Source organism: Pseudomonas sp. GGS8, from assembly GCF_024168645.1.
GTDB lineage: Bacteria > Pseudomonadota > Gammaproteobacteria > Pseudomonadales > Pseudomonadaceae > Aquipseudomonas.
On the sequence record NZ_JALJWF010000001.1, the window covers coordinates 3,538,162 to 3,653,504 of the forward strand.

Annotated in this window: 100 protein-coding genes (2 of these 100 only partly in view); 70 read left to right on the top strand and 30 right to left on the bottom strand. The window is 59.9% G+C overall.

All coding sequences use genetic code 11. From position 1 onward, the window contains the following. Positions 1-661: the 3' portion of a LysR family transcriptional regulator gene (locus J3D54_RS16015; protein WP_253419929.1), read on the top strand. It extends 233 nt beyond the left edge of the window; 661 of the gene's 894 nt are visible here — the last part of the coding sequence; the start codon falls outside the window, past its left edge; the stop codon is at positions 659-661. A gap of 4 nt (positions 662-665) precedes the next feature. Further along, positions 666-1,262, top strand: a complete 597-nt coding sequence (locus tag J3D54_RS16020; RefSeq protein WP_253419931.1) for a tRNA-uridine aminocarboxypropyltransferase — start codon at positions 666-668, stop codon at positions 1,260-1,262. A 148-nt stretch (positions 1,263-1,410) separates the two neighbouring features. Here the strand turns inward: J3D54_RS16020 and J3D54_RS16025 are convergent, their stop codons facing one another. From J3D54_RS16025 to J3D54_RS16035, 3 genes are all read right to left on the bottom strand, one after another. Beyond that, complete coding sequence (locus tag J3D54_RS16025) at positions 1,411-2,775, bottom strand: HlyD family type I secretion periplasmic adaptor subunit (protein WP_253419933.1); 1,365 nt, start codon at positions 2,773-2,775, stop codon at positions 1,411-1,413. Positions 2,776-2,981: 206 nt separating this feature from the next. Next, the gene (locus J3D54_RS16030; protein ID WP_253419935.1) at positions 2,982-5,141 is read right to left on the bottom strand and encodes a type I secretion system permease/ATPase; all 2,160 of its coding nucleotides are present in this window, start codon (positions 5,139-5,141) and stop codon (positions 2,982-2,984) included. A 26-nt stretch (positions 5,142-5,167) separates the two neighbouring features. After that, positions 5,168-6,526 (bottom strand): TolC family outer membrane protein, encoded by a 1,359-nt coding sequence (locus tag J3D54_RS16035; protein ID WP_253419937.1) that lies wholly within the window; start codon positions 6,524-6,526, stop codon positions 5,168-5,170. 592 nt (positions 6,527-7,118) lie between these two features. Here J3D54_RS16035 and J3D54_RS16040 point away from each other — a divergent pair. Further along, a complete protein-coding gene (locus tag J3D54_RS16040) occupies positions 7,119-13,526 on the top strand; it encodes a retention module-containing protein (protein ID WP_253419939.1) in 6,408 nt (2,135 codons plus the stop codon). Positions 13,527-13,782: 256 nt separating this feature from the next. Here the strand turns inward: J3D54_RS16040 and J3D54_RS16045 are convergent, their stop codons facing one another. The 7 genes from J3D54_RS16045 to J3D54_RS16075 form a co-directional block, all read right to left on the bottom strand. Then, positions 13,783-14,151 (bottom strand): DUF6124 family protein, encoded by a 369-nt coding sequence (locus tag J3D54_RS16045; RefSeq protein WP_253419941.1) that lies wholly within the window; start codon positions 14,149-14,151, stop codon positions 13,783-13,785. 430 nt (positions 14,152-14,581) lie between these two features. Beyond that, the gene (locus J3D54_RS16050) at positions 14,582-16,489 is read right to left on the bottom strand and encodes a hypothetical protein (protein WP_253419944.1); all 1,908 of its coding nucleotides are present in this window, start codon (positions 16,487-16,489) and stop codon (positions 14,582-14,584) included. A gap of 446 nt (positions 16,490-16,935) precedes the next feature. Beyond that, on the bottom strand, positions 16,936-19,962 hold the full coding sequence (locus J3D54_RS16055; RefSeq protein WP_253419947.1) for a hypothetical protein: 3,027 nt from the start codon (positions 19,960-19,962) through the stop codon (positions 16,936-16,938). A gap of 138 nt (positions 19,963-20,100) precedes the next feature. Continuing rightward, entirely contained in the window at positions 20,101-22,041 is a 1,941-nt protein-coding gene (gene lapD, locus J3D54_RS16060) for a cyclic di-GMP receptor LapD (protein ID WP_253419950.1), read from the bottom strand. Between the two features lie 22 nt (positions 22,042-22,063). After that, positions 22,064-22,768, bottom strand: a complete 705-nt coding sequence (lapG, locus tag J3D54_RS16065) for a cysteine protease LapG (RefSeq protein WP_253419953.1) — start codon at positions 22,766-22,768, stop codon at positions 22,064-22,066. A gap of 287 nt (positions 22,769-23,055) precedes the next feature. After that, positions 23,056-23,451 carry a YbaN family protein gene (locus J3D54_RS16070; protein WP_253419956.1) on the bottom strand — a complete coding sequence of 132 codons (396 nt, stop codon included), beginning with the start codon at positions 23,449-23,451 and terminating at the stop codon, positions 23,056-23,058. A gap of 10 nt (positions 23,452-23,461) precedes the next feature. Next, positions 23,462-24,049, bottom strand: coding sequence for a YecA family protein (locus J3D54_RS16075; RefSeq protein ID WP_007938492.1), 588 nt, complete (start codon positions 24,047-24,049; stop codon positions 23,462-23,464). A 332-nt stretch (positions 24,050-24,381) separates the two neighbouring features. On the opposite strand from J3D54_RS16075, the gene recQ reads away from it, so the two are divergent. The 4 genes from recQ to J3D54_RS16095 all read left to right on the top strand — a co-directional run bounded on the left by recQ (position 24,382) and on the right by J3D54_RS16095 (position 29,302). Continuing rightward, complete coding sequence (gene recQ / locus J3D54_RS16080) at positions 24,382-26,508, top strand: DNA helicase RecQ (protein WP_253419959.1); 2,127 nt, start codon at positions 24,382-24,384, stop codon at positions 26,506-26,508. 119 nt (positions 26,509-26,627) lie between these two features. Next, positions 26,628-27,062, top strand: coding sequence for a MarR family transcriptional regulator (locus tag J3D54_RS16085; protein WP_007895007.1), 435 nt, complete (start codon positions 26,628-26,630; stop codon positions 27,060-27,062). A 128-nt stretch (positions 27,063-27,190) separates the two neighbouring features. Beyond that, positions 27,191-28,948 carry a FimV/HubP family polar landmark protein gene (locus J3D54_RS16090; protein ID WP_253419961.1) on the top strand — a complete coding sequence of 586 codons (1,758 nt, stop codon included), beginning with the start codon at positions 27,191-27,193 and terminating at the stop codon, positions 28,946-28,948. 66 nt (positions 28,949-29,014) lie between these two features. Then, on the top strand, positions 29,015-29,302 hold the full coding sequence (locus J3D54_RS16095; RefSeq protein WP_253419964.1) for a SelT/SelW/SelH family protein: 288 nt from the start codon (positions 29,015-29,017) through the stop codon (positions 29,300-29,302). Here J3D54_RS16095 and J3D54_RS16100 read toward each other — a convergent pair. Both J3D54_RS16100 and J3D54_RS16105 read right to left on the bottom strand, forming a co-directional pair. Continuing rightward, the gene (locus J3D54_RS16100; protein WP_253419967.1) at positions 29,296-30,189 is read right to left on the bottom strand and encodes a DMT family transporter; all 894 of its coding nucleotides are present in this window, start codon (positions 30,187-30,189) and stop codon (positions 29,296-29,298) included. The genes J3D54_RS16095 and J3D54_RS16100 overlap by 7 nt on opposite strands. Before the next feature lie 99 nt (positions 30,190-30,288). After that, a complete protein-coding gene (locus J3D54_RS16105; protein ID WP_253419970.1) occupies positions 30,289-31,047 on the bottom strand; it encodes an AraC family transcriptional regulator in 759 nt (252 codons plus the stop codon). Positions 31,048-31,196: 149 nt separating this feature from the next. Between J3D54_RS16105 and J3D54_RS16110 the strand changes: the two genes are divergently transcribed. Continuing rightward, positions 31,197-32,012 carry a UDP-2,3-diacylglucosamine diphosphatase gene (locus J3D54_RS16110; protein WP_253419973.1) on the top strand — a complete coding sequence of 272 codons (816 nt, stop codon included), beginning with the start codon at positions 31,197-31,199 and terminating at the stop codon, positions 32,010-32,012. A 142-nt stretch (positions 32,013-32,154) separates the two neighbouring features. Here the strand turns inward: J3D54_RS16110 and J3D54_RS16115 are convergent, their stop codons facing one another. Both J3D54_RS16115 and J3D54_RS16120 read right to left on the bottom strand, forming a co-directional pair. Beyond that, positions 32,155-32,745, bottom strand: a complete 591-nt coding sequence (locus J3D54_RS16115; protein ID WP_253419975.1) for an HD domain-containing protein — start codon at positions 32,743-32,745, stop codon at positions 32,155-32,157. Between the two features lie 99 nt (positions 32,746-32,844). Then, on the bottom strand, positions 32,845-33,156 hold the full coding sequence (locus J3D54_RS16120; RefSeq protein ID WP_253419978.1) for an Mpo1-like protein: 312 nt from the start codon (positions 33,154-33,156) through the stop codon (positions 32,845-32,847). Between the two features lie 158 nt (positions 33,157-33,314). Between J3D54_RS16120 and J3D54_RS16125 the strand changes: the two genes are divergently transcribed. Beyond that, entirely contained in the window at positions 33,315-34,376 is a 1,062-nt protein-coding gene (locus J3D54_RS16125) for an AraC family transcriptional regulator (RefSeq protein WP_253419980.1), read from the top strand. Here the strand turns inward: J3D54_RS16125 and J3D54_RS16130 are convergent. Further along, positions 34,333-35,787, bottom strand: coding sequence for a TrkH family potassium uptake protein (locus J3D54_RS16130; RefSeq protein WP_253419982.1), 1,455 nt, complete (start codon positions 35,785-35,787; stop codon positions 34,333-34,335). The two genes, J3D54_RS16125 and J3D54_RS16130, sit on opposite strands and share 44 nt — an antisense overlap. A gap of 122 nt (positions 35,788-35,909) precedes the next feature. Here J3D54_RS16130 and J3D54_RS16135 point away from each other — a divergent pair, with 122 nt between their 5' ends. Beyond that, positions 35,910-36,476: an NAD(P)H nitroreductase gene (locus J3D54_RS16135; protein WP_253419984.1), complete on the top strand. Its 567-nt coding sequence runs from the start codon at positions 35,910-35,912 to the stop codon at positions 36,474-36,476. A 122-nt stretch (positions 36,477-36,598) separates the two neighbouring features. On the opposite strand, the gene J3D54_RS16140 is transcribed toward J3D54_RS16135, so the two are convergent. The 6 genes from J3D54_RS16140 to J3D54_RS16165 all read right to left on the bottom strand — a co-directional run bounded on the left by J3D54_RS16140 (position 36,599) and on the right by J3D54_RS16165 (position 40,949). Beyond that, on the bottom strand, positions 36,599-37,939 hold the full coding sequence (locus tag J3D54_RS16140) for a HAMP domain-containing sensor histidine kinase (RefSeq protein WP_253419986.1): 1,341 nt from the start codon (positions 37,937-37,939) through the stop codon (positions 36,599-36,601). Positions 37,940-38,114: 175 nt separating this feature from the next. Next, the gene (locus tag J3D54_RS16145; protein ID WP_253419988.1) at positions 38,115-38,564 is read right to left on the bottom strand and encodes a Spy/CpxP family protein refolding chaperone; all 450 of its coding nucleotides are present in this window, start codon (positions 38,562-38,564) and stop codon (positions 38,115-38,117) included. Between the two features lie 282 nt (positions 38,565-38,846). Continuing rightward, on the bottom strand, positions 38,847-39,524 hold the full coding sequence (locus tag J3D54_RS16150; RefSeq protein WP_008010984.1) for a response regulator transcription factor: 678 nt from the start codon (positions 39,522-39,524) through the stop codon (positions 38,847-38,849). Between the two features lie 7 nt (positions 39,525-39,531). Then, positions 39,532-39,942 carry a hypothetical protein gene (locus tag J3D54_RS16155; protein ID WP_018929933.1) on the bottom strand — a complete coding sequence of 137 codons (411 nt, stop codon included), beginning with the start codon at positions 39,940-39,942 and terminating at the stop codon, positions 39,532-39,534. Between the two features lie 109 nt (positions 39,943-40,051). Beyond that, positions 40,052-40,351, bottom strand: coding sequence for a YciI family protein (locus J3D54_RS16160; protein WP_253419990.1), 300 nt, complete (start codon positions 40,349-40,351; stop codon positions 40,052-40,054). A gap of 1 nt (position 40,352) precedes the next feature. Then, positions 40,353-40,949, bottom strand: coding sequence for a septation protein A (locus tag J3D54_RS16165; RefSeq protein ID WP_064619571.1), 597 nt, complete (start codon positions 40,947-40,949; stop codon positions 40,353-40,355). Positions 40,950-41,036: 87 nt separating this feature from the next. Here J3D54_RS16165 and J3D54_RS16170 point away from each other — a divergent pair, with 87 nt between their 5' ends. From J3D54_RS16170 to rluB, 5 genes are all read left to right on the top strand, one after another. After that, positions 41,037-41,900, top strand: a complete 864-nt coding sequence (locus J3D54_RS16170; protein WP_253419994.1) for a PHP domain-containing protein — start codon at positions 41,037-41,039, stop codon at positions 41,898-41,900. Positions 41,901-41,913: 13 nt separating this feature from the next. Next, the gene (locus tag J3D54_RS16175; RefSeq protein WP_253419997.1) at positions 41,914-42,543 is read left to right on the top strand and encodes an L-threonylcarbamoyladenylate synthase; all 630 of its coding nucleotides are present in this window, start codon (positions 41,914-41,916) and stop codon (positions 42,541-42,543) included. Beyond that, positions 42,544-43,368, top strand: coding sequence for a ScpA family protein (locus J3D54_RS16180; protein WP_253420001.1), 825 nt, complete (start codon positions 42,544-42,546; stop codon positions 43,366-43,368). Positions 43,369-43,379: 11 nt separating this feature from the next. Then, complete coding sequence (gene scpB / locus J3D54_RS16185; RefSeq protein ID WP_253420004.1) at positions 43,380-44,369, top strand: SMC-Scp complex subunit ScpB; 990 nt, start codon at positions 43,380-43,382, stop codon at positions 44,367-44,369. Between the two features lie 337 nt (positions 44,370-44,706). Continuing rightward, the gene (rluB, locus tag J3D54_RS16190) at positions 44,707-45,972 is read left to right on the top strand and encodes a 23S rRNA pseudouridine(2605) synthase RluB (protein ID WP_253420008.1); all 1,266 of its coding nucleotides are present in this window, start codon (positions 44,707-44,709) and stop codon (positions 45,970-45,972) included. Positions 45,973-46,171: 199 nt separating this feature from the next. On the opposite strand, the gene J3D54_RS16195 is transcribed toward rluB, so the two are convergent. Both J3D54_RS16195 and J3D54_RS16200 read right to left on the bottom strand, forming a co-directional pair. Next, entirely contained in the window at positions 46,172-47,137 is a 966-nt protein-coding gene (locus J3D54_RS16195; RefSeq protein ID WP_253420011.1) for a leucyl aminopeptidase, read from the bottom strand. A gap of 67 nt (positions 47,138-47,204) precedes the next feature. Beyond that, positions 47,205-47,342 carry a hypothetical protein gene (locus J3D54_RS16200; RefSeq protein WP_007938535.1) on the bottom strand — a complete coding sequence of 46 codons (138 nt, stop codon included), beginning with the start codon at positions 47,340-47,342 and terminating at the stop codon, positions 47,205-47,207. 947 nt (positions 47,343-48,289) lie between these two features. Here J3D54_RS16200 and J3D54_RS16205 point away from each other — a divergent pair. Next, positions 48,290-49,711, top strand: coding sequence for an amino acid permease (locus tag J3D54_RS16205; protein WP_253420014.1), 1,422 nt, complete (start codon positions 48,290-48,292; stop codon positions 49,709-49,711). Between the two features lie 214 nt (positions 49,712-49,925). Continuing rightward, positions 49,926-50,339 (top strand): alternative ribosome rescue aminoacyl-tRNA hydrolase ArfB, encoded by a 414-nt coding sequence (arfB, locus tag J3D54_RS16210; RefSeq protein WP_007938537.1) that lies wholly within the window; start codon positions 49,926-49,928, stop codon positions 50,337-50,339. Here the strand turns inward: arfB and J3D54_RS16215 are convergent. The 6 genes from J3D54_RS16215 to phhA all read right to left on the bottom strand — a co-directional run bounded on the left by J3D54_RS16215 (position 50,336) and on the right by phhA (position 54,745). Next, complete coding sequence (locus J3D54_RS16215) at positions 50,336-51,535, bottom strand: MFS transporter (protein WP_253420016.1); 1,200 nt, start codon at positions 51,533-51,535, stop codon at positions 50,336-50,338. The genes arfB and J3D54_RS16215 overlap by 4 nt on opposite strands. 104 nt (positions 51,536-51,639) lie before the next feature. Next, positions 51,640-51,822, bottom strand: a complete 183-nt coding sequence (locus tag J3D54_RS16220) for a hypothetical protein (protein ID WP_007938541.1) — start codon at positions 51,820-51,822, stop codon at positions 51,640-51,642. A gap of 75 nt (positions 51,823-51,897) precedes the next feature. Continuing rightward, positions 51,898-52,029 carry a hypothetical protein gene (locus tag J3D54_RS30340; protein ID WP_007938543.1) on the bottom strand — a complete coding sequence of 44 codons (132 nt, stop codon included), beginning with the start codon at positions 52,027-52,029 and terminating at the stop codon, positions 51,898-51,900. 276 nt (positions 52,030-52,305) lie between these two features. Next, the gene (locus tag J3D54_RS16225; protein WP_253426638.1) at positions 52,306-53,502 is read right to left on the bottom strand and encodes an amino acid aminotransferase; all 1,197 of its coding nucleotides are present in this window, start codon (positions 53,500-53,502) and stop codon (positions 52,306-52,308) included. Beyond that, entirely contained in the window at positions 53,499-53,855 is a 357-nt protein-coding gene (locus tag J3D54_RS16230) for a 4a-hydroxytetrahydrobiopterin dehydratase (protein WP_018929944.1), read from the bottom strand. The genes J3D54_RS16225 and J3D54_RS16230 overlap by 4 nt, the downstream gene beginning before the upstream one ends. Before the next feature lie 104 nt (positions 53,856-53,959). Further along, positions 53,960-54,745: a phenylalanine 4-monooxygenase gene (gene phhA, locus J3D54_RS16235; RefSeq protein ID WP_253420020.1), complete on the bottom strand. Its 786-nt coding sequence runs from the start codon at positions 54,743-54,745 to the stop codon at positions 53,960-53,962. Between the two features lie 281 nt (positions 54,746-55,026). Here phhA and J3D54_RS16240 point away from each other — a divergent pair, with 281 nt between their 5' ends. From J3D54_RS16240 to flhB, 51 genes are all read left to right on the top strand, one after another. Next, complete coding sequence (locus J3D54_RS16240) at positions 55,027-56,589, top strand: sigma-54-dependent transcriptional regulator (protein ID WP_253420023.1); 1,563 nt, start codon at positions 55,027-55,029, stop codon at positions 56,587-56,589. 350 nt (positions 56,590-56,939) lie between these two features. Further along, on the top strand, positions 56,940-57,680 hold the full coding sequence (locus tag J3D54_RS16245) for a flagellar basal body rod protein FlgF (protein WP_253420026.1): 741 nt from the start codon (positions 56,940-56,942) through the stop codon (positions 57,678-57,680). 45 nt (positions 57,681-57,725) lie between these two features. Further along, positions 57,726-58,511, top strand: a complete 786-nt coding sequence (flgG, locus tag J3D54_RS16250) for a flagellar basal-body rod protein FlgG (RefSeq protein ID WP_018929947.1) — start codon at positions 57,726-57,728, stop codon at positions 58,509-58,511. A 52-nt stretch (positions 58,512-58,563) separates the two neighbouring features. After that, the gene (gene flgH / locus J3D54_RS16255; protein ID WP_253420030.1) at positions 58,564-59,259 is read left to right on the top strand and encodes a flagellar basal body L-ring protein FlgH; all 696 of its coding nucleotides are present in this window, start codon (positions 58,564-58,566) and stop codon (positions 59,257-59,259) included. Positions 59,260-59,286: 27 nt separating this feature from the next. Then, entirely contained in the window at positions 59,287-60,375 is a 1,089-nt protein-coding gene (locus J3D54_RS16260) for a flagellar basal body P-ring protein FlgI (RefSeq protein WP_253426641.1), read from the top strand. A gap of 11 nt (positions 60,376-60,386) precedes the next feature. Continuing rightward, the gene (gene flgJ, locus J3D54_RS16265; protein ID WP_253420033.1) at positions 60,387-61,691 is read left to right on the top strand and encodes a flagellar assembly peptidoglycan hydrolase FlgJ; all 1,305 of its coding nucleotides are present in this window, start codon (positions 60,387-60,389) and stop codon (positions 61,689-61,691) included. Between the two features lie 23 nt (positions 61,692-61,714). Continuing rightward, positions 61,715-63,775 carry a flagellar hook-associated protein FlgK gene (gene flgK, locus J3D54_RS16270; protein ID WP_253420036.1) on the top strand — a complete coding sequence of 687 codons (2,061 nt, stop codon included), beginning with the start codon at positions 61,715-61,717 and terminating at the stop codon, positions 63,773-63,775. A 13-nt stretch (positions 63,776-63,788) separates the two neighbouring features. Next, a complete protein-coding gene (locus tag J3D54_RS16275) occupies positions 63,789-65,354 on the top strand; it encodes a flagellar hook-associated protein 3 (RefSeq protein ID WP_253420039.1) in 1,566 nt (521 codons plus the stop codon). Between the two features lie 95 nt (positions 65,355-65,449). After that, entirely contained in the window at positions 65,450-69,022 is a 3,573-nt protein-coding gene (locus tag J3D54_RS16280; protein ID WP_253420042.1) for a glycosyltransferase, read from the top strand. Positions 69,023-69,577: 555 nt separating this feature from the next. After that, on the top strand, positions 69,578-70,351 hold the full coding sequence (gene rfbF / locus J3D54_RS16285; RefSeq protein WP_253420046.1) for a glucose-1-phosphate cytidylyltransferase: 774 nt from the start codon (positions 69,578-69,580) through the stop codon (positions 70,349-70,351). After that, positions 70,333-71,415, top strand: coding sequence for a CDP-glucose 4,6-dehydratase (gene rfbG / locus J3D54_RS16290; RefSeq protein WP_253420049.1), 1,083 nt, complete (start codon positions 70,333-70,335; stop codon positions 71,413-71,415). Before rfbF ends, rfbG begins: the two co-directional genes overlap by 19 nt. Then, positions 71,412-71,972 (top strand): dTDP-4-dehydrorhamnose 3,5-epimerase, encoded by a 561-nt coding sequence (locus tag J3D54_RS16295; RefSeq protein WP_253420054.1) that lies wholly within the window; start codon positions 71,412-71,414, stop codon positions 71,970-71,972. Before rfbG ends, J3D54_RS16295 begins: the two co-directional genes overlap by 4 nt. Further along, positions 71,969-73,195 (top strand): class I SAM-dependent methyltransferase, encoded by a 1,227-nt coding sequence (locus J3D54_RS16300; protein WP_253420057.1) that lies wholly within the window; start codon positions 71,969-71,971, stop codon positions 73,193-73,195. The genes J3D54_RS16295 and J3D54_RS16300 overlap by 4 nt, the downstream gene beginning before the upstream one ends. Beyond that, entirely contained in the window at positions 73,192-74,049 is an 858-nt protein-coding gene (locus J3D54_RS16305) for an NAD(P)-dependent oxidoreductase (protein WP_253420060.1), read from the top strand. Before J3D54_RS16300 ends, J3D54_RS16305 begins: the two co-directional genes overlap by 4 nt. Beyond that, complete coding sequence (locus J3D54_RS16310; protein ID WP_253420063.1) at positions 74,039-75,109, top strand: class I SAM-dependent methyltransferase; 1,071 nt, start codon at positions 74,039-74,041, stop codon at positions 75,107-75,109. The genes J3D54_RS16305 and J3D54_RS16310 overlap by 11 nt, the downstream gene beginning before the upstream one ends. 16 nt (positions 75,110-75,125) lie before the next feature. Next, positions 75,126-75,863 carry a cephalosporin hydroxylase family protein gene (locus J3D54_RS16315; protein WP_253420065.1) on the top strand — a complete coding sequence of 246 codons (738 nt, stop codon included), beginning with the start codon at positions 75,126-75,128 and terminating at the stop codon, positions 75,861-75,863. Positions 75,864-75,914: 51 nt separating this feature from the next. After that, positions 75,915-78,848, top strand: a complete 2,934-nt coding sequence (locus tag J3D54_RS16320; RefSeq protein ID WP_253420068.1) for a TIGR00180 family glycosyltransferase — start codon at positions 75,915-75,917, stop codon at positions 78,846-78,848. Positions 78,849-78,878: 30 nt separating this feature from the next. After that, positions 78,879-79,880 carry a UDP-N-acetylglucosamine 4,6-dehydratase (inverting) gene (pseB, locus tag J3D54_RS16325; RefSeq protein ID WP_253420071.1) on the top strand — a complete coding sequence of 334 codons (1,002 nt, stop codon included), beginning with the start codon at positions 78,879-78,881 and terminating at the stop codon, positions 79,878-79,880. Next, positions 79,877-81,040 carry a UDP-4-amino-4,6-dideoxy-N-acetyl-beta-L-altrosamine transaminase gene (gene pseC / locus J3D54_RS16330; RefSeq protein ID WP_253420074.1) on the top strand — a complete coding sequence of 388 codons (1,164 nt, stop codon included), beginning with the start codon at positions 79,877-79,879 and terminating at the stop codon, positions 81,038-81,040. The genes pseB and pseC overlap by 4 nt, the downstream gene beginning before the upstream one ends. Positions 81,041-81,046: 6 nt before the next feature. Continuing rightward, complete coding sequence (gene pseF / locus J3D54_RS16335) at positions 81,047-81,742, top strand: pseudaminic acid cytidylyltransferase (protein ID WP_253420077.1); 696 nt, start codon at positions 81,047-81,049, stop codon at positions 81,740-81,742. Beyond that, positions 81,739-83,238 carry a UDP-2,4-diacetamido-2,4,6-trideoxy-beta-L-altropyranose hydrolase gene (gene pseG / locus J3D54_RS16340; protein WP_253420079.1) on the top strand — a complete coding sequence of 500 codons (1,500 nt, stop codon included), beginning with the start codon at positions 81,739-81,741 and terminating at the stop codon, positions 83,236-83,238. The genes pseF and pseG overlap by 4 nt, the downstream gene beginning before the upstream one ends. Further along, positions 83,235-84,287 (top strand): pseudaminic acid synthase, encoded by a 1,053-nt coding sequence (gene pseI, locus J3D54_RS16345; protein ID WP_253420081.1) that lies wholly within the window; start codon positions 83,235-83,237, stop codon positions 84,285-84,287. The genes pseG and pseI overlap by 4 nt, the downstream gene beginning before the upstream one ends. Before the next feature lie 230 nt (positions 84,288-84,517). Next, on the top strand, positions 84,518-85,444 hold the full coding sequence (locus tag J3D54_RS16350) for a ketoacyl-ACP synthase III (RefSeq protein WP_018925031.1): 927 nt from the start codon (positions 84,518-84,520) through the stop codon (positions 85,442-85,444). A 98-nt stretch (positions 85,445-85,542) separates the two neighbouring features. Beyond that, positions 85,543-86,835, top strand: a complete 1,293-nt coding sequence (locus J3D54_RS16355) for a motility associated factor glycosyltransferase family protein (RefSeq protein WP_253420084.1) — start codon at positions 85,543-85,545, stop codon at positions 86,833-86,835. Then, the gene (locus J3D54_RS16360) at positions 86,832-87,101 is read left to right on the top strand and encodes a hypothetical protein (RefSeq protein WP_253420085.1); all 270 of its coding nucleotides are present in this window, start codon (positions 86,832-86,834) and stop codon (positions 87,099-87,101) included. Before J3D54_RS16355 ends, J3D54_RS16360 begins: the two co-directional genes overlap by 4 nt. Positions 87,102-87,355: 254 nt before the next feature. Then, positions 87,356-88,207 carry a flagellin domain-containing protein gene (locus J3D54_RS16365; RefSeq protein WP_253420088.1) on the top strand — a complete coding sequence of 284 codons (852 nt, stop codon included), beginning with the start codon at positions 87,356-87,358 and terminating at the stop codon, positions 88,205-88,207. A gap of 71 nt (positions 88,208-88,278) precedes the next feature. Then, positions 88,279-88,644: a flagellar protein FlaG gene (locus J3D54_RS16370; RefSeq protein WP_026286326.1), complete on the top strand. Its 366-nt coding sequence runs from the start codon at positions 88,279-88,281 to the stop codon at positions 88,642-88,644. Positions 88,645-88,726: 82 nt separating this feature from the next. Further along, entirely contained in the window at positions 88,727-90,163 is a 1,437-nt protein-coding gene (gene fliD / locus J3D54_RS16375) for a flagellar filament capping protein FliD (protein WP_253420091.1), read from the top strand. 126 nt (positions 90,164-90,289) lie between these two features. Then, entirely contained in the window at positions 90,290-90,685 is a 396-nt protein-coding gene (fliS, locus tag J3D54_RS16380) for a flagellar export chaperone FliS (protein ID WP_253420093.1), read from the top strand. Positions 90,686-90,695: 10 nt separating this feature from the next. Beyond that, positions 90,696-90,992, top strand: a complete 297-nt coding sequence (locus J3D54_RS16385; RefSeq protein WP_253420095.1) for a flagellar protein FliT — start codon at positions 90,696-90,698, stop codon at positions 90,990-90,992. A gap of 172 nt (positions 90,993-91,164) precedes the next feature. Then, positions 91,165-92,640 (top strand): sigma-54 dependent transcriptional regulator, encoded by a 1,476-nt coding sequence (locus J3D54_RS16390; protein WP_007938611.1) that lies wholly within the window; start codon positions 91,165-91,167, stop codon positions 92,638-92,640. A gap of 128 nt (positions 92,641-92,768) precedes the next feature. After that, a complete protein-coding gene (locus tag J3D54_RS16395) occupies positions 92,769-93,974 on the top strand; it encodes a PAS domain-containing sensor histidine kinase (protein ID WP_253426643.1) in 1,206 nt (401 codons plus the stop codon). Positions 93,975-93,979: 5 nt separating this feature from the next. Further along, complete coding sequence (locus J3D54_RS16400; RefSeq protein WP_253420097.1) at positions 93,980-95,365, top strand: sigma-54 dependent transcriptional regulator; 1,386 nt, start codon at positions 93,980-93,982, stop codon at positions 95,363-95,365. Positions 95,366-95,494: 129 nt separating this feature from the next. After that, on the top strand, positions 95,495-95,824 hold the full coding sequence (gene fliE, locus J3D54_RS16405; RefSeq protein ID WP_018925042.1) for a flagellar hook-basal body complex protein FliE: 330 nt from the start codon (positions 95,495-95,497) through the stop codon (positions 95,822-95,824). A 15-nt stretch (positions 95,825-95,839) separates the two neighbouring features. Beyond that, positions 95,840-97,627 (top strand): flagellar basal-body MS-ring/collar protein FliF, encoded by a 1,788-nt coding sequence (gene fliF, locus J3D54_RS16410; protein ID WP_253420099.1) that lies wholly within the window; start codon positions 95,840-95,842, stop codon positions 97,625-97,627. Next, a complete protein-coding gene (gene fliG, locus J3D54_RS16415; RefSeq protein WP_003184041.1) occupies positions 97,620-98,639 on the top strand; it encodes a flagellar motor switch protein FliG in 1,020 nt (339 codons plus the stop codon). Before fliF ends, fliG begins: the two co-directional genes overlap by 8 nt. A 7-nt stretch (positions 98,640-98,646) precedes the next feature. Beyond that, on the top strand, positions 98,647-99,456 hold the full coding sequence (gene fliH / locus J3D54_RS16420; RefSeq protein ID WP_253420101.1) for a flagellar assembly protein FliH: 810 nt from the start codon (positions 98,647-98,649) through the stop codon (positions 99,454-99,456). Continuing rightward, positions 99,446-100,804 (top strand): flagellar protein export ATPase FliI, encoded by a 1,359-nt coding sequence (gene fliI / locus J3D54_RS16425; RefSeq protein WP_253420103.1) that lies wholly within the window; start codon positions 99,446-99,448, stop codon positions 100,802-100,804. Before fliH ends, fliI begins: the two co-directional genes overlap by 11 nt. A gap of 6 nt (positions 100,805-100,810) precedes the next feature. After that, complete coding sequence (gene fliJ / locus J3D54_RS16430; RefSeq protein ID WP_253420105.1) at positions 100,811-101,260, top strand: flagellar export protein FliJ; 450 nt, start codon at positions 100,811-100,813, stop codon at positions 101,258-101,260. Positions 101,261-101,426: 166 nt separating this feature from the next. After that, positions 101,427-101,726 (top strand): STAS domain-containing protein, encoded by a 300-nt coding sequence (locus J3D54_RS16435; protein WP_253420108.1) that lies wholly within the window; start codon positions 101,427-101,429, stop codon positions 101,724-101,726. A 5-nt stretch (positions 101,727-101,731) separates the two neighbouring features. Continuing rightward, positions 101,732-103,438 carry a SpoIIE family protein phosphatase gene (locus J3D54_RS16440; protein WP_253420111.1) on the top strand — a complete coding sequence of 569 codons (1,707 nt, stop codon included), beginning with the start codon at positions 101,732-101,734 and terminating at the stop codon, positions 103,436-103,438. A 32-nt stretch (positions 103,439-103,470) separates the two neighbouring features. After that, positions 103,471-103,818: an Hpt domain-containing protein gene (locus J3D54_RS16445; RefSeq protein WP_253420114.1), complete on the top strand. Its 348-nt coding sequence runs from the start codon at positions 103,471-103,473 to the stop codon at positions 103,816-103,818. A gap of 105 nt (positions 103,819-103,923) precedes the next feature. Next, a complete protein-coding gene (locus J3D54_RS16450) occupies positions 103,924-105,291 on the top strand; it encodes a flagellar hook-length control protein FliK (protein WP_253420117.1) in 1,368 nt (455 codons plus the stop codon). Positions 105,292-105,513: 222 nt separating this feature from the next. Next, entirely contained in the window at positions 105,514-106,014 is a 501-nt protein-coding gene (gene fliL, locus J3D54_RS16455) for a flagellar basal body-associated protein FliL (protein ID WP_019579579.1), read from the top strand. Positions 106,015-106,023: 9 nt separating this feature from the next. After that, a complete protein-coding gene (gene fliM, locus J3D54_RS16460) occupies positions 106,024-106,992 on the top strand; it encodes a flagellar motor switch protein FliM (RefSeq protein WP_007938639.1) in 969 nt (322 codons plus the stop codon). Positions 106,993-107,048: 56 nt separating this feature from the next. After that, positions 107,049-107,510: a flagellar motor switch protein FliN gene (gene fliN / locus J3D54_RS16465; protein WP_253420120.1), complete on the top strand. Its 462-nt coding sequence runs from the start codon at positions 107,049-107,051 to the stop codon at positions 107,508-107,510. Continuing rightward, entirely contained in the window at positions 107,511-107,972 is a 462-nt protein-coding gene (fliO, locus tag J3D54_RS16470; protein ID WP_253420122.1) for a flagellar biosynthetic protein FliO, read from the top strand. Further along, a complete protein-coding gene (gene fliP, locus J3D54_RS16475) occupies positions 107,972-108,730 on the top strand; it encodes a flagellar type III secretion system pore protein FliP (protein ID WP_253420126.1) in 759 nt (252 codons plus the stop codon). The genes fliO and fliP overlap by 1 nt, the downstream gene beginning before the upstream one ends. After that, positions 108,727-108,996 carry a flagellar biosynthesis protein FliQ gene (fliQ, locus tag J3D54_RS16480; protein ID WP_007938648.1) on the top strand — a complete coding sequence of 90 codons (270 nt, stop codon included), beginning with the start codon at positions 108,727-108,729 and terminating at the stop codon, positions 108,994-108,996. The genes fliP and fliQ overlap by 4 nt, the downstream gene beginning before the upstream one ends. A gap of 3 nt (positions 108,997-108,999) precedes the next feature. Continuing rightward, entirely contained in the window at positions 109,000-109,782 is a 783-nt protein-coding gene (gene fliR, locus J3D54_RS16485; RefSeq protein ID WP_253420129.1) for a flagellar biosynthetic protein FliR, read from the top strand. Positions 109,783-109,785: 3 nt separating this feature from the next. Then, on the top strand, positions 109,786-110,925 hold the full coding sequence (gene flhB / locus J3D54_RS16490) for a flagellar biosynthesis protein FlhB (RefSeq protein ID WP_253420132.1): 1,140 nt from the start codon (positions 109,786-109,788) through the stop codon (positions 110,923-110,925). 248 nt (positions 110,926-111,173) lie between these two features. On the opposite strand, the gene J3D54_RS16495 is transcribed toward flhB, so the two are convergent. Continuing rightward, positions 111,174-112,088, bottom strand: coding sequence for a YncE family protein (locus J3D54_RS16495; RefSeq protein WP_253420135.1), 915 nt, complete (start codon positions 112,086-112,088; stop codon positions 111,174-111,176). Between the two features lie 342 nt (positions 112,089-112,430). Between J3D54_RS16495 and flhA the strand changes: the two genes are divergently transcribed. Together flhA and flhF are read left to right on the top strand one after the other, a co-directional pair. After that, a complete protein-coding gene (gene flhA / locus J3D54_RS16500; protein ID WP_253420138.1) occupies positions 112,431-114,560 on the top strand; it encodes a flagellar biosynthesis protein FlhA in 2,130 nt (709 codons plus the stop codon). 11 nt (positions 114,561-114,571) lie between these two features. Continuing rightward, on the top strand, positions 114,572-115,343 hold the 5' portion of the coding sequence (flhF, locus tag J3D54_RS16505) for a flagellar biosynthesis protein FlhF (protein ID WP_253420140.1). The gene runs 554 nt beyond the window's last position; 772 of the gene's 1,326 nt are visible here — the first part of the coding sequence; its start codon is at positions 114,572-114,574; the stop codon falls past the right edge of the window.

The following is a 115,343-nucleotide window of genomic DNA, read 5'->3' on the forward strand; positions in this document are numbered from 1 at the left end:
CGAACTCGAAGGTTTTGAACAATACGCCGCCGCCCTCAAAGGCGAACTGCGCGGCACGTTGAACCTGGGGGTGATCGACTCTACCGTCAGCGACAAGGCCTTGCCGTTCGCCGAAGCCATCGGCGCCTACAGTCAGGAACACCCGGCGGTGCATTTGCACTTGTCGGTCATGAGCCCCTACGAACTGCAACTTGGCGTGCAGGACAACCGCCTCGACCTGGCCATCGGTGCCTTTTCCACGCGTATGAGCGGTTTGGTCTACATGCCGCTCTACCGCGAACAGCACTGGCTGTATTGCAGCAGCCGTCATCCGCTGTTCAACGAGCGGCGCATCCCCGAGCAGGTCATCACCCAGCAGCGCATGGTCGGTCGCGGCTATTGGAGTCAGGCCGAACTGGCGCGCCACGGTTTCAAGCACAGCGCGGCGACTGTGGAAAGTATGGAGGCCCAATTGATTCTGGTGCTGTCTGGCGCCTACATCGGGTACCTGCCGGAGCACTACGCCCAGGCCTGGGTCGACAAGGGGGATTTGCGCGTGCTGCTGCCGGCGACGTTCGGTTATCAGGCGCCGTTTTCGATGATCGTGCGCCGTGGCCGCAGTCGCGAACCGCTGATCCAGACCTTCCGTGATTTGCTCAAAGCACAGCTCAATCAGGCTTAAGAAAATGTCCAGAATCCATTGCCCACGCTGCCTGCGTCCGCAAACTCACTGCCTGTGCCCGCTGATCCCGAGCCTCGACAGCCGCACGCGGGTGTTGCTGTTGCAGCATCCGAGTGAAGTGAATCATGCACTGAACACCGCGCGGCTGGCGGCGTTGGGGCTCAAAAATGCCGAGTTGATCGTGGGCGAGGTGTTCGAGGATTTGCCGGCGTTGTTGAATCGGCCGGGCTATCAGGCACGACTGCTGTTTCCCGGTGAAGATGCGCAACCGTTGCAGGCCTACACAGCCAATGATGAACCGTTGTTGCTGGTCGTCCCGGACGGCACCTGGCGCAAGGCGCGCAAAATGCTGCACCTCAATCCATTGCTGGCGGCGTTGCCCAGAGTGACCCTGGCCGAGGGCGGAGTGTCCCGTTATCGCTTGCGCAAGGCGCCGGGGCCAGGGGCGTTGTCGACGGTTGAGGCAATTGTGCAGGCGTTGCAGACCGTCGAAGCACCGAGCAGTTTCGAGCCGTTATTAAAGCCGTTCGAGGCGTTGATCGAGGGGCAGATTGCGGCGATGGGGGAGGAGGTTTTTCAGCGTAATCATGGGCCGAAATAATTGTTGTTTTTAAGGGCCTCTTCGCGGGCAAGCCCGCTCCCACAGTGTCCGTGTCGAATACAAATTCTGCGAACACCGCTAAACCTGTGGGAGCGGGCTTGCCCGCGAAGGCGGATGATCAATCACTGCTGCCGCCTTCGGAGAATGTCTACCGTTCCCGCATCGCCTCAGTCCGCGCTTTCAGCACTGGTTTAAGCAAGTAATCCAGCACACTTTTCTCCCCGGTAATAATGTCCACCGTCGCCACCATCCCCGGAATGATCAGCAACGGTTTCACATCCCCGCCCAAGTGATTCTTGTCGGTCCTGACCTGAATCAGATAGAAACTGTTGCCCTTGTCATCGGTAATGGTGTCCGCCCCGATCAACTCAAGCCTGGCACTCAACCCGCCATAAATCGTGTAGTCATAAGCGCTGAACTTGACCATGGCTTTCTGGCTCGGGTGCAGGAACGCCACGTCCTGTGGCCGCACCTTGGCTTCGATAAGCAGGTTGTCTTCCAGGGGCACGATTTCCACCATGTCGCTGCCCGGCTGAACCACGCCGCCGATGGTGTTGACCTTCAGCACTTTGATGATGCCGTGAACCGGCGACACCACAGTGGTGCGCGTCACCCGGTCGTCGATGGCAATGCTCGTGGCGGTGATTTTCGACAGGTCGGTGCGTTTTTCATTCAGCTCTTTCGCCGCGTCGGAGCGGAAGGATTGTTCGGACTCGTCGATCTTGCTTTTGATCTCATTGATCGCCGATTCCGCCCGGGGAATCGCCAGGGTCGTGGCGTTCAGCGAGCCGCGGATTTCCACCGCGCTACGTTTGAGCCGCAGGATTTCCACCGGCGACACCGCCCCGGTGCCCACCAGTGGCGCCGACATGTTCATCTCCTGTTGCAGCAGCGCCAGGCTGGAACTGAACTGCCCCTGTTTGGAACGGAATTCCGCCAGCTCCTGGGTTTTTTGCCGAAGTTGTTCAGTCAGCGTGCGTTGTTCGCTGGCCAGTCGGCGCTGGCGTTGTTCATACAGCGAGCGTTCGTCCTCGGCCACTTGCGGCGCCTTGGCGATCACTTCCGCGGACAGCTTGAACGGCCGGCCTTCCGCTTCGGCGGACAGTCGTTCGACCTGTGCGATCAATGCATAGCGGTCCGCTTCGCTTTCGCCCTTGTTCGACAGGAATCGCGTGTCATCCAGGCGCAGCAAGGTGTCGCCCTTGTTCACCATTTGCCCTTCGCGCACGAAGATCTCGGTGACGATGCCGCCTTCCAGGTTCTGGATCACCTGAATCTTGCTCGACGGAATCGCCTTGCCTTCGCCCATGGTGACTTCCTGCAACACGGCGAATTTGGCCCAGACCAGCGCGGTGATCAGCAGCGCCGCCGCCAGCCACACGGTAATCCGCGACCAACGCGGCGAATCCTGCAACGAGGCACCGGCGGTTTCCGGCATGAATTCGCTCTCGGCGCTTTTACTGAAACTGCCGAAGTAGCTTCGGGTCGCTGAATCCGGTGTTTGAGCAGACATGAGGCGATACCCGTCAGTTAAGAGAAATAAGGTAAATACATAACCTGTGGCGAGGGGGCTTGCCCCCGTTGGGTCGCGAAGCGGCCCCAAAGCCATTCACCCCGTTGTATCAGACAGATCGAGCTGGCAGGTTTACGACTGCTTCGCAGCCGAACGGGGGCAAGCCCCCTCGCCACAGGTTATGTATTGGCATCGAGTGGGCGCTCCTAAACCGTCGCAGAGCCGACACGGCCCTTGCGCAATGCATCGATGACCGCTTCTTTCGGGCCGTCGGCGACGATCCGCCCGTTGTCCAGCACCACCAGCCGATCCACCAGGCTGAGCATCGAGGTGCGGTGGGTGACCAGCAGCACGGTTTTGCCCTGGACCCAGCCATGGAGTTTCTGCCGCAGGATCTCTTCGCTGCTGTTGTCCATGGCGCTGGTGGGTTCGTCGAGCAGCATGATCGGCGGATCGAGCAGCAACGCACGCGCCAGCAACACCGCCTGGCGTTGGCCGCCCGACAGCAACTGACCGCGCTCGCCCACTGGCCGATCAAAACCTTGTGGATGCTGACGCGCGAGTTCAGTGACACCGGTCAGTTCAGCGACTTCGAGCATCCGGGCATCGCTGATGTAGCGAGCGCCGAGGGTCAGGTTGTCGCGCAGGCTGCCGGCCAGCAACGGCAGGTCGTGAGCGACGTAGCCGATCTGTTGACGCAGGTCGGCGACGTCCAGTTGCCGCAGGTCCAGGCCATCGAGCAGCAACTGACCTTCTTCCGGCGCATAAAAACCCATCACCAGCCGCGCCAGCGTGCTTTTGCCCGAGCCGCTGCGGCCGATGATGCCGATCCGCTCGCCGGGCTTCATGCTGAAGCTGACGTTAGCCAGGGCCGGGGCGTTCTGGCCGTTGTAGTGGAACGTTACGCCGCTGACGTCCAGGGCGCCTTGCAGTTGCGTGCGCTCCAGCGGCCGCTGCTTGGCGTCGCGCTCTTGCGGCAACGACATCAGCGAATCGGTGCTTTTCATGGTCAGTTGCGCTTGCTGGTAACGGGTGATCAGCCCGGCGATCTGCCCCAGCGGCGCGAGTACGCGGCTGCCGAGCATGTAGCTCGCCACCAGCGCACCGACGCTGAGGTTGCCGGCGATGATGCTGTAGACCCCGGCGACGATGGTCGCCATGCCGGAGAACTGCTGAATGAACAGCGTGCCGTTGGTGGCCAGCGCCGAGAGGTTGCGCGCATGGCTGTCGAGGCGGGTGAGGGCGCCGTGGGTGCTTTCCCATTTGTGCTGGCGCTCGCTTTCAGCGCTGCAGGCCTTGAGGGTTTCCAGGCCGCCGAGGGTTTCGATCAGCAGGGCCTGGCGTTCGGCGCCGAGGCTCAAACTCTTCTGCACGGTGTCGCGCAGGCGCGCCTGGATCACCATGGCGAAGAGGATCGTGATGGGGAAGGCCAGCAGTGGAATTACCACCAGCCAGCCGCCAAGCAGGCCGATCACCACCAGCATCAGCACGGCGAAGGGCATGTCGATCAGGCTGGTCAGCGTGACGGCGGTGAGGAACTCCCGCAGGCCCTGAAAATCATGAATGCTCTGGGCGAAACCACCGATGGTCGCGGGTCGCGCTTTCATCGCCATGCCGGTGATGCGTTCGAACAGAGTTGCCGAAAGAATCACGTCGGTTTTCTTCCCGGCGGTGTCCAGCAAGTGCGCACGAACCACTCGCAGCACCAGTTCGAAACCGGTGCCGATCAGCAGGCCGATCGACAGCACCCACAAGGTTGAAGTGGCCTGGTTCGGCACCACCCGGTCGTAGGTCTGCATCACGAATAACGGCACCATCAGGCCCAGCAGGTTGATCAGAAAACTCGCCAGAATCGCATCGCTGTACAGCCATTTCGACAGTTTCAGCGTGTCGCGAAACCACGCCTCGACTCGCGGCACCAGCGGCGCGCGCAAGTCTTCGAGTTCATGCCGTGGCCGGGCGAACAAGGCCTGGCCGCTGTAGCTGGCGGCCAGCTCGTCCGTGCTGACCCATTGTTCTCCGCCGTCGGCTTCGCTCGGCAGGATCAGCGCCTGCCCGTCATCGCCCCATCGGCGCAAGATTGCGCAGCGGCCATGGTTGAGGATCAGCATCACCGGCAGGTTGAGCGCGGAAATATCCGCCAGCTCACGGCGCAGCACCCGCGCCTGCAAACTGGCCCGGGCCGCTGCGCGCGGCAGCAGGTCCAGGCTCAAGCGTTGGTGTGCCATTGGCAGCCCGGCACTCAGGCTGGCGCGACTGACCGTCGCGCCGTGGAGTTTGCAGAGAATCAACAGGCCGTCCAGAAGCGGATCATCGAAGCTCAGGCGCGGATCGACACCCGTGTTGCCGGTTTCCATGCTGGTCACATTGATCGCTCCTACACGGCGTTACTTCATTTAAGTTCAGGCAAGCGCGCTTCGTTTTTCACTTCGGTGGAAGCGATCGCATCGGCGGGCAGCACCACGCGTTGTTTACTCAGCAACTGGCCCATGTTCGCCAGCACGCGGTACATCGAGAACTCCTCGGTGTAACGCACTTCGGTATAGCGGCGGTTGGCGTTGTAGAGCTCGTTTTCGCTGTCGAGCAAGTCGAGCAGGGTCCGTTGGCCGAGGCCGAACTGATCCTGATACGCCGCCCGTACACGGGTGGTGGTTTCGGCGTATTCACGGGCGGTCGGGGTTTGCTTTTTGGCGTTGACCATGGCGTTCCAGGCCAGATGGATGTTCTCATTGAGCTGGCGCAGGGCGTTGTTGCGGATGTCCATCGCCTGGTTGATCTGGTGCGCATCGGAGGCCAGCCGGGCCTTGTCGCTGCCGCCACGGAACAGGTTGTAGTTCATCACCACACCCACTCGCCATTCGTTGTCATGGCCTTGATCGCCCTGCACATTGTTATTGGCGCCCACGGCCGCTTCAGCGTCGAAGCGTGGGTAGAACGGCGACTTGGCGACTTCGTACTGGCTTTCGGCCGATTGCACATCGGCCTGGGCAGATTTCAGGTACGGGTTGTTTTCCACCATGCTCTGCTGGGCTTCCGGCAGAGTGGCGGGCACTTCGCCGCGGGTCGACGGCGGCGTTTCGAGCTCATCGGGCATGCGCCCCACGACGCTGTAGAAATTCGCCTCGGCATCCGCCAGATCGACTTCAGCAGTGTCGAGGTTGTTTTGCGCCAGCGCCCGGCGAGCGGTGGATTGGTCGGCGTCGGCGTTGCTGCCGATCCCACGCTGGGTACGCAGGCCGATCTGATCGTTGACCCGCATGTGCGCTTGCAGATTGTTCTTGGCCAAGGTCACCAGTTCGCGGCGCTTGAGCACTTCGAGATACACCTCGATGGTGCGCAGGGCCAGGTCCTGGGCGGTGCCCTGAGCGTAATACGCCCGAGAGTTGACCACGCCTTTGGTGCGCGCGACCTCGTTGGAGGTGTTGAAGCCGTCGAACAGCATTTGCCGCAGACGCAGTTCTGACTGGGTGTAGGTGAGGATTTCGGTGTGGTGATTGCCCCGCGACCGGGTGGTGGTGTTATCGCTGTAGCCTCGCCCGTAGGCGGCGTTCAAATCCACCGATGGATAAAAGCCCCCTTTGGCGACTTTAACCTGCTCATCGGCCGACAGCCGGGCATCGACCCGCGACGCCAGTTCCGGGTGGGTCGCAATGGTGCTCTGGATCGCCTCGGTCAATGACATCGCCTGAGCCTGAGAAGTGCAGGCTATGGCCAGCAGAATCGCACTGCAAAGAGGGGTTAAAACGCGCATGGGTGCATCTCCCTGATTCCTGATGGTGCTTAGCGGTCGCCATTTTTTTGACGATATTTTTAGATGAAACCGTTTCATGCCTGTAACAACAGAGCTAAGAACATCCTGAAGCGTAGCTAAGAAAAATTTTTCATAAGGGCTATGCCAAAAAAAACTTATGCGCCCCGAAAAATCCAGCACATTGTTCAATGCGAAACCCTTTGTTTTATTAGCTCTCGGGCGCATCAACAGGGTTTAGGAAAGTTCCATTCACTTTTCGACACAGGGCGAAGAAGTGCTGGAGGGGAGGAGAGCGAGACGGTTTAGAGGCGACATTTTTTTGTCACTTGAGTGATTCATAACCGTTACGCATTCGTTTGCAGGCCGGCTGTTTTGGAAGTGGATCCCGATGCCATTGATTGCAGAGGGTTTTATCCCGATCCCAAGACAACCCCCTCGCGAGCGACACGCCTGGCGAGAGTGTCGGGAGGCAGCGGTTTACCTCAGGTAAACGCTTTCCGGCACACGGGCCATCAGGCAACCTGCTTAAGCCATGAGCACGTTTCTTCGCGCAAACAGGATGCCGACAGCAGTTGGCAGCGGAGGAATACACATGGCAACGCTCATCGGTACCGTCAGTAAGGTCATCGGTCAAGTGTATGCAGTGGCGGGTGATGGCACTCGACGCGCACTGATCGAGGGCGATCGGCTGTTTGCCGGCGAGCAACTGGTCACTGGGGCCGAAGGCGCGGTGGCGGTCCATTTGCATAATGGCCAGGAGCTGACGCTGGGGCGTGACAGCAGCCTGCAAATGACCGCCCAATTACTGGCGCACCAGGTGCCGCATGTGGAGACCGCCGATGCGGTGACGCCTAGCCAGGCGCAACTGACCGATGTCGAACAACTGCAAAAAGCCATTGCCGCCGGCGCCGACCCGACCCAGACCGCTGAGGCCACCGCCGCCGGGCCGGACGCAACGGGCGCGCCCGGTGGCGCACTGGGCGGTGGCCACAGTTTTGTGTTGTTGGAGGAAGTGGGCGGGCGGGTCGACCCCACAATTGGTTTCCCTACTGCGGGCTTCAACGGTATTCCCGAATTCCCCCTGGAGCGCCGAGACGCTGCGCCGGACAACGGCAATAACGGCATCGCCGCACCGGTTGTTACAGACGTGCCGAATAACCCGGTCACCCTCACCGGCCTGTCGGTGGCGGGCGGCGAACTGACCCTCAATGAAGCCAACCTGGCGGACGGTTCGGCCAGTAACCCGGGAGCACTGACACAGAACAGCACGTTCACAGTGTCTGCGCCCGACGGGTTGACCAGCCTGAGCATCGGCGGAATCAGCGTGATCAGTGGCGGGGTGCCTATCGGTTTCCCGCAGTCGATCACCACTCAATTGGGCAACGCCCTGACGATCACCGGCTACAACCCGGCCACCGGCGTGGTCAGTTACAGCTACACCCTGGTCGGCAACGAAATCCATTCCGCCGGCGACGGCACCAACAGCCTCAGTGAACAGTTCACTGTGGTCGCGAGCGACAGTAACGGCGATACCGCCACCGGTTCGCTGGACGTCAATATCACCGACGATGTGCCCAGGGCCATCGACGACACCAATGCCCATACCGCCTCGGAAACCCTGCTGACCCTTACCGGTAGTGTGCTTCCCAACGACATCCAGGGCGCCGACCGCATTCCGACCGGCCCCGACAGCGGGCCGATCATCGGTGGCACCTTCACCGGGACTTACGGCACCCTGGTGTTGAACGCCAACGGCACGTACACCTACACCCTGAACACCAGCGATGCCGACTTCAAAGCCTTGCACGGTGGTGGCAACGGCACCGAAAATTTTGTCTACACCCTTACCGATGCCGATGGCGATACCAGCACTGCGACGCTGGTGCTGAACATCCATAACAACGACGACCTGGTGACGCTCAATGGCCTGAATGCCGAAGGCGGCGAGCTGATCGTCAACGAGAAAAACCTCAGCGATGGCAGCAGCCCCGATGCCTCGGCGCTGACCCAGAGCGGCACGTTCACCATTACTGCGCTGGATGGTGTGCAAACCCTGACGGTGGGCGGCATCGTGGTGGTATCCGGTGGCCTGATCACAGGCTTCCCGCATTCGATCGTCACGCCACTCGGCAACACGTTGACCATCACCGGTTACGACAATGCGACCGGCATGGTCAGCTACAGCTACACCCTCGTCGACAACGAAATGCATCCGAATGCCAACGGTGCCAACAGTCTCTCCGAGCAGTTTGCGGTGACGGTGGTGGACGACAACGGCACCACCGCCAATGGCAGTCTCGATGTGAACATCGTCGATGACTTGCCTCAGGCCGTGGACGACAGTAATGCCCATGCAGCGTCGGAAACCCTGCTGACCCTGAGCGGCAACGTTTTGCCCAACGACGTGCAAGGCGCCGACCGTGTGACCACCGGGGAGAACGCCGGACCGATCACCCCCGGCACCTTCGCCGGGACTTACGGTACCTTGGTGTTGAACGCCAACGGCACGTACACCTACACCCTGAACACCAGCGACGCCGATTTCAAAGCCCTGCAAGGTGGCGGCAACGGCACCGAGCATTTCGTCTACACCCTCACCGATGCCGATGGCGATACCAGCACCGCGACGCTGGTGCTGAACATCCATAACAACGACGACCTGGTGACCCTCGATGGCCTGAACGTCAACGGCGGTGAACTCACGGTCTACGAAAAAAACCTCAGCGACGGCAGCAGCCCCGATGCACCGGCGCTGACCCAAAGCGGCACCTTCACCGTCACCGCGCTCGACGGTTTGCAAACCCTGACGGTGGGCGGCATCGCGGTGGTCACCGGTGGTGTGGCCGCAGGCTTCCCGCAATCGATCGTCACGCCGCTGGGCAGCACGCTGACCATCACCGGCTACGACAGCGCGACCGGCGTGGTCAGCTACAGCTACACCCTGGTGGATAACGAAACCCACCCGAACGCCGGCGGCGCCAACAGCATCACCGAGAACCTCAACGTCGTCGCCACTGACGTCGACGGCAGCACGGCGTTGGGCCAGATCAACGTCAACATCGTCGATGACTTGCCCACCGCCCACCCTGATCACGTCTCAGTGGCCGAAGGCGCGACGGTCTCGGGCAACGTGCTGGGCAACGACATCGGCGGCGCCGACGGACCGGCACTCGGTGGCGCGGTGGTCGGCGTGCGCGCCGGCAGCGACACTTCGACCTCGGCCGTTGGCGGCTTGAACACGCAAATCAACGGCACCTATGGCTACCTGACCCTGGATGCCAACGGCAACGCCGTGTATCACAGCAACCCGAATTCGGTCGGCGAGCCGGGCGCCACGGATGTGTTCACCTACACCGTGCGCGATGGCGACGGCGATGAAAGCACCACCACCATTACCATTGATGTGTCCAACTGCACCCTTGTAGCAACCACCGATACCGACGTGACGGCGTACGAGAAAGCCCTGGATCTGACCAAGGATGGCCAGGACTTGGCGGCGGGCACCGTCATCGGCAGCGAGCCTGATAACACCGGCGAAACCGCCTCCGGCACGTTGGTCGGTTCGGTCACCGGCGCCACTGGCGCAATCACTTACACCCTGGTCGGCAGCGCCACCGGCACCTACGGACAAATCCTGCTCAACCCGGACGGTTCCTACACCTACACCCTGACCTCGGCGCCCACGACCACGCCTCACGCCAACGATGGTGCGAATACCCTGAGCGAAAGCTTCACCTATCAGGCCACCGACGCTCTGGGCAACAGCGTCACCAGTACCATCGTGATCAACATTGTCGATGACGTGCCGACGGCCCATTGCGATTCGGTTTCGGTGGTGGAGGGCGGTACGGTCAGCGGCAATGTGCTGGACAACGATGTGCTCGGCGCTGACGGCCCGGCCTTGGGTGGCGCCGTGGTCGGCGTGCGCGCCGGCAGCGACACCTCGACCTCGGCCATCGGTGGTTTGAATACGCACATCAACGGCACCTACGGCTATCTCACCCTGGATGCCAACGGCAATGCCGTGTACCACAGCAACCCGAATTCAGTCGGCGAAGCGGGCGCCACGGACGTGTTCACCTATACCGTGCGCGATGCCGACGGCGATGAAAGCACCGCCACGATCACCGTTGATGTGTCCAACAGCTGCCTCGTAGCCGCCACCGATACCGACGTGACCGTCTACGAAAAAGCGTTGGATCTGACCAAGGACGGACAGGACCTGGCAGCGGGCAGCGTCACCGGCAGCGAGCCCGGCAACACCGGTGAAACCGGCTCCGGTACGCTGACAGGCTCGGTCACTGGCGCCACTGGTGCGATCACCTACACCCTGGTCGGCAGCGCCACCGGCACCTACGGGCAGATCCTGCTCAATCCCGACGGTTCCTACACGTACACCCTGACCTCGGCGCCGAAAACATCGCCGAACGCCAACGATGACGCGAACACCTTGAACGAAAGCTTCACCTACAAAGCCACCGATGCGTTGGGCAACAGCACCACCGGCACCCTTGTGGTCAACATCGTCGATGACGTGCCTCACGCTGTCGCGTCGGACCGTTCGGTGCCGGCGGTGCAGATCGACTCCAACCTGATGCTGGTGATCGATGTATCCGGGAGCATGGACGACCCTTCCGGTGTATCGGGCCTGTCGCGGCTGGACCTGGCCAAGCAGGCGATCAGCGCATTGCTCGACAAGTACGACAACCTGGGCGACGTGAAGGTGCAGATCGTCACCTTCAGCAGCAGCGCCACCGACCAGACGTCGGTGTGGGTCGATGTGGCGACCGCCAAGTCGATCATCGCTACGCTGACCGCGGGCGGCGGCACCAACTACGACGCCGCCGTGGCGACCATGGAGAGTGCGTTCGATACCTCGGGCAAACTCACCGGGGCGCAGAACGTCGGCTACTTCTTCTCCGATGGCAAACCCAACGAAGGCGACATCGGCACCGCGGACGAGATCGCGCTCAAAGCCTTCCTTGATGCCAATGGCATCAAGAACTACGCCATCGGCCTGGGCAGCGGCGTCAATAACGCCAGCCTCGATCCGGTGGCCTATGACGGCAGTACCCACACCGACACCAACGCCGTGGTGGTGACCGACCTCAACCAACTCAACTCGGTGCTTTCGGGCACCGTGCAAGGCGCGCCGGTCACCGGTTCGCTGTTGGGCGAGGGCGGTACGTTCGGCGCCGATGGCGGTTTCATCAAAATCCTCGCGGTCGACGGCACCACCTATACCTACGACCCGAAAGCCAACAGCAATCAGGGGTCGCTGAACTTTAGCGGCGGCGCCAACCACGGCACCTTCAACACCGCCGACAACACCCTGAGCATCGCCACCAACAACAGCGGCACGCTGCTGGTGAACCTCGATACCGGCGAGTACAGCTACACCTCGCAGAAAACCACGGCCGTGCAGATCACCGAAAACATCGGTTTCACCGCCAGCGACAACGACGGCGACCTCACCAGTTCGACCCTGACAGTCAACGTGATTCCGAATTCGCCACCGGTGGCGGTCGATGATCACATCATCACCAACGTTCTGTCGGGCAGTATCGTGGTGCCGGGCGAGCTGCTATTGGCCAACGACACCGACCCCAACGGCGATGTGCTCACGGCATCGCCGACCACCTTCAACACCGGATGGGTGGCCAAGGGCGCGGACTTTACAGGCATCAACTCAAGCTTCAGCTTCACCGGCAATAACGTCCAGGCCGTGACCATTGCCCGCAGCGCATTCGTCGCCAATACCGCGGCCATGACCGCCATGCTGGTGGTCAGCGGGGCGCTGGGGGCGGTCAGCACCAACAATACCAACGATGAGGACCGGATTACCGTCAACCTCAAACAGGGTGAAACCCTCAACCTGGACCACAACCTGGCGGCCGGCCACATCACCCTGGAGTATTCGGTCAACGGCGGGGCATTCATCGCCATCGCCGACGGCCAGACCATCACCGCCACGGCGGACGGCACGTACCAGATCCACATCACCAACATCGACGACGGTGGCCCGGGCAACAGCGGCAAAGGCGCGGAAAACTATCAACTGACCATGACCGTCAACTACGCCGGAGCCCAGGACTCCACACCGGACTTCCACGGCACCTACACCACCAGCGATAACCACGGCGGCAGCGACAGCGCGGCGGTGAACATCACCTACCAGGACGGCCACACCCTGACCGGCACCTCGGGCGATGACGTATTGATTGCGGGCACCGGCAACAACGTCATCAACGCTGGCGACGGCAATGATCTGCTTACCGGCGGTTCAGGCAACAACGAATTGCATGGCGGTGCCGGTAACGATCTGTTGTTCAGCGGGCCGGGCAACGACTGGCTCGACGGCGGCACCGGCAACGACACCGCGAGCTACGCCCATGCCACCGCCGGCGTCACCGTCAATCTCAGCCTGCTCACCGCGCAAAACACCGTTGGCGCAGGCACCGACACCCTGACCGGCATCGAAAACCTCACGGGCTCGAACTTCAACGACAGCCTCACGGGCGACAACAACAGCAACGTCATCAACGGCGGCTTGGGTAACGATGCGCTCAACGGTGGGGGCGGCGACGACTTGCTGATCGGCGGCCCGGGCGACAACACCCTCACCGGCGGCAGCGGTGCTGACACCTTCCAGTGGTTCAAAGGCAACAGCGGTCACGACGTCATCACCGACTTCACCCCGGGCACCGACAAACTCGACCTGTCGCAACTGCTGCAAGGCGAAAACGGCACCGCGGCGTCGCTGGATGACTACCTGCACTTCAAAGTCACCGGCAGCGGCGCCTCACTGGTTACCAGCATCGACGTCAGCGCCATGGCCGGCGCCACACCGAGCCAGACCATTGACCTGGCCGGTGTGAACCTGGCCAGTCACTACGGCGTCACGCCGGGGGCGGGTGGGGTGGTTGCAGGGGGGCATGACACGGCGACGATCATCAATGGCATGTTGAATGACCATTCGTTGAAGGTAGATACGGTGTGACCTGAAACGACAAAACCCGCTTTCCCGGTGAAAGGGGGGGGCGGGTTTTTTGTTGTTTGGGGTTTTGATCCGCCACCCTCGTGCCCGGACACACCTCATGTGGCGAGGGGGCTTGCCCCCGTTCGGCTGCGCAGCAGTCGTAAAACCTGTACATGCAGATCGCCAGACAGGCAGTGATTGCAGGTTTTGGGGGCCGCTTCGCAGCCCAACGGGGCGATGCGGCGTTCCGACAAGCCCCCTCGCCACAGGGATCAGGTTACAGGGTCGGGTTGGCCTTCAATTCCAGACTGTCCAGCGCCCGATTCACCGCCAGCTCCCCGAACATGATGAGCTGCGCGACGCCCAATATCGTATTGCGCTGCGGCCCCTCCAGAAACCCGGCGCAGTCACTGGCGATCACCTTGGCCGAGGCAAAGGACTCGCAGGCATTGGCCAGTAGCTCTTCGATGTCGATGTCCGGGGCAACGGTGTAAATCGTGCTCGGTTTGCGCGGGGGCTTGGGGGCGGACGGTTTGAGGTAGTAATCGAGGGCGCGCTCGGCGGCTTCGTTGAGTTTTTTGGAATCGGGGGTTTCGTAGGGGGAAACGTCGTCGGTTTCGGGTGGGTTCGGTGTTGGTTTGAACATGGTGAAACTCCTACAAGAAATGGAGCCACCAAGACCTGTCGCTAAACAGGTAAGGGTGGCGGCTGCACGCAGGTTAGCGAACCGGGTGTAGGCGCCCGGCAGACCCGAAGGTCTCCCGCGCACAGCCGCCATGACATCAATCGCAGACATGAACAATCTGCAAGAGAGTTTGGAGCGCTGTTGCGCCTACAAAGGTTCGGGTCGCTAAACCCGATCGCTGATTTGTCAGCGACCGGGAAACAATAGAACCCGACTCTTAGGCGCACAAGCCGGCGGATTCTGGCGCAGTCGTAGGCAACGACGCAAGGATGTGTAGCCTGAGTGAGTGTCTGGAGATGTCTTTTAAACATCGCTGTTTATTTCTTACTCAGGTTTTGGAAAGGCGGGGCGGATCTCCTTGTTTTTAGCGCAAGATTCACCGTCAGTTAACTTATTTACGACGCATGATGAAGCAATCACAAGCAATTAAATCCATTCTGGGTGTCCTGATTTCTATACCCCAGATGTAGTTGTGGGAAGGGGTGGAGTAAGTGACAGGTTGTACGCCGAAATTATTGGCGAGATATATATGATTTAACGAATTTCCCGATTTATCTAAAAATAAAACCGAGATGTCATTAAATTGGGCGAATCTGCACCAAAAGCTGACATAGGAAAATCCCCAGTTAAATCTGATGTGCATATGTTGCGCTGTGCCGCTTGCCTGCCAATGCATCTCCAGAATTTGCCCATAGCAATAGCCCGGTAACTGGGGGTAAGGACCGGTGATGACATTGGCTAGCGAAGTTATTCCCAAATAACCGTTCCCTGCCGGAAAAGTAATGGTCATGCTATCTAGTGAGATACTTCCACCGGGTCCTATGAGTTGCGTAGGGCGGTGATCGAAATTTTCCGACAATATAGGCTGGAGGTTCTTGATCGTATAGCTTAAGGAAGTCGGGAAGATAATCGTTATGGGGTCTTGCCCCTTGAAGTGGGCTTTGACTTCTACATGGAAGGTTGAACCATCCTGCAGCAGTAACAGTTGCGCTCGTGACAGTGTTCTGGTGAATCCGTTTATCTCTTCCTCTGATGTCAAGGAACCTCCGGTCACTACGGGAATAACAAGGGGGGTTCCATTGTTTCCGGTTCCGATGACCGTTATGTCGATAAGATAATTTCCACCCTGAAACGGCCATAGAACTTTAGTGATGGTGGCATCACTGTCGAATTCATTGATATCCAAGACCCGTGCACTATCAGCCTGATCGATTATGGCAGCTCCCAATCGAGCATCTCCGTCGACAATCCGTTCAATCGTCAGTGCCAGCGATGACGATGTCCCTGCCGGCTGCCCATCGCGAATCAACTCCCAATGCAATTCGACATCGCGCCCCATCCAGTCCAATAGAAGCTCGAAAGTTAATTTGAAGTTTGCCCTTTTGTTTTGATTGAACGGCAGCGCAGGAAACGTTTTGTCGCCTGCGATCGGATTCTTGATCATTAGAAGCGCTTGATCATTCCCCCCGGCTGCCAGGAATTCAATTCGAACCGTTGCTCCCGTTAAGTGAGCCAACACATCAATGGGGCTTTTCGCCGGGGCTACCAAAGTCGGTGGGTTCAGATTGAGACGGCCGAGGTGAATGTCCAGGCGCTTCTCCGGGGATTTGACCCGGTTGCCCAACTGATCGATGACATAGAACTCGGCCACCGCTTTCGGGTTGTCGCCCGCCTCGCGGAACGTGTCGGTGAACAGTGTGTGGGTGATCGGCGCCGTGCCGTCGGGGACGTCGAACTCGACCTTGGCGTCGCCCAGTAGAAATTCGATGCGGTCATAGTTGCGCCGGTTGGCATAGGTGAACCCGAACGGCACCCCTTGCGCCGCCTGTTCGGCACTGACGCCGTCCTTGAGCACGTCGGCCGGGATCACCAGATCCAGGTTGTCCGCAGGCCGCAGGTGGTACAGCACCAGCAGATCCCGAGAGGGTTCACTGTTCCCGCTGACACGGGTGACCACGTAATGCAACCGATTGACGCCCTGCATCAGGTACCCGCGCGGCAGGTACAGACGCTGGCGCAGTTGTTCCTCCCCCGGTTTGACGGTCTGGCCTGCTCCTGCGACGAGAACGCCGTTGCAATACAAATTCACGCGATCATCGACCGCCATGATCCAGGATCTCAGCTGCAGCTCGGCCCAGGAATCAACCAGGCATTCAAGGCCCTGGGCCTGGCCGTCATAAAGGGCTTTGGGAATACCGCCGTGGGCGATTCCGTCCGGTTTCACCGGGGTGACCCAGCCCGGGATGATCATGGGATACAGCACAAACAGCTTAGTTAGCTCGGCGGACTGGATATCCATCATATTCTCCGGGGGAGGCGACAAGTTTTAAGTCCACTCGGGACGTGTACTCATCACACCGCAGGGAAAACAGATTGGCTACTATCAGATCTGACAGGTATATGTAGATTTAAGACGAACGGTCATATCAATCACATCGGCATCGGCTGGCTGATCAACCGTTTACGGGCGGGTGGTTGTGGGGGGCACGATACGGCGACCATGATCAACGGCATGCGTGATCTGAAATGATAAAACCTGCCATTCCAGTTGAAGGAATGGCGGTTTTTTTTGTTGCCGGTGAGATCGCTTTCGCGAGTAGGCTCGCCCCCACACATTCGATCTTCAGTGAACACAAAACAGGCGAACAACCCAGATCAACCGTTGGAGCGAGCCTGCCGCGAAGAGGCCCAACAGAACACTTAGGCAGGGGCAGATAAACGAATGTCCCCCTTTCGTTTTTTCTCTCAATAAGGTCTGGCGCACCACGGGTTCCATTGCACATGTGGGGCTGCATAGCCGCAAACTATGCCTGGGCCATTGCCATGGCCATGGTCATAGATTTTCGAGTAACCCGCAGGACACCCTATGGAGTCGAGCATCCAGTTTATCGATCCGCCCAGCACCCAGGTGCGGTGTGAACCATAGACACGCTCCATGCCCGCCCAGTGATCGGATAGAGGCATGGAGCCTGGAACGGAGGTCATCCAGGTCACCGCATTTGCCAAGGTCATTGGCACTCCAGCTGATGCCGCAACAAAGACGTTCTTCACATCCACGTAGTATGTAAGGGTGCTGAATCGATCCTGAACGTGGATGTACGCGCTGCCGTTACGAAGACCAGTAACCTTGCCATTCCCATCGACCAAAACCACGGCCGAATTGCTGGATGAGTAATGAATAGGGGCGACACCGTAAGAGGCAGGTCGATTTTCGGTATTGCCTACAAAATCAAGCCCCGTTCTCGGCCACCCGATTTCAATCCTGAGTCCGTGCAGGTTCATAGTGTCTTGGTTGACTTGCAATGGCCGGCGCAGAGTGAAAGATCGTACGGGCGATGTCAGGTTATCGCCGTACTTCGCTCGTAACCGGAGTGTGTTCAGCGCGTCATATTTGGCAACCTTCACGGGCTCCGAAAAATCGCCGTGAGCATCTGTCGTTACCGTCGCCTCCACCACGCCATTCACCAGAATCTCGACTTGCTCCTGGATGCTTGCATGCCCGTGTACGGTGATAGTGGTGGCAATCGTAGTGTCGCCTTGTGGAATATCACGATCCTGTGGGTCTTTCAGTGCATCGATATGCGGCTGTAGTTCAATCAGCGAATCGACGATATACGCTTGCCCGGGAAATGCTATGGCCGTTTCCCTGTCAGGCTCTCGGTTCACATTCACCCAGAAGAAGATTTGTAAGGTGGTTTCATCTTTCAGATTGCGAAGCCAGTCGAGCGGCAATGCCAGTCTCAGGCCCCTCTCGGTACCCGTCAGTTCGCCTTTAAGGGCTTCATGCCGAACCACTTCACCTTGGGTGTTGGTTCCTTCAAACATCAGGTATTGAGGTTGTCCTGAACGTTGCCCCGGCCACTCATCCACTACCAGTTCATTGGCAGCCGTCAGTTTTTTTACTTCCACAATCCCGGATACTCCGCTGATCCGGGGCGTCGGAAGCCGACTGTCTTCGGGGGCGATCGGGGCGATCACAATTTCCACAGCCGGGGATGAAGCGGCTTTTTTCCCGTTGCGCCTCAAGTTCCAGCGCAGTTGAATCGTCTTTCCCTGGTTGGCGACAAGAAACTGAGGGTCGAGCGCCCAGTTGGCGCGATTGTTTTGGTTAAAAAGAATAGGCGCGAACAGTGGCGAATCAGTTGGCGCCTTGTTGTGTATCAGTCTCGCCCGGTCTTCCTTGATCGCTGCGAGGAATTCGGCCCGTATCGTCCGCTCCCCGTCCAAGGGGTGAATCGACTGGGGAACTCCTACCAGAAACGGCGACTCAAGGACGATGTCTTTCTCATCCCCAATCTTTAAACCCAGCAGATCGGAAGTCACCTCGACTTCACCCGGGTTGGTGATTGTGCATTGCAGTGTCAGTGGGGCGCCGGCGTAAGGGGCGATGTATTTGGCCGGCAGCTGGAAGATGAGCGGCAGCGTCGGGTCGGTGACGATCAGTCGGAAAATAAACAGGATCGCAATACCGTCCGAGTCAATGGTTTGCCAGCGTAATTCGGCCTTCGCGCCTGCTTTCATGGGCCAGTATTTGGCGAACTCCACCTTCGCCAAGGCCGTATCCACTGGCACGGTATCGATGTTCTCCAGCGGCTCGACCATCGGCAGGCCCAATGGCAGGGACGTACCGGTGATGGTGACACCGGCGTGTTTCGACAGCTGAGTGTTGCCTGCTCTGACCACTTGATAGAACGCCCGCGCCGAGCCTCGGATCAGGTTGCGAACCCACTCATTGGAAACCTCAAAGTGCATGGTTCTGGTCGCGGCAGTCAGCGTCACGCTGAAGGTGTGGGTGGCCAGGTCGCCACCTTTAGTGATCCCTTCAAATGTCAGCTCAAACAGATCATCTTTTGCAAACACACCGGTGACCAGTATCTGCAGGGGACCGCCTACGAGCCAATCGTGATGCACCACATCGTCGGGATCAGCCTGTTCAAAAATCGGTGCGGTCAGCAACACCATGCCGGATTTGAACGTGAGAATGAGCGAATCCGACCAACCGCTCGAATTTTCCACGACATCGAACACTTCCCAGCGCACGATCACCGTGTTGCCAGGCGGCAAACTGGCGAGCATTTCAGGTGTCAATTCAAAGACCACGTCACCCAACACAGTGACGGTGGACTCAAGGAGCAACGATCCAAAGGCAAGTACGACCACATCACCGATTTGCTGGTTGTAATACGCCAGCACGGTCACGAACATGCCTTCATCGATCACGGTCTTATCAATGACGGATTCCGAAGCGACGGGCAGCTTGAGGCCCTGGTTGAAGGGTTTGCCGCCGTCTGTGTCCCGTTCACCCGGCGCCGGGTATTTATAAATCAGCGGCACAGGTGGCGATTGTTCGGTGCCGTTTCCGCTCACACGCTTAACTTCGAACCAGAATTGCTTGTTCTCCGATAGCAGCGGCGCAAACCTGGCTTCCATGTCTTTGGCGGAAATATAGAAAGGAATGTTTTTCGCGTTGCCCTCGGCATCGAAGTGGGCTTCGGTGACGGAAAATTCAGCGACGGGAGCGTTTGTTGTTTCGATGTAAACCGTGATGTAGTCGCCGACGGCCATGTTCAGATAGGCCAGGATGTAAACCAGCAAACCGTCTCGGTCGCCGTGCACCATGTTGATGTTGATCCCCAATGCATCGTCTTTCTGTGGTTTGAAGCCCGGCGGGTAGGGCGGGGCGACCGCCAGCACGCCGATGCCACGATCGGGCGGGAATACAACGACTTGTCCATTGGAGGCGAGGTCAGCGTTTGTCAGGGGGCTGTTCATGAATGTGTACCTTCCGTAGAGGCGCCCGCTTCCCGATTGGGCGGCACCGATACGGAAGGATTAGATAGTCGGCGTGAGTGTTTGCCTACTGTCAGATCTGACAGGTGCACACAGGTTTTAGACGAGTGGTCGTACCGCTCACATCGGCTCCGGCGGCCCAATCAGCCTTCCCATCACCCCAAACACCCCCAACTCCCGAATCACCTCCAGCTCCCCTTTGGTCTCCACCATCTCCGCAATCAACGGCAGATCAATGCTGTTGGTCGCCCGGTATATCGCATCGATAAACAGCCGCTTGTCACTCTGCTCATCGATGTCCCGAATGTAGGCACCGTCGATTTTCAAGTACGCCAACCCCAGCTGCGTCAGGTTGCCGATCTGGCTGAAGCTGCCGCCAAAGTGCTGCAAACCGATGCGGTAACCGGTGTTGAGCAGGCTGTGGCTCAGGCGTTGCAGTTCTTCGGGGGGCGGCAGTTGGCGTTCGTCGATTTCCAGGGTCAGCAGCGGCGCCAGTTCCGGCAGTGATTGGAGTATGTCGCAGATCAGTTTCAGCTGGGTCTGATCGCGCAGGGTGCTGCCGGACAGGCTCAGCGCGAGCGGCCAGCGGTTGGCGGCGAGGTATTCGAGGGTGGTTTCGAGCATCGCCAGATCGAACCGCGCCGACCAGCCGAGACGTTCGATCCACGGCAGGAAATGCCCGGCGGCAATGGCCTCGCCTTGCGGATCGAGCAGGCGTGCGAGGACTTTGTGGTGCAGCACTTGACTGGTGTCGGCGCATTGCACCACCGGTTGGAAATACAACTGCATCTTGCCTTCGGTCAGCGCGTCGTCGATCCAGTTGCGCCAGTCATGTTGGGAGTGGTTCGGCGCAGTGTCGGTGTGAGCCAGATATATCCACGGCCGCTCGGGATGCTGCTGCGCCTGGGTCAGCGCTTGATCGAGGCGCAGCAGGACTTCGCTGGCCGATTCGCCGGGCTGATAAGCGACCACACCCAGGTGCGCCACGGGCATGCAGTCGCTGGCGCCGGTCAGGCGCAGGTTTTCCAGGGTAGCGCTGATTTCCGAGGCGAGGCGGGCCGCGCCGGTGCTGTCCAGGCCCGGCGTCAGCAGGCTGAATTCGCCGCCACGATTGCGTGCCGCCAGCCAGGTACGCCGCTCAGGTGGTTGCGTCAGGCGCTTGAGCAATTCGCCGACGGCACTGATCAGGGCATCGGTGCGCTGGCCACCCAAGCGTTGATTGAGGCCGATCAGGTCGTTGATCCGCAGCATCAGCAAATGACCGTCGCGGCTTTGCTCGCAAACCTGTAATTGGTCGGCCAGTTGTTCATCCAGCAAGCGCCGGTTGGCCAGGCCCGTGAGGGGGTCCTGATAGGATTCGGCGCGCAGTTTTTCGCTGCGGGCGGCCTCTTCGGCGAACAGCGCTTTGAGTTTTTCGACCATCTGGTTCATGGCCAGCACCACGCGTTTGAGCTCCGGTGTGCGCGGCAATTTCGGCAAGCTGCGGAACTCGCGTTTGCTGATGGCTTCAGCCTGTTTGACCATGTTGTCGAGCGGGCGCAATTGCCGGCGCAACAGCCAGCCACCGAACACGGCACTGAGCAATCCACAAATCAGCAGCCAGATCAGGCTGCCGAGGGTGCTGTCCCAGAGTTTGGCCAGGGCGAACTGCGGGTTACTCAGCACTTCGACCCGTGCCGTCTGCTCCCAGCCACGCGTGACCAGCGCATCGCCGCCTTGTGGGCGCAGGTTCACCAGGTTGACGAACCAGCCCGGAACGCCCTCGATTTGCGCCGGTGCGCTGCGCTCCACCAGCACTTGTTCATTCTCGATGTTGATGATCCGGATGCTGCTGAAATAGCCGCTGTCGAAAATAGAACTGACCATCAATTCGATCATTGCCGGGTCGTCGATCTGTGCGGTCAACGACAGACCCAGCGCGGTGGCGGCGTCCTGGGCGTGGGAGCGCAACTGGGTGAGCATCTGTTCGCGAGAGCTTTCCAGGCTGACAAAAAAACTGCCGCTGAAGGCCACCAGCAAGAACAGGCAAATGGCGAGAAACAACTGTTTGCGCAGTGACATAAAACGCTCCTTGCTGTGGCGGCTAGCCTTCGCCCACGGCGAACCCTTCGATTTGCATCTTTCTCAATACGTCTTGCCAGCGCGACAGTTTTTTCGAGTCACTGCTGCGTTTGCCGCCATTGACCCCCAAGTACAGACCTTCGGCGTTGAAGGCGTACACCGGCAGCAAGTCTTTGCGCTGGGAGGCGGGGCGGATTTCGTCGATCAGGTTGTCCAGCACCAGCGGATCGGCTGTGGGACTGCTGTAAAAGGTCAACACCATGTGCGCCTGGTTCCGGGTCAGGGCCTTGACGTAGGTGATGCGCAGTTTTTCGCTGGGAATCCCGAGGTGACGCAGGCTGAAATATTTCGCCAGGGCGTAGTCTTCACAGTCGCCTGCGGCTTTGATCAAGGATTCCACGGGCGTGGCCCAGTAATCGGTCTGACGCCAGATGCGCATGTCATCCTGAAAACTCAGTTGCTGATTGAAGAAATGATTGACCGCGTTCAGTTGTTCGCGCTCAGGCTGGTTGCGTTCGCTATGCAGTATTTGGCTCCAGGCCTCGATCCGCCCCCGGGCCGGACCAAGGGGGCCGTAGCGTTTTTCGGCCGTTTGCAGAACCAGCGCAAAATCCCAGTCGGCCCAGACACTGCCCAACCCGGCCAGCAGAAAACTCGTCAGCAGCAGCCATCCGCCGAACCGAAGTCGGAGCGTTGACCATCCTGGACTACGCGGACTGCGGGACATGTCTGGCTGCTCGGGTGCAGATGCCTGAAGTCTAGGTGGTGTTTACGGCGGGGGCGGACAGATTGTCGGGCTGCCTTTTGTGGCAAGGGGGCTTCAGTAGTGAGGGGGCTTTTGTGGCGAGGGGGCTTGCCCCCGTTCGGCTGCGCAGCAGTCGTAATCCACTCTGCGTGGTGTGTCAGGAGAAATTCGGTCTGCCGGATTGGGGTCGCTTCGCAACCCAACGGGGGCAAGCCCCCTCGCCACAGAAGCCCTATAGCCACAGAAGTGAACTGGCCACAGAAATCGGGTCAGGGTTTATGCAGGGTTTTCTGTTTGAGGATGTAGATCGTCACCAGCACCGCACTGGTCAGCATGAAGCCGCGCGCCCATGGCAGGGGCACCAGGTAGCAGGAGAGCAGGATGCTCGTCCACATCAACCCGATGGTGTAGACCTTGCCCTTGAGCGGAATGCCGTTGCCGTCCAGATAGTCGCGAATCCACGGGCCAAGCCGTGGATGTTCAACCAGCCAGCGATAGAAACGTGGCGAACTGCGGGCGAAACAGGCAGCCGCCAACAGCAGGAACGGTGTAGTGGGCAGCACCGGCAGGAAAATCCCGATCACCCCCAGCGCTACGCTCAGCCAGCCGATGGCCAGCAGCACGTAGCGCAACATCAGGGGGCGGTGGCCTATGGGGTTGTCCATAGGCAAAACCTTAGTGGTGACGTGGCTTGAGGATCGCCGGTTTTTCGTCTGGCGCGTTGCACAGCAGGTACAGCGCGGTCAGGGCTTCCGGGATCTGCACGATCATGTCGTCCATCAGGTTGGCGTCGGCCGCGATGTCGGAAAACTCAGGCTGTTCGTCGAACAGACCCGAACCGACCATGATCGGCAACAGCATTTCACTGACTTCGTCTTCAGCGGTTTCGAACCAGGCCGCTTCGCGCAGGAACACGCCTTCCATGAAACCGATGCACCAGCCGCGCAGGTCGGAATCGTCCGGGTCATCGCCCAGGTCGAGATCGCATGGCAGCTCGAACTCTTCGTCGGACGCCAATTGGCGGGCGATGTGAGCCTTGAGCAGTACCAGGGTGGATTCGATCGCTTCACGCTCGGTGTCGTCGGCGTAATGCGGCTCTTCGGCGAAGAGCGCGTCGATCCATTCACGGTCGGGAACGCTTTCGGAACAGATCGACAGCGCAGTGAGGTAGCCGTGGGCGGCCACATAGTCCAGCGCCTCGTCATGCAGCTCGTCGGCGTCGAGGAAGACTTGCAGGCGGGTTAGTTGCTCAGCGAAGGACATTAAAGGGCTACCTTGGGGAATATACGATGCGGGAATTCTAGGCCTTCTTGAGCGCACAGGCCAGCCGCGCGGCATATTTGCTCCCCTTGTCACCTCCCGGAACACCGCAATCCTTGTGGGAGCGAGCCTGCTGTGCATTGGCTTTCGTATGTCTTATCAGCGGCGCCCTTTGCAGGGGAGGGCTCGGGTATACTCGCGCGTTTTGTGATGCCCTGCTGGCGTTACGGCTGAAATATGCAGCGTCATGCAATGCGCACTTACGATTTGTTTGTGCAGCTTTCGTGGTTCTGAACCAGCCTTGCAGGGATGTTTCGGTGATTTTTGGAGTTTTTATGCTCGAACAGGCTCAACGCGTCCTCAAGGACATCTTCGGCTACGACAGTTTCCGTGGCCGTCAGGGTGCAATCATTGAGCGCGTGGCCAGTGGCGGCGATGCCTTGGTGCTGATGCCTACCGGGGGCGGCAAGTCGCTGTGCTTTCAGGTGCCGGCGCTGCTGCGCGAGGGCCTGGCGGTGGTGGTGTCGCCGCTGATCGCACTGATGGACGATCAGGTCGCCACCCTCGAAGAGCTGGGCGTTGCGGCGGCGGCGTTGAACTCCACGTTGAGCGCTGAGCAACAGCGCGATCTGGCGGCGCGGATCAAGCGCGGCGAGGTGAAAATGCTCTATCTCGCGCCTGAACGCCTGGTTCAGCCGCGCATGTTGGCCTTTTTGCAAAGTCTCGAAATCGCCCTGTTCGCCATCGACGAAGCGCACTGCGTGTCTCAATGGGGTCACGACTTCCGTCGCGAATACCTGCAACTGGGCCAGTTGGCGGAATTGTTCCCCAATGTCCCGCGCATTGCCCTGACCGCCACCGCCGACAAGCGTACCCGGGAAGAAATCGTCGATCGCCTGCATTTGCACAATGCCGAGCGTTTCCTGTCGAGTTTCGACCGCCCCAACATTTTTTATCGCATCGTGCCCAAGGAACAGCCGCGCAAGCAGTTGTTGGCGTTTCTCGCCGAACGGCGCAGTGATGCCGGTATCGTTTACTGCCTGTCGCGCAAAAAAGTCGACGAAGTGGCGGTGTTCCTCAGTGAGCAAGGCTTCCCGGCGCTGCCGTACCACGCCGGTCTGGCCAACGAAACCCGGGCGCATCACCAGAAGCGCTTTCTCAACGAGGAAGGCCTGATCATGGTCGCCACCGTGGCGTTCGGCATGGGCATCGACAAGCCCAACGTGCGTTTTGTGGCTCACCTCGATTTGCCCAAATCCCTCGAGGCCTACTATCAGGAAACCGGTCGCGGCGGTCGTGACGGTCTGCCGGCGGATGCCTGGATGGCATACGGCCTGCAAGACGTGGTGATGCTCAAGCAGATGTTGCAGAACTCCGAAGGCGACGAGCGCCACAAGCGTCTGGAACAGCACAAGCTCGACGCCATGCTCTCGCTCTGCGAAGAAACCCGTTGCCGCCGCCAGACCCTGCTGGCGTACTTCGACGAAGACATGCCTGAGCCCTGTGGCCACTGCGACAACTGTGTCGACGGTGTGCAGACTTGGGACGCCACCGAGCCGGCCCGCCAGGCGCTGTCGGCGATCTACCGCACCGGTCAGCGTTACGGCGTCGGCCATCTGGTGGACGTGTTGCTGGGCAAGGACAACGAAAAGGTTCGCAGCTTCGGCCATCAGCATTTGTCGGTATACGGCGTAGGCAAAGCGCTGGGCGAAAGTGAATGGCGCTCCTTGTTCCGACAACTGGTGGCTCGCGGTCTGGCGGACATCGACCTCGAAGGCTACGGCGGGTTGCGCCTGAGCGATACCTGCCGGCCGCTGCTCAAGGGCGAAGTGACCCTGGAACTGCGCCGCGACCTCAAGCCGCAAACCACCGCCAAAAGCAGCAAGAGCCAGGCGAGCCAACTGGTTCGCTTCGAGGAGCGCGAACAGTGGGAAGCCTTGCGCGCCTTGCGCCGCAAACTGGCCGAAGAACATGGCGTGCCGCCGTACGTCATCTTCCCCGATTCGACGCTGCTGGAAATGCTCCGCAGCCAGCCGACCTCGCTGGCGGAAATGGCCACGGTCAGCGGTGTCGGCGCGCGCAAACTGGAACGTTACGGCGAGGCTTTCCTCGAAGTGCTCGGCGGTCAGGTCGAGGCCCCGAAAGTGGTGGCCGATGTGCGCCACGAGCTGATCACGCTGGCCCGGGCTGGCATGACACCGCTGCAGATCGCCGGTCAGCTGCAATGCTCGGAAAAGAACGTCTACACGATGCTCGCCGAGGCCATCGGCAAGCAGCAGCTGTCACTGGAACAGGCGCTGGACCTGCCCGAAGAGTTGATGGGCGAAGTTCAGGACGCCTTCCTCGATGGCGAAGGCGAGTTGCCGCCGGTAGCGGAGATCGCCGCGTTGTTCGCAGGGCGGGTGCCGGAAGGCGTTTTGTATTGCGTACGTGCAGCGCTGCAGTCGGAGTTCGAAATTTGAATGACCTGTTGCGCAGATGTAACGATTCAGTACAGAGCAAACCTTGCCTATAGCCAAAGGTCATGCTTAGCTGACTAATAATTAGTTTTTCTCTATTTCAGTCTAACCATGAGTGTTTTATGCCGTTAACCGATCAACACCGCTTTGGCATGCAACTGGCCCAGATGTCTCGGGGCTGGCGTGCCGAACTGGACCGCCGACTGGCTGGCCTGGGTCTGTCCCAGGCGCGCTGGCTGGTGCTGCTGCACCTGGCGCGTTTCGATGATGCTCCCACCCAGCGTGAACTGGCGCAAAGCGTTGGCGTCGAAGGGCCTACCCTGGCTCGACTGCTCGATAGTCTGGAAAGTCAGGGCCTGGTGCAACGCCAATCGGTGCTGGAAGACCGTCGGGCGAAAAAAATCGTCCTCTGTGCCCCGGCCCGGCCCTTGATCGAACAAATTGAAACCATTGCTACTCAGCTGCGCCACGAATTGTTCGAAGGCGTTGATGAGGCGGATTTGAAGGTCTGCATGCGTGTCCACGGGCACATCCTGGCCAACCTGGAAAAATCTTGAGGCACAACCACGCGTCGGACTTTTGAGATACCCCGTTGGGCAGACTATAAAGAACTACTAGGCAATATCGTGTTCGTACCGGATGTGTGAATGCATACAGGTTGGTTCTGGTTATTTAAGGGATGCTCATGCTCGAGAGTTGGAGCGTTGTATTGCGGTGTTGCAGCAGGCTGCTGTTGGTCGGTGGTGCCGTCACTTACTCGGCATTGGCCCCTGCGCTAGGCTTGGGTGAGATCACCCAGCATTCGGCGTTGAATCAGCCATTCAGCGCCGATATCGCCCTGCTGGATGTCGGTGGTCTGGGGGAAGGGGAACTGTCGGTCAGCCTGGCGACGGCGGAAGAATTCAGCCGCGCCGGTGTCGAGCGGGTGTTCTTCCTTAATAACCTGAAATTCACGCCGATCCTGCGGGGCAACCGCAACCTGATCCGGGTGACTTCCAGTAAACCGGTGAAGGAACCCTTCCTGAATTTTCTGGTGCAGCTCAACCAGCCCAACGGGCGTTTGCTGCGCGAGTACACCGTGCTGATCGATCCGCCGGGTTCGCCGGGAATTGTTCCCATCAACGACGACCTTGCGCCGAGCCCTCAGGACTCCGCGTTCCCGTCCGTCGAACCGGCTGTTGCACCGCCACCTGCCGTGACGAGTTCTGCGCCCAAGCCAGACATCGATAAACCAGCCGTCGCGCCAGCGAGTGATCCAATTGCCGAACAACTGGCCACCAGCGTGCTGCAAAACCAGCAACTGCAAAAGACCATCGATGAACTCAATGCGAAGCTACAGGCGCAGGACGAGCAGATCGCCGTTCAGAAAAAACAGGTGACTGAGCTGCAATCCCAACTGGCGGAAATCAAACAGGCGTCGGCGGCGCCTGCCGCACCCGAAGTGCCGGCGCCGGTTCCGGTGGTTGTCGAGACGTCCGAAGCATCCCATTGGCCGCTGATCATCGGGTTGCTGTCGTTGGTGGCCCTGGTGTTGCTCGCCGTGTTCATTCGCCGTCAACGACAGCAGGTACAGGCCTTGCCCGAGCCACTACCCGTGCAGCCGTCGCGTCATGAACCGGTGCTTAACCGCACAGCAGAACCGGCCAGGCAAGCCACTCAGGCGCAATCGGTAACCGGATCGGCTGATGAGACTGCCGCAGGCGACGTGCTGGAAGGGGTTAGTATCTACCTCGCCTATGGCCGTTTGTCCGAGGCCGCCGGATTGTTGCGAGAGGCATTGGTCAAGGAACCCCAGCGCACCGATCTGGCCGTTCAGCTGCTGGAGGTTCTTGGTAAACAGGGTGACGTGCAAGCGTACGACGCGCAGGAAAGTAGCCTGCGTGACGCCGGGTTTGACGCACAGCAACTTCAGGACATCCGCAACCGCCATCCGAAACTGATCGGCGCCATGCCGGTGGCCAGCGCCGTGGCAGTGGCTCCGTCCACGCCTGCAATCCCCGAGGCGGCACCAAGCGATGAGTTCCAGTTGAACCTCGACGACCTGTCGATGGATGCGAACTGGGACCTGATCAGCCCCTTCGACAACTCACCGTCCAGCGCCAAACCGTCGAATGAGCCACCACCGGCAGACGAGCCGGGGTTCACGTCGAATCTGCATGTGTTGCCCGATGTCTTCGAAATACCCGACGAGCCGACGCTGGACGAGACCTTTCTCAACGAATTCAGCGATCTCGGCCAATCGCTGGAGCTTGAACCGCTGAGTGCAGAGTTGATGGATCTTGAACCGGCCGCGCCGAGCAGCGCGGGCAAACTCGAACAGGCCCAGACCTGCATTGACGACGGCGACCTGGACAGCGCCATCGAGCTGCTGAACGAGTTGCTCAAGGAAGGCGACGAGCCACTGAAGGAGACGGCCAGAACGCTGTTGGCGGGTATTCGCTGAAGATCAAAAGATCGCAGCCTTTGCGGTTATTATGGCAACCCCTCAGGCAGAGGAGTTTTGCCAATCATGACCGCACGTAAACCGGAAATCGTCATCACCTACTGCACGCAATGCCAATGGCTGTTGCGCGCCGCCTGGCTGGCCCAGGAACTGCTCAGCACCTTCGGCGACGACTTGGGCAAAGTGTCCCTGGTGCCCGGCACCGGCGGGGTGTTCCACATTGTCTGTGACGATGTGCAGCTCTGGGAACGCAAGGCCGACGGCGGTTTCCCCGAGGCCAAGGTGCTCAAGCAGCGGGTCCGCGATCAGATCGATCCGGACCGCGACCTGGGCCACAACGACCGCACTCAGTGAGACGGGGCTTGCCTGGCAACGGTCTTTTTGCTTGAACTGCCCGACAACCGGCTGGAGACCACGATGGCCACGATGATCAACGCGCCGCCGACCAGCATGCGCAGCGTCGGGTTTTCATCGAACAACAACCAGGCCAGGGTGATGCCGTAAACCGGCTCCAGGGCAAACACCACTGACGCGGTCCGGGCCTTGATCACCGCCAGGCTGGCGACGAACAGGCTGTGAGCGACGCCGGTGCAGAACACCCCGAGCAGGCCAATCCACAGCCAGTCGATGGCGCGTACTTCGCTCAACTGCGGCATCGCCACCGGCAGCAGGCAGATCGCAACCACTACGTTCTGACACAGCGCCGCCTGCACTGGCGGGATTCGCCCGGAGCTGGCGCGGTTGGTCAGGGACAGCAGGGAGAACAGCAAGCCGGAGGCCACTGCCCACAGCAGGCCGGTGGTGGCGCCGCTGGCCAGATCGAAGTCCGGTGTGACCAATACCAAACCGATGCTGACCAGCACCACCAGCAAGATTTCATTGGCGCGGATGCGCTCGCGGAAAATCAGCCCTTCGAGGATCACGGTAAACGCCGGGAAACTGGCAAAGCCCAGGGTCGCGATCGCCACCCCGGCCACCTTCACCGCCATGAAGAAACTCACCCAGTGCCCGGTCAGCAGCAAGCCGCTGAGCAACAGGCGGCGCCAGTCCACGGCGTCGAGTGCCTGCCAACGGGTATTACTGGCGAACCGGGCGAAAAACGCCAGGGCGAGGACAGCAAACGCGGCACGACCGAACACGATGATCGCCGGGGAGGCGGCGGCGAGTTTGCCGAACACGCCGGTCAGGCCGAACATCAGTGCACCGATATGCAGAGCGCCAAGGGCGGTACGGGGAGTCATTGCAGTCCTTGAAAAACGTATCGAGTCTGGCCGACAACACCGTCGGCAACTCCTGCATTGAATCGTGCTCAGCCGGTTATGTCTGTCGCCAGACTCGCGTCATTTGTCGCCAGCCTCGCGGCGCAATTTACCGGGTGAAGCGCCGAACTCACGCAGCACTGCTGCGGCGAATGCGCTCTGGGAACTGTAGCCGACCCGACACGCGATCTCGCCAATGGGCAGCGCCGAATCGCGCAACAAGCGCACGGCGATGTGCAGCCGGCGACTGCGGATGTAGTCCATCGGCGTTTGCCCGCATTCCGCCACGAACCGCGCGTGCAAGCGAGCGCTGGACAGGCCGGCAATGCGCGCCAGATCGGCGACTTGCAGTGGATAGGCCGCGTATTGATCGATGTGAGCATTGAGCGCTGCATACGGCAGACGCCGACCGCCGACCGTGTCGGGCTTGGCGTTGTTGAGGCTGGCCAGCAGCAACACCGCGCCTTGCTGGGCGATCAGCGGATCGCTGATCGGGCTGCCCGCCAACCAGCTCACCAATTGGCTTTGCCCGGCGTCCAGCGACAGACGCCCGGCATTGTCGAGCAAGCGGCGGCTGGCCTCGGCGTGGTCCCCCAGTGACTGAGATACCCACTGATCGCTCGGCACATCCAGCACCAGACAACGGCTGCCATGGGCACTGTCGCAGGCATGATGCGCCCCGGACGGCACCACCACGAAACTCTGCTGCACCACCTGACTGCCACGCCCCTCGACCTCGAAGTCCAGCGCGCCTGACAGCCCGAATACCAGTTGCGCGTAGTCGTGGCTGTGGACGATCAGGTCGTGGGTGTATTGGCGCAATGTGAGGATCGGTCTCATCGCAGGTCTCGTGGCGATATTGATGAGTGAAGCCGCCAGTCTACACCGAGGCCCCGCGTTCGCGCGTTGTCACAGGACTGACTTGCAATTGTCATGGGCAATTAACCCGACCGGCGCAAGCTTGCCAAAACTTGTCCAGAGGGTTGCCCATGACCAGCGCCGAGCTCGCCAAACCCAGCCGTAAGCAACGTGTGCGGACCTTATGGATTTCCGACGTGCATTTGGGCACCCGGGACTGCCAGGCCGAACACCTGTCACAGTTTCTCAAGGGCTACCATGCCGACAAGATTTACCTGGTCGGTGACATCATCGACGGCTGGAAGCTGCGCAGCGGCATGTATTGGCCCCAGGCGCACACCAATGTGATTCGTCGCTTGCTGACCATGAGCAAGCGCGGCACAGAAGTGATCTACGTGACCGGTAACCATGACGAATTCCTGCGCCGTTATTCGAAACTGATGCTGGGCAATATCCAGTTGGTGGACGAAGCCGTGCACGTGACCGCCGATGGTCGTCATCTGCTGGTGATTCATGGCGATCAGTTCGACGTGATTACTCGCTATCACCGCTGGCTGGCGTTCCTCGGCGACTCGGCCTACGAATTTACCCTGACCCTCAACCGCTGGCTCAACCATTGGCGGGCCCGTTATGGCTACGGCTATTGGTCGTTGTCGGCGTACCTCAAGCACAAGGTCAAGACCGCCGTCAGTTTCATCAGCGATTTTGAGGAAGCCATCGCCCACGAGTGCGTCAAACGCGAGTTGCACGGCGTGGTGTGCGGGCACATTCACCATGCCGAGATTCGCAAGGTTGGCGAGGTGGACTACCTCAATTGCGGGGATTGGGTGGAGTCGTGTACGGCGCTGATCGAGCATTGGGATGGTTCGATCGAGTTGTATCGGTTGGCCGATGCGCAGGCGCGGGAGGCGGAGTTGAAGGCCATTAAAGTCGCGGATCCGGCTTAAAAAACAGGTGTATTGGTCGACCCCATCACGGGCAAGCCCGCTCCCACAGGATTGTGGTGGTGCACCACTTTTTTGAACACTGCAAAAACCTGTGGGAGCGGGCTTGCCCGCGATGGACCGCGCAGCGGTCCCCCCGGATCCATCAGGCCGGCGTATGTTCTTCCATCGCCGCCTTGTAAATCGAATGCTTCGGCTGCGCAAACAACCGCTCCATCATCGGTTCGAAAAAGCTCAGCGGCAGGGTGTCGTACGCCGGATCAAACGCCGCCGCATCGTACCGGGCGCAAAATTCGATCGTCGTCCGATACTGCGGATGAGCACTGAATTGCTCGCGCAGATGCCGGTCCATGCCCAGGTGATGGAAAAAGTAATAGCCCTGGAAAATCCCGTGCTTTTCCACCATCCACAGGTTCTCGGCACTGACGAACGGCTTGAGGATCGCCGCGGCGATGTCCGGATGGTTATAGGAGCCCAGCGTGTCGCCAATGTCATGGAGCAGGGCGCAGACCACGTACTCTTCGTCACGACCATCGCGCCAGGCGCGGCTGGCGGTTTGCAGGGAGTGGGTCAGGCGATCCACCGGGAAACCGCCGAAATCACCCTCCAGCAGCTTCAAATGCGCCACGATCCGTGTCGGCAATTGCCGGGCATAGGCACTGAAATCTGCGGCGATGATCGCCCAGTCTTCCTGTGTGCCGTCCTGCATATGGGTAAAACCGGCGCGGGCATTCATCGGCTATCCTCTTGGTCTTATCGAAAGGGATGGTTGGAGTGTAGGGCTTGGATCCAGCGCTGCACTGGCTGCACAGGACGCTTTTGTGGCCAAAGGAGCCTAGAGCGGCACGCGACCTACAATCATGTCGCGGTACATGACGAAATCGCCGAGCAGGCTGTAAAGAGGATGCCGAAAGGTTGCAGGACGATTCTTCTCGAAGAAGAAATGCCCGACCCAGGCAAAACTGTAGCCGGCCAGCGGCAGGGCCAACAACAGCCACCATGCGCCTTTGGCGATGGTCAGCGCCAGAATGAAAATAACCAGCGTGGTGCCGACAAAATGCAGTCGTCGACAAATGCTATTGCGGTGTTCGCTGAGGTAATACGGGTAAAACGCAGCGAAGCTGTTGAAACGTTTGATGTTCTCCACGACTGCGATCTCTGTGGTGTGTGTGCAGGCGACAAGTTGCGCTGCGGGTAGCCTATTTAAGTCTAGAGTGATCAGAGGCATCAGCCAGTGACAATAGGCGCCACTTTAGTATCCTTCGGAATTGGGTCGTGGCATGCGGCCATCACGTAGTAAACGCCATGAGCGAACGAACGACTTCTGCAAGCTGGGCGATGGGGATTGTCAAAGCACTGGAAATGGACGGCCTGGATTGCCGGGTTTTGTTCAAGCAGCTAGGGCTCGACTATGCGGCACTGGATGATCCGGATGCGCGCTTCCCGCAAGATTCAATGACGCGGCTCTGGCAGCGCGCGGTCGAGTTGTCCGGCAACCCGGCGATCGGCCTGAACATGGGCAAGGTGGTGCGACCGGCGTCCCTGCACGTCGCTGGTTATGCCTTGATGTCCAGCCGGACCCTGGCCGAAGGCTTTCAGCGCCTGGTGCGGTATCAGCGAATCATTGCCGAAAGTGCTGACCTGAGTTTGCGCGTGCTGGATGAGGGTTATGCGCTGATTCTGACGGTGCATGGCGACCACCTGCCGCCGACCCGACAAAGCGCTGAAGCATCGATGGCCTGTGCCCTGGCGTTTTGTGGCTGGTTGACCGGGCGCACGCTGCATCCGCGCAAAGTGCTTTTGCAGGGCGATCACCCCGTCGATCTCGAACCGTATAAGCAAGCCTTTCACGCGCCGATGATGTTCAACGCGCCCTATGACGCCTTGATCTTCGACCGCGCTGACCTGGAGGCGCCGTTGCCCACCGCCAACGAGGCCATGGCGCTGCTGCATGACCGCTTTGCCGGTGAATACCTGGCGCGGTTTTCCGAGAGCCGTGTGACCCACAATGCGCGGCAAGTGGTGTGCCGCCTGCTGCCCCAAGGCGAACCCAAGCGCGATGCGGTGGCGCAGGCGCTGCACCTGTCACAACGCACTTTGCAGCGACGCTTGCAGGAAGAGGGCACGAGTTTTCAGACGTTGCTCGATGACACGCGGCGTGAACTGGCCGAGCAATACCTGGCGCAACCGAGCATGACGCTGCTGGAAATTGCCTACCTGCTGGGGTTTGCCGATCCGAGCAACTTCTTCCGCGCTTTCCGACGCTGGTTCGACACCACCCCCGGTGAATACCGGGCGCGGCTGACGGAAGCGCTCAAGCCGGTCAGTGACGCCAGAACGCAGGGATACACAGAACAAACACCGTAATGATCTCCAGCCGGCCCAGCAGCATGCCGAACGAGAGAATCCACTTGGCGGCGTCCGGCAGGCTGGCGAAGTTACCCGCCGGGCCAATGGTTTCGCCCAACCCCGGGCCGACGCCGGACACCGTGCTGGCCGCACCGGTCAGGGCGGTCATCCAGTCCACGCCGAGCAGCGACAGCAGTAGAGCGATCACGCAAATGGTGATGGCGAAAAAGAACGAAAAGGTCAGGATCGAACGTACGATTTCTTCGTCGAGACGGTGGCCGTTGTACTTCTGCTTGATCACCGCGCGCGGGTGAATCAACTGGTTAAGGTTGGCCTTGAGCAGAATGTAGGCCACCTGGAAGCGGAAAATCTTGATCCCGCCAGCGGTCGAGCCCGAGCAGCCGCCAACAAACCCCAGATAAAAGAACAACATCAGCGAGAAGTTGCCCCAGAGGCTGTAGTCCCCCAGTGCAAAACCTGTCGTCGTCACCACCGAAGTGACGTTCAGCGCCACATGCCGCAAGGCCTCCAGCCAGTGCAATTGGGTGGTCCACCAGTACCAGGTGCCGAGCACCAGCCAGGTCACCAGCAACATGCCGAGCAAGCCTTGCACCTGTTCATCCTTGATCAGCGCCCGACGGTTACCGCGCAACGTGGCCACATACAGGGTGAACGGCAGGGCGCCAAGAATCATGATGATGATCGCGACCCAATGCACCGCAGGCTCCGGCCATTTGGCCAACGACTGGTCGGAGGTCGAGAAGCCTCCGGTAGAAATCGCTGACATCGCATGGTTGATGGCGTCGAACGGGCTCATCCCGGCCCACCAGAACGCCAGGCTGCCGAAAATGGTGATGCCGACGTAGGTCGCAACGATCAAACGCGCCACCATGTGCGAACGAGGCATGACCTTTTCGGAACGGTCTGATGACTCGGTCTGAAACAGCCGCATGCCACCGATGCGCAGCAATGGCAGAATCGCGACCGCCATGCCGATAAAGCCGATCCCGCCGATCCAGTGCAGCAATGAGCGCCATATCAGGATGCCGGGAGACATGGTGTCCAGGCCCGTGAGCACCGTCGAACCGGTGGCGGTGATGCCGGACATGCTTTCGAAGAACGAATCGGTGTAGCTGATGTGTTGGGTCAGCAGGAACGGCAGGGCGGCGAAGATGCACACCACCAGCCAGCTGCTGACGGTCAGCAGGTACATGTCTCGAGGGCGCAGATGGATGTGTTCGGGGCGCCCCGGAATCACCAGGGCCAGGCCGGCGACAAAGGTAATCATGCTGGCCCAGAGGAACGATGGCAGGTCGCTGGTGTGCTCGAAAATCACCAGGGTGGCCATCGGCACGACCATGGAAATTGCCAACGTGATCAGGAAGATGCCGATGATGAAACCAATGATCCGTAAGGTCGGCAACGCCATGAAGTCCGCTCGGGCTGAAATAGGGAAGGGCGCCATTCTACCTGCGGGGCAGGTCATGTAAACCGGCAGCCCTGTGGCGGATACCGCTAGAATAGGCCGACATTTTTTTCAGGAGGTGGCCGATGCAGGCTCTCGACGCTTTGCTCAACCGTGTTTCCGTTCCACGACTGCTCGATCCGGCGCCCACTGCCGAGCAACGCGAAGTGCTGTTTGCCGCCGCGATGCGCGCGCCAGACCACGGCCATTTGCAGCCTTGGCGCTTCTTGACAGTCGAAGGCGCGGCGCGCGAGCAAATGGGCGAGTTACTGGCCGAAGCGGCGAAGCTGCAAGACAGCGAGGTGTCGGAAGCCGCGCTGGACAAGGCCCGTAACGGTCCGTTGCGTGCACCGCTGGTGGTTGTGGTGATCGCGCGATTGCAGGATCACGTCAAATACCCCAAGTCCGAGCAACGGTTGGCGGCAGGCTGTGCGGCTCATGGAATTTTGCTGGCCGCTTACGCGCAAGGCATTGGTGCGGTATGGCGCACCGGTGAGCTGGCCTATTCGCCGCATGTAGCCAAAGGGTTGGGCCTGGCGGAAGGGGAGGAGGTGATTGCGTTCCTTTATCTCGGTACGCCGCAGAAAGAACCGCGTGTGGCGGAGAAGGTTGATCTGGCCGAGTTTGTCAGCGCCTGGCCGGGTAGTCACTGAGGAAACGATTCTCCTGTGGGAGCGGGCTTGCCCGCGATAGCGGAGTGTCAGGCACAGAGATGTTGACGGTGCCGCCGCCATCGCGGGCAAGTCGAATCGTCGCACCGCCGCTCCCACAGGGTTCAGGGTTGAACCACTGCCCCCGGTACCAACGGCAATTCCAGGCTGGCAATAAACCCGCCCCCAGGGTGATTGGCCAGCACCAGACTGCCGCCATGCCGTTCCGCCGCGCGACGCGCAATGGCCAGCCCCAGGCCATGCCCGGCCGTTGTCTGCCCCGGTGCCCGGTAGAACGGCTCCCCCAACTGATTCAAATGTTCGGCCTCTACACCGGGGCCGTGATCGCGCACGTTGACCACAATCCTGTCACCCTGACGCGACGCCTGCATTTCGATCGGTTGCCCGACCGGGTTAAAGCGTTGGGCATTGCGCAGCAGGTTGTCCACGGCGCGTTCGATCATGGTCGGCCAACCTCTGAGGTTCAGTTGCGGCTCGGCCTCAAGGCGCACGTTCTGCTCCGGCGAACTTAGCTGAGCATCCTTTTGCAGGGTATTGAGCAGTGCATTGAGATCCACCTCTTCGGCACTGGCGTTGTCGGCATCGACCCGCGCCAACACCAGGATTTCGCTGATCAGTGCTTCCAGTCGATCGCACTCTCGGGTCAGGCGCGGCCAGAGTTTTTCCCGCTCCTGGGGATTGGCTCGCTCGGCCAGTGCCAGCGCAATACGCAGTCGGGCCAAGGGCGAACGCAATTCGTGGGACACGTCGCGCAGCAATTGCCGCTGACTGCCGATCAGGCTTTGCAGACGCGCGCCCATGCGGTTGAAGTCGTTGGCCAGCACACCGAATTCATCGCGGCGGTTGGCCAGTTGCGCCAGGCTGTTTTGCTGATACGTCGTCTGCCCCAACTCATGCACTGCGCCACGTAAACGGCTCAGCGGTCGGGTGATGGAAAAGGTCACCAGCAGGCTGAACAGGGTCAGCACCACCAGGGCGATACCCAGCGCACTCAACGGCCAGAGCAGGCTTTCCCGGTGCCAGGCGTCCAGTTCCGGGTGTGGAATGCGGTAGATCAGCAGGTAGGTGTCGCCCGTCTTGGCGCTGGTGTATTCATCGGTCAGGCGCCGCCATGGCAGGCGTCGATCATCGTTTTGCTGGCGTGCTTCGAAGGCGGCCGCACGCCGAGGAAAGGTGCCGCGTACTACCGGGTCCCCCGCCTCGTTGAGCACCTGAACGTCGATGTGATACTGGCGCTTGCGCTGCTCCAGGATGTCCTGGGCGGCTTCTTCGCCCTGGCTTTCGTAGGTTTGCGTCCACTGTTCGGCCAGGGTGTTGAGGCCCGGGTGCCGACTGAGAATCCACGCGTCCTGGTTGAGCATGTGCCCCAGCAAAATGGAAAGCCCTGCAACCAGAGCGATGGCCAGCCAGAAGCTGGCCAGGATACGCCAGAACAATGAGCGCACAGAAAATCCTCGAACAAGCCCAAATCCATGTGGGAGCGAGCCTGCTCGCGATAGCGTCAGCACATTCAACATCAACGTGTCTGAAAGAACGCCATCGCGAGCAGGCTCGCTCCCACATTAAATTGAGTGGCATCAGACCCAACGGTGGTTAGCCGTTGGGTCCAGGGTTGACGCATTATTGCGCTTTTTGTGCTTTTTGTGCTTTTTGCGCTTTCCAGGCCTTGAACTCGGCCCATTCGGCGCGACGCTCAGCTTGTTTCTTCTGGATCTCGTCGAATTGCTTCTGTTGATCCGGTTTCAGCAGGGCGCGAACGTCGGCTTCGGCTTTCTTGTGCTTGGCCTCCATCTCGTCTTTCAGGGCTTTCTGGTCAGCTGGCGAGAGTTTTTCCAGGTACTTGTCGACCAGTTGCTGACGCTCATGCATCTGCTCGCCCATGATTCTACGGATCTGCTCGCGCTGTTCGCGGCTCAGGTCCAGTTGGCTGTAAGGGCCTTTACCGTGCATCTGACCGCCGTGGCGTGAGCCGTCCATGTGATCACCCATCGGGCCTGCGCCTTCAGGCATAGCCATGGCAACGGTCGGCAGGGCGGCAGCAAACATCAGAGCGATAAGAGTCTTGCGCATGGTGTGTATCTCCTTGTCTCGTTCCCGGTACGTTCCGGATGTGTGCAGATTACGCAGATCAAGGTCAACGGCGGTCAGCGGAGCGTAAAGCTTGGGTAAAGACGGTTTTTTGCCTTGCTGACAAAACTCCACAGCCACCAGTCTGTGGTGGGGGAGCTGCTGTGGCGAGGGAGCTTGCTCCCGCTGGACTGCGTAGCAGTCCCGCTTTTGGGGCCGCTTCGCAGCCCAGCGGGAGCAAGCTCCCTCGCCACAGGTTGCGCTTATCCAGTTCTTTCTCGGTTCTTACAGGCTGTAGTAGTAACCGCGACTGCGTAGGGCCACGATGCGCGGGCGGCCGTCGGGGTGTGGGCCGATTTTTTTACGCAGGTTGCTGACGTGCATGTCCAGGCTGCGGTCGTACAGGGTCAATTTGCGACCGAGGGCGATTTGCGCCAGTTCCTGTTTATCCAGCGGTTCGCCAGGCTGCTTGAGCAGGGCTTCGAGCAGGCGGCTTTCGGAGACGGTCAGAGTGAACTCCTGCTCATCGATGCTGACCACCCCGCGCACCGGGCTGAAGCACAGGTCGCCCAATTCGAGCTGGCTGGAGACGGCCGTCGGATGGCTGCGGCGTAACACCGCACGCAGGCGGGCGGTCAGTTCCCGTGGGTCGCATGGCTTGGCCAGGTAATCGTCGGCGCCCAGTTCCAGGCCGAGGATGCGGTCCAGCGGTTCGCCACGGGCCGACAGCATCAGCACCGGCAAATCCGGATGGTCGCTGCGCAGTTGCTTGAGCAGTTCCAGGCCACTGCCGTCGGGCAGCATCACGTCCAGCACCACCGCCGCCGGAGACGTTTCGGCCAGCGCGCGCCGGGCGCTCTGGCCATCATGGCAGGCGCGAACCTGAAACCCTTCCTGGCTCAGCCAACTGCTCAGGAGCTCACACAGCTCCTGGTCATCATCAATTAGTAACAGCTCGCTCATGACTCACTCAATTTAGCCATTGCCTACGTTTTCTGGTGGCACCACTGGCGAAGATACCGCAGAGCAGGGCCAATAGCGCTACTGCGGCCCCGATAACGAACCACTGCTGCTGATCGGTCAGCAGGCGCGGTAACGGGCTGGCCAGGGCTTCCTTGAGTTGCAGCTTCAGGCGCTGATTCTCCTGGCGCAACCGGCTCAGCTGGGCGCTTTCGCGCTCGCCATCGGTGGTTTGCAATTGTTTGCTCAGTGTTTCTCGTTGCTGCTCGCTTTCTTTCAAGCGCTGCTGCAACTCGGTGATCTGGCTGCCGGCGCTCAAGGACAGCGGCGTCGAATTACCGCCATTGGCGCTTTCTTCACCATGGGCGGGCGCCATGATCGACAACGTCACCAACATCAGACACAACGGACCTTTACGCATCGCAACTCCTGATTCCAATACGAGTATTGGGCAGGTTGTCGGCCGGTAAACGAGAATAATGAGCGTTGAGAGCGCGATGAACCGACAAGGTTCATCGCGCTGAAGGAGTTTACGGCAGGACTTGCTTGAACGGCTTGACCAGAACATTGGCGTAGACGCCTGCGGCAATGTACGGATCGGCGTCGGCCCAGGCCTTGGCGGCGCTCAGGGATTCGAATTCGGCGACGATCAGGCTGCCGGTGAAACCGGCCGCGCCCGGATCATTACTGTCGACCGCCGGGTGTGGACCGGCCAATACGATACGACCTTCGCCTTTGAGCACTTGCAGGCGCTCCAGGTGCGCAGGCCGTGCGGCCAGTCGGGCTTCCAGGGAGTTGGCGACGTCTGTGGCAATGATTGCGTAAAGCATGTCAGTCCTCGGTTTTTGGCGTTGTGGTGTCGGCATCGTGCAAGTGGCGGGACAGGTAGATGCCCTGGCCGACCAGGAACAGCAAAGTCATGCCCAGGCTGCCGAAAACCTTGAAGTCTACCCAGTAGCTCTGGAAGGTGAACGCGACGAACAGGTTGGCGGCACCGCAAAACAGGAAAAAACCGATCCAGGCGATGTTCAGACGGGTCCAGATTGGCTCCGGCAGGGTCAGCGCGTGGCCCATGATGCGTTTGATCAGCAGTTGGTCACCGACAAAGTGGCTGCCGATGAACGCGAGGGCGAACAGCCAGTTGACCACCGGGGCTTTCCATTTCAGGAAGGTCTCGCTGTGGAACGCCAGGGTCAGGCTGCCGAAGACCAGGCAGGCAATGAGGGTCAGCCACTGGCTCTTCTCCAGCTTGCGCTGCTTGATGTACAGCGTGCCGTAGACCACCAGGGAGCTGATGATCAGCATCGCGGTGGCGCTGTAAATACCACCGACAGACAGTTGATGACCGCCAATGTCGACGACCCGCGGGTCGATTTTGAAGACGATGAAAAACAGCAGAAGCGGGATGAAGTCGATGAATTGTTTCACAGTGGCAGCCAGAAGCAGGATGTGGCGGCATAATAACAAACATATTGACGCGCGATAGCGTCAGCTGATTTGAGGTTACACAGTCCTGTGAATGTTGATTTGCACTGCCATAGCACGGCCTCCGATGGCGCCCTGGCGCCTGCGGCACTGGTTGCGCGTGCGTTCGAGAAAGGCGTGCGAGTCCTGGCCTTGACCGATCACGACACCCTTGAAGGCCTCGACGAGGCCCGTAGCGCCGCGACGGCGCTGGGGATGCAACTGGTCAACGGCGTCGAATTGTCCTGCACCTGGGGCGGGGCGACCATCCATGTGCTGGGCTATGGTTTCGACGTCAATGCCGCGCCGTTGGTCGAGGCCATCGCCAAACTGCACGATGGCCGCTGGCTACGGTCCGAAGAAATAAGCCGCAAGTTGGCGTTGAAAGGCATGCCGGGGGCGCTTGAAGGTGCCCGGGCCATTCAGCAGGAACTGGGTGACAGCGGCAACGCGCCGGCCCGTCCGCACTTCGCCGACTGGATGGTGCGCGAAGGTTTCGTCAAGGATCGCGCCGAAGCGTTCCGCAAATGGCTGGGCGCCGGCAAGCTGGGGGACGTCAAACTGCACTGGCCGACCCTCGAAGACACCGTTGAGACCCTGCGCGCCGCGGGTGCCTGGGTCAGCCTGGCGCATCCCTGGCACTACGATTTCACTCGCAGCAAGCGTCGCCGCCTGATTTCTGACTATATTCAAGCCGGGGGCCACGCGATTGAAGTGGTCAATGGCCATCAGCCCGCCGAACAAGTGGGCAGCCTGGCGATTCTTGCCCGTGAGTTTGGTCTGCTGGTCAGCGCCGGCAGTGATTTTCATGGCCCTGGAGGCTGGTCCGAGATCGGTGAGTACCGCCCGCTCCCGGAGGATCTGCCGCCACTGTGGTGTCGATTCAAACATGACCCAATTATTGCCGCCGTCTGAACAGGTAGAGAATGTGAGTCAATTTTTCCAGATTCATCCGGAAAACCCGCAAGCGCGCCTGATCAAACAGGCTGTCGAGATCATCCGCAACGGCGGGGTGGTGATTTATCCCACAGACTCTTCCTACGCCATTGGTTGCCAGATCGGCGACAAGACCGCCGTGGAGCGTGTGCGTCGGCTGCGTCAGCTGGATGAGAAGCACAACTTCGCGCTGATTTGCAGCGACCTGTCGCAGTTGGGGCTGTTTGCCAAAATCGACACCGGCACCTTCCGTCTGCTCAAGGCCCACTTGCCGGGGCCTTACACCTTCATTCTCAACGCCACCCGCGAAGTCCCGCGGCTGTTGCTGCACCCGAAAAAACGCACCATCGGCCTGCGCGTGCCAAGCCATCCGATTGCGTTGGCGCTGCTGGAAGAACTCGGCGAACCGCTGATGAGCGTGACCCTGATCATGCCCGGCGACACCGACCCGTTGACCGATCCCTACGAAATGCGCCAGTTGCTGGAGCATCAGGTGGACCTGATCATCGACGGCGGTTACGGCGGGATCAAGGCGTCTACCGTGATCAACCTTGCCGATGGCGAGCCGGAAGTGATCCGCGTCGGTTGCGGCGACCCTACGCCATTCATGGCCGAGGCGTAGATGTCTGCCGTAGAACCAGAACCCGTTGACAGCCAGGCCGGCGCCCAGCAAGAACTGCCTTTCGCCATGGTCTATGGCCAGGCGGTCATGGAAATGCCGCTGGACCTGTACATCCCGCCGGATGCGCTCGAGGTCTTTCTGGAAGCCTTCGAAGGCCCGCTCGACCTGCTCCTGTACCTGATCCGCAAACAGAACATCAACATCCTCGACATCCCGGTGGCGGAAATCACCCGTCAGTACATGGGCTATGTCGAGTTGATGCAGTCGGTGCGCCTGGAACTGGCCGCCGAGTACCTGGTAATGGCCGCGATGCTTGCCGAGATCAAATCGCGGATGCTGCTGCCGCGGGCCGAGACCATCGAAGACGAGGAAGACGACCCTCGCGCCGAACTGATCCGCCGTTTGCAGGAATACGAACGCTTCAAGGCCGCCGCCGAAGGCATCGATGGCCTGAGCCGCGTCGGTCGTGACGTGGTGGTGCCCAAGCTCGATGCACCGGAAGCGAGGGCGCGCAAGCTGCTGCCGGACGTAAGCCTGGATGAGTTGCTGATGTCCATGGCCGAAGTCTTGCGCCGTGGCGACATGTTCGAAAGCCATCAGGTCAGCCGCGAGGCACTGTCCACTCGCGAGCGCATGAGCGATGTGCTGGAACGGCTCAAGGGTGGCGGCTTCGTGCCCTTTGTCGAGCTGTTCACCGCTGAAGAAGGGCGCCTGGGGGTGGTGGTGACCTTTATGGCGATCCTCGAACTGGTCAAGGAATCCTTGGTCGAGCTGGTGCAGAATGAGCCGTTCGCGGCGATACATGTGCGAGCCCGAGCCGAATAACGAGTTGAATCATGAACCTGACTGAACCCCGCGAGCTGGCGCCACTGCTTGAAGCCTTTCTGTTGGCCTCGGGAAAACCGCAATCGCTTGAGCGCCTGTTTGAACTCTTCGAAGAAGGTGAGCGGCCCGAACCAGCGGTTTTCAAGAAAGCGCTGACAATTCTGGGCAAATCCTGCGACGGCCGAGCCTTCGAACTGAAGGAAGTTGCCTCCGGGTATCGGCTGCAGATCCGCGAAAAGTTCGCGCCGTGGGTCGGGCGCTTGTGGGAAGAGCGGCCGCAGCGTTACTCGCGCGCCATGCTCGAAACCATGGCCCTGATCGCCTATCGCCAGCCGATCACCCGGGGTGAGATCGAAGACGTGCGCGGCGTGGCGGTCAACAGCCACATCGTCAAAACCCTGCTGGAGCGTGAGTGGATCCGCATCGTCGGTTACCGCGACGTGCCCGGCAAACCGGCGATGTTCGCCACCACCAAGGCCTTTCTCGACCACTTCAACCTGAAGAACCTCGACGACCTGCCGCCGTTGGCCGAACTGCGAGAGCTGGAACCTGATCCTGTCCTCGATTTTGACGACGCGCCGGTGCCGGCCGGGTTGCAAGAATTGGCGGATGCCAGCGCCGAGCCGGAAGAACCCAAGGAAGAAACCAGTTTCCATACGTTGTTGCTGGAACTGGACACCATGGAGGAGGGGCTCAAGACCGACTTCGATGATTTGTTGCGCGATGGTGAGTTGACCGAGACCGAAGAGATTTTGGGGCAGCCGCCGGAGCCGGAAATCGACGTTGAGCTTCAGGTTGAGCCCGAAGCCACCGTCGAAGAACAGCAGGAACCCGAGCCGGAGGATGACATTCTTGGTGTTGCCGAAGCTCGCGAGAAACTGCTGGCCGCTGTTGCCGCGCTTGAACAGCCGAAACCCGAGCCCGAGATGACCGACGAAGAAGCCGAAGCCCAGGCTCTGGCCGAAGCGATCGAGGCCGAACGCCGCCAGTTCGAGGATTGACACTAGTCCGACTTTCTGTGGCGACCCTGTGGGAGCGGGCTTGCCCGCGATGAGGGCGTATCAGTTGCCTTCATTGTTGCCTGACCCACCGCAATCGCGGGCGAGCCCGCTCCCACAGTGTTTTGCGTTGGCTGGAGTTTTTATGAACTCAATCAAAGAGCTCGGCACCACCGGTCGGCGGAAAAGCCAATAACCTCCCGTCGATCAGCTAGTCTCTGATGCGCGAACGCTCCCATGAGCGTATGATTCGCGACCCTTTGGCGATCCCTTCGTCAAACGACCAGATTTCACATCTTCAGGCCTTGGCCTGAACTTGATCACACCGGGAGGTGCCCAGATGAGTATCAACGACCAGAAAGACGACCAGGAAATCGGCCCAGCAGGCGAAAAACTGCAGAAAGTCCTCGCCCGTATCGGAGTCGGCTCGCGCCGTGACGTAGAAGCCTGGATCAGCCACGGCCGCATCAAGGTCAATGGCAAAGACGCCACCCTCGGCCTGCGCGTCGACCTGCATGACGCCATCACCATCGATGGCAAGGTGATCAAGCGCGAAGAAGCCGCCGAGTCGGTACGCCGCGTGATCATGTACAACAAACCCGACGGTGAAATCTGCACCCGTGACGACCCGGAAGGCCGTCCGACCGTGTTCGACAAGATGCCGCGCCCCAAAGAAGGTCGCTGGATCAACATCGGTCGACTGGACATCAACACCACAGGTCTGCTGATGTTCACCACTGACGGTGAGTTGGCCAACCGCCTGATGCACCCGTCCTACGAAATGGACCGTGAATACGCGGTACGTGTACGTGGCGAAGTCGACGACGAGATGATCGAGCGTCTGAAGGCAGGCGTGGTGCTCGAAGACGGCCCGGCCAAATTCACTGACATCAAGCAGGCGCCAGGTGGTGAAGGTTTCAACCATTGGTACCACTGCGTAGTAATGGAAGGTCGTAACCGCGAAGTTCGTCGTCTGTGGGAATCCCAGGGCCTGGTGGTCAGCCGCCTGAAGCGCGTGCGTTTCGGTCCGGTGTTCCTCAACTCCGACCTGCCGATGGGCCGCTGGCGCGAAATGAGCCAGTACGAAGTCGACATTCTGAGCGCTGAAGTCGGCCTGACGCCGGTGGCGATGCCGCAAATGACCGCCAAGAGCAAAGACAAGCTCGAGCGTATGCAGCGCAAATCGTCCCGCCCGGTGGGCAAGACCGAACGCGTACGGACCCTGCGTCCAGCCGCTGGCGCTCCGGCGGCCGGCCCGCGTCCATCCCGCGAGCCGCAGATCGAAGGCGAGCGCCCGGCCCGCAAGCCAGCGCCACGCCAGGACGGCGAGCGCGGTCCACGCACGCCGCGTCCGGCCAACGGTCGTACTGAGCGTGGCGAAGGCCGTGGCGCTCCTGCCGGTGGTCGTAGCGATCGCGGTGCACCTGCCGGTCGCGGTACGCCGGTGGCAGACCGCCCGGCCGACACCAAGCGCCCGGCCAAGCCAGCGCCGAAGAAACGCCCAGGCATCGTGCTGGTCGACAAGGACGCGCCATCGGGCAAGCGCCGCGGTGCGCCAGCCGGTTCGGGTCAGCGTCCGGGCTTCGGTCGTCGCAAGCCTGAGTAATCGGTAAGCGCTCCATGAAAAACGCCATCCCTTGGGATGGCGTTTTTTTGTGTCTGGTTTTAGGGATATGGTGTTTACAAGTCAGTCATCGCGGGCAAGCCCGCTCCCACAGGTGACCGGGTTGTTTCATCGGAATGCGATCAATGTGGGAGCGGGCTTGCCCGCGAAGGCGTCAGCCGCATCACCGCAAAATCTTGGGTTAAAACACAAACCGCCCATCAAACACCGGCTCATCATCCAGCGCCAACACGCCGCCGGAGAAGATCAGGTCCAGATGATGGCTGCCCTTGGCGCCACCGCCCAGTCCAAGGTGCAAGCCGCAATGGCGCTCCTCGAACCCGGCATTGCGCGCATACAACTCTTTCACGCCTTCATTGGTGCCGATCCCCAGCTCCTCGATGCGTCGATTGGACGGATTGGCGTCCAGGTATTTGTTGAAGTCATGTTCCAGTCCCGGCACGTCGGTGGCGATTTTGCTGATGGTCGAGTTCTCGATCCACAACTCCAGCGGTGAGGCAAGTACGCCGTACTTGCGGGCAAACGGAATCGTGCTGAGGAACGTCCCCATAAACTTCACCCGGCCATTAATCGCCTCGCTATGGGTGGCAATCTCGCCGGGCGCCAGATCGAAGTTGCCGACACCATTGATGTCGGTCCACTTCTTGATACTGCTCAACGGTGTTTCGAACCACGAGCCATGATCATCTTTGAAACTTAAAGTGGTGGCCTGGGACATGCGCTGGATCAAGTGGCTGTTCAACCCGGCAATCCGCTGCGGGGTGACACTGAACGTGTCGTAGAAGTAATCGCCGTAATCCTTGAATAGCAGCGACTTCTTCCAGTTTTCCGCCATCACGCCTTGCAGCGCGCGGACAAAGTCCGGGCCGTCGGGACGCGGGTTGGGCAGGGTGGAAGAGTCGTAGAAGAACATGTACAGATCGCTGTCGACGATCGCGTCGGCCAGCAATTCGGTGGGTTCAAGGTCCAGGCGCATTGCGCTGAAGCTGAACCGTGGGCTGCTGCCGGCCTGTTCGGCAATAGCGCCGGTCAGCGCCTCGTAATCAGCGGTATGGCCGAGTAAAACCTTCGCCGGGGTGATGCCGGCAACGGCAGGATGATGTTCGAGGTAGTAAAGGAAATGCGAGATGGCGCGCTGCTTATCCATGGAGTCCTCCCTGACAAACCTGGTAAGTGACGGGCACGACCGGCCGGATCGTACCCGCCGGGATGTCTTACAGAGGCCACATCGCCGTGCCGAACGGAACAACCGCGTCGGCTTGCATCATTTCAACGGCGGCTTCATGGGTCGGTGCTTCAAACCAATCGTCCAGTTGCAGTTCAGTGTCCAAGTCTTTGTCCAGTGCTTGCATGGTGAATCTCCTAGATGACTTCTTCGGTAAGAACAGCTTCGGTAAGAACAGCGGCGCGTTTTTCACTCATTGAAGAGCGCGTCAACTTGTCGGTCGATGCGGCTTGGCAAGTCGCTGAAAACCTAGTTCACAGGGTTTTGGAATGCAAAAAAATAATTAAATAATTTTTATTTGAACTAATTATTCCATTTTGTGAGAAGTAAGTTTCCTAATAAAAAACAGAAAACTAAGTCGAAAAACTCCTTAGCAAGCTTCCTATCGTCAATTTACAGTCGGCGGGTCTCTGGATCTGATTTGGCAAGCCTGCGTTACGCGCTGTAAATAAATCCTTACGAAAAGCACGCTCAAACCCCATGGAATGCCGCTGTGGAAAGGGCTGTAAGGAAAACCTGCCGTCCGCCGCTGCGATGGCGCTGTTCAAGGGCTCTGGCGCGCTTGTCTCAGCCTCGATTGAAAGGTGAGATGCGCCCCATGCCTGTCGTGCAGGTGCATAACAAGAAGGAGGCGCAATGAACGCCGTGACTCATCTCCATCTCCCACTGTGGGGCGATTTTTCCGCTGCCCCCGCCGAGGACCTGCAAAGGTCTGACTCAATTTTTGCAGCCGCCCGAGACCCTCGAGGCGGACACAGGCAATCCCGGCAACCGACACGCTGATCCAGTGGTGTCTGGCAGCAGGGGGTTACAGGTGTACAATGCGCCGCGTTTTAACTGTGACCCTCTGCGCAACAGCGCAAACCTCAAGGCTATCCGCCTTGTTCACTCCGCCGCGTCACGAGCGTGTCGGGTTCGATTTCGTCACAGATAAAAACAAACAGGTGACGCATGACTGTCGTAAAAACGCTGAACTCCTGGTGCCTGCGCTGGGGTTTGATCGGCGCTGCTTGAAATCTGCACCGAGCGGCAACGTCTACTGAACATCATCAAACCTTGCGTGAGACCCTTTTCATGAGTGGACAAAACTCGCATTCAGGTACGCTTCAACGCGGCCTGAAAAATCGCCATATTCAACTGATCGCCCTCGGTGGCGCGATCGGTACCGGATTGTTCCTCGGCTCGGCCGGCGTGCTCAAATCCGCCGGCCCGTCGATGATTCTTGGCTACGCCATTTGTGGCTTCATCGCCTTCATGATCATGCGCCAGCTGGGCGAAATGATCGTCGAGGAGCCGGTGGCCGGTTCCTTCAGCCACTTCGCGCACAAATACTGGGGCGGTTTTGCCGGTTTCCTGTCGGGCTGGAACTGCTGGATTCTGTACATCCTGGTGGGCATGTCGGAGCTGACCGCGGTCGGCAAATACATCCACTACTGGGCGCCGGATATCCCGACCTGGGCCTCGGCGGCAGCCTTCTTCGTGCTGATCAACGCGATCAACCTGGCCAACGTCAAAGTCTTCGGCGAGGCCGAGTTCTGGTTTGCGATTATCAAGGTCGTGGCGATCGTTGGCATGATTGCTTTGGGTAGCTATCTGTTGGTCAGCGGCCACGGCGGCCCGCAAGCCTCGGTAACCAACCTGTGGTCCCACGGCGGCTTCTTCCCGAACGGTGTCAGCGGCCTGGTGATGGCCATGGCGATCATCATGTTCTCCTTCGGTGGCCTGGAAATGCTCGGTTTCACCGCCGCTGAAGCCGACAAGCCGAAAACCGTGATCCCGAAAGCCATCAACCAGGTGATCTACCGGATCCTGATTTTCTACATCGGTGCGCTGGTGGTCCTGTTGTCGCTGACCCCTTGGGACAGTCTGCTGACAACCCTGAATGCTTCCGGCGATGCCTATAGCGGCAGCCCGTTCGTGCAGGTGTTCTCGATGCTCGGCAGCAACACCGCCGCGCATATCCTCAACTTCGTGGTCCTGACCGCGGCACTGTCGGTGTACAACAGCGGTACTTACTGCAACAGCCGCATGCTGCTGGGCATGGCCGAGCAGGGCGATGCGCCGAAAGCCCTGTCGAAGATCGACAAGCGTGGCGTACCGGTGCGTTCGATCCTGGCGTCGGCCGCTGTGACGTTGATCGCGGTGTTGCTGAACTACCTGATCCCGCAAAACGCGCTGGAACTGTTGATGTCGTTGGTGGTTGCCACCCTGGTGATCAACTGGGCAATGATCAGCTTTTCGCACTTCAAGTTCCGCCAGCACATGAACAAGACCCGGCAGACGCCGCTGTTCAAGGCCCTGTGGTACCCGTACGGCAACTACATCTGCCTGGCGTTCGTGGCGTTCATCCTCGGCGTGATGCTGCTGATTCCGGGCATCCAGGTCTCGGTGTATGCGATTCCGGTGTGGGTCGCGTTCATGTGGATCTGCTACGGCATCAAGAACAAGCGCAGCGCCCAGCAGGCGTTGCAGGTTGCGGGTTCTACCGCGAAGTAAGCGCGTAATGCAGAAACAACAAACCCGGCCAAGTGCCGGGTTTTTTGTGAGCGATGCAATACCTGTGGGAGCGTGGCTTGCCCGCGATTCAGGCGCCGCGGTGATCAGGCATACCGCGTTATCGTTCATCGCGGGCAAGCCGCGCTCCCACAGGGGCCGCATTCCTTCTGTCTATTCGCGGTATCCTGCTTGTTCTGAATACGGACCTTTTTCCATGCTGGTGATTTCCAACAACGTGCATCTGCCGGATGCCGAGATCGAATTGACGGCCATTCGTGCCCAGGGCGCCGGTGGGCAGAACGTCAATAAAGTCTCCAGCGCCGTGCACTTGCGCTTCGACATTCCGGCCTCGTCCTTGCCCGAGTTTTACAAGGAGCGGCTGCTGGCGTTGCGCGACAGTCGCATCACCAGCGAAGGGGTGTTGATCATCAAGGCCCAGCAATACCGCACGCAGGAGCAGAACCGCGCCGATGCGCTGGAGCGCCTGACCGAGTTGATCCTCAGCGCTACCAAAGTGGAAAAGAAACGCCGCCCTACCAAGCCGACTCTGGGCTCGAAAAAACGTCGGCTCGAATCCAAGACCAAACGTGGCAGCATCAAGGCTGGGCGCGGAAAGGTCGACTTTTAACGCGCTTCTCTTTCTTCCCGATACTTGGGTGCCTGCCGGTACAGATAGACGCTCAGCATTAATCCGCTCAAAGCGGCGAGGGCGGCGAACAGGAAGATCGAGGCAAACCCGAATCCAGCCGCTATCGCACCGGCCAGCGGTCCGGTAATTCCCAGCGACAAATCGATGAACAGCGAATACGCCCCAACCGCCGCGCCACGGCTGGAGGCCGGCACCAGATTGACCGCTTCCACGCCCAACGCCGGGAACACCAGCGAAAAGCCGAAACCGCTCAGCGCCGCACCGGCCAGTGCCCAATGAGCATCCGGCGCCAGCCACAGCAGCAACAGCCCGAGGGTTTCCACCGAGAGGCAGGCAATCGCCACGCGAAAGCCGCCGAGGCGGTTGATCAGGTTGCCGAACAGCAGTCGCGCGCCAATGAAACTGGCGCCGAACAAACTCAGGGACAGCACCGCGTTGGACCAATGCTGAGTGGCGTAATACAGCGTGATGAAGGTCGCGATGGTGCCAAAGCCGATGGAGCCCAGTGCCAGGCCGCAGCCATGAGGGAACACCCGTCCCAGCACATGCATGAACGGCAAACGTTCACCCGCGACAATCGGGGCCGCGGTTTTCGGCCAGGCCAGCGCCACGCCCAGCACGGCCAGTAGCACGATGCTCACGCCCATGCTCCACAAACCCAATTGACTCACCAGCAGCACCCCCAGCGGTGCGCCGACCGCTAACGCGCCGTAACTGGCGATGCCGTTCCAGGAGATGACCTTGGCGGTGTTCGCCGCGCCAACCCGGCCGATGCCCCAGCCGATCGACCCGGAGCCGACCAGGCTTTCCGCGCTGCCGAGTATCAGGCGGCCAATCAACAGGCTGATCAAACTCAGTATCGGCAGGCTTTGCGTCCAGGCCGAAATCAACATGAACACGCCGCTCAAACCGCAGCCGGCGAGGCCATACATCACCGCCAGCTTGCTGCCCTTGTTATCGATGATGCGTCCGGCGTAAGGCCGGCTGAGCAGAGTGGCCAGGTATTGCACGCTGATCACCAGCCCGGCGATCACCGCGCCGAAGCCGAGGTCGCTGTGGACGTAGCCGGGCAATACGGCCAGGGGAATGCCGATATCGAGGTAACCGATGAAAGTGAACAGGACGATGGAAACGACTTGCAGCGTGACCGCCAGGGGGCGCTGGGTTTCTGACATGGGTAAAAGGTCCACGGGGCAGCAGGATAGATAGGCTGCTTATGATAGCGGCGCGGACGGTCGCGAGGCGTGAAAAAGTAAAACTATTTGCCGAGCGGGATGGGTCAGGATTTTGCGGGGGCGACCAGTTGCGTCGTGACCAGGGCGGCCAGGGCATTTTCTTCGCTGCCGAAGCGGGCCAGCAGGGCGGCTTGTTTCTCGGGGGAAAGACGGTTCCAGATCTCGATCATCTTCTCGGCGGTGCCGATCAGGACGCTGGCCTGGGCTTCAGTGAAATCATCGCTCATGGTGCGGGCTCGCGGTTCAGGCGGTGTGGAAAGCGCATGTTAGCGCTTTCCACACGGTCTGGCATTGCAGGTGTATCAGTCTTCTCTGTCGGCCTGACGGCGTTCAGGTGCTTCTTTCGGCTCGGGCTGTTGGGCGCCGGCTTGTTGCGTGGTTGTCTGCTCAGTTTCGTGCAGGCTTGGGAAGGGGAGATTAGGGATCTCGTGCATGTTTCGCGCTCCTCGCTAAGTCTGTTGATAGATCTGGTAGATCCGCGCTTTTAAAAAAGCCTGGGCAGGATACAGCAGGAAAAATGACAAATAGACTTTATATCCATTTGTTACGACGGATGGAATTGTCTAGACAGGTCAATGGGATAGGCGCAATACAAGTGTGGGAGCGAGCCTGCTCGCGATAGCGGCGGCACATTCAACATCAATGTGACTGAAAAATCGCTATCGCGAGCAGGTTCGCTCTCACAGGGGGGCTTGCAGGTATTTGAGGGGTTACTTGCAGACGTCAGCGATGGCCTCGGCGAGCAGATCCAGGCGCGTCGCATCAATCCCCGCTACGTTCGCCCGGCCCGAGCTGACCATGTAGACGCTGTGACGCTCGCGCAATTGTTTAACCTGCTCCGGCGACAAACCGGTGTAGGAAAACATCCCGCGTTGCACGCCGATGTGCGCAAACCGCTCGCGCAAGCCATGGGGTTCGAGCGCTTCGACCAGGCCACTGCGCAGTTGGGCGATGCGCAACCGCATGGCCTCCACTTCGTCGGTCCAGCGGCTTTTCAGCTCTGGATCACCAAGGATCGTCGCGACCACGGCGGCGCCATGATCCGGCGGTGTCGACCACAGGTTGCGGGCGATGTTGGCCAGTTGGCTGCGGATGTCCACCAGCTTGTCGGCGGTTTGCGCGCAGACAATCAGCGCGCCAGTACGGTCGCGGTACAGGCCGAAGTTCTTCGAGCAGGAACTGGTGATCAGCACTTCCGGCAACTCGGCGGCGAACAACCGGGTCGACCAGGCATCCTGCTCCAGGCCGTCGCCGAAACCCTGATAGGCGAAGTCGATCAGCGGCAGCAAGTCGCGACTGCGCACCACATCCAGTACCCGGCGCCAATCGTCATGGGACAGGTCGAAACCGGTCGGGTTGTGGCAGCAGGCGTGCAGCAGCACCACATCGCCCTTGGGGGCTTGATTGAGCACCGCCAGCATCGCTTCGACATCGAGACGGTTATCGCTGCCCACGTACGGGTAGTGGCTGACCTTGACCCCGGCCGTGGCGAAAATGGTTTCGTGGATCGGCCAGGTCGGGCTGCTCAGCCACACGCCACGGCCCGGCAGGCACTGGGCGATGAAGTCGGCGCTCAAACGCAACGCGCCGGTGCCGCCCGGAGTTTGGGTGGCGCCGGCCCGTTGCTCGGCGATCAGCGCCGAATCGGCACCCAGCACAAGCTCGTTGATGACCTTGCCGAATGCCGCATCGCCGTGGCCGCCGATGTAAGTCTTGGTGGCCTGGCGATCCACCAGGCGCTGCTCGGCGAGCTTCACCGCTTCAAGGATTGGCGTCAGGCCCTGGGCGTCTTTGTAGACCCCCACGCCAAGGTCGAACTTGCGCGGGTTGGGGTCCTGCGCATAGGCCTCCATCAGGCCGAGAATCGGATCGCCGGGTACTCGGCCGATGGCGTCGAAATGCATTATTTGCGGCCCTCGGCGTCTTTGGCCACTTCGTCGGTGCGCGCGGCCATGATGAAGTCGTTGCGGTGCAGGCCCTTGATGGAGTGGCTCCACCAGGTCACGGTGACTTTGCCCCACTCGGTCAGCAGGCCCGGGTGGTGACCTTCAGCCTCGGAGATTTCGCCAACGGCGTTGGTGAATGCCAGCGCGTGCTTGAAGTTCTTGAACAGGAAAACTTTTTCCAACTGCATCACGCCGTCGCGCACTTCGATGTTCCAGTCAGGGATCTGCTTGATCAGGATCGGCAGTTCTTCGTCGCTGACCTGAGGGGCATCGGCGCGGCAGGCTTCGCAATGGGCTTGGTTCAATGTGGACATGATGAGTTCCTGAAATCTGATTATTGGAATTCGACCGTCAGTACCGCCACGCTAAACCAAAGCGTCGGATCCTGACAGGCTCACTTGATTCTAAAAGCTGCGGATCAAGCAGCTTTGGGCGGAAATTTCGGTGCGTGCAACCCAAGCTGCATGCCTTGTTTGACCATGTCCATGATGTCTTCGTGGGCCAGATCGAACAGACGCTTGAGGTTTGGCAGGACAAAGTACAGCGGTTGCAGGATGTCGATGCGGTACGGCGTGCGCATGCATTCCAGCGGATCGAAGGCTTGATGTTCAGGCTCATCCGACAGGCAGTAAACGGTTTCTTTCGGCGAAGAGAGAATGCCGCCGCCGTAAATGCGCAGGCCTTGCTCGGTATCAACCAGGCCGAACTCGATGGTCATCCAGTACAGGCGCGCCAGGTACACGCGTTCTTCCTTGGAAGCCTGTAGGCCGAGTTTGCCGTAGGTGTGGGTGAATTCGGCGAACCAGGGGTTGGTCAGCAGCGGGCAGTGGCCGAAGATCTCGTGGAAAATGTCCGGCTCTTGCAGGTAATCCAGCTCTTCGCGGGTACGAATAAAGGTCGCCACTGGAAACTGCTTGTTCGCCAGCAATTCGAAAAAGGTCTGGAAGGGAATCAGCGCGGGCACTCGGGCAACTTGCCAGCCGGTGGTTTCACCGAGGACCTTGTTGATTTCGCCGAGTTGCGGAATGCGGTCGTGGGGCAGACCGAGTTTTTCGATACCGTCCAGGTATTCCTGGCATGCACGACCCTCGACCACTTTCAGTTGGCGAGTGATCAGCGTATTCCACACCGCGTGTTCTTCAGCGGGGTAGTCGATAAAACCTTGCGCATCGGGCTCACGAGCCACGTATTGCGTCTGCTTCATGCTGCTCTCCTGCTAGGGGATACGTTCTTGTTTTATGTCCTGCTCTGGAGCTAGAGATACGCCAAGGTGTGCGACTTTGCAGCAGGTGATCCGCGCGGGAAGTAGGAAAAATCCGTGTTTTTTGTAAAGTATTCGTTACGGAATGGCTATTGTGGCGCAAGTATTGATATTTCCGTGTTTGAAATGGAGTGCGCGTGTCACATAATCTTGACGACTAACTTGGCGTTCGCGCAGAAATTTCCTTGCGTCGGGCCACGATCACCCCTGTTACGGGCCTTTATATGCGTATCAAAGTCCACTGCCAGAACCGCATCGGTATCCTGCGCGACATTCTCAACCTGTTGGTCGAGTACGGGATCAACGTCGCTCGCGGCGAGGTGGGCGGTGAGCATGGCAATGCGATCTATCTGCACTGCCCGAACCTGATCAACATCCAGTTCCAGGCTCTGCGTCCGAAATTTGAATCGATTGCCGGCGTATTCGGCGTCAAGCGTGTAGGGCTGATGCCCAGCGAGCGTCGGCACATGGAGCTCAATGCCTTGCTCGGTGCCCTGGAATTTCCGGTGTTGTCGATCGACATGGGGGGCTCCATCGTTGCGGCCAACCGTGCGGCGGCGCAGTTGCTCGGGGTGCGGGTGGATGAGGTGCCGGGGATCCCGCTGTCGCGGTACGCCGAGGACTTCGATTTGCCGGAACTGGTACGCGCCAACAAGTCGCGGATCAACGGTTTGCGGGTGAAGGTTAAGGGTGACGTGTTTCTCGCCGACATCGCGCCGCTGCAATCGGAGCATGACGAAAGCGAGGCCATGGCCGGTGCGGTGTTGACGTTGCACCGGGCGGATCGGGTGGGCGAGCGCATCTATAACGTGCGCAAGCAGGAGTTGCGCGGCTTCGACAGCATTTTCCAAAGCTCGAAAGTGATGGCGGCGGTAGTGCGCGAAGCACGGCGCATGGCGCCGCTGGATGCACCGCTATTGATTGAAGGCGAAACCGGCACCGGCAAAGAGTTGTTGGCGCGGGCCTGTCACCTGGCGAGCCCGCGTGGGCAATCGCCGCTGATGGCGCTCAACTGCGCCGGCCTGCCAGAGTCCATGGCCGAGACTGAATTGTTCGGCTACGGCCCCGGCGCCTTCGAAGGGGCGCGGGCCGAAGGCAAGCTCGGGCTTCTGGAGCTGACGGCGGGCGGCACGTTGTTTCTCGATGGCGTTGGCGAAATGAGCCCGCGCTTGCAGGTGAAATTGCTGCGCTTTCTGCAGGACGGTTGCTTCCGTCGTGTCGGCAGCGATGAAGAGGTCTATCTGGATGTGCGGGTGATCTGCGCGACTCAAGTGGACTTGTCCGAGCTGTGTGCTCGCGGTGAATTTCGCCAGGATTTGTACCACCGCTTGAACGTGCTCTCGCTACACATCCCGCCACTGCGCGAATGCCTCGACGGACTGGCGCCGCTGGTGGAGCACTTCCTCGATCAGGCCAGTCGGCAGATTGGTTGCCCGCTGCCGAAACTGGCACCAGCGGCGATGGAACGGCTCAGTCACTATCACTGGCCGGGTAATGTGCGGCAGTTGGAAAACGTACTGTTTCAAGCGGTCTCCCTGTGCGAGGGCGGCACCGTCAAAGCCGAGCACATTCGTCTGCCGGACTACGGCGTGCGTCAGCCGCTTGGCGATTTTTCCCTGGAGGGCGGGTTGGACGAGATTGTCGGGCGCTTTGAAAAAGCGGTGCTGGAGCGTCTGTATTCCGAGCATCCGAGCAGTCGGCAACTGGGCAAGCGGTTGGGGGTTTCCCATACCACCATTGCCAATAAGTTGCGTGAGTATGAGGTCGGCAAAGAGCCGGGTGTTTAAACCTGTGGCGAGGGGGCTTGCCCCCGTTGGGTTGCGAAGCAGCCCCAAATGCAGCAACCGTATAGTGTCAGGTAAAACGCATCGGCTGATTTTGCGGCCGCTCCGCGACCGAACGGGGGCAAGCCCCCTCGCCACAGGGATCTGTGTTGGCTGCAAAGGTTGATGCTTGCCGTAAGCGGCATAACACCGCCGGTTTTTCGTCTTCGATACATTCCCCCTATCCCCTCTAAACCTCTCAAGTCCTTTGTTTGCCGGGCCCGGCGCCGCCAGAAAAAAGTTGGTCTGCAAATTGCTTATGGCTCAGCAGTACAGCGGTGGGCGGCAAACGTCCGGCATGCAGAGGAAAGAGTGTGGACAAGTACCTTTATGTGGCAATGACCGGCGCCAGCCAGAATGCACTGGCGCAGAAGGCTCATGCCAACAACCTGGCGAACATCTCTACCAATGGTTTTCAGAAGGACCTGGAGCAGGCCCGTTCGATGCCGGTATTTGGTGACAGCTTTCCGGCGCGTGCGTTTGCCATGAGCGAACGTCCGGCCACCGACTTCTCCCCGGGCGCGCTGGTGGAAACCGGTCGCGACCTCGATGTCGCGGTGCAAGGCAACGGCTGGATCGCCGTGCAGAACCCCGATGGCGGTGAAAGCTACGTGCGCACCGGCAGCCTGAACGTTGACGCATTGGGCGTGCTGCGCGCCGGCAACGGTATGCCGGTGGTGGGCAATGGCGGGCCGATTGCCGTGCCGCCTGAGCAGCAGATCGAAGTCGGCGAAGACGGCACCGTCAGCATCCGCGCGATGGGCGAAGGCCCGCGGGTGATGGCTGAAGTCGACCGCATCAAGCTGGTCAACCCGGACTTCAAGAACATGACCAAAGGCCTGGACGGTTCGATCCACACCAAGGACGGCAAGCCGGCGCAAGCCGATGCGGGCGTCAAGCTGGTGTCCGGGTTCCTTGAGTCGAGCAACGTCAACGCTGTGGAAGAGATGACCTCGGTGCTGGCCTTGTCGAAGCAGTTCGAGCTGCACATCAAGATGATGAACACCGCCAAAGACGATGACCAGGCCATGGCTCGGGTCTTGCAGATCAGCTAATTATCAGAACGTCGCGCCGTAAAACAGGCGCACGAGGAGAATCGAATGCTTCCGGCTCTATGGGTTGCCAAAACAGGTCTGTCCGCCCAGGACACCAACCTCACCACCATTTCCAACAACCTGGCCAACGTATCGACCACGGGTTTCAAACGTGATCGCGCCGAGTTCCAGGACTTGCTGTATCAGATCAAACGCCAGCCAGGCGCCCAGTCGACCCAGGACAGCGAATTGCCGTCGGGCCTGCAAGTGGGTACTGGTGTGCGCATCGTCGGCACCCAGAAAAACTTCACCGCCGGCAGCCTGCAAACCACCGAGCAGCCGTTGGACATGGCCATCGACGGTCGCGGTTTCTTCCAGATTCTGCAGCCCGATGGTACCACGTCCTACACCCGTGACGGTACCTTCCACCTGGATTCCAACGGCCAGATCGTCAACGCCAGCGGCTTCGCCCTGGAGCCGGCCATTGTCATTCCGAACAACGCCCAGACGTTCACCGTTGGCCGTGACGGCACCGTGTCCATCACCGTTGCCGGCAACCCGGCCTCCCAGGTGATCGGCAACCTGCAAACCGCCGACTTCATCAACCCGGCCGGTCTGCAAGCGGTGGGTAACAACCTGTTCCTGGAAACCGCTGCCAGTGGCGCGCCGCAAGTCGGCACCCCGGGCCTGGCCGGTTTCGGCACCACGCTGCAGAACACCCTGGAAACGTCCAACGTCAGCACCGTTGAAGAGATGGTCAACATGATCACCACTCAACGCGCCTACGAGATGAACTCCAAAGTGATCTCCACCGCCGACCAGATGCTCTCGTTCGTAACGCAGAATCTGTAATCAAGTCTATGAGGCGGCCATGAGGTCGCCTGCAACACCGTGAGGTAGGGTCATGAATCGCTTCGTATCTGTTCTGGCACTGAGTGGGGTCGCCGCGCTGGCGGGGTGCGTCGGTCCGACGCCAAAGCCCAATGACCCTTACTACGCCCCGGTGTTGCCGCGCACGCCGCTGCCGGCTGCCGCCAATAACGGCTCGATCTACCAGGCCGGTTTCGAACAGAACCTGTACAGCGACCGCAAGGCGTTCCGGGTCGGTGACATCATCACCATCACCCTGAACGAGCGCACCCAGGCGAGCAAGAACGCCAACTCGCAGATCGACAAGACCAGCGACACCAGTGTCGGCCTGACCTCGCTGTTCGGCTCCAGCCTGACCACCAACAACCCGGTTGGTGGCAACGACTTGAGCCTGAACGCCGGCTACAAAGCTGATCGCGCAAGCAAAGGCGACAGTAAGACCGGCCAAAGCAACAGCCTGACCGGTTCGATCACCGTGACCGTTGCCGACGTGTTGCCCAACGGCATCATCGCCGTGCGCGGCGAGAAGTGGCTGACCCTCAACACCGGTGACGAACTGGTACGGATTGCCGGCCTCGTTCGCGCCGATGACATTGCCACCGACAACACCGTGTCGTCGACCCGTGTCGCCGATGCACGTATCACCTATTCGGGCACCGGTGCGTTTGCCGATGCGAGTCAGCCAGGCTGGTTCGACCGTTTCTTCCTCAGCCCGCTGTTCCCTTTCTAGGTGGCTACGTTGAATCTTAAACACCTGATGGTGGGCGCCCTGTTGCTGATGGCGGCCTTCGATGCTCAAGCCGAACGGCTGAAAGACATCGCCAGTATTTCCGGCGTGCGTTCCAACCAATTGATCGGCTATGGCTTGGTGGTCGGGCTTAACGGTACCGGTGACCAGACGACCCAGACCCCGTTCACCCTGCAGACCTTCAACAACATGCTCTCGCAGTTCGGCATCAAGGTGCCGGCAGGTTCTGGCAACGTGCAATTGAAGAACGTCGCGGCCGTGTCGATCAGCGCCGATTTGCCAGCGTTCGCCAAGCCGGGTCAGCAGATAGATATCACTGTAGCGTCCATCGGTAACTCCAAGAGCCTGCGTGGCGGCACCCTGCTGTTGACGCCGCTTAAAGGTATCGATGGCAACGTCTACGCCGTCGCTCAGGGCAACCTGGTGGTCGGCGGTTTCGATGCCGAAGGTCGCGACGGTTCCAAGATTACTGTCAACGTTCCGTCGGCCGGTCGCATTCCCGGCGGTGCGTCGGTCGAGCGTGCAGTGCCGAGCGGCTTCAATCAGGGCAATAGCCTGACACTGAACCTCAACCGTTCGGACTTCACCACGGCCAAGCGCATCGTCGACAAGATCAACGACATGCTTGGCCCTGGCGTCGCCCAGGCCATCGATGGTGGCTCGATCCGCGTGACCGCGCCACTCGATCCGAGCCAGCGGGTCGACTATTTGTCGATCCTCGAAAACCTCGAAGTCGATCCGGGTCAGGCGGTGGCGAAAGTCATCATCAACTCGCGCACCGGCACCATCGTGATTGGCCAGAACGTCAAGGTTTCCCCGGCCGCCGTGACCCACGGCAGCCTGACCGTGACCATCACCGAAGACCCGATCGTCAGCCAGCCCGGCCCTCTGTCCAACGGGCAGACGGCGGTCGTGCCGCGCTCGCGGGTCAACGCTCAGCAAGAAGCCAAGCCGATGTTCAAGTTCGGCCCGGGCACCACCCTCGACGAAATCGTGCGTGCGGTGAACCAGGTCGGCGCGGCACCGGGTGACTTGATGGCGATCCTTGAAGCGCTGAAACAGGCCGGCGCGTTGCAAGCCGACCTGATCGTGATCTGAGGACGGCGATCATGGATATGCGCAAAAGCGGTCTGGTCAGCAGCAGCGATTCGGGGTCCTACTCGGACCTGAACCGTTTGAATCAGCTCAAGGTCGGCGACAAGAACAGCGATGCGAACATGCGCAAAGTGGCGCAGGAATTCGAGTCGCTGTTCCTCGGTGAAATGCTCAAGTCCATGCGCTCGGCCACCGAAGCGCTGGGCAAGGACAATCCGCTCAACACGCCGGCAGCCAAGCAATACCAGGAAATGTACGACCAGCAGTTGGCCGTTTCCCTGTCCCGCGAAGGTGGCGGTATTGGCTTGGCGGATGTGCTGATGCGCCAGATGTCGAAGAACAAGCCGTTGGCGCCGGGTGAGGCCGCCGCAGCGTCTGCCGCCAAGCAAGCCGCCGCGAGCGCCGCTGTGGAAACACCGATTGCCGCCGGTACGGTCGCCACCAACGGGCCACTGTCGCGCCTCAACGGCGAGCGCCCGTTGTGGGCTTCACGCGCGGTGAGGGCGCCGGCCGGGGCGGGCGAGGGCGCACACCGCAACGACATGGCGCTGATCAATCAGCGGCGTCTGGCGCTGCCACCGAAACTCGCCGACCGTTTGCTCGCCGGGCTGGTGCCATCTGCGTCGGTATCGACCACGGCGGCGACCGCCACCGCAACGCAGAACAAAATCCAGGTGCCGCAGAGCACCACGACCGGTTCCGGCCCGCTATATAACGGTGATTGGCTGGCTTCGCAAACGGATACGACCTCCAGCGGGCGCCTGCAGATTTATGGGCGTGCCATGGCTCAAATCCCCCTGGCGCCGGCGAAGAAAGCCTTCAGTTCCGCCGACGAATTCGTCAACACCATGCTGCCAATGGCCAAAGAAGCCGCCGACCGTATCGGTGTCGATCCGCGTTATCTAGTGGCTCAGGCCGCCCTGGAAACCGGTTGGGGCAAATCGGTCATGCGCGCCCAGGATGGCAGCAGTAGCCACAACCTGTTCGGGATCAAGGCCAGCGGTAACTGGAAGGGCGATTCGGCGCGGGCGATCACCAGCGAATTCAGAAATGGCCAGATGGTCAAGGAGACGGCCGAGTTCCGTTCCTACGCCTCGTACAAGGACAGTTTCCATGACCTTGTGACGCTGCTGCAAAGCAACAATCGCTATCAAGATGTGCTGAAGTCGGCCGATAACCCAGAACAGTTTGTACGCGAGTTGCAAAAAGCCGGGTATGCAACCGACCCGGATTACGCAAGCAAGATTTCGCAGATAGCCAAGCAGATGACGAGTTACCAAAACTACGCTGCAGCGGGCGCTTCCACTACGCCTTTATAGGCACAAGGCATAAGGTTTGAATCATGAGTTTGCTCAACATCGGGATGTCGGGTTTATCCGCTGGCCAAAGCGCGTTGATGGTGACCGGTAACAACATTGCCAACGCCGACACCGCAGGCTACTCGCGTCAGCAAACCGTGCAGGGCAGCAAGGCCTCGAATCAGTTCGGCAATGTCTACATCGGCACGGGTACGACCCTGGCCGATGTGCGTCGGGTGTACAACAGTTACCTCGATGCGCAACTGCAAACCACTACCTCGCTCAACAGCGACTCGGCGGCCTACGCCGGGCAGATCAGCCCGCTCGATTCGTTGCTGTCGGACAGCGGCACCGGCCTTAACGGCGCCCTGACCAAGTTCTTCACCTCGGTACAGAACGTCAACGCCAAACCGGGTGACGATGCTTCCCGCCAACTGCTGCTCAGCGATGCGCAAGCGGTGAGCAACCGTTTCAACTCGATCTCCAGCCAGTTGACCGCGCAGAACGCGGACATCAACGGCAACCTGGCGGACATGGCCGATCAGGTCAACAAACTGGCGGCCACCGTGGCCCAGTTGAACCAGAAAATTTCCGAAGTTTCTAACGCCGGCGGCCAGCCTAACGACTTGCTCGACTCGCGCAACGAGACTGTGCGCCAGTTGTCCACCTTCACCGGTGCGCAAGTGATCGAGCGTGACGGTAACCTCGATATATACCTGGGCAGTGGTCAGCCGTTGGTCATGGGCAGCACGGCCAGCAAGCTGGAAGTGGTGCCGAGCAAAGACGACCCGTCGCGTTCGGCCGTTCAGCTCAATCGCGGTTCGAGCACCATCGACATCACCTCGGTGATGACCGGTGGCGAGATGGGCGGCTTGCTGCGTTATCGCAGCACCGTGCTGGACCCGGCCATGAACGAGCTGGGGCGTGTGGCGCTGGTTGTCGCCGATCAGATGAACACCGTCCAGGCTCAGGGCATCGACAAGAACGGTGACTTCGGTTCGAACCTGTTCAACAGCATCAACACTGCCGCGCAAATGGCTCAGCGCAGCGTTGCCACGGTCGGCAACAGCGCCGGCTCAGGCAACTTCGACGTGAGCATCGAGGACAGCGGCAAGCTGACCATCAACGATTACAAGGTCACCTTCACCAGCGCCACCAACTACACCGTGCAGCGTCTGCCTGAAGGCACCGCCATGGGCGCGTTCAGCACGCTGACCACGCCGCCACCGGTAATCGATGGTTTCTCCATGACGCTCTCCGGTGGCACCGCAGCCGCCGGCGACACGTTCAAGATCACCCCGACCCGCAACGCGGCCACCAACATCAAGACCGAAATGACCGACTCCAAACGTCTGGCCATCGCGGCACCATTGGGCGCGGCCATTGCGGCGGGCGGCAGCGGCACACTGACGATTCCGGCCAGCGGCCAACCGGCCCTGACCACGAAGTTCGATGTCTACGACACAGCGACCACCACCACGCTCCAGAACGGCCTGAAGACGTCGACGCCGGTCAAAATCGTGTTCGGTGCGGCTGGCGGTACGACTCAGACTTACCAAATGCTCGATGCCCAAGGCAACTCGCTCAGCAGCGGCACCATCGTGCCGGGCCAGAACAATACGCTGAGCCTGACTATCCCACTGGTCGACGGCACCGGTGCCGCGATCAATGATCCGGGCCCGCCCATCGTGCAGCGCACTGTGTCGTTTGACATGACCGTGGCCGGTTCGCCAGGTAACGGCACCGCGATCAATGTATCGCTCAGCCAGCCGGGCACGCTGGACAACCGTAACGGCACCGTACTGGCCGGCTTGCAAACCAAGCAGACCGTGGATACCGGCTCCGCCAGCAAAGGCATTTCCCTGACTGACGCCTACGGCAAACTGGTCGAAGGCGTCGGCGCCAAGGCCTCGCAAGGCAAGCTCGACAGTGCTGCGACCACCGCCATCCTGGCCAACGCCAAGGGCGCTCGCGATTCGTTGTCCGGTGTCGACCTCGATGAGGAAACCGGCAACCTGGTCAAGTACCAGCAGTACTACACCGCGTCTTCGCAGATCATCAAGGCTGCGCAGGAAATCTTCAGCACACTGATCAACAGTCTTTAAGGAGTCGTAGCCCATGCGCATTTCTACCGCCCAGTTTTACGAGTCCTCTGCTGCCAACTATCAGAAGAACTTTTCCAACGTGGTCAAGAGCAGCGAAGAGGCCAGCAGCCTGGTTCGCGTGAATACCGCGGCCGATGATCCGGTCGGCGCTTCGCGTTTGCTGCAATTGGGGCAGCAGGCTTCGATGCTCGACCAGTACGAGGCTAACGCTACGACCATCAAGGGGACCCTGGGTACCACCGAAGCGGTGATGAACAGCATTGGCAACGTATTGCAGCGCGCCAAGGAATTGGCCGTCAGCGCCGGTAACGCCGGTTACACGGATGCCGACCGTCAGGCCAATGCCTCGGAACTGGGGCAGATCGAAGAGCAATTGCTGAGCTTGATGAACAGCAAGGACGAGAACGGCAAATACATCTTCGCCGGCTCCAAGGGCGATACCGTGCCGTTCACGCGTAACAACGACGGAAGCTACAGCTACAACGGTGACCAGGTAACGCTGGATCTGGCGATTGGCGACACCATGTCGATGGCCACAAACAGCACCGGTTGGGATGCGTTCCAGCAGGCGATCAATACCAGCCGCAGCCAGGTCACCATGACCGCGCCGGCGGTGGATGATGGTCGCGTGACCCTGTCTAATGGCCAGGTGTCGTCGGGCGTTACCTACAACAGCAAGTTCCGCAGTGGCGAGCCGTATACCGTGGACTTCGTCAGCGGTACACAGTTGAAGATCACTGATTCGGCCGGTAACGACGTGACCGCCGAAGCTAGCCAGGGCGGTGCATTCGATCCTGCCAGCAAGGCTGGCCAGGCTGTCACTTTCCGCGGGGTCGAACTGACCCTGAACATCAATCTGAGCGCTGGTGATACGGCGGCTACGGTGCTGCCTGGCCACTCCTTTACCCTGGCGGCCAAACCGGACACTTTCACCGCAACCGCTAGCCCGGGCAACCCTTCGACGGCGCAGGTCACCGCCAGCAGCATCACTAATCCGGTGGATTACCACGCCAGTTTTCCTAGCGGCTCGGCGATCCTGAAGTTCACCAGTGCTACCGCTTTCGAACTGTACGCAGCGCCTTTGACGGCCAGCAGCAGGCCGGTGTCTACCGGTACGATGGCCGGCAGCGTCGCCACCGCATCGGGTGTGAGCTTCACCTTGGCCGGTACGCCGGCTACCAACGATCAGTTCAGCGTCGCGGTCAACACTCACGAAACCCAGAACATCCTGGACACCGTGAGCCAGTTGAAAACCGCTCTGAATACGCCGACCAATGGCAACGCGATCGCTACTCAGAAACTGCAAGCATCACTGGCTTCCGGTATTGCCAACCTGGCCAGCGGCACCGATCAGTTGTCCAGCGCCTTGAGTTCGGTAGGCGGTCGTGGCCAGGCCCTGGAAACCCAGAGCGATACCAACCAGAGTCTGAAACTGGCCAATGCCCAGACCCAATCGTCGATCCGTGATTCCGATCCGGCTGAAGTGATGACCCGTCTGACCTTGCAACAAACCATGTTGCAGGCCTCGCAACAGGCCTTCAGCAAGATTGCTCAGCTGGGCCTGTTCAACAAAATCTGAGCCTGCATCTGCCGAGCAGCCAACCGTCTTTTTGTAAGCGGTTCCAGGGCCTCCGCCTGAAAGGTTAGAGGCCCGCCGCTCGAGAGTTTCCCGCCGTGAATCAACGCCCCCTCGTCAGCATTGTCATCCCTGCCTTCAACCCGCGCTTCTTCAGTCAGGCATTGGAAAGTGCGCTCGCCCAGACCTACGAGCACGTCGAAATCGTCATCTGTGACGACTCGCCCGACGCCGAGATCCGCGACATTGTCGATGCCTTCGTCGAGCCGGCTCACCCGATTCGCTATCTGCGTAATCCGCAACGTCTGGGGTTACAGAGGAATGTGCTGCGCTGCGTGGAAGAAGCCCGTGGCGAATTGATCAAAGTGCTGTGCGATGACGACCGTCTGTTCGCACCGAGCGTTGCATTGCAGGCGCAGGTGCTGATTGACCACGCGGACGTGAATGTGGTGTTTGCCTTGCGAATGCTCAGCGATGCCGGCAACTTCATCCTGCCGCCACGGGTCGACAACTGCCGGTTTTCGCCGAACGACGCCTTGCTCAAGGGCGATGACATGTTGGCGATTTTCGAAGGCACACCGAAGAATTTCCTCGGCAATTTCAGTTCGACCCTGATGCGTCGCGCCGATGTGCTGGAGCTGTTGCCGGCCCTGATTCAGGAAGGCGCCGGTTTCGTCGCCATGCTCGATTTCGCCTTGTTTGTGTGCCTGATGCGTCGCGGTAACCTGGTGTCCCTGGGCACCGTGCTGAGTACCGAACGCCTGTACCCGGAGCGTTTGAGCAAAACCCCGGAGATGATCAAGGCTGCGGCGGTGGAGTGGAGCTGGCTTTCGCAGATGCTCGCGGCGCGCAGCGGTGAGTCGGCGCCGGCATCGGGGTGGGTGCGCTATATCGAACTGGCCAAAATCACTGACCAGCCCCACGCCTGGGAAGAGTTGTGCGTGGTGCGCATTCTGGGCAACCGCAACACGGTGGTGACTGGCCGAGTGGGCGGGGAGAGCGAAAGTTACGCCGATTTCTACCGAGAATGGCTGGCGATCCGCAGGTTCTCCGATGTCGAGCAGCGGCTCATGCCGCACCGCCTCGACAGTTGGGCGTTTCGTCCGCAGATCGTGCCGATCGTGATCGACGGCACTGCTGACGGTGGGGCGCTCAAGACTACGTTGCAGAGCATTAGCCAGCAACTGTACGCGCCTCAGGCCGTACTGGTGCTGTCCGATGCCGTGTGTGCGACCGACGATCGTGTAGTGCAGTTGCCGTTCCAGGCGGATTGGGCGCAACAGCTCAACGCCGTGGTACCGCAACTGGAAGGTGCCCACTGGTTTTATCTGCTGCATGCTGGCGACACCTTGCGCGAGTCGGCTCTGCTGATTCTGGCCGAACGCATTGCGGGTTCGGCGGGCATTCTCTGTGCTTATAGCGACGAGGGCGCGCTGATCGATGGTGAGTCGGTCGACCCGGTGTTCAAACCCGATTTCAACCTCGATCTGATGCGCGCCTATCCCTATGTTGGCCGAACCCTGGCCTTCGAGCGGCAGCGCTTCATGGCGCTGGGCGGTTTTGATTCGGCTCACGGTGAGCTGGCGCCGCACGATTTGATATGGCGTCTGGTGGAAGAGGCCGGGCCGCAAACCATCGAGCACATCGCCGAAATCCAGGTTGAGTCGAGTCAGTCTTTCGCCGCCTGGCTGTCGTTGCCCGAAGTGATCGAGAACAACGCCGGGATGGTCAGCGCACACCTGGATCGTATTGGTGTGGCGCACGCGATCCGGCAGGAAGGGTTGCCGTTGATCAACCGCATCGACTACCTCCATGGGGCGCGTCCGCTGGTATCGATCATCATCCAGACCGGCGATTCGCTGTACGCCTTACAGCGTTGCATCGAAGGCTTGATCGAGCGTACGGCTTATAGCCAATACGAAATCCTGATCGTTGACAGCGGCACGGACGACCCGGCGATGCTCGATTGGCTGGAGGCGATGGCGCAGCTGGGTGCCGCGATGCTGCGAGTACTGCGTTACGCCGGTGACGCCAACGATGCGGCGATTCGCAACTTCGCCGCGAGACTGGCTCATGGCGAGTACTTGCTACTGCTCAGCGCGCAAACAGTGATCTGCGACAGCGACTGGCTGGATGAATTGCTCAATCACGCCCAGCGCCCGGAAGTGGGGGTGGTCGGTGCTCGCATCCTAAACCCCGAAGGCTTGATCGTCAGTGCCGGGTTGATTCTTGGCCTGGCCGGGCCGGTCGGTTCACCGTTTCATGGCGAGGCGGCCGGTTCTCGCGGTTACATGCAGCGTTTGCACGTGACCCAGAACTGGAGCGCGGTGAGCAGTCACTGCCTGATGGTGCGCAAGCAAGTATTCGATGAGCTCGAGCAGTTCGATGAGGCGACCTTCACCCTGGGGCTCAGCGACGTCGACTTGTGTTTGCGGGCGAGCAAGGATGGTTATCTGGTGGTCTGGACGCCTTACGCCAGCGTGGTGTGGGTGCCGCAAGATGTATCGCCGACGCCGCCTTTGACATTGGCGCTGCATGAGCATGAACAGGAAGTCTTCTATCGCAAATGGCTGCCGAAGATCGCCAAGGATCCGGCCTACAGCCCGGCGCTGAGCCTTGGGATTTCCAGCTTCAGCCTGGAGCCGTCGCTGCGCAATAACTGGAACCCGTTCTGCACCCGAGCCTTGCCGCTGATTCTCGGTTTGCCTGTCAACAGTTCGGCAGTCGGGCATTATCGCGTCACGGGACCTTTGGCAGAGCTTGAAGCATCTGGCCGGGTCATTGCTCGGTGGGCTTATGAGTCGCCGTCGACAGTTGAGATCGAGCGCCTGTCCCCGGACACCATCATCCTGCAATGCCGTTACAGCGAAGGTGCTGTCAGTGACATTCTGCGGATGAAGAAATATTCCAGTGCATTGCGGATTTTCGAGCTTGACGATTACGTGGTCAGCGCGCCGAAGAAAAACACCCATGCGCGGAACAAACCGGTCAATACCGAACAGATGCTGCGCGAAGGCATTGCCTTGTGCGACCGTGTAGTGGTCACCACTCAACCACTGGCCGATGCGTTGTCGAGCATGCACAGCGAGATCCGCGTGGTGCCGAACATGCTATCGCCGGACCCATGGGCGACACTGACCAGCCGCCGCCGTACCTCCGGCAAGCCGCGGGTCGGCTGGGGTGGTGGCACCAGCCATACCGGTGACCTGGAGATCATTGCCGACGTGGTTCGCGAATTGGCGAACGAAGTGGAGTGGGTGTTTTTTGGCATGTGCCCGGACGAATTGCGCCCCTACATCCACGAGTTTCACTCCGCCATCAGCTTGCAGGGCTACCCGTTCAAACTGGCTAGTCTGAATCTCGATCTGGCGCTGGCACCGCTGGAATTCCATATCTTCAACGACTGCAAAAGCAACCTGCGCTTGCTGGAATACGGCGCCTGCGGATATCCGGTGATCTGCACCGACACTGAGGCCTACCGCGGCCACTTGCCGTGCACCAAGGTTTATAGCAACAGCACAGACGAATGGCTTCAGGCGATCCGCATGCACCTGGCCGATCCGGAAGCGAGTTACCGCATGGGCGATGAGCTGCGTGAAGCGGTGCATCGGGATTTCATGTTGCGTGGCGACAACCTGAACCACTGGTTGTGGGGCTGGTTACCGGATTGATTGGCTTCGACCCATCCCTTGAAAACAGGCGACTTTATGTCGCCTGTTTTTGTTTTATTTCAAGGTGTTTTTTCTTCTCCAGTTCGAGTTGGACCTGCCGAAAGCATCGGGATAAACATTTATTGAAATGAGGATGTGACGTCGCTCGTCGGGCGCCGTTTTCTGTAGGTATCTGGTTCAACAACATGGCAAGGAAGAAGTCGAAATGGCAGTGATGAACGGGAAAAACGGCGTGGATACGCGTTTGCCATGTTTGGATGATCCCGGAGTTCAATGCCCTCAATCTTGAATCCGGATTGAACGCTAGCTACACCGCTGAAGGGGATGGCTCCGGTTGCTGTTGACCGGACTCAGCCCCTTTTTCATGCCTGATAACGCCGACGACGCGGGGCCCGCCGAGCTGGCGCGTTTCCTGCAAGTCCCCCTCATATCGCCATAAAACGAGCGCTTGCGGCCGGTACGCCAGCGCCTGACACGGCAGAGCGTATTAGCCAGACAGCCCGCAAAAGCTTGAAATAGCTTGGCCGAGCTCTGTGAAGAACAAGAGGGGAGACGATGAAGGCAGTAATTCTGGCGGGTGGCCTGGGCACGCGCATCAGCGAAGAGTCGCACCTAAAGCCCAAGCCAATGATCGAGATCGGCGGCAAGCCAATTCTTTGGCACATCATGAAACAGTACTCCGCCCACGGGATTCATGACTTCGTGATCTGCCTTGGCTACAAGGGCTATGCGATCAAGGACTTTTTCGCCAACTACTTCCTGCACACCTCCGACGTCACCTTCGACATGCGCAACAACCGCATGGACGTACACCAGAACTACAGCGAGCCGTGGAGCGTCACCCTCATCGACACCGGCGAGGAAACCATGACCGGTGGCCGTTTGCTGCGCGCCGGCCGTTACCTCAAGGATGAAGAGGCGTTCTGCTTCACCTATGGCGACGGCGTCTCCGATATCAATATCCGTCAACTGGTGGACTACCACGGCGCCCACGGTCGTCTGGCGACCGTCACCGCTGTACAACCGCCGGGCCGTTACGGCGCCCTGGAACGTCATGGTGATCAGGTGCTCGGTTTCACCGAGAAACCCCGTGGCGATGGTGGCTGGATCAATGGTGGCTTCTTCGTGCTGTCGCCGAAAGTGCTGTCGTACATCGGCGGTGACGAGACCACTTGGGAAGCCGAGCCGTTGACCCGGCTGGCCCAGGACGAACAGTTGAAGGCTTTCGAGCACGAAGGCTTCTGGCACCCGATGGACACCCTGCGCGACAAGAACCACCTCGAAGCGCTGTGGCAGAGCGGGGAGGCCCCATGGAAGCAATGGGCCTGAGTCCGGAGTTCTGGCGCGGCAAGCGTGTCCTGCTGACCGGCCATACCGGTTTCAAGGGCAGCTGGCTGACGTTGTGGCTGCAAAGCCTCGGTGCCGAGGTCAGCGGTTTTTCGCTCGATCCGTCTACCGAGCCGAGCCTGTTCGAGCTGGCGCGGGTGCATGAGGGCATCAACGATCAGCGCGGCGACCTGCGTGACCTCGGTGCCTTGCTGGAGCTGATCGTCGATGTGCAGCCGGAAATCGTCCTGCACCTGGCGGCCCAGCCGCTGGTGCGCGAAGGCTATCGCGATCCGCTCGGCACCTATTCCAGCAACGTCATGGGCACGCTCAATCTGCTTGAAGCGATCCGCCAGGTCGGCGGCGTGCGCGCCTGTGTTTTGGTCACGACCGACAAGGTCTACGCCAACAAGGAATGGCTGTGGCCGTACCGCGAGGATGAAGCGCTGGGCGGTCACGACCCATACAGCAGCAGCAAGGCCTGTTGCGAATTGCTCGCCCAGTCCTACGCCGCGTCGTTTTTCCCTGCGGACAAATACGCCGAACACGGTCTGGCGTTGGCCACCGCGCGCGCCGGTAACGTGCTGGGCGGCGGGGACTTCGCGCCTGAGCGCTTGATTCCTGACGTGCTCAAGGCCTGGTCAGCGGATGAGCCCGTGACCCTGCGCTACCCGCAAGCCGTGCGCCCATGGCAGCACGCCCTTGAGCCGCTGGCCGGTTATCTGCAATTGGCCGCTGGTCTCTATGAACAAGGCCCGGCGTTTGCCGGCGCATGGAACTTCGGCCCGAGCGAAGCAGACATGTGCAGCGTTGGCGAAGTAGTTGAACTGCTCGCCAACCGCTGGCCGCAAACACGCGGATTGCGCATCGAACCCAGTGATTTGCATGAGGCCGGTCTGCTGCGCCTGGACAGCAGTCGCGCCCGTCAACGGTTGGCCTGGCAACCGCGCTGGTCGTTGCAGCAGTGCCTGAGCCAGACCCTCGATTGGCACCTGGCGTGGCAGAACGGTGATGACATGCGTGAAGTCACTCTGAACCAGTTGAACTTGTATCGAGGCGCGTTGTGAGCGAATTTCTGTTGAGCGCCTTGCCGCTGACTGGTCTGTTCAGCGTGCGGCACAAACGCTTCGAAGATGATCGCGGGCATTTCGCCCGACTGTTCTGTGAAGGCAGCCTGAGCGCTTTCGGCCAGCCTTTTCATATCCGCCAGATCAACCACTCCTGCACTCGCGAACGGGGCAGTGTGCGCGGCCTGCATTATCAAAACTCCAATGCGCCGGAAGCCAAGTTGATTACCTGCCTGCGCGGCGAGGTCTGGGATGTGGCGGTGGACTTGCGCCCCGATTCCGAAACCTTTTTGCACTGGCATGCCGAGCACTTGAAGGCCGGTGACGGTCGCAGCCTGCTGATCCCGGCCGGGTTCGCCCATGGCTTCCAGACGCTGACCGATGACGCTGAATTGCTCTACCTGCACAGCACCGATTACGCGCCTGCGCACGAGGGCGGGTTGTCGGTGAACGATCCACGGCTGGCGATTGCCTGGCCGTTGCCTGTCAATAATCTGTCGGCCAGGGATTCCAGCCATCCCTTGCTCGATGAACACTTCGCTGGAGTGCGTCTATGAACTGCCGTGGTTGCGGTACTCCTCTGGCCTTGCCGCTGATCGATCTCGGCACCTCGCCGCCATCCAACGCCTATGTGCACGCCGATCGCCTGGAACAAGCCGAGCAATGGGTGCCATTGAAGGTCGCGGTGTGTCAGCAGTGCTGGCTGGTGCAGACCGAGGATTACACCAGCGCCGACAGTCTGTTCGACGCCGAGTATGCGTATTTCAGTTCGTTCTCCAGCACCTGGCTGGTCCATGCCGAGCGCTATGTCGCCGAGATGGTCGAACGCTTCGGCCTGACTGCCGACAGCCGCGTGGTGGAAATCGCCGCCAACGACGGTTACCTGTTGCAGTACGTCGCCGGGCACGGCATCCCTTGCCTGGGCGTTGAACCGACCCGCAGCACCGCGCAAGCGGCGCGGGAAAAAGGCTTGGAGATTCGCGAACTGTTTTTCGGTCGCGATACCGCCGCGCAGCTGAAAAACGAAGGCTGGGCCGCCGACCTGATGGCCGCCAACAACGTGCTGGCCCACGTCCCGGACATCAATGATTTTCTCGGTGGATTCGCCACCTTGCTCAAGCCAACCGGCGTGGCGACGTTCGAGTTTCCGCAACTGCTGACACTGATGGCCGGGCAGCAGTTCGACACGTTGTATCACGAGCACTATTCCTACCTGTCCCTGACCGCCGTGCAGACCTTGTGCGAGCGCAATGGCCTGGAAGTGTTCGACGTCAGCCAGTTGTCGACCCATGGCGGTTCGTTGCGGGTGTTCGTCCAGCGTGCCGACGGTGTTCGCCGTGAGGTGCAGCCAGCCGTTCAACAGCAGTTGCGCGCCGAACTGGCAGCGGGAGTGAAAACCCCCGAGTACTACGCGACCCTGGCGCCAGCGGCCGAGGGCATCAAGCACGAACTGCTGCGTTTCCTGTTGCAGGCCAAGGCCGACGGCAAGCGTGTGGTCGGTTATGGCGCGGCGGCCAAGGGCAACACCTTGCTCAACTACGCCGGGGTCAAACCGGACCTGTTGGCCTGGGTGGCCGATGCGAATCCGCACAAGCAGGGCAAGTACATGCCGGGCAGTCGCATTCCGATCGTTTCGCCGGCGCAGATCGATCTGGAAAAGCCGGATTACATCCTGGTATTGCCGTGGAATTTGCTGCACGAAGTCAGTCAGCAACTGGTGCAGGTACGTCAGTGGGACGGCCGTTTCGTGATTGCCGTGCCAGAGTTGACCGTACTGTGAAGGTGCTGGTGACCGGTGCCACCGGGTTTGTCGGCCGACATCTGGTCGCGGCTTTGCTCGCCCGTGGCTGCGAGGTGCGGGCTGTGGCGCGTAACGCCGAGACCGCCGCGCAATTACCGTGGATCAACGCCGTGGAGTTCGTGACCGCGGATGTTCATGCTGCCGACCTGGACTTCGCCGCGCTGACCGAGGGCGTGGATGCCTTGGCGCATCTCGCCTGGCCGGGGTTGCCGAACTATCAGGCGCTGTTTCACTTCGAGCACAACCTGATGGCCGATTACCGGTTCATCAAGGGCGCGGTCGAGGCGGGCGTGTCGCAGGTGTTGGTGACGGGCACCTGTTTCGAATATGGCCTGCAAAGCGGGCCGCTCAGCGAGCAGACCGAGGCGCGGCCGAGTAACCCTTACGGGTTGGCCAAGAACACCTTGCGTCTGTTCCTCGAAAACCTGCAGCGCCAACAGCCCTTCACCCTGCAATGGGCACGGCTGTTTTACCTGCACGGTGCCGGGCAAAACCCCAACAGTTTACTGGCGGCACTGGACCGGGCAATCGACGCCGGGGACGACAGCTTCAACATGTCGGCCGGCGAGCAGTTGCGCGATTACCTGGCGATCGACGCGGCCGCCCATTACCTCGCCGCGATCCTGCAACAGCGCGACTTCGACGGCGTGATCAATTGTTCCAGCGGCCAGCCGGTATCGGTCAGGGCGTTGGTCGAGCAGCGGTTGCGCGAACGCAGCGCGTCGATTCGTTTGAACCTGGGCCATTACCCATACCCGACCCATGAACCGATGGCGTTCTGGGGCGTGGCGGACCGTTTGCAACAGCTACTGGGAGCAGAGCATGAGGCATGAGTTGTATCGGGTCGCCGACCTGCCGGTGTTGCAGAACCGTACCTTTGCCGACCCGGAGTCGGCCAGGGCTTCGGCCAGCGCCGACATGCTGTTGGTGCAGGACGAGACGAGCGGGCTGATCTTCAATCAGGCCTTCGACGCCGACAAGCTCAGCTACGACGCTGACTATCAGAACGAGCAGGCGCATTCAGGCCAGTTCCAGAAGCACTTGAGCGATGTCGAAGGGATCATTGCCCGTCACTTCAAGGGGCAGGAACTGATCGAAGTCGGCTGCGGCAAAGGCTACTTTCTTGAGCTGCTCAAAGGCCGGGGCTACGCCATCACCGGCATCGACCCGGCCTACGAAGGCGACAACGCTGACGTGATCAAGGCGCCGTTCACCCGCGGCCTGGGGCTGTCGGCGGACGCTATCGTGCTGCGGCATGTGCTGGAGCATATCCAGGACCCGGTGAGTTTTCTCGCCGAGATGGCCGAGGCCAATCAGGGCGGGCAGATCTACATCGAAGTGCCGTGCTTCGACTGGATTCTTGAGCACCGCGCCTGGTTCGACCTGTTCTACGAGCACGTCAATTATTTCCGCCTCGATGACCTGCGCCGGATGTTCGGCACCGTGCACGAGGCCGGTCACCTGTTCGGTGGCCAATACCTGTACATCGTCGCCGACCTGGCCACGCTGCGCCTGACGCCGGAACAACCGGTGCCGCGCCTGGCATTGCCGGACCGGTTCACCAGCAGCCTTGAGCGTGCGGTGCAGATCATTCAAGCGGCGCCCGAGCAAGGTTCGGCGATTTGGGGCGCCTCGTCCAAAGGCGTGATTTATTCGTTATTCCTGCAACGCGCGGGTGTGGCGGTGGATCGCGTGGTGGATATCAACCCGGCCAAACAGGGCCGTTATCTGCCCCTGAGCGGCGTGCGCGTGTCTTCGCCGCAAGAGGCCATGGATGCCTTGCCCGAAGGCGCCAATCTGTTTGTGATGAACTCCAACTACCTCGAAGAAATCAAGCGGATGACCGGTGGACGCTACGTCTATCACGCCGTCGACAGCGCTTCGTTCCAGTGACTATTGAGATTCTAAAATGACCGACAACACCATCAATAAAGCCTTCGAAGCCGAATGCCGGGAACAGATCGCCCAGCAGGGTGACGACCAGAAACTCACCGGCCTGGCCCGGGATTTCTTCAACGAATCGGCCAAGCACAAGTACAGCTACCACTTCTCGTGGATGGGCCGTCCGATTATCCAGCTGCCGCAAGACATGATGGCGATGCAGGAAATCATCTGGCAGGTCAAACCGGATCTGGTGATCGAGTGCGGCATCGCCCACGGCGGTTCGATCATCTACTACGCCTCCTTGCTGGAGCTACAAGGCCACGGCGAAGTGCTGGGCATTGACCTCGACATCCGTGCGCACAACCGCGAAGCCATCGAGAGCCACCCGATGAGCAAGCGCATTTCGATGATCGAAGGTTCGAGCATCGACCCGGCCATTGCCGCCAAAGTGCGCGCTGCCGCCGAAGGCAAGAAAGTCATTCTGGTGCTGGATTCCAACCACACCCACGATCACGTGCTGGAAGAACTGCGCCTTTACGCACCACTGGTTTCGGTGGACAGCTACTGCGTGGTCATGGACACCGTGGTCGAAGACATGCCAGCCGATTTCTTCCCGGATCGTCCATGGGGCCCTGGCGACAATCCGAAAACTGCGGTGTGGAAGTACCTGGAAGAGAACAAGGACTTCGAGATCGACCAGCAGATGCAAAACAAACTGCTGATCACCGTGGCGCCGGACGGTTATCTGCGTCGCGTTCGTTAATCAAAAACAGCTTCAGGTACTTGGCGATCGGCCGGTTGTGGGGATAGGAAAATGCAGGTTCAAAGCAGCACTCAAACCAACGTGACACCGCTGAACGAGCTGTTCACGGTGGTGGTCATCACCCACAACCGCAGGGCGTTCCTGCGACGCACCTTGCAGTACTACAGCCGCTATCCCGCCAAGGTGCTTGTACTGGACTCTTCCGCGCAGTGCGATGAGGGCATTGCGACCGATTTCCCGTCGGCCGATTATCACCATTTGCCGCAGTACACCTATAAAGGCCTGCAGGACAAACTGACCTATGGTGTCAATCAGGTCACTACACCTTATATGGTATTCGCCGCCGACGATGACTTCCTGATTCATGACGCGCTGACCGCATCGGTCGAATTTCTGCATGCCAATCCTGACTATGGCCTGTGCCATGGCTACGGGATGATGTACCTGACCCGTGCCGCCGAAGTGACCTACTACCGCCGCGACAAGCGGGTGCAGGAAGACTACAACTCGCCGCAACCTGAAACACGGGTCATGGAGTTCATGGGCCAGTTCTTGCCCCCGTTCTATGCCGTGACCCGTACCGACCTCCTGCAGCAGTGGTACAACCAGTTGCCGGCTGGTACCAGTTTCGAGTGGCAGGAGGTCGGCCATACGTTCTATCTGTTGGCCTGTGCCAAGGCGCGGATCTTGCCGATTCCCTTTGCCGTGCGCGAGGTGAATTACGGCAACTCGGATCACAACACCAACGTGTTGACGGTGCTGATATATCAGGATGCGAAAACTGTTGCCGACCGTGAGCGATTTGCCGAATTCCTGGCCTCGATCCCGACGCCGTTCAGTGGTCAGGATCCGGCTGTGGTCAAGCAGATTGCACTGAACAGTTTCACCGAGATGGCTCAATGCTTGCTCGAAGGTCGCTCACTCACAGGCACACCAATCTTTCGTTCCGCCTGGGTTGAGCCAGGGAAAGAGCCGGTCCGCTCGTTTGCACCCGAGCAGTTCATCGAGATGCCGTTCTACAACAAGCCGATGTTCGATCTGCTGACCGAGTTCGAGTTTTTGCTGCACGCCATGCCCGCCGGTCGTGTGCAGCTTCAGGAGCTGGAAGGCGTGCTGCTCAAACAGCGTGAACTGATGCGCGTCCACCCCAACGACAGCGGGCGCACTCTTCGCGCGCGGCTGTGGGAAGCGCTGACGCTGAACATGTTCAACCGCGAGGTGGTCAAGCGCCTTACTAAGTCGTTGCTGGACACAGAAGAGCATGAAGAAGGGCTCAAGTTGCAGGCTTGGCTGGATCGCTTGAATTCCGTACCTGGGCAGGAGGACCGCAAGCTGTTCGAAAACATGCCGTCCGGGCGTCTGCTTGACTGGATGGAGGCACGCAATCCGGATGTCGCGCAGCTGCCGGCTATTTCCCAACATCTGGCCAGCCACAACGGTGGTCCGCAATTCGGTATCCTGCTGCTGGATCTGGACGCCGACATGGTCAAGCTTCAGGCAACCTTCGACAGTCTGGTCAGCCGCCACTGCAAGGCGTTCAAGGTGGTGGTATTCACCACCGGCGATTTGCCGGCCACTACCAGCGTTCGCGACACCGTACACTTCGTTAAGGTCAGCGCGACCAACTATGTGGAACGCATCAACCAGACGGTTACCCAGTCCACCGCCGACTGGCTGTTGCTGGCCGAAGCCGGTGACGAGTTCACCGCCAGCGGTCTGCTGCGTGCCAGTCTCGAGCTGATCGGCGCCGAAGGCGTGCGCGCGGTGGCGATGGACGAAGTCCAGCGCCAGCCGAGCGGAGTACTGGCGGATGTGTTCCGTCCCGGGGTCAACCTCGATCTACTGCAAACCGTGCCTTCACTAATGGCGCGGCACTGGTTGATCCAGCGCGATGTGTTGGTTCAAGCCAAGGGTTTCTCCAGTGAGTACACCGAGGCGCTGGAATTCGATTTGCTGTTGCGTCTGATCGAAGACGGCGGGCTGAGAGGCCTGGCGCATCTGGCCGAGCCACTGCTGATCTGCAACGCAGCGCCTGCGCAGGAAAATGCCCATGAGCGTCAAGTGCTGACCCGTCATCTGGCCAACCGTGGCTACCGCGCCCAGGTCGGCTCGGCGTTGCCACAGACCTGGAAGATCGACTATCAACATGGCGAACGGCCGATGGTGTCGATCATCCTCCACAGTCAGGACAACCTTGAGCAGCTGCAATCAGCGTTGGTCAGCCTGCTGCAGCGTACTCGCTATCAACGTCATGAAGTGTTGATTGTCGACAACCACAGCCAATCGCCAGAATTGGCCGAATGGCTGAGCAGCCTGGAAGGCAAGGGCGAGCGGATTCGTGTATTGCGCAGTGGGCAGCGGCTGAGTAATTCGGCGCTGTACAACCTCGCCAGCCGTGAGGGCAAAGGCGAGTACCTGGTGCTGTTTTCTGCCGAAGCCGAGGTGGTCAGCGCCAACTGGCTCGATAGCCTGCTCAATCAGGCCCAGCGTCCGGAAGTCGGGATTGTCGGGGCCAAATTGGTAGATGGCCGTGGTGTCACCACCCAGGGCGGGTTGATTTTGGGCCTCAACGGTCTGATCGGTTCGGTGTTTGTCGGTGAAAGCAAAGACACCAAGGGCTATCTGTTTGGTAATCAGGTCGAGCAAAACTACTCTGCGGTGTCCGGCGCCTGCCTGATGATTCGCAAGGAGCTGTTCGAAGGCGTTGGCTGTCTGGATGAAGAGCATTTCGACACAGCGTATGCCGATATCGACCTGTGCCTGAAAATCGCCGATGCCGGATACCTGACGGTATGGTGCCCACAGGCGCAGATCCGTCACCCGGGTGTGCTGGCGGACGACCCACAATCAGCCGCTGCCCTGCGAGACAAATGGCAGGCACGCTTCGCCCAGGACGTCGCCTACAACCAGAACCTGGCCTTGACCGGCAAGGGCTTTACTCTCGGCGAACCGACCAGTGTCAACTGGGCGCAGTTGCTCGCATAAGCCTGGCTGACAGGTAAAAGGACTCAAGGCATGTTCAACGGTAAATCGATTTTCATCTCTGGCGGCACCGGCTCGTTCGGGCGCAATTTCATCCGCCGGTTGCTGGAGCAATACCAGCCCAAGCGGGTGGTGGTGTTTTCCCGCGATGAGCTCAAGCAGTACGAGATGCAGCAGACGTTCAACGCGCCGTGCATGCGTTACTTCATTGGTGATGTGCGTGACGCCGACCGTTTGCGCCAGGCCATGCGCGGTATCGATTACGTGGTGCACGCCGCGGCGCTGAAGCAAGTGCCGGCGGCGGAATACAACCCCACCGAATGCATCCGCACCAACGTCAACGGCGCGGAAAACATCATTGCCGCGGCCATCGATAACGGCGTGAAAAAAGTCGTCGCGCTGTCCACCGACAAGGCTGCCAGCCCGATCAACTTGTACGGCGCGACCAAGCTGCTGTCGGACAAACTGTTCGTGGCGGCCAACAACATTGCCGGCGAGCAGCAAACCCGGTTTGCCGTGGTGCGCTATGGCAACGTCGCCGGCTCACGGGGTTCGGTGGTGCCGTTCTTCAGCAAACTGATTGCCGAGGGCGCCAAAGAGCTGCCGATCACCGACGAGCGCATGACGCGGTTCTGGATCACCCTCGATCACGGCGTGAAGTTTGTGCTCGACAGCTTCGCCCGAATGCACGGTGGTGAAGTGTTTGTGCCGAAGATTCCGTCGATTCGCATCGTCGATCTGGCGCAGGGCATGGCTGACCATTTGCCACACAAACACGTCGGCATTCGTCCGGGGGAAAAACTCCATGAACTGATGGTGCCGCTGGACGACGCGCGTATGACCCTGGAGTTCGATGATCACTACACCATTCAGCCGTCGATCCGCTTCACCAGTGTCGACGTGGATTTTGCCGTGGATAAACTGGGGGAGCAGGGCCGGCCGGTGAGCGAAGACTTCGAGTACCGCTCCGACACCAACCCGCACTTCCTGTCGGTCGGCCAGATCGCTGACCTGCACGCGGAGTTGTCGGCATGATTCCCTACGGTCGGCAAAGCCTCGATCAGGCGGACATCGATGCGGTGGTCGCCGTGTTGCAGTCCGACTGGCTGACCCAAGGGCCGACCATCGAGCGTTTCGAACAGGCCATGGCCGAGCGTTGCCAGGCCGATTTCGCGGTGGCGGTGTGCAATGCCACGGCGGCGTTGCACATTGCCTGCCTCGCTGCCGGCCTGGGGCCGGGCGATTGGTTGTGGACCACGCCGAACACCTTTCTGGCCTCGGCCAACTGCGGTCGCTACTGCGGCGCCGAGGTTGATTTTGTCGACATCGACCCGCTGACCTGGAACCTCGACGCCTACACCTTGGCGGCGAAGCTTGAAATCGCCGAGCGCGATGGCAAGCTGCCGAAAGTGTTGGTGGCGGTAGCGTTCTCCGGGCAAAGCTGCGATATGCGCATGATTGCCGAACTGGCCGAGCGTTACGGTTTCACCGTGATCGAGGATGCCTCCCACGCGGTCGGCGCTTCCTATGCCGGGCGCCCGGTGGGTTGTGGTGAATTCGCGGCCATGACGGTGTTCAGTTTCCACCCGGTGAAGATCATCACCAGTGCCGAAGGCGGCATGGTGTTGACCAATCGCCCGGAACTGGTCGAGCGCTTGCAACGCCTGCGCAGCCACGGCATGACCCGTGACCCGGAGCAGATGACCGAGTCCAGTCACGGCCCCTGGTACTACCAGCAAGTGGAACTGGGCTTCAATTATCGGATCACCGACCTGCAAGCAGCCCTCGGTCTGTCACAGCTGAACAAGCTCGATGGTTTTATCGAGCGTCGACGTGAGCTGGCGGCGCGTTATGACCGGTTGCTGGCGTACTTGCCGCTGACCTTGCCCAGCGCACAGCCTGAAGCCGAATCAGCGTGGCATCTGTACGTGGTGCGTTTGCAGACGGAGCGGATCAACCTCAGTCATCGGCAGGTGTTCGAAGGCTTGCGTGCGGCCGGTGTCGGTGTGAACCTGCACTATATTCCGCTGCACCTGCAGCCGTATTATCGCGACCTGGGTTTTGCCGAGGGGGATTTCCCCCAGGCCGAACGTTATTACGCTGAGGCCATCAGCCTGCCGCTGTTTCCTCTGCTGAGCGATGAACAACAGGATTATGTGGTCGAGCAACTGCGACGACTGATCCTTGAGGAGTAGTGACTATTGAGCTGTGTTGCGATCATTCCGGCCCGTGGTGGCAGCAAGCGAATCCCGCGCAAGAACCTCAAGCCGTTCGACGGTGTGCCGATGATCGTCCGTTCGATTCGCACGGCGCTGGAATCAGACCTGTTCGATCAGGTGATCGTCAGCACCGACGATGAAGAAATCGCCGAAGTCGCACAAGCCAATGGCGCTCAAGTGCCGTTCATGCGGCCTGCGGCACTGGCTGACGATTTCACCGGGACTGCGGCGGTGATCGTGCATGCCTTGAATCAATTGCCGCCGTTCGACCATGCCTGCTGCGTCTACGCAACGGCACCGTTGTTGCAGACGCGTTATCTGCGTCAGGGGTATGAGTTGCTGGTGCAGCACCCGGACAAGTCTTTCGCGTTTTCGGTCACCGGTTTTGGTTTCCCGGTGCAACGGGCCTTGACCCTCGATGAACAGGGCGCCTTGACCTCGCTCTACCCGGAGTTTCGCGATACCCGCTCCCAGGACTTGCCCGAAGCCTTTCAAGACGCCGGCCAGTTCTACTGGGGGCGCAGCGAGGCCTGGTTGCGTGGTGATGCGTTGTTCTCGCCGGCGAGCCTGCCGGTGATTCTGCCGCGCTACCTGGTGCAGGACATCGACACGCTTGAGGACTGGAAACGCGCCGAATACCTTTACGCCGCCTTGAAGGCCGGGGGTGAGTTGCAATGAGGGTGCTGATCCGCGCCGACGCATCGCCGACCATCGGCAGTGGCCACATTGCCCGCTGCCTGACCCTGGCCAGGGTGCTGCGCAAACAGGGCGCGCACGTTGCTTTCGCCTGTCGCCTGCTGCCGGGCCATCGACTGGATAACCTGGCAAGCGAGGGCTTCGACACCTTCGCGCTGCCGGAGCGCTACGCCGATGAGGATCCGCAGCAGGCCATCGAGTCGATGCTGCCGTGGCAGGCGGACATCTCCGCGCTGGCGCAAGCCCTGGAAAGTCATCCGGCTTTCGACTGGATCATCGTCGACCACTATGGCCTCGATCATCACTGGCAGACCGCGGCCCGCCGCTGGGCACCCCGGATCGCGGCGGTGGATGACCTGGCCACTCGGCAGTACCGCGTCGATCTACTGCTCAATCAAAATCTGTCGGGCACCCCAGAGGCCTATGCCTCGCTGTTGACGCCCGGCTGCCAGACCTTGCTCGGCCCACGTTTTGCGATGCTGCGCGATGAGTTCTGTTGTCCGGCGATCGAGATCAAGCCTCGGGCCAGACGCGTTTTGGTGAACTTCGGCGGTTTCGATGCGGCCATGCAGACCCATCACGCGATGTTGGCGCTGGCGGACCTCCATGAGCTGGAGGTCGATTTCGTGGCGGGTGCCGACAACCCGGCCTGGGAGCAGATGCAGGCGCTGGCGGCGTTTCGTCCGAATTGGCGCCTGCACAGTTTTGTCAGCGACTTCTACCGGCTGATGACCGAGGCCGACCTGTTTGTCGGCGCCGGTGGCGGCACCAGTTGGGAGCGGGCGGCCATGGGGCTGCCGACGATCTGCATTGCGGTCTCGAATAATCAGCAGGCCAACGGCGAGGTGATGGCGACCTCGGGCGCTCATGTGTTTCTGGGCAGCCGCGAGCACGTCAGCGTCGAGCAGTTGCGCCAGGCCATCGGTTTTGTCGTGGGCAATCAGGTTTTTCGTCAAAGTCTGGCCGACCGCTCGCGGCAGTTGGTCGATGGCCGTGGAGCGCAACGGGTGGCGGCAGCGCTGGCGGGGGCGGTATTGCAGGTGCGTCGGGCCACTGCGGACGATGCGCAATTGTTGTTTGAGGGGCGTAATGCCGAAGCTGTACGGCGTTGGTCGCTGGATACTCACCTCATCGATTGGCAACGGCATCAGACCTGGCTGGCTGCGAGCCTGAGTAACCCCCAGCGACTGCTGTTGATTGCCGAGGCGGATGACGGCCCGGTCGGTATGTTGCGCTATGACCTTGACGGTACTCGGGCCGAAGTTTCGATTTATCTGTTCGAAGGCCGACTCGGTCTGGGCTGGGGCAGGGCATTGCTGGCGCGGGGCGAAGCGTTCGTCACGGCTCATTGGCCACAACTTGAGGCCATCACCGCCCAGGTACTGCCGGCCAATCAGCCATCGCTGAAGGTTTTTTGCGGGGCAGGTTTTACTCAGAGTGCTTGTGCGTTCACGCGCGTTTTAAAGGATCACACATGACCAGTTTCAAGATCGGCAACCGCTCGATCGGTGCCGATGCGCCGCCATTCATCATTGCCGAGATGAGCGGCAACCATAACCAGTCGCTGGACGTGGCGCTGCACATCGTCGAAGCCGCGGCCAAGGCCGGCGCGCATGCCTTGAAGCTGCAAACCTATACCGCCGAAACCATGACCCTGGACTTGTCCGAAGGCGAGTTCTTCATCAAGGACCCCAACAGCCTGTGGGCCGGTTCTTCGCTGTATGCGCTGTACGAGAAGGCCCACACGCCGTGGGAGTGGCACGCGCCGATCTTCGCTCGGGCCAAAGAGCTGGGCATGCTGGCATTCTCCACACCGTTCGATGACACCGCGGTGGACTTCCTCGAAAGCCTCGATGTACCGGCCTACAAGATCGCCAGTTTCGAGAACACCGATTTGCCGTTGATCCGGCGGGTCGCGGCCACCGGCAAGCCGCTGATCATTTCCACCGGCATGGCCAGCATCGCCGAACTCGACGAAACCGTGCGTGCCGCCCGCGAGGCCGGTTGCAAGGACCTGGTATTGCTCAAGTGCACCAGCACTTACCCGGCGACGCCCGCCAACAGCAATGTGCGCACGATCCCTCATCTGCGTGAGTTATTTGGCTGTGAAGTCGGTTTGTCCGATCATTCGATGGGCGTCGGGGTGTCTGTCGCCGCCGTAGCGCTGGGAGCGACGGTGGTGGAAAAACACTTCACCCTAGACCGTGCCGCAGGCGGGGTGGACGCCAGTTTTTCCCTGGAGCCGGCCGAACTCGCCAGCCTGGTGATCGAAACCGAGCGCGCCTGGCAGGCCATGGGCCAGGTGCATTACGGCGTGACGGAAGCCGAGCGCAAGTCCCTGGTGTACCGCCGGTCGCTGTATGTCACCCAGGATATGGTCGCCGGAGAGCCTTTTACCGCCGCCAATCTGCGGGCTATCCGTCCAGGCCTGGGGCTGGCCCCCAAACACGCTGAAACCCTTCTGGGCCGCCGTGCCCGCCAGGCCATCAAGCGCGGAACGCCGCTGGACTGGTCATTGGTCGAATAACCGCTTGTGGGGCTGATTCGGCAAAATAGCGTGACCTGCGAGTCATAACGCGCATCTTCACTGTATTGTATAAATAGGGGAGAGGGCGCCTGGCCTGCTTTTGGCTCAGTGATGGCCTTTTACTCTTCCCGCTGTCACCTCCTTGGGGGCGACGTTTTTTCGTTGTTTGTCGGCGCCCCTCGAATCCTTGCGAGCGGTGGTATTGGGCTGTTTATTATTGGGAAGCCGTAATGATTGGCATAAAGAGCATTGCGAGCTACGTTCCTGTAGCCGGCGTGGACAATTACGCACAAGGTGCAAAATTCGAAAAGGATGAAGAGTTCATCCTGGGCAAGATCGGTTCGGCCTTCCTGCCGCGCAAAGACGCCGGGCAAGAAACCTCGGACCTGTGTGTCGAAGCAGTCAACGCGCTGTTCGCCAACAACCCTGAATTGAAGCGCGAAGCCATCGACGTGCTGATCGTCGTGACCCAGAACGGCGACGAAGAAGGCCTGCCGCACACCGCCGCCATCGTTCAGGATAAACTGGGCCTGCCGACGACCGTGGCGGCGTTCGATATTTCCCTGGGCTGCTCCGGTTATGTCTATGGCATCTACGCCATCAAGGGATTCATGGAAGCCGCAGGCCTGAAGAATGGCTTGCTGGTGACCGCCGATCCGTACTCGAAGATCGTCGACCCGGAAGATCGCAACACCACCATGTTGTTCGGCGATGCCGCCACCGCCACCTGGATGGGCGAAGACGCGCCATGGCAGTTGGGCAAGGCCAAGTTCGGCACCGACGGTTCCGGTGCGCCGCACCTGAAGGTCACCGATGGCGTGTTCTTCATGAATGGCCGTCAGGTCTTCAACTTCGCGCTGCTCAAAGTCCCTGCGCATTTGCATGAGCTGCTGGGCGATTCGGGCCTGACGGCTGACGATATCGATGCCTTCTGCATTCACCAGGGCAGTGCGGCGATTGTCGATGCCGTGGCACGACGCTTCGAGGGTGAGCCCGAGAAGTTCCTCAAGGACATGGTCGAAACCGGTAATACCGTGTCGTCGAGTATTCCGTTGCTGCTGGAAAAACACGTGCTTGATTCCAAATGGAAGCGTGTGGCACTCAGCGGTTTCGGTGTTGGTTTGTCTTGGGGGTCGGCGATCATCTATCGTCCTTGATCCTCGGCTCTCTTAGTCAAAGAAAGCCAGACACAAAAATAGCGCTCAAGGTGTAACCTTGAGCGCTATTTTTTTGCCCGAATGAAAAGCGAGGCTCCATGAGCGAGTTCTTAGAGCGCAACGTCGAGGTCATGCAGCGCCGCTGGCCCTTGCTATCTGCGCGCTTGCTGACTGAAGACGCAAGCCTGTTGCAGGCCGATCTGGTCGAGGGTTTGGGGTCGACGTTGAGCATCAACGGCATTCAGCTGACCAGTCGCCACGACCGCACCCGCGAGGCCGGGCTTCAGGCCGACAGCCTGCCCATCGACAGTCCGGTGCTGCATGTCTACGGCACCGGTCTAGGCGATCTGCAGATGGAATTACTGCAGCGCGAGGGGCTTGAACGTTTGTATGTGCACATCTTCAACGGCGGGGTGTTTGCGCTAGTGCTGCAACTGCTCGATCAGCAGCAGTGGCTCAACGATTCGCGAGTCGAGTTGCTGTATGCCGGTGATCTGAAAGAAATCCAGCTGCCGTTCTTTGCCTTGCCGTCCGAGCTGGTACTGGCCGATGACTTCAATGCCAAGATCCGTGACCGCTTGATTAGCGAAACTCACTTGGCCTTCAATAATCGCGAGTTCGACCCTCAGGCTCCGGACATCGTCGAGCGCTTGCAGGCGAGTCTGGAGCTGGTGCAGACCGATCTAGATGTGGCCGAGTTGTTCAGTTCGCGCAAAGGGCAGGAGGTATTCGTCATTGCCACGGGTCCGAGCCTCGAGCAGCACTTCGAGACCTTGCGTGCGATTCGCAGTAAGACTGAGCGGCCATTGTTCATCTGCGTCGATACCGCCTACCGACCGCTGCTCAACCACGGGATCCGCCCCGATGTGGTGGTCAGCATCGACCAGCGCATCTCGGCCCGGCATCTGCCGCCCGAAGATACGGTCGATATCAGCTTGGTGTATATGCCCATGGTTGATCCTCAGGTGCTGGCTGCCTGGCAAGGGCCACGGTACGCCGGTTATTCCGCTAGCCCGATCTACCGGCAACTGCGTCGACAATTGCCCAGGGGCGAGCTGTATGTCGGCGGCAGCGTGATTCATCCGGCGGTAGACCTGGCGGTGAAGATGGGCGCGGCGCAGATCACCCTGTTCGGAGCTGACTTTGCTTTCCCCAACGACAAGACCCACGCGGGCTGGAACGATGGTGACCTGGGGCCACAATTGAAAGCGGCCAAGCACTGGGTGCTCGATGGTCATGGTCAGCGCATCAAGACCCAGCTCAATTTCCGTAGCTATCTGTGTGAACTGGAGCGATTTATCGCCGGGCATCCTCAAGTGCGCTTCTATAACAGCAGTCGGGCAGGGGCAATGATCGCCGGAACGGCTTTTCATCCGGAGTTGGCGTCATGAGCAGGCTTGAATCCTTTGTCGTCGACTCCCGGCAATGTGCGGCATTGTTCCGCCTGGGGCGTGATGTAGAGGCAGGGCTGGCGATGATCGAATTGATCGCAGCGGTGCAAGCGTCCTTCGATCTGATGCCGCAGGTTACTCAGCAGCAGTGGGTGCTGTTGCTCAGCCAGATGTTCGAGTGCCAGGAGGCGCAGAACTGGCTGGCACTGGCGGACTACCTGGAATACGAACTGGTCTGGTTGCTGCGCGACAGTCTGTCCATTTAAACAATTTCTCTTCTGCCGGTGCAGGCGAGTTCTCGCCAGTCCGTCACCGGCATTTCCCTGACGTCATTTTTTCGCTTGCCTGAACACTGTCAGCCCCTTGATTTACGAGGGATGGCAACGTGATGGCAAATATTTTTCAAAATCCCCTAAAGCAAGTTGCAATTCCGACGATAACTATTACGAAGGTTCTCTAGGCCATACCCGGCGGTTGCCAGGGCCGGAAGCCGCAGTACCCAACCAACGAGGAATTCGTCATGGCTTTAACAGTAAACACTAACGTTACATCGTTGAACGTACAGAAAAACCTGAACAAGGCTTCTGATGCTCTGTCGACTTCGATGACTCGCCTGTCTTCCGGCCTGAAAATCAACAGCGCTAAAGACGACGCCGCTGGCCTGCAAATCGCTACCCGTATGACTTCGCAGATCCGCGGTCAGACCATGGCGATCAAAAACGCCAACGACGGCATCTCGATTGCTCAGACCGCTGAAGGCGCGATGCAAGAATCGACTAACATTCTGCAGCGTATGCGTGAACTGGCTGTTCAGTCGCGAAACGACTCGAACGGCACTGCTGACCGTACTGCTCTGAACAAAGAATTCGCTTCGATGTCGGACGAGCTGACTCGTATCGCCAAGTCGACCAACCTGAACGGCAAGAACCTGATCGACGGCACCGCTGGCACCATGACCTTCCAGGTTGGTTCCAACACTGGCGCTACCAACCAGATCACCATCACTCTGGCTAGCGGCTTCGACGCTGCTACCCTGAGCGTTGACTCTGGTGCTATCGCCATTACCGGTAACGACAGCGCCACTGCAGAAGCAAGCTCCAAAGCTTCCATCGACGCAATTGACAAGGCACTGGCGACCATCAACTCCAGCCGTGCGGACCTCGGTGCTGCTCAGAACCGTCTGACCAGCACTATCTCCAACCTGCAAAACATCAACGAAAACGCCAGTGCTGCACTGGGTCGCGTACAAGATACCGACTTTGCTGCTGAAACTGCACAGCTGACCAAGCAACAAACTCTGCAACAAGCTTCCACCGCAGTTCTGGCTCAGGCCAACCAACTGCCATCCGCTGTACTGAAACTGCTTCAGTAATAACTGATGAGTTTTGGCGGGGGGGTGCGCTTGTCGCGCTCTCTCGCTTTTTACTTTAAGAGGTGATGGACATGGATATGAGCGTGAAGCTGAACTTGTCTTATCCTGCGGCCCAGCAGGCGACGACCGTTGCCGACAAGCCTGCGGAAAAGCCTCGAGCGGAAACTGCGCCAGTGGTTGCCGTCAAGGAAGAAGGTAAAAAAGACCAGACCGAGCAGGAAAAACTGAAGATGGCCGTTCAGGAAATCGAAAAGTTCGTTCAATCGGTCAAGCGTAACCTGGAGTTCTCGATTGACGAGCCTTCAGGAAAAGTTGTGGTCAAAGTGATTGCCAGTGACTCCGGTGAGGTGATTCGTCAAATCCCCAACGAAGAAGTCCTTAAGCTGGCGAACAGTTTGAATGATGCAAGCAGCCTGTTGTTCAGTGCAAAAGTCTGACAACTGGCACGAATTTTGTTGCTATGTTCTTTTGGGCGTTGTAGTGGTCAAAAGGCCGGCGACACACTGAAGGGAGTTCCACATGGCAAGTCCAATTCTACCGGGCACGGGTTTAGGCTCTGGCCTTGATACCGGTTCTATCGTCAAAGCCTTGGTAAACGCTGACAAAGCCGCCAAGCAAGGTCAGATCGACCGTGGGACTGCGACCAACACCGCGAGCATTTCCGGCATTGGTACCTTGAAGTCGTTGATGGCTGCTTTCAATCAGACCATGAAGGACCTGGGCAGCACGACCACCCCGCAATTTCCGGGTTTTGCGGCCACTTCCTCGGATGTGAAGATCGTCGGCGTCACTGCCAGCAACTCGGCGGTAAACGGCAATTACGTCGTGAAAGTGGATAATCTGGCCACGTCTTCGAAAGTCACCAGCGCGGCGTTCGCCGGCGGTACGACCAGCCCGATCACTGCGGGTACGTTGAGCATCACGCAGGGCACCAGCACTTACAACCTCGACGTCAAGGCCGGTGCGACGCTGCAATCGGTTCGCGATTCGATCAACGCGGATACCTCGCTCAAGAGCGCAGGTATCAGCGCCAACATCGTCACCGACTCCTTCGGTTCGCGTCTGGTACTTGGCTCGACCACGACCGGTGCGGGCTCTGACATTTCCGTCAGCGGCATTTCGGAGCTGACTATCGACGGCAGCAATGTCGTTGGCGCCAGCGGCGGCCCGGCAATGACCGCCACCTCGGCCGGTTCGATCGGTGCTGTGGCCATTGATGCTAACTTCTCCATCGATGGTATGGCGCTGACCAGCAAGAGCAATACAGTAGACAAGGCTGTTTCCGGGCTAACCTTAAACTTGGTGGCGACCGGTACTTCGACCGTTACTGTGGCCAGCAACAACGATGGTCTGAAAGCTTCGATCCAGAAGTTCGTCGATGCTTACAACGCTCTGGCCAACGGCATCACGGCATTGACCAAGCCTTCGCTCGACGATAATGGCAAGCCGACCGTTTCGGCTGCATTGACCGGCGACGCGTTGCCGCGTTCGATTCTCTCGTCCATACGCAGTCCGCTGGCGGAAACCGGAGCGGGTGACAAACTGACTGTTCTGGCGCAGCTGGGTATTACCACCGATCAAAAAACCGGTGCCCTCAACTTTGACAGCACCAAGTTCACCAGCGCCATGAATGACAAGAAGCTGGGCGGTGAAGTCCAGAAGATGTTTGTCGGTGACGCTGGCAGCGACAATGGTCTGCTGGCGCGCATGACGAAGGCTATCGCACCGTTCACCGATACTGGCGGTGTTCTGGATCAGCGCACAACAAGTCTGAACAAGACAAAGACCAAGTTGAGCAATGACCAGGACGCCCTGGATCGCCGAATAGAGACCCTGACCTCGGTACTGACCAAAAAGTACAATGACATGGATACGCTTGTCGGCAAGCTGAAAGCGACAGCCAGTAACATCACGTCGATGTTCGAAGCCATGACCGCGCAGCAGAAGAACTCGTAACACTCATAGTGCCAAAAGCCCGGCAGCGTTTATACGCTCCGGGCTTTTTGTTTTTGAATCTAAAGTTTTTTGACGCGTCGTCGATACACTGGTTATACGAACCACAGATTTCTGATGAGGTACAACATGAATCCAATGTTAGCCCTTCGCCAATACCAGAAGATTGGCGCTCAGGCGCAAACTTCCGAAGCCAGCCCGCATCGCTTGGTGCAGATGCTGATGGAAGGTGGCCTGGATCGTATCGCTCAGGCCAAAGGCGCGATGGAGCGTAAGGATGTACCGAATAAAGGTGTTCTGATCGGCAAGGCCATCGGCATCATCGGTGGTCTGCGTGAGGGTCTGGATCTGGAAAATCAGGCCGAATCGGTAGGTGAGCTGGATAACCTGTATACCTACATGATGAAGCGTCTGGCAGAAGCCAACCTCAAGACCGATCCAAAAATCCTCGACGAAGTTGCCGATTTGCTTCGTACGGTGAAAGACGGTTGGGATGCCATTGCCGCGCCGGGTCCGCAGTTTTAAGGAGATCACCATGAGTCTTGTGTTGCAGCGAATCGAACATACCCGGGACGCGCTGGTCGAGGCATTGGCTGAGCGTAACTGGGAAGCCATCGGTGAATTGGACCTGGCTTGCCGTTCCTGCATGGAAGACGTCTTGAGTGAAGCTTCGGTGGACGAGATCGCGTTGCGCGACAACCTTGAGGAGTTGCTGGGGGTGTATAAACAGCTTCTGGCAGCGGCGACAGGGGAGCGCCAAGCGATAGTCGACGAGATGTCGCAGATCCACCAAGCACAGAGCGCGGCAAAGGTTTACCATCTGTTTGGTTAGTTAACCCTCAGTTAATCCAAACATAGTGCGCCATAAATTTGACTGTGCACGGTTTTTTGACTTAACTAGTGGCTGGTTACAGATTTCAGGCGTCTACAGGCACAACGTGTCTGCAAGCGTCTAGCTTGCCCCTCATTTTGGGCATTGAGTTGACTAGGGAAGTTGCTATTGCATGTGGCGTGAAACCAAAATTCTGCTGATTGATGACGATAGCGTCCGCCGCCGCGATTTGGCGGTGATTTTAAATTTTCTTGGCGAAGAAAATTTACCCTGCGGCAGCCATGACTGGCAGCAGGCGGTCGGCTCTTTGTCATCAAGTCGTGAAGTAATCTGTGTCCTCATCGGGACGGTAAATGCTCCTGGTGCACTTTTGGGCTTGTTAAAGACACTCTCAACCTGGGATGAGTTCCTTCCAGTTTTGTTAATGGGTGATAATTCTTCCATTGACTTGCCGGAAGACCAGCGTCGCCGAGTGCTTTCGACCCTCGAAATGCCACCTAGCTACAGCAAATTGCTCGATTCGCTGCACCGTGCCCAGGTCTATCGCGAGATGTATGACCAGGCCCGTGAGCGCGGTCGTCACCGTGAACCCAACCTGTTCCGCAGCCTTGTCGGCACCAGCCGGGCGATTCAACACGTCCGTCAGATGATGCAGCAAGTTGCCGACACCGACGCCAGCGTGCTGATCCTTGGTGAGTCCGGCACCGGCAAGGAAGTGGTCGCGCGCAATCTGCACTACCACTCCAAGCGTCGTGAGGCGCCGTTCGTTCCGGTCAACTGTGGGGCGATCCCGGCCGAGTTGCTGGAAAGCGAATTGTTCGGTCACGAGAAGGGCGCTTTCACCGGGGCAATCACCAGCCGCGCCGGGCGTTTCGAACTGGCCAACGGCGGTACGCTGTTCCTCGACGAAATCGGCGACATGCCGCTGCCGATGCAGGTCAAACTGTTGCGCGTCTTGCAGGAGCGCACCTTTGAGCGTGTGGGCAGCAACAAGACCCAAAGCGTCGATGTGCGGATCATCGCGGCGACCCACAAGAATCTCGAAAGCATGATCGAGATCGGCACTTTCCGCGAAGACCTCTACTATCGCCTGAACGTGTTCCCGATCGAGATGGCGCCGCTGCGCGAGCGCGTCGAAGACATCCCGTTGCTGATGAACGAGTTGATCTCGCGCATGGAGCACGAGAAGCGCGGTTCGATCCGTTTCAACTCGGCGGCGATCATGTCGCTGTGTCGTCACGGCTGGCCGGGCAACGTTCGCGAGCTGGCCAACCTGGTGGAGCGCATGGCGATCATGCACCCGTACGGGGTGATCGGCGTGGTCGAGTTGCCGAAGAAATTCCGCTACGTCGATGATGAAGACGAGCAGATGGTCGACAGCTTGCGCAGCGACCTTGAAGAGCGGGTGGCCATCAACGGTCATACCCCGGACTTCACCGCCAATGCGCTGTTGCCGCCGGAAGGCCTGGACCTGAAGGACTACCTCGGCGGTCTGGAGCAAGGGCTGATTCAGCAGGCGCTGGATGACGCCAATGGCATTGTGGCGCGGGCGGCCGAACGGCTGCGTATTCGTCGCACGACCCTGGTGGAGAAGATGCGCAAGTACGGCATGAGCCGTCGCGATGGTGATGAACAGGCGGATGATTGACGCCTGTTTTTCAACTCCTTCATTTATAGGCGTTTTTTTTTAGGCACGGGTATTGCTACATCCCTCGCAACGTTCCGTTTAACTGACGGTCAACCACGCGAGAGAGCACAATGCCCCAAGCCGCCCAGATGTCTCCTGTCCCTGATGTTTCGGGGCAACCGTCGTCCGTAGAGCAGGCAAGCCGGCTTGGCCTTGAGCAGGCGTTTGCGCTGTTCAGCCAGATGTCGAGCCAATTGACCGATTCCTACAGCATGCTCGAAGCCCGGGTCACCGAGCTCAAGGGTGAGCTGGCGGTGGTCAGCGCCCAGCGCATGCAGGAACTGGCGGAAAAAGAGCGTCTGGCCAACCGTCTGCAAAACCTCCTCGATCTATTACCCGGCGGCGTCATCGTCATTGACGCCCAAGGCATCGTGCGTGAAGCCAATCCCGCCGCGTGCGAGCTGCTCGGCTTGCCCCTTGAGGGCGAGCTGTGGCGCCATGTCATTGCGCGATGCTTTGCGCCGCGCGAAGACGACGGTCACGAAATCTCCCTCAAGGACGGTCGGCGCCTGTCGATCGCTACCCGCTCGCTGGATGCCGAACCCGGTCAGTTGGTGTTGCTCAACGACCTGACTGAAACCCGTCATCTGCAAGATCAATTGGCCCGCCATGAGCGCCTGTCGTCTCTGGGGCGTATGGTCGCATCGTTGGCTCATCAGATTCGTACGCCATTGTCCGCCGCGTTGCTCTACGCCAGTCATTTGACTGAGCAGGAATTGCCGGTCGCCACGCAGCAGCGTTTCGCCGGTCGCCTGAAAGAGCGTCTGCATGAGTTGGAGCACCAGGTGCGCGACATGCTGGTGTTCGCTCGCGGCGAGCTGCCATTGACCGATCGCGTGACTCCCAAAATGCTGATGCAATCGCTGCAAGCGGCCGCATTGACCCATGTTCAGGATCTGCCGATTCGCTGGCAGTGCGACAGTCATGCCGGTGAGTTGCTGTGCAATCGCGACACGCTGGTCGGGGCGATCCTCAATCTGATCGAGAACGCCATTCAGGCCAGCGCCGGTAATGTCCGTTTGAAGGTTCACCTGTATACCCGCGGCAGCAGCCTGCGCCTGTGCGTCAGCGACAGCGGCAGCGGTATCGACAAAGGAGTGCTGGCCCGTTTGGGTGAGCCGTTTTTCACCACCAAAACCACCGGCACCGGCCTGGGCCTGACCGTGGTCAAGGCGGTGGCCCGTGCTCATCAGGGAGAATTGCTGTTGCGCTCGCGGCCGGGTCGCGGCACTTGCGCGCAGGTGGTCCTGCCGCTTTTTACTGGTGAGCGGCCCAGCGCTCAGGGAGTGAAGTGAAGGACATGACCATCAAGGTTTTACTGGTCGAGGATGATCGCGCGCTACGGGAAGCATTGGCCGATACGCTGGTGCTTGCCGGACACGATTACACCGCTGTCGGTTCGGCGGAAGAGGCGCTGGCTGCGGTTGGCGCCGAGGCCTTTAACCTGGTGGTCAGCGACGTCAACATGCCGGGCATGGACGGTCATCGATTACTTGGATTGTTGCGTGCTCGTCAGCCGCAACTGCCGGTGTTGCTGATGACTGCTCACGGTGCGGTCGAGCGAGCGGTCGACGCCATGCGTCAGGGAGCGGCGGACTATCTGGTCAAGCCGTTCGAGCCCAAAGCCTTGCTTGATCTGGTGGCGCGTCACGCCTTGGGCAATCTCGGCGCGACCGAGAGCGAGGGGCCTGTGGCGTTCGAACCGGCCAGTGCGCAATTGCTGGAGTTGGCCGCGCGCGTAGCGCGCAGTGACTCCACGGTGTTGATCTCCGGTGAGTCCGGGACCGGCAAGGAAGTGCTGGCGCGTTACATCCATCAGCACTCCCATCGCGCCAGTCAGCCGTTCATTGCGATCAACTGCGCAGCGATCCCGGACAACATGCTTGAAGCCACTTTGTTCGGTCACGAGAAGGGTTCGTTCACCGGCGCCATCGCGGCGCAGGCCGGCAAGTTCGAGCAGGCCGATGGCGGGACGATCCTGCTCGATGAAATTTCCGAAATGCCCCTCGGCCTGCAGGCCAAGTTACTGCGCGTACTGCAGGAGCGTGAAGTCGAGCGAGTCGGCGCGCGCAAGCCGATCGCGCTGGATATTCGAGTGGTCGCTACCACCAACCGCGATCTGGCCGGTGAAGTGGCGGCGGGGCGTTTTCGCGAAGACCTCTACTATCGTCTGTCGGTGTTCCCGCTGGCGTGGCGCCCACTGCGCGAGCGCACCGCCGACATCCTGCCGCTGGCCGAGCGCCTGCTGGCCAAACACGTCAATAAAATGAAGCACGCCGCGGCGAAGCTTTCGCCCGAGGCGCAAGCGTGCCTGATCGGCTATCCGTGGCCGGGCAACGTGCGTGAACTGGATAACGCGATCCAGCGGGCCTTGATTCTGCAGCAGGGCGGTTTGATCCAGCCGCAGGATTTTTGTCTGGCCGGGCCTGTGGCGTGTGCGCCATTGCCAGCGTTGGCGCCGACGCCCGCACGCGTTGTGGACGTCGAAGCCGAATCGGCGGGCGCCCTCGGCGATGACCTGCGGCGCCGTGAGTTCCAAATGATCATCGACACCTTGCGCGCCGAGCGCGGCCGCCGCAAAGAAGCCGCCGAGCGACTGGGCATCAGCCCGCGCACCTTGCGCTACAAACTGGCACAGATGCGCGACGCCGGAATGGACGTGGAAGCGTATTTGTTCGCCACGTAAAGGTCGGCAAACAAAAGCACAGGAGAGCTTTTGTTTAGAGCGGCCACGGAGCTGGCACCCTTGTTGCTAACACCTCACTACTCGCCGAGTGAGTGTCAAAAAATTGCGAGTAGCCAAAGAGAGCAGACCATGAGCCAAGGTATTGAATTCAACCGGTTGATGCTGGATATGCGCGCCATGCAAATGGATGCCATGTCTGCGCCGAAATCGACTGCCGCAGTCCCTGAGGTGGGTGGCAGCAGCTTTGCCGACATGCTCGGTCAGGCCGTCAATAAAGTGAACGACACCCAGCAGGCGTCCAATCAGTTGGCCAGTGCCTTCGAGATCGGTAAAAGCGGCGTTGACCTGACGGACGTGATGATTTCCTCACAGAAGGCCAGCGTGTCTTTTCAGGCGCTGACCCAAGTGCGTAACAAGCTGGTTCAGGCTTACCAAGACATCATGCAGATGCCGGTTTAAGGACGAGATTGAGTCATGGCAGAAGCAATCGCCGATAATGTTCCGGCCAAGGCCACTCCAATAGACGGCAAACCGCCGCTGTTCGGATTGTCTTTCCTGGAAAACCTCTCCGAGATGACCATGTTGCGTCAGGTGGGCCTGTTGGTCGGCCTGGCTGCGAGCGTGGCGATTGGTTTTGCCGTGGTGTTGTGGTCCCAGCAGCCGGACTACCGGCCTCTGTACGGCAGCCTTGCCGGTATGGACGCCAAACAGGTCATGGAAACCCTGGCCGCCGCCGACATTCCCTATACCGTCGAACCGAATTCCGGTGCCTTGCTGGTCAAGGCCGATGACCTGTCCCGTGCGCGGCTCAAGCTCGCGGCCGCTGGTGTCACTCCCAGCGACGGCAACATCGGTTTCGAGATCCTCGACAAGGAACAAGGGCTGGGTACCAGTCAGTTCATGGAGGCGACGCGTTATCGTCGCGGCCTCGAAGGCGAGCTGGCCCGGACTATTTCCAGCCTGAACAACGTCAAAGGTGCCCGCGTGCACCTGGCGATTCCGAAAAGTTCGGTGTTCGTGCGTGACGAGCGCAAGCCCAGCGCTTCTGTTCTGGTTGAACTGTATTCCGGTCGCTCGCTGGAGCCAGGCCAGGTCATCGCCATCATCAATCTGGTGGCGACCAGTGTTCCCGAACTGAGCAAGTCGCAGATTACCGTCGTCGACCAGAAGGGCAACCTGCTGTCGGATCAGGCGGAAAACTCCGAACTGACCATGGCCGGCAAGCAGTTCGATTACAGCCGTCGCATGGAAAGCATGCTCACCCAGCGTGTGCACAACATCCTGCAACCGGTGCTGGGCAACGACCGCTATAAAGCCGAAGTCTCGGCCGATGTGGATTTCAGCGCCGTCGAATCGACTTCCGAGCAGTTCAACCCGGACCAACCGGCGTTGCGCAGCGAGCAGTCGGTCAACGAACAGCGTACCGCCAGCAATGGCCCACAAGGTGTGCCGGGTGCCTTGAGCAACCAGCCGCCGTCGCCTGCCTCGGCACCGCAAACCACCGGCGGCGCCACCGCGTCGGCCGGCATGGTGCAGCCAGGCCAGCCATTGCTCGATGCCAACGGTCAGCAAATCATGGACCCGGCCACCGGTCAGCCGATGCTGGCGCCGTACCCGGCGGACAAACGTCAACAATCCACCAAGAACTTCGAACTCGACCGTTCCATCAGTCACACCAAACAACAGCAGGGCCGTTTGAATCGCCTCTCGGTGTCGGTGGTGGTGGACGATCAGGTCAAGATCAACGCAGCCAACGGCGAAACCACCCGTGCGCCGTGGAGTGCCGATGAGTTGGCGCGCTTCACCCGCCTGGTGCAGGACGCGGTCGGTTTCGACGCCAGCCGTGGCGACAGCGTCAGCGTGATCAACATGCCGTTCTCCGCCGAGCGCGGTGAAGTGATCGCCGAGATTCCGTTCTATTCCCAGCCGTGGTTCTGGGACATCGTCAAGCAAGTGCTGGGCGTGTTGTTCATCCTGGTGCTGGTGTTCGGTGTGCTGCGTCCGGTGCTCAAGAACATCACCGGCGGCGGCAAAGACAAGCAACTCGCTGGCTTTGGCGGCGACGTGGAACTGGGTGGCATGGGCGGCCTGGACGGCGAACTGGCCAACGACCGCGTCAGCCTCGGTGGCCCGACCAGCATCCTGCTGCCGAGCCCGAGCGAAGGCTATGACGCACAGTTGAACGCAATCAAGAGTCTGGTGGCAGAAGATCCGGGTCGCGTGGCCCAGGTCGTGAAAGAGTGGATTAACGCAGATGAGTGATAACCGAGCCGCTGTCGCCAAACTGTCCCGGGTTGATAAAGCCGCGATTCTGCTGCTGTCCCTGGGTTCTACCGATGCCGCGCAAGTGCTGCGCCACATGGGGCCCAAAGAGGTCCAGCGTGTGGGTGTGGCCATGGCCCAGATGGGTAACGTGCACCGCGAGCAGGTCGAACAGGTCATGAGCGAGTTCGTCGACATCGTCGGCGACCAGACCAGCCTGGGCGTCGGCTCCGACGACTACGTGCGCAAAATGCTCACCCAGGCCCTGGGCGAAGACAAGGCCAACGGCCTGATCGACCGAATCCTGCTGGGCGGCAACACCAGTGGCCTCGACAGCCTGAAGTGGATGGAACCGCGCGCCGTCGCCGACGTGATCCGTTACGAGCACCCGCAGATCCAGGCGATCGTGGTGGCGTATCTCGATCCGGATCAGGCCGGTGAAGTGCTGGGCAACTTCGACCATAAGGTGCGGCTGGACATCATCCTGCGAGTGTCTTCGCTGAACACCGTGCAGCCGGCGGCCCTGAAAGAACTCAACCAGATTCTCGAGAAGCAGTTCTCCGGCAACTCGAATGCCTCGCGCACCACCCTGGGTGGCATCAAGCGCGCGGCAGACATCATGAACTTCCTCGACAGCTCGATCGAAGGACAACTGATGGACTCGATCCGCGAAGTCGACGAAGACCTGTCCGGTCAGATCGAAGACCTCATGTTCGTGTTCAACAACCTGTCCGATGTCGACGACCGCGGTATTCAGGCGCTGTTGCGCGAAGTGTCCTCGGACGTCCTGGTGCTGGCCCTCAAAGGCTCGGACGAAGGCGTCAAGGAAAAGATCTTCAAGAACATGTCCAAACGAGCGGCCGAACTGTTGCGCGACGACCTCGAGGCCAAAGGCCCGGTGCGTGTCAGCGACGTGGAAACGGCGCAAAAAGAAATCCTCACCATTGCCCGCCGTATGGCCGAAGCCGGAGAAATCGTTCTCGGCGGGAAGGGCGGCGAAGAGATGATCTAAGGTCACTATGTCGTCCAAACATGATGAGTCCCAGACCGACCTGATCCGTGGCAAGAACGTCGCAGGTTTCGACGTCTGGGCGTTGCCCAGCTTCGACCCTTTTGTGCCGGAACCCGAGCCGGAGCCTGAGCCCGAACCTCCGGAAATGGAAGAAGTGCCGCTGGAAGAAGTCCAGCCGCTGACCCTCGAAGAACTCGAAAGCATTCGCCAGGAGGCCTACAACGAAGGCTTCGCGGTTGGCGAGAAAGAAGGTTTCCACAGCGCCACGCTCAAGGTCCGTCAGGAAGCCGAAGTGGCCCTGACGGCCAAGCTCGCGCACCTGGAACAGCTGATGGCCAACCTGTTCGAGCCGATTGCCGAGCAGGATACCCAGATCGAAAAGTCACTGGTCGACCTCGTGCAGCACATCACCAAACAAGTGATTCAGCGCGAACTGGCCGTCGACTCGACGCAGATCGAACACGTCATGCGTGAAGCGCTCAAGCTCTTGCCACTGGGCGTGGGCAACGTGCGGTTGTACGTCAACCCGCAGGATTTCGAACAGGTCAAAGCCCTGCGCGAGCGCCATGAAGAAACCTGGCGCATCGTCGAGGACGAATCCTTGTTGTCGGGCGGTTGCCGGGTCGAGACCGAACACAGCCGTATCGATGCGACCATCGAAACCCGTGTGACCCAGGTCATGGCCAAGCTGTTCGACCAACTCCACGATCAGGCGCTGCACCCGGCCGCGCCAGACCTGAGTCTGGAATTGCCGAGCGACGAAAAACCGGTTGTCGCCCCGGTCGAGCCAGAGCTGGACGATCCCGATGCGCCTTGATCGCACCAGCTTCGCCAAACGCCTCGGTAGCTACGCCGAGGCCACGGAGCTGGCTGGCGCGCCGATCCTCGAAGGTCGCCTGTTGCGCATGGTCGGCCTGACCCTTGAAGCCGAGGGCTTGCGCGCCGCCATGGGCAGCCGCTGCATGGTTATCAACGATGACAGCTATCACCCGGTGCAGGTCGAAGCTGAAGTCATGGGCTTCTCTGGCAGCAAAGTTTTTCTGATGCCGGTCGGCAGCGTCGCCGGTATTGCGCCAGGCGCGCGCGTGGTTCCCCTGGCGGACAACGGTCGTTTGCCGATGGGCATGAGCATGCTCGGGCGAGTGCTTGACGGTGCCGGTCGTGCGCTGGATGGCAAGGGCGGGATGAAGGCTGAAGACTGGGTGCCAATGGACGGCCCGACCATTAACCCGCTCAAGCGTGACCCGATCAGCCAGCCGCTGGACGTGGGCATTCGCTGCATCAACGGTTTGTTGACGGTCGGTCGCGGTCAGCGCCTCGGGTTGTTCGCTGGTACCGGCGTCGGTAAGAGTGTGCTGTTGGGCATGATGACCCGTTTCACCGAGGCCGACATTATCGTCGTCGGGCTGATCGGTGAGCGGGGTCGTGAAGTTAAAGAGTTCATCGAGCACATCCTCGGTGAAGAGGGGCTCAAACGTTCGGTGGTGGTGGCTTCGCCAGCGGACGATGCGCCGCTGATGCGTCTGCGCGCGGCCATGTACTGCACGCGGATCGCCGAGTATTTTCGCGACAAGGGCAAGAATGTCCTGTTGCTGATGGATTCCCTGACCCGTTTCGCCCAGGCCCAGCGGGAAATCGCCCTGGCCATCGGCGAACCACCGGCGACCAAGGGCTATCCGCCGTCGGTGTTCGCCAAGTTGCCGAAACTGGTGGAGCGGGCCGGTAACGCCGAAAAGGGCGGCGGTTCGATCACCGCGTTCTACACGGTATTGTCCGAAGGCGATGACCAACAGGACCCGATTGCCGACTCGGCGCGGGGCGTACTTGACGGGCACATCGTGCTGTCCCGGCGTCTGGCTGAGGAGGGGCATTACCCGGCCATCGACATCGAAGCGTCCATCAGTCGGGTCATGCCATCGGTGGTAGGCATCAAGCACCTGAACCACGCGCAGATGTTCAAGCAATACTGGTCGCGCTATCAGCAGAGCCGCGACCTGATCAGTGTCGGCGCCTATGTGCCCGGCGGTGACCGGGAAACCGACACTGCGATCAATCTGCAACCGGCCATGGCCCTGTACCTGCGTCAGGGCTTGAACGACAACATCAGCATGGGCGCCAGCGAAAACCATCTCGCGTCGGTCTTCGCGCCAGCGCCGGGCGGTTAACCGGTCATGGCCCCGAGTCGTGCAACACGCCTGGCGCCCGTGGTGGAAATGGCTGAAAAGGCCGAGAAAACCGCCGTCCAGCGCCTGGGGCACTTCCAGGGTCAGGTCCGTTTGGCGGAAAGTAAACTCGCCGACCTCGAAGCCTTCCGTCTCGACTATCAAGAGCAATGGATCGTGCGCGGCAGCGGTGGAGTTTCTGGCCAGTGGTTGCTGGGCTATCAGGGCTTTCTCGCGCAATTGGGCACGGCCATCGACCAGCAGCGCCAGAGCCTGAACTGGCATCAAAACAACCTGAACAAGGCCCGTGAAGCCTGGCAGCAAGCGTTCGCCCGGGTCGAAGGCTTGCGCAAACTGGTTCAGCGCTATATGGATGAAGCACGGCAACTGGAAGACAAGCGCGAGCAGAAGCTGCTGGATGAATTGTCCCAGCGGTTGCCGCGCCAGAATCCGTATTGAGTGTTGGTTTCAAAGGATCGCAGCCTTCGGCAGCGCCTACACAGGGCGCATGCAAACCCGATTCCGTAGGCGCTGCCGAAGGCTGCGATTTTTTGACCTTGCTCCAGCCCCCGGCAAGTGCTAAACCTTGTACACGTACGTTCGCCAATGACAAGGAAGCCGTGAGATGTCAGTCGTTACAGAAGTATCCCCGGATGGGCAAAAGCTGACGATTTCGATCAAGGGGCGATTCGATTTCGCCAAGCATCAGGAATTTCGTGAGTCCTACGAGGACAAGAAGCTCTCTGCCGTTGTCGTCGACCTGAAAGAAGCCACCTACCTCGACAGTTCGGCGCTTGGCATGCTGCTCTTGCTGCGTGATCACGCCGGTGGCGACAATTCCGATATTCGTGTCGTCAACAGCAGTTCCGATGTGAAGAAGATCCTCGCCATCTCCAACTTCGACAAACTGTTCGACATCAGTTGACCGTCATGCAGCCGCCGCTCGAGCCGCTGACGATACTGATTGCTGAAGACAGCGCGGCCGACCGCATGCTGCTGTCGACTATCGTCCGTCGTCAGGGCCATGAAGTGCTGACCGCCAGTAATGGCGCCGAGGCGGTCGAGGCGTTTCGCTCGCAGCGACCGCATCTGGTGCTGATGGACGCCATGATGCCGGTGATGGACGGCTTCGAGGCCGCGCAGCGGATCAAGGCGCTGGCCGGTGAAACCCTGGTGCCGATCATCTTTCTGACGTCGCTGACCGAAAGCGAAGCCTTGGCTCGTTGTCTGGAGGCTGGGGGCGACGACTTTCTGGCAAAGCCTTACAACCAAGTGATCCTCGCGGCCAAGATCAAGGCAATGGACCGCTTGCGGCGTTTGCAGGCCACGGTGCTGGAGCAGCGCGATCTGATCGCCAGGCACCACGATTACCTGCTCAACGAACAGCGCGTGGCCAAAGCTGTGTTCGACAAGGTGGCCCATTCAGGTTGCCTGAATGCGCCGAACATCCGTTACCTGCAATCGCCCTATGCGCTGTTCAACGGCGATCTGTTGCTGGCCGCGTTCACCCCGGCCGGCGACATGCATGTGTTGCTCGGCGATTTCACCGGCCATGGTTTGCCGGCCGCTGTCGGTGCCATGCCGTTGGCCGAAGTCTTCTATGGCATGACCGCCAAGGGTTACGGCTTGTCCGAAACCCTGCGCGAAATGAACGCCAAGCTCAAACGCATCCTGCCGGTGGACATGTTCTGCTGTGCGGCCATGCTGTGCCTGAGCTTTCAGCGAGGGTCGGTGGAAGTCTGGAACGGCGGGATGCCGGACGGTTACCTGCACAGCATCGCCAGTGGCGAGCGTACAGCGCTAACGGCACGGCACTTGCCGCTAGGCGTGTTGAGCTCGCAGACCTTCGATGACCGCACCGAGGTGTTCCCGATGGCTGTCGGGGATCGGGTGTTTCTGTTGTCTGATGGGGTGATCGATACCTGCGATGCCAATGAGCAGTTATTTGGCGTAGAGCGATTGGAGCGGGTGTTTGCAGCCAATCGTCAGCCAGATGCGCTGTTCGAGGAAGTCGAGCAGGCCTTGCGAGACTTTCGTGGCGAGGCTCGTGATGACGTGAGCATGGTTGAAGTCCGTCTGCTGGAAGCTGCGCAACTGAGCCCGCCGGCGCCGGTGTATTCCGACAGCGGCCAGTCGAGCCCGCTGGACTGGTCGGTCAGTTTCGAGTTCCGCGCCGCCACCCTCAAACGCTTTAACCCGCTGCCGTACCTGCTGCAATTGTTGCTTGAGGTGCACGGCCTGCGGGCCCAGAGTGGCGCACTCTATAGTGTGCTGGCAGAGCTTTATTCCAATGCCCTGGAGCACGGCGTGCTGGGCCTGGATTCAAGCCTGAAACGCGATGCTTCGGGTTTTGCGCGTTATTATCAGCAGCGCAATGCGCGCCTGGACGAGTTGCAGGACGGCTATGTGCGGGTGCATTTGCAGGTGATGCCAAAAGATGAGGGCGGTTGCCTGGCCGTCCGGGTCGAGGACAGTGGCAAGGGCTTCGATGTAGCGCGGGTGATGGAGCGTCCCCTCGATGATGTCCGTCTGTCGGGACGTGGCGTCAGTTTGATCCGCCAGTTGAGTCATCATGCGCGCTGGTCCGATAATGGACGCAGTGCTCACGTGGAGTTTTTCTGGGAGGCTCAGGCATAATCCCAGGCATTCTTGATCAAAGGAGTGAACAAGTGGACGACAGACATCTGGATCGCGACGTGCTGAGCGCGTTGCAAGAAGTTATGGAGGACGGGTATCCAGAATTGCTCGATACCTTTCTCAGCGATTCCGAAGCGCGCTTGAGCGTGCTGCGCGGGGCTGACGATGCCGATCGGTTAGGCGCCACGGCGCACAGTTTCAAGGGCAGCAGCAGCAACATGGGCGCGACCCGGCTGGCTGAGCTGTGCCATGAGCTGGAGCAGCGAGCCAGAGAGAAAAAACTCGAAGGCATTGAAGCGCTGGTTGGAGAAATCGACGGCGAGTTCGCGATTGTTCGACCGCTCTTCGAGGCTGAACGCCAGCGCTCTCTGGCTGAATAAGACAACCATCCGGCGCTTTTGGCGGCCAGCGAACAAAGCTGGCTCGACCCTTGCAGTCAACTCACTCAACTGTACCTACGATCCCAGTGCAGCGGAGACCGTTCCATGCCCGTTACCCCAAACATTCTTCTTCAGGCCGCCGCTGCGGCCAAGACTCAAGCCGTGTCCGCCAATACACCGGCGTCGACGGCAGAGCCCGGGGACAAGGCGTCCAGCTTCGCTCAGGTCTACGCCAATCAGGCCCAGAACAAGGCCTCGGCTACGGCGGACGGATCGGCTAAACCCGTACGTGACAAAGCCTCGGACAACACTGGCAAAAAGGACGTGGGCAACGACTCGTCTGCCGCCCCGGAACCGACGGTTGCCGATAGCGGCAAATCTTTGCCCGCCGATAAACCGGCGCAGTCCGATGACAAGACCGCCAGCGATAACGCGCCGGATACCGCCGAGCCGGCGACGCCGGTAGTCGATACCGCGCCTGTCGATCCAGCCCTCGATCCGGCGTTGATGCAAGTGGTGCAGCCGGTGCTGCCGACCCCAGTGGCGGAAACTCCACAGGTTGTTGCCACTGTGCAGTCAGCCGTTGAAGCACCCGTCGCGGCCGCCGTTACCGCTACAGCGGCGCAGGCCGCTACGACCGCCGATCCTGATTTCGATCCCGAAGCCGATCCTCTCGATGCACTGCCGGCCGTGCGCATGGCGATGGAGCAGAGCGGGCACGTTTCGGCCGCCAGCCAGGCTCAGCCAAAATCGGCGCCGACCCAGGCTCGCGTCGACGCCGAGCTGACCCCGGCACAGAGCTTTGCCGCGGGCATGGCAAGCATGCTCGATGTGCAGGCCGATCAGGACAGCACCCGCCAGGGCGGCGAGAAGGCTTTCAGTGGCCTGATCGATGACGGCCTAAAGGACCTCAAGTCCGCCAGCAGCGACACCCGTGTCGATGACTTCGCCAACCGTCTGGCGGCACTGACGCAGGCGGCAACGCCCAAGACTGCCAACGCATTGCCAGTGAACCAGCCGATCGCCATGCATCAGAGCGGTTGGACCGAAGAGGTGGTCAACCGGGTCATGTACCTGTCCAGCGCCAATCTCAAGGCGGCGGATATCCAGTTACAACCGGCCGAACTGGGACGCCTCGATATTCGGGTGAACATGGTTCCGGATCAGCAGACCCAAGTGACCTTCATGAGCGCTCATCCAAGCGTTCGCGAAGCACTCGACGGGCAAATGCATCGCCTGCGGGACATGTTCGCGCAGCAGGGCATGGGGCAGGTCGACGTTAACGTTTCCGATCAGTCACGTGGTTGGCAGGGCCAGGGCCAGGAACAGGCTCAACAGGGGCAGGGCGGGCGTACCAATGCCAGTGGCGGTCGCCTCGATTCCGTTGATGAGGAGCTTGCACCAGCCGTTGCCGAAGTGGCCGCTACTGCTGCCAGCGTGATTGGTTCGAGCGCCGTCGACTACTACGCCTGATTAAACGCAACACCCTGTGTGGGGGCGAGCCTGCTCGCGATGAGGCAGTAACATTCAACATCTGCGTTGACTGTTACACAGCTATCGCGAGCAGGCTCGCTCCCACATTTGTTTTGTGGTGGCTGATGATCCCTTGCAACTCCCTCCAGACACTTCTGGCATAACACTTGCTCTTGCCTTGCCGTGCGACTGTGAAAACCCGAATAGTGACGGATTATTGGCATGGCGAAGAGCGAAGCAGTAGTAAAAGACCCCGCAACCAAAGGCAAAATCAAGCTGATCATTGTGATCGTCGTGGCGCTGCTGCTGGCGATCGGCTTGTCCGTGGGGGCGACCTGGTTCTTCATGCACAGCGCCCAGAGCAAGCCCGCCGCCGCGGCTGAAACCGCTGTGGTCGGCAAGCAGCCGGCGATCTTCGAGCCAATGGCTCCGGCCTTCGTGGCCAACTACACCCAGAACGGCCGTCAGCGCTACATGCAGGTGAGCATCACCATGCTGGGGCGTAATCAGGCTGATCTGGAGGCGCTCAAAGTCCACATGCCAGTGATCCGCAATAACCTGGTCATGCTGTTTTCCGGTCAGGATTTCGCCACGCTGGCGACCCCGGTCGGCCAGGAGATGTTGCGTCAGAAAGCCACGGCCAGCGTTCAGGAAGTGGCGCAGAAAGAGCTGGGCAAAGTGGTGATCGAACAGTTGCTTTTCACTAATTTCGTACTGCAGTAGGAACACGACATGGCCGTGCAGGACCTGCTGTCCCAGGATGAGATCGATGCGCTGTTGCATGGCGTCGACGATGGTCTGGTACAGACCGATAACGCTGCCGAACCCGGCAGTGTCAAAAGCTACGACCTGACCAGCCAGGATCGCATCGTCCGTGGACGCATGCCGACGCTGGAAATGATCAACGAGCGTTTCGCCCGCTACACCCGCATCAGCATGTTCAACATGCTGCGCCGCTCGGCAGACGTTGCCGTCGGTGGTGTGCAAGTGATGAAATTCGGCGAATACGTGCACTCGCTGTACGTGCCGACCAGCCTCAACCTGGTCAAGATCAAGCCGCTGCGCGGCACCGCGCTGTTCATCCTCGACGCCAAACTGGTGTTCAAGCTGGTGGACAACTTCTTCGGCGGCGACGGCCGTCACGCGAAGATCGAAGGGCGTGAATTCACCCCCACCGAACTGCGTGTGGTGCGCATGGTGCTGGAGCAGGCTTTCGTCGATTTGAAGGAAGCCTGGCAGGCGATCATGGAAGTGAACTTCGAGTACATCAACTCGGAAGTGAACCCGGCCATGGCCAACATCGTCGGCCCGAGCGAAGCCATTGTGGTGTCGACGTTCCACATCGAACTCGATGGCGGTGGCGGCGACCTGCACGTGACCATGCCGTACTCGATGATCGAACCGGTGCGCGAGATGCTCGATGCCGGCTTCCAGTCGGACCTCGACGATCAGGACGAGCGCTGGATCAACGCCTTGCGCCAGGACGTGCTGGACGTCGACGTACCGATCGGTGCCACCGTTGCCCGCCGCCAGCTGCGCCTTCGCGACATCCTGCACATGCAGCCCGGGGACGTGATCCCGGTCGAGATGCCGGAAGAAATGATCATGCGCGCCAACGGCGTACCGGCCTTCAAGGTCAAGATGGGCTCGCACAAAGGCAACCTCGCGTTGCAAGTGATCGAGCCGATCGAGCGCCGCTGACCGGCGCTCTCACCCCCCCCTACGCATTTAACTGAATTGTTGCCCGCCGAGGACAAATGATGAACGACGATATGAACGCCCAGGACGACCAGGCACTGGCCGACGAGTGGGCTGCGGCCCTGGAAGAAACCGGTGACGCCGGGCAGGCCGACATTGATGCGCTGCTGGCGGCCGATACCGGCACATCGAACTCCAACCGTCTGCCGATGGAAGAGTTCGGCAGCGTGCCGAAGAACCACGATCCAGTGACGCTGGACGGTCCGAACCTGGACGTGATCCTCGATATCCCGGTGTCGATTTCCATGGAAGTCGGCAGCACCGACATCAACATCCGCAACTTGCTGCAACTCAACCAGGGCTCGGTGATCGAACTCGATCGTCTGGCCGGCGAGCCGCTGGACGTGCTGGTCAACGGCACGCTCATCGCTCACGGCGAAGTGGTAGTGGTCAACGAAAAGTTCGGCATCCGCCTGACCGACGTGATCAGCCCAAGCGAACGCATCAAGAAGCTGCGCTGAGTGAACAAGGTTCTGGGTTCTTTGCTGGGGTTGGCGCTGGCCTTGCCATTCAGCGTGTTGGCGGCTGAGCCGGTGACGACAGCTGCGACAGCGGCCGCCGCACCCGCTGTCAGCAGCGGTGTGGCCGGGCAGTTGACGCAATTGGTGTTCGGCTTGCTGCTGGTGCTGGGGTTGATCTTCCTCCTCGCCTGGCTGCTGCGCCGGGTCCAGCAGGCCGGGCCGGCGGGCAAGGGGCAGGTGATCGAGCTGATCGGTTCCCGGGCGCTTGGCCCTCGTGACCGTTTAATGCTGGTGCAGGTGGGCAACGAACAGATTCTGCTCGGCCTGAGCCCCGGCACCATCACCGCGTTGCATGTGCTCAAGGAGCCGGTGCAGGTCCCGAGCGGGACTGAAAAAGCGACTCCCGAGTTCGCCCAGCGTCTGTTGGAGCTGTTGGGCAAGGATCAGAAGGATAAGAAGTAATGGGTGCGTTACGCATCGTCATGACGCTGGCCCTGATGCTGGCTGCGCCACTGGCGTTCGCCGCCGATCCGTTGTCGATCCCGGCGATCACCCTGGGCACCAACGCCAATGGCGCTCAGGAATACTCGGTCAGCCTGCAAATCCTGCTGATCATGACCGCGCTGAGTTTCATCCCGGCGTTTGTCATGCTGATGACCAGTTTCACCCGGATCATCATCGTTTTCTCGATCCTGCGTCAGGCCCTGGGCTTGCAGCAGACACCGTCGAACCAGATCCTCACCGGCATGGCGCTGTTCCTCACCATGTTCATCATGGCGCCGGTGTTCGATCGGGTGAATCAGGATGCCTTGCAGCCGTACCTGGCGGAAAAGCTCACCGCTCAGGATGCCGTCGCCAAGGCCCAGGTGCCGATCAAGGACTTCATGCTGGCCCAGACTCGCAGCAGTGATCTGGAGCTGTTCATGCGCCTGTCCAAGCGTACCGACATCGCTACGCCGGATCAGGCGCCGCTGACGATTCTGGTGCCGGCGTTCGTGACCTCGGAACTGAAAACCGCGTTCCAGATCGGTTTCATGATCTTCATACCGTTCCTGATCATCGACCTGGTGGTGGCCAGTGTGCTGATGGCCATGGGGATGATGATGCTCTCGCCGCTGATCATTTCCTTGCCGTTCAAAATCATGCTGTTCGTGCTGGTGGATGGCTGGGCGTTGATCATCGGCACGTTGGCCAGCAGCTTCGGCGGTGTTTCACCATGACGCCTGAAGTTGCCGTAGACATCTTTCGCGAAGCGCTGTGGCTGACCACCATGATGGTCGCCGTGCTGGTGATCCCGAGCTTGCTGGTGGGGCTGTTGGTGGCGATGTTCCAGGCCGCCACCCAGATCAACGAACAGACCCTGAGCTTCCTGCCGCGCCTGCTGGTGATGCTGGTGACGCTGATCGTTGCCGGCCCGTGGCTGGTGCAGACGTTCATGGAATACATTCTGCAGCTGTACCACAGCATTCCTCAGGTCATCGGTTAAGCCATGTCGCTGCTGCAGCTGACCGATACCCAGATCAGCACCTGGGTGGCGACGTTCATGTTGCCGCTGTTTCGCATCGGCTCGTTGCTGATGGTCATGCCGATTTTCGGTACGACACTGGTGCCCAAACGCGTGCGTTTGTACTTCGCGCTGGCGATTACTGTGGTCATCGCACCGGGGCTGCCGCCGATGCCCGCCGTCAACGCGCTGGACTTGAGTGCACTGCTGCTGATTGCCGAGCAAATCATCATCGGTGCGGTTCTCGGTTTCTCCTTGCAGCTGTTCTTCCAGGCGTTCGTGGTGGCGGGGCAGATTGTCGCGATCCAGATGGGCATGGGCTTCGCTTCGATGGTAGACCCTACGAATGGCGTGTCGGTGGCGGTCATCGGGCAGTTTTTCACCATGCTGGTGACGTTGTTGTTCCTGTCAATGAACGGCCATCTGGTGGTGTTCGAAGTCCTCACTGAAAGCTTCACCACGCTGCCGGTCGGCGGCGGCTTGATGGTCAATCATTTCTGGGAGCTGGCCGGCAAGCTCGGCTGGGTACTCGGTGCGGCGCTGTTGCTGGTGTTGCCGGCAATCACCGCGTTGCTGGTGGTCAACATTGCGTTTGGCGTGATGACCCGGGCAGCGCCGCAGTTGAACATCTTCTCGATCGGCTTCCCGCTGACCCTGGTGCTCGGCTTGTTCATCGTCTGGGTCGGCCTGGCGGACATTCTCAATCAGTATCAACCGCTGGCCGCCGAGGCCTTGCAGTTGTTACGCGAACTGGCACGGGCACGCTGAGTCATGGCTGAGAGCGAAAGCGGTCAGGACAAAACAGAAGACCCCACGGAGAAACGCAAAAAGGACTCCCGTGAGAAGGGTGAGATTGCGCGCTCCAAGGAGCTCAACACCCTGGCGGTGATGCTGGCCGGCGCCGGCGCCTTGCTGATTTTTGGCGGCGCATTGGCCCAGGATTTGATGGAGTTGATGCGGATGAACTTCTCGCTCTCGCGAGAGGTGATTCTGGATCAGCGCAGCATGGGCATCTTCCTGCTGCACTCGGGGCAGATCGCTCTGTTGGCGATTCAGCCGGTCATGATCACGTTGCTGCTGGCCGCGCTGATCGGTCCGATTTCCCTCGGAGGCTGGCTGTTCGCAGCCGGCTCCATGGCGCCCAAGTTCAGTCGCATGAATCCCGCCGCGGGCCTGAAACGAATGTTCTCGGCCAAGGCGCTGATGGAGTTGCTCAAAGCCCTGGCGAAGTTCTTCATCGTGTTGTTCGTGGCGCTGGCGGTGTTGTCGTCGGACATCGATGATCTGCTGCGCATCGCCCATGAACCCTTGGATATGGCGATCATCCACAGTCTGCAAGTGGTGGGCTGGAGCACGTTGTGGATGGCTTGCGGGCTGATCATCATCGCTGCGGTCGACGTGCCGGTGCAGCTGTGGGAAAGCCACAAAAAGCTGTTGATGACCAAGCAGGAAATCCGAGACGAACACAAGGATCAGGAAGGGCGACCGGAGGTCAAGCAACGCATTCGTCAACTGCAGCGCGAGATGTCGCAGCGGCGAATGATGGCCGCGATCCCTGATGCTGACGTGGTCATCACCAACCCGACTCACTACGCTGTGGCGCTCAAGTACGATCCGGACAAGGGTGGGGCGCCGATGCTGATCGCCAAGGGCAGCGACTTCCTGGCCTTGAAGATCCGTGAAATAGCAGTGGCCAATGAAGTGTTGTTGCTGGAGTCGCCGGCCCTGGCGCGTTCGATTTACTACTCCACGGAACTGGATCAGGAAATTCCTGGCGGGCTGTATCTGGCGGTGGCTCAGGTATTGGCTTACGTCTATCAGATCCGCCAGTACCGCGCGGGCAAGGGCAAGCGCCCGGATCCGCTCAAGGACGATTTGCCGATTCCGCCGGATTTGCGCCGCGATTCTTGATAAGCATTTTTTACTCTATCGGAGTGATGGGGGTTACTTTCAGTCGGGGCGTGAGTAAGAAGTGCTCAAGTCCAATCCAGTTGGTCGCACTGGTTTGAATTTCAATTCGAGTAATGCCGTTGGCTGAAAATTCGTCAACAGTGCTTGCACAAACGTTGCTTCGACGCGGGTATTTCATATTTACGCAAAGTCATAAGGCATCAGTCGATGGCTGTACTTTGCAGCCATCGAATCAGGTTTGAATCAGTTCAAGCGTCTGTAAGGGCGTGCAGTACATAAATTTCACCATTGTCGGGCCTGATACGGATTTCCATCAGGTGATTTTTATCGACATTGATGCTGTGGACTTCCTCCAGGCTCTGGGCATCCAGAATATGCACATGGGTTGAATTGGAGCGCACGGTGTAGAGATGCTTTCCGTCCGGCGTACAGCATATGGATCTGGTTGCGGTTTCGTGGTCTACGGTCTTGATGATTTTGTTGGTCTGGGCATCAATCATGAGCAGTTCGTTAGCGCTCATATTGAGCGCATAGAGATGCCTGCCGTCAGTACTTGGAGTTATTACGCTGGTAAAGCCATTGACGGGGATGCTGGCGATCACCGACCACCTGGTGATGTCGATGACTTCGATCGAGTTTCGCTGGCCCTCGTTCCAGCAAGAGGCGTACACGCGTGACCCGCTTGCATTGGTAGCGAGATTGCCCGGGGCAGATATTTTCATAGAACGAATAACCGTCTGCTTCGGCGCATTAAGTTCTTTCATATAACCATCGTTTTGGCCGCCACAAAGGTAAGCGTAACTGCCGTTGGGGCTCACCGTCATGTCGGTCGGGTAAGAAGGAACCTTGGTGGCAGCGCTCACTGCATGGTTGACGGTGTTGATCACATAAAGACTGTCTGTCGCCATGTCCATGGCGAAGGCGTGGATACCATCCGGACTCAGCCCTTTGATGGCTGGCCAACGCCCCGCCGAGTATGTGTGGATGATCTCCAGCGTGTTTGCATCCATCGCTCGAAGGAAATAATCGCTATCGATTCGTTGGCGGAAGTAGAGGCGGGCGGAATCCTTGCTGATGATCAGGTTGTCCAAACCTGGTATCAAATGGACGACCTTGTCATTTATCGTCAATGGAAGTGCGGGCTGGGGAATATGCCTACTCATAATGTCGGATCCTGTCGATGTTAGGAGCCTTCATTGGAGGTGGGGTGCGAGTTTCTGTCTACTGTCAGAGTTGATAGATGAGGGGGGGCACTGGCTTGAGCGGAAAGTTTCGAGGGTATTTTATCTGCCGGATTCCCACGGCTGAGTGCGAGTATCGCGTCTTGATGGCATTTTGCTGCAGTTCGTTTCAGGGCAATTGGAAGAGAAGCGATTAGCGGGAGTGGTGTCTGTACCGCAAACCTCTGTTTCGATCATTGGCAAAAGTTGGAAGGCTTCTTGCAGTAGCCGCCCTGCGCCTGCTTCAGGCGTCAAAAGTTTGCTTTAAAGAAACGGGGAAAACCGGTGGATCGCTCTCAGTTATTCAACACTGCCCGCACAAACGTTGCCGACTTGAGTCGGGGCAACCTGGGTGTGCCGCTGTTGCTGCTGGTCATGCTGGCCATGATGATGTTGCCGGTGCCGCCGTTCCTTCTGGACGTGTTTTTCACCTTCAACATTGCGCTGTCCATCGTCGTGCTGCTGGTCTGCGTGTACGCCTTGCGGCCGCTGGATTTTGCGGTGTTCCCGACCATTCTGCTGGTGGCGACGTTGTTGCGACTGGCGCTGAACGTGGCCTCCACGCGGGTGGTGATGCTCCACGGTCAGGACGGCCATGCCGCCGCCGGTAAGGTGATCCAGGCCTTCGGTGAAGTGGTGATCGGCGGCAACTACGTGGTCGGTATCGTAGTGTTCGCGATTTTGATGATCATCAACTTCGTCGTGGTGACCAAAGGCGCCGGGCGGATTTCCGAGGTGAGCGCGCGTTTCACCCTCGATGCGATGCCGGGCAAACAGATGGCCATCGACGCTGACTTGAACGCTGGCCTGATCGATCAGAGCCAGGCGAAACTGCGCCGGATGGAAGTCGCCCAAGAGGCCGAGTTCTACGGTTCCATGGACGGTGCCAGCAAGTTCGTGCGCGGTGACGCCATCGCCGGTCTGTTGATTCTGTTCATCAACCTGATCGGTGGCATGGCGGTGGGTATCTTCCAGCACGGCATGAGCTTTGGCGATGCCGGCAAGGTTTACGCGCTGTTGACCATCGGTGACGGTTTGGTGGCGCAATTGCCATCACTGCTGTTGTCGACCGCCGCGGCGATCATGGTGACCCGTGCTTCCGGCTCGGAAGACATGGGCAAGCAGATCGGTCGCCAGATGTTCGCCTCGCCAAAAGCCTTGGCGGTGGCCGCAGGCTTGATGGCGGTGATGGGCCTGGTGCCAGGCATGCCGCACATCTCCTTTCTGTCCATGGCAGCGCTGGCGGCCGGTGGCGCTTACCTGTTCTGGAAGAAGCAGAACGCGGTCAAGGTTCAGGCTCTGCAAGAGGTGAAGCGTCAGCAGGAGTTGCTGCCGTCGCCAGCTCGGGCTCAGGAAACCAAGGAGCTTGGCTGGGATGACGTAACGCCGATCGACATGATTGGCCTGGAAGTCGGCTACCGCCTGATTCCCCTGGTGGATCGCAATCAGGGTGGTCAGTTACTGGCACGGATCAAGGGGGTGCGTAAAAAACTCTCCCAGGACCTGGGCTTCCTGATGCCGACTGTGCATATCCGTGACAACCTCGACCTGGCACCCAGTGCCTATCGCCTGACCCTGATGGGGGTGATCCTGGCTGAAGCGGAGATTTACCCGGAGCGCGAACTGGCGATCAACCCGGGGCAGGTCTACGGCACGCTCAACGGCATCACCGCCAAAGATCCGGCTTTTGGTCTGGAAGCGGTGTGGATCGAAATCAGCCAGCGCGCCCAGGCGCAATCCCTGGGTTACACCGTGGTCGATGCCAGTACGGTAGTGGCGACCCACTTGAACCAGATTCTGTACAAGCATTCCAGCGAGCTGATCGGTCACGAAGAAGTCCAGCAACTCATGCAATTGCTGGCCAAAAGCTCACCGAAACTGGCCGAAGAGCTGGTGCCGGGCGTGGTTTCGCTGTCGCAACTGCTCAAAGTCTTGCAGGCGTTGCTGGCCGAACAGGTGCCGGTGCGGGACATTCGCAGCATCGCCGAAGCCATCGCGAACAACGCTGCCAAGAGTCAAGATACCGCCGCTTTGGTGGCCGCGGTGCGCGTCGGCGTATCCCGTGCAATCGTGCAAAGCATTGTAGGCACTGAGTCGGAGCTGCCTGTGATCACCTTGGAACCAAGGTTGGAACAAATATTGCTCAATAGTCTTCAGAAGGCAGGACAAGGCTCGGAAGAGGGCGTTCTGCTGGAGCCAAGCATGGCGGAAAAACTGCAACGCTCGTTGATCGATGCGGCGCAGCGTCAGGAAATGCAAGGTCAGCCGGTGATTCTGCTGGTGGCCGGTCCGGTTCGCGCGATGCTCTCGCGATTCGGTCGGCTGGCAGTACCGGGTTTGCATGTGTTGGCTTACCAGGAAATTCCTGACAACAAGCAAGTGACCATCGTTGCGACAGTAGGGCCCAACGGCTGAGGTAGTGGTTTATGCAAGTTAAGCGTTTTTTCGCCGCCGATATGCGTCAGGCCATGAAACTGGTTCGTGATGAGCTGGGCGCTGATGCCGCCATTATTGGCAATCGCCGGATCGCCGGCGGTGTCGAGCTGACGGCTGCCCTGGATTACAAATTGTCGGCGCTGGCCCCGCGTGTTCCGAACATGGAACTCGAGGACGAGCTGCGCAAGACCCAGTCGCGGATCGTCACCGCCCAGGCCGAACTGAGCCTGCGTGGCAATGGCGAGAGCGACAACACCACCAATCGCCAATTGTTCGCCGGCCTGCCGCTGACCGCCGCCGAGCCGCTGATCGAACCGACGCTGGCCGAGCCTCGGCGCCCGGCACCTGCGCCTGCCGCAGCGACCGGCGTCGATCCGCGTGCGTTCGACTCGATGCGTTTCGAACTCAACAGCCTGCGTGAACTGATGGAAGTGCAGCTTGGTTCTTTGGCGTGGAATCAGCTGCAAGGCAGCCGTCCGGCCCAGGCCAACCTCTGGCGTCGCCTGCAACGCATCGGCCTGTCCGGCCCGTTGTCACGCGATCTGTTGGCGCTGATTACCGACATTGAAGAGCCTCGTCAGGCCTGGCGTATGTTGCTCGCGCACTTGGCTCGGATGATCACCACCCCGGAAGTCGAGCCATTGGAGGAGGGCGGCGTGATTGCCATGGTCGGCCCGGCCGGCATGGGCAAGACCACCACGCTGGCCAAGCTCGCGGCCCGTTATGTGCTCAAGTACGGCGCGCAGAACATCGCGCTGGTGA

Coding starts and splice junctions, on each gene's coding strand:
- J3D54_RS16020 (WP_253419931.1), top strand. CDS start 666: ATGTCCAGAATCCATTGCCCACGCTGCCTGCGTCCGCAAACTCACTGC.
- J3D54_RS16025 (WP_253419933.1), bottom strand. CDS start 2,775: ATGTCTGCTCAAACACCGGATTCAGCGACCCGAAGCTACTTCGGCAGT.
- J3D54_RS16035 (WP_253419937.1), bottom strand. CDS start 6,526: ATGCGCGTTTTAACCCCTCTTTGCAGTGCGATTCTGCTGGCCATAGCC.
- J3D54_RS16040 (WP_253419939.1), top strand. CDS start 7,119: ATGGCAACGCTCATCGGTACCGTCAGTAAGGTCATCGGTCAAGTGTAT.
- J3D54_RS16045 (WP_253419941.1), bottom strand. CDS start 14,151: ATGTTCAAACCAACACCGAACCCACCCGAAACCGACGACGTTTCCCCC.
- J3D54_RS16050 (WP_253419944.1), bottom strand. CDS start 16,489: ATGGATATCCAGTCCGCCGAGCTAACTAAGCTGTTTGTGCTGTATCCC.
- J3D54_RS16055 (WP_253419947.1), bottom strand. CDS start 19,962: ATGAACAGCCCCCTGACAAACGCTGACCTCGCCTCCAATGGACAAGTC.
- lapD (WP_253419950.1), bottom strand. CDS start 22,041: ATGTCACTGCGCAAACAGTTGTTTCTCGCCATTTGCCTGTTCTTGCTG.
- lapG (WP_253419953.1), bottom strand. CDS start 22,768: ATGTCCCGCAGTCCGCGTAGTCCAGGATGGTCAACGCTCCGACTTCGG.
- J3D54_RS16070 (WP_253419956.1), bottom strand. CDS start 23,451: ATGGACAACCCCATAGGCCACCGCCCCCTGATGTTGCGCTACGTGCTG.
- J3D54_RS16075 (WP_007938492.1), bottom strand. CDS start 24,049: ATGTCCTTCGCTGAGCAACTAACCCGCCTGCAAGTCTTCCTCGACGCC.
- recQ (WP_253419959.1), top strand. CDS start 24,382: ATGCTCGAACAGGCTCAACGCGTCCTCAAGGACATCTTCGGCTACGAC.
- J3D54_RS16085 (WP_007895007.1), top strand. CDS start 26,628: ATGCCGTTAACCGATCAACACCGCTTTGGCATGCAACTGGCCCAGATG.
- J3D54_RS16090 (WP_253419961.1), top strand. CDS start 27,191: ATGCTCGAGAGTTGGAGCGTTGTATTGCGGTGTTGCAGCAGGCTGCTG.
- J3D54_RS16095 (WP_253419964.1), top strand. CDS start 29,015: ATGACCGCACGTAAACCGGAAATCGTCATCACCTACTGCACGCAATGC.
- J3D54_RS16100 (WP_253419967.1), bottom strand. CDS start 30,189: ATGACTCCCCGTACCGCCCTTGGCGCTCTGCATATCGGTGCACTGATG.
- J3D54_RS16105 (WP_253419970.1), bottom strand. CDS start 31,047: ATGAGACCGATCCTCACATTGCGCCAATACACCCACGACCTGATCGTC.
- J3D54_RS16110 (WP_253419973.1), top strand. CDS start 31,197: ATGACCAGCGCCGAGCTCGCCAAACCCAGCCGTAAGCAACGTGTGCGG.
- J3D54_RS16115 (WP_253419975.1), bottom strand. CDS start 32,745: ATGAATGCCCGCGCCGGTTTTACCCATATGCAGGACGGCACACAGGAA.
- J3D54_RS16125 (WP_253419980.1), top strand. CDS start 33,315: ATGAGCGAACGAACGACTTCTGCAAGCTGGGCGATGGGGATTGTCAAA.
- J3D54_RS16130 (WP_253419982.1), bottom strand. CDS start 35,787: ATGGCGTTGCCGACCTTACGGATCATTGGTTTCATCATCGGCATCTTC.
- J3D54_RS16135 (WP_253419984.1), top strand. CDS start 35,910: ATGCAGGCTCTCGACGCTTTGCTCAACCGTGTTTCCGTTCCACGACTG.
- J3D54_RS16145 (WP_253419988.1), bottom strand. CDS start 38,564: ATGCGCAAGACTCTTATCGCTCTGATGTTTGCTGCCGCCCTGCCGACC.
- J3D54_RS16150 (WP_008010984.1), bottom strand. CDS start 39,524: ATGAGCGAGCTGTTACTAATTGATGATGACCAGGAGCTGTGTGAGCTC.
- J3D54_RS16155 (WP_018929933.1), bottom strand. CDS start 39,942: ATGCGTAAAGGTCCGTTGTGTCTGATGTTGGTGACGTTGTCGATCATG.
- J3D54_RS16160 (WP_253419990.1), bottom strand. CDS start 40,351: ATGCTTTACGCAATCATTGCCACAGACGTCGCCAACTCCCTGGAAGCC.
- J3D54_RS16180 (WP_253420001.1), top strand. CDS start 42,544: ATGTCTGCCGTAGAACCAGAACCCGTTGACAGCCAGGCCGGCGCCCAG.
- scpB (WP_253420004.1), top strand. CDS start 43,380: ATGAACCTGACTGAACCCCGCGAGCTGGCGCCACTGCTTGAAGCCTTT.
- rluB (WP_253420008.1), top strand. CDS start 44,707: ATGAGTATCAACGACCAGAAAGACGACCAGGAAATCGGCCCAGCAGGC.
- J3D54_RS16195 (WP_253420011.1), bottom strand. CDS start 47,137: ATGGATAAGCAGCGCGCCATCTCGCATTTCCTTTACTACCTCGAACAT.
- J3D54_RS16200 (WP_007938535.1), bottom strand. CDS start 47,342: ATGCAAGCACTGGACAAAGACTTGGACACTGAACTGCAACTGGACGAT.
- J3D54_RS16205 (WP_253420014.1), top strand. CDS start 48,290: ATGAGTGGACAAAACTCGCATTCAGGTACGCTTCAACGCGGCCTGAAA.
- arfB (WP_007938537.1), top strand. CDS start 49,926: ATGCTGGTGATTTCCAACAACGTGCATCTGCCGGATGCCGAGATCGAA.
- J3D54_RS16215 (WP_253420016.1), bottom strand. CDS start 51,535: ATGTCAGAAACCCAGCGCCCCCTGGCGGTCACGCTGCAAGTCGTTTCC.
- J3D54_RS16220 (WP_007938541.1), bottom strand. CDS start 51,822: ATGAGCGATGATTTCACTGAAGCCCAGGCCAGCGTCCTGATCGGCACC.
- J3D54_RS30340 (WP_007938543.1), bottom strand. CDS start 52,029: ATGCACGAGATCCCTAATCTCCCCTTCCCAAGCCTGCACGAAACTGAG.
- J3D54_RS16230 (WP_018929944.1), bottom strand. CDS start 53,855: ATGTCCACATTGAACCAAGCCCATTGCGAAGCCTGCCGCGCCGATGCC.
- phhA (WP_253420020.1), bottom strand. CDS start 54,745: ATGAAGCAGACGCAATACGTGGCTCGTGAGCCCGATGCGCAAGGTTTT.
- J3D54_RS16240 (WP_253420023.1), top strand. CDS start 55,027: ATGCGTATCAAAGTCCACTGCCAGAACCGCATCGGTATCCTGCGCGAC.
- flgG (WP_018929947.1), top strand. CDS start 57,726: ATGCTTCCGGCTCTATGGGTTGCCAAAACAGGTCTGTCCGCCCAGGAC.
- flgH (WP_253420030.1), top strand. CDS start 58,564: ATGAATCGCTTCGTATCTGTTCTGGCACTGAGTGGGGTCGCCGCGCTG.
- J3D54_RS16260 (WP_253426641.1), top strand. CDS start 59,287: ATGGTGGGCGCCCTGTTGCTGATGGCGGCCTTCGATGCTCAAGCCGAA.
- flgJ (WP_253420033.1), top strand. CDS start 60,387: ATGGATATGCGCAAAAGCGGTCTGGTCAGCAGCAGCGATTCGGGGTCC.
- flgK (WP_253420036.1), top strand. CDS start 61,715: ATGAGTTTGCTCAACATCGGGATGTCGGGTTTATCCGCTGGCCAAAGC.
- J3D54_RS16275 (WP_253420039.1), top strand. CDS start 63,789: ATGCGCATTTCTACCGCCCAGTTTTACGAGTCCTCTGCTGCCAACTAT.
- rfbF (WP_253420046.1), top strand. CDS start 69,578: ATGAAGGCAGTAATTCTGGCGGGTGGCCTGGGCACGCGCATCAGCGAA.
- rfbG (WP_253420049.1), top strand. CDS start 70,333: ATGGAAGCAATGGGCCTGAGTCCGGAGTTCTGGCGCGGCAAGCGTGTC.
- J3D54_RS16300 (WP_253420057.1), top strand. CDS start 71,969: ATGAACTGCCGTGGTTGCGGTACTCCTCTGGCCTTGCCGCTGATCGAT.
- J3D54_RS16310 (WP_253420063.1), top strand. CDS start 74,039: ATGAGGCATGAGTTGTATCGGGTCGCCGACCTGCCGGTGTTGCAGAAC.
- J3D54_RS16315 (WP_253420065.1), top strand. CDS start 75,126: ATGACCGACAACACCATCAATAAAGCCTTCGAAGCCGAATGCCGGGAA.
- J3D54_RS16320 (WP_253420068.1), top strand. CDS start 75,915: ATGCAGGTTCAAAGCAGCACTCAAACCAACGTGACACCGCTGAACGAG.
- pseB (WP_253420071.1), top strand. CDS start 78,879: ATGTTCAACGGTAAATCGATTTTCATCTCTGGCGGCACCGGCTCGTTC.
- pseC (WP_253420074.1), top strand. CDS start 79,877: ATGATTCCCTACGGTCGGCAAAGCCTCGATCAGGCGGACATCGATGCG.
- pseG (WP_253420079.1), top strand. CDS start 81,739: ATGAGGGTGCTGATCCGCGCCGACGCATCGCCGACCATCGGCAGTGGC.
- pseI (WP_253420081.1), top strand. CDS start 83,235: ATGACCAGTTTCAAGATCGGCAACCGCTCGATCGGTGCCGATGCGCCG.
- J3D54_RS16350 (WP_018925031.1), top strand. CDS start 84,518: ATGATTGGCATAAAGAGCATTGCGAGCTACGTTCCTGTAGCCGGCGTG.
- J3D54_RS16355 (WP_253420084.1), top strand. CDS start 85,543: ATGAGCGAGTTCTTAGAGCGCAACGTCGAGGTCATGCAGCGCCGCTGG.
- J3D54_RS16360 (WP_253420085.1), top strand. CDS start 86,832: ATGAGCAGGCTTGAATCCTTTGTCGTCGACTCCCGGCAATGTGCGGCA.
- J3D54_RS16365 (WP_253420088.1), top strand. CDS start 87,356: ATGGCTTTAACAGTAAACACTAACGTTACATCGTTGAACGTACAGAAA.
- J3D54_RS16370 (WP_026286326.1), top strand. CDS start 88,279: ATGGATATGAGCGTGAAGCTGAACTTGTCTTATCCTGCGGCCCAGCAG.
- fliD (WP_253420091.1), top strand. CDS start 88,727: ATGGCAAGTCCAATTCTACCGGGCACGGGTTTAGGCTCTGGCCTTGAT.
- fliS (WP_253420093.1), top strand. CDS start 90,290: ATGAATCCAATGTTAGCCCTTCGCCAATACCAGAAGATTGGCGCTCAG.
- J3D54_RS16385 (WP_253420095.1), top strand. CDS start 90,696: ATGAGTCTTGTGTTGCAGCGAATCGAACATACCCGGGACGCGCTGGTC.
- J3D54_RS16390 (WP_007938611.1), top strand. CDS start 91,165: ATGTGGCGTGAAACCAAAATTCTGCTGATTGATGACGATAGCGTCCGC.
- J3D54_RS16395 (WP_253426643.1), top strand. CDS start 92,769: ATGTCTCCTGTCCCTGATGTTTCGGGGCAACCGTCGTCCGTAGAGCAG.
- J3D54_RS16400 (WP_253420097.1), top strand. CDS start 93,980: ATGACCATCAAGGTTTTACTGGTCGAGGATGATCGCGCGCTACGGGAA.
- fliE (WP_018925042.1), top strand. CDS start 95,495: ATGAGCCAAGGTATTGAATTCAACCGGTTGATGCTGGATATGCGCGCC.
- fliF (WP_253420099.1), top strand. CDS start 95,840: ATGGCAGAAGCAATCGCCGATAATGTTCCGGCCAAGGCCACTCCAATA.
- fliG (WP_003184041.1), top strand. CDS start 97,620: ATGAGTGATAACCGAGCCGCTGTCGCCAAACTGTCCCGGGTTGATAAA.
- fliH (WP_253420101.1), top strand. CDS start 98,647: ATGTCGTCCAAACATGATGAGTCCCAGACCGACCTGATCCGTGGCAAG.
- fliI (WP_253420103.1), top strand. CDS start 99,446: ATGCGCCTTGATCGCACCAGCTTCGCCAAACGCCTCGGTAGCTACGCC.
- fliJ (WP_253420105.1), top strand. CDS start 100,811: ATGGCCCCGAGTCGTGCAACACGCCTGGCGCCCGTGGTGGAAATGGCT.
- J3D54_RS16435 (WP_253420108.1), top strand. CDS start 101,427: ATGTCAGTCGTTACAGAAGTATCCCCGGATGGGCAAAAGCTGACGATT.
- J3D54_RS16440 (WP_253420111.1), top strand. CDS start 101,732: ATGCAGCCGCCGCTCGAGCCGCTGACGATACTGATTGCTGAAGACAGC.
- J3D54_RS16450 (WP_253420117.1), top strand. CDS start 103,924: ATGCCCGTTACCCCAAACATTCTTCTTCAGGCCGCCGCTGCGGCCAAG.
- fliL (WP_019579579.1), top strand. CDS start 105,514: ATGGCGAAGAGCGAAGCAGTAGTAAAAGACCCCGCAACCAAAGGCAAA.
- fliM (WP_007938639.1), top strand. CDS start 106,024: ATGGCCGTGCAGGACCTGCTGTCCCAGGATGAGATCGATGCGCTGTTG.
- fliN (WP_253420120.1), top strand. CDS start 107,049: ATGATGAACGACGATATGAACGCCCAGGACGACCAGGCACTGGCCGAC.
- fliP (WP_253420126.1), top strand. CDS start 107,972: ATGGGTGCGTTACGCATCGTCATGACGCTGGCCCTGATGCTGGCTGCG.
- fliQ (WP_007938648.1), top strand. CDS start 108,727: ATGACGCCTGAAGTTGCCGTAGACATCTTTCGCGAAGCGCTGTGGCTG.
- fliR (WP_253420129.1), top strand. CDS start 109,000: ATGTCGCTGCTGCAGCTGACCGATACCCAGATCAGCACCTGGGTGGCG.
- flhB (WP_253420132.1), top strand. CDS start 109,786: ATGGCTGAGAGCGAAAGCGGTCAGGACAAAACAGAAGACCCCACGGAG.
- J3D54_RS16495 (WP_253420135.1), bottom strand. CDS start 112,088: ATGAGTAGGCATATTCCCCAGCCCGCACTTCCATTGACGATAAATGAC.